Raw genomic sequence first — 115,343 nt, forward strand, 5'->3', positions numbered from 1 at the left:
AAGCGAATTGACGTGTTTGACGTCTCGTAAGACTTCAATTTTTTTGATCAACCACCAACCAAAGTTAGTAAGTCGATCTTCTGAAGTCTCCAGCGAGCGCCCACACAAATTATCTGATTATCTATTTTAAAGAGCGTTGCCACATCAAGTGCGTGGCTGAGGTCGTGTATAATACAGACATTTTATTGGTGCGCAACCACTAATTTCAAAAAGAGAAAATAAAATTGCTAACGCCACTCTCCCTACCCACTTTAACGAAGCACATTCGCTTTTAAAGCTTTACCTAGATCCGAAAAAGCCGACAATACAGATTCCGTATTGTCGGCTTTTTTAGATACTGAATTAAATTATTGGAATTATTTAATTTCTAACGTTTGCGCTTCAATTCTAGCCTTCCATTCAGCAGGCCCCGTTATATGAACTGAAGTACCCGCAGAATCCACTGCTACCGTTACCGGCATATCGACGACGTCAAACTCATAGATTGCCTCCATACCAAGCTCAGGGAACGCAACTACATCTGCTTTCTGAATGGCTTTAGAGACAAGGTATGCCGCTCCACCAACTGCCATCATATACACAGCACCGAATTTTTTGATTGCCTCAATAGCCACAGGACCACGCTCAGCTTTACCAATCATGCCTAACAAGCCAGTACTCTCAAGCATTTTATGAGTAAATTTATCCATGCGAGTAGAAGTTGTTGGTCCCGCAGGGCCAACCGCTTCATCTTTCACAGGGTCTACTGGACCTACGTAATAGATGAAGCGACCTTTAAGATCAACAGGCAGCTCTTCACCATTGGCCATCATTTCGACCATTTTCTTATGAGCTGCATCACGGCCCGTTAGCATTTTACCATTCAGAAGAATGGTTTCTCCCGGTTGCCATTCACGAACATCTTCTGGGGTTACTTCATCAAGATTAACACGACGAACACTCTCACCAACCTCCCAGGTAATTTCTGGCCAATCATCCAATGACGGCGGCACAAGATCCGCAGGTCCCGATCCATCCAATACAAAGTGAGCGTGACGTGTCGCAGCACAGTTTGGAATCATAGCAACAGGAAGAGACGCCGCGTGGGTTGGGTAATCCATGATTTTGACATCTAACACTGTCGTCAAACCACCTAAACCTTGGGCACCAATACCTAAATTATTAACCGCTTCGAAAATCGCTAAACGCAATTCTTCAACTCGGTTTTGTGGACCGCGTTCTTTAAGCTCATGAATATCGATAGGTTCCATTAAGGACTCCTTCGCCATCACCATAGCTTTCTCAGCAGTACCACCAATACCTATACCTAACATACCTGGTGGGCACCAGCCCGCCCCCATTGTAGGTACGGTTTTCTTAACCCATTCAACAATATCATCGGACGGATTAAGCATAGCAAGCTTAGATTTGTTTTCTGAACCACCACCTTTAGCCGCCACATGAACCTCAACCGTGTCACCAGGCACAACTTCCATGTGAATAACCGCAGGGGTATTGTCTTTCGTATTTTTACGAGCCCCAGCAGGGTCTGCAAGAATAGAAGCACGAAGTACGTTATCCGGATGAGTGTAGGCGCGACTGACACCTTCGTTAATCATCTCTTCAACGCTTTTTGAACTTTCCCACTGAACGTTCATGCCAATTTTAATAAATACGGTTACGATCCCCGTGTCTTGGCATATTGGCCGCTTGCCCTCGGCACACATTCTAGAGTTAATTAAGATTTGCGCCATAGAGTCCTTTGCCGCTGGACTCTCTTCTCTTTCATAAGCTTCGTGAACCGCATTCACAAAGTCTAGAGGATGATAATAGGAGATAAACTGTAAGGCGTCCGCCACACTATCGATCAGATCACTTTCTTTAATTATGCTCATGCCTCTCTCCTGCTGAGTACTAGAATTAAATCGAAAGCGAAATGTTAAAAGAAGCGACTGCGCAAAGAAAGCTTTTCAGGTAATTAAAAGCAAAGATACCGCCTATCATGCAAATGAATAGGCGGTATCTTTAGACAAAGCAATTCGAGAATGATCAGTTAGCTTGTTGGTTAAACTCCATTTCAGTAGGCTTAACGGAGAACTGAACGTATTCCTCAAGAATTTTCGCAGTGAACCTCTCACGCTCAGACAAAACAGAAATTTGTTCAGCCTGCCAGTTGATCAGACGAATAAAAACAGAGTATTTACGGATGTGCTGATAACCAATATCGCGAACGTCAATGTTATTCACCGACATCAGGTGGACAACCTGCTCAAGACTTTTTTGCGCTTCAAACTGCCCACCCTCATTTGCAACCGACAGCAAAGCATGTATTTTTTGTAGTGGGCTCTCATGTTTGCGCGTTTGGCGCTGTTTTAAGCTCGCCGATAGAAATTTCTCAAGCATATTTTCCGTATGCTCTTCTCGTTCATGCACATCAGCGATAGACGCAGACTCTTTTTCTAGTAGGCGAATAAACAAACTCTTATTCTTAATATCCGAAAACTCCAGATCTTTTAGGGAAAGACCATTTTCAGACATACTATTAATAACTGCTTGGAAGGAAACCTCAGCGCCGTCTTCACCACTCGCTGCCAAAGCAAGGTGATGACGCAACTCATGCATGATCTTAGCCGCCTGATAATCGGCCTTACGCTGCTCATATTGGTCTAGCGCCGTTTGCTGCTCCTTTAAGGACTGCTGAACACACTCAAAACCTTCTACAGCTTCTTGTTCATCTTTCAATTTATCCATACGGATACGGCTACATTCTTTTTCCCACACTTCATATGCAACAGCACGGGCCTGAAAAGCACGCTCAATCGCTTCTTCAAAACTTAGCTCTATACGAGCACGCTCAGATCGTTCAAGCACTTCTTCTTGCTCTTGCTTTGCTCTTTGCTGACGCTTGATCTGTAAGTTTTCTTTCGCCAAAGCCAGTTGAGCATTTAGGTTATCAATTTGCGCTTGGACTTTACCTTCATCAAAGGCCGCAAGCTTTTCTTCTATTTCTGACCAATAGGCGTCTTCTGAAAAAGGTACATCAGGATTACTGGCCGCATATTGATTCTTTAACGTTTGGGTAAAGTCAAAACCAGCTGGACGGAACGCTTGCGAAGCATCGATGACATTGTCAGCGCCAGCACTAATAGTAAGCTCCTCTTCCTGCGGCGCAGAACCATCAAGATCCGCTATTGACTGTTCTGCTCTTGCAGACACCTCTTCAATAGAGACTGACTCCGCATCGGTTTTTTCAGAGACACTTTCCGTTACAATCTCTTCCGAGATGTCAGCATCTAGGATTGCTTCATTAGTAGAGTGAGACTCAAGGTCGTCTAAAATTGTTTTTGCAGATGCGTAAGCATTAGCACTGTCCACAGAGTTTCTTGATGCAGTTTTTTCACTAAAGCGACGCTGATAAACAGAAGATTCAGCTTTCACTTTTGCCTCAGCCTTGGGAGTTTGCTTGAAAGCATTTTTCCCCCAGCTTACTTTATACAACATAGAACGATCGCATAATTGCAACATCGGCAATTCCCGTTGGGAAATAGCGTACTGACCAATCAATGACTCGGCATGGCGTAATGCAACACCGGATTCACTGGCGTTGGTAGAAGTGGCCAAGTTAAGTAGTTTAACAACTTTTTGAATGGCTTTTTTTCTTCTGCTTATACTCATATTCATGCTTTCCAAGTTAGCGTATTCCACTGCATAAGATACTTTGTAAGAGCTTGAGCGCTTGCCTTAGCTCTGCTTAGTACCAGGCAAAATCAGATCATCACCTAGTAATGAATGTACCTTTTGCAATATATTTGCCAATTCCGCCTCTGTATAATAAATAGCCGGCAAACGCCCCCAAATAGGCCCAGGCCAGCAGGCATCCGTGGTATAACGAACCACATGATGCAAGTGCAATTGCGGCACTTGATTACCGAGAGCGGCAACATTTAGCTTGTCAGCGGAAAAAGCATCATGAAGAGTTTCCGCTAACAGGCAACTCTCTGCCATTAGCTGCTGCCTGTCTTCTTCACACAACTGATAGATCTCGGTAATCTCATCTCGCTGAGGGACTAAAATAAACCAAACAAACTGACAATCATTAATCAATCTCAGCTGACTCAACGGGAAGTTCCCCACTAATATAGAGTCACGTTCTAACACGGCATTCAATTCAAACATATTTATATTCTCACTTTACAAAAATGGCATTCATAAGCACTATAGCACCCCTATAATCTAACTCTACAACGAACTGGAGCCAGCATGACTGATGTGCAATGTATCTTAGACGCACAAGCAAAACTCGCCGAATGTCCACGTTGGGATGAGCGCACGCAAACACTATACTTTGTTGATATTGACTCATTCAAACTTCACGCTTACAACACAGCAACAAAACAACTTGATAGCCGTGAATTTGATGAAGAAATCGGCTGCTTTTCACTCAGACAAAATGGCGGATACATTGCCGCTTTCCGCAGTGGCGTCTACACATTCATTGACTTTCACGGCGAGCTGACTCCTTATTGGTTAGCCGACTACGACCAAGCAAGCACACGCTTTAACGATGGCCGCTGTGATGCCAAAGGTCGCTTTATGGCTGGCACTATGTACGCGCCGAAAGATGCCTTTAAAGGCGCGCTTTACCAGTTCAGCAAAGGACAAACTGTAATTCTGGATCAAGCAGCCTGGACATCAAACGGCCTTGCCTTTTCCCCAGACAACAAAACCATGTATTATTCCGACACACCTAATCATGTGATTTATCAATTTGATTACGACCTAGAAACAGGTGCTGCCACCAACAAACGTGTCTTTGTAGAATTCCCTCGTGGTAATGGTCGCCCAGACGGCGGTGCAGTAGATACTGACGGCAATTATTGGAGTGCTTTATACCAAGGCCAACGTGTTGTTAAGATCAGCCCTGCAGGTGAGATATTGGAAGAACATAGCGTGCCCGCGACTTACCCCACCATGGTGGCATTCGGTGGCCCTGAGATGAAAACTTTATTCGTCAGTACCTGTCGTTCAGCTCAAACAACTGAAGAGTTGGAAGCCTTCCCGCAAGCGGGAGGTATTTTTGCTTTGGAAGTAAATGCACAAGGCCAGACCGAACCTAGATTCGCCGGCTAAACATCACTCATTATTAAAACAGACTTATTTATCATGCGCGCAAGCAACTATTTATACTCAACATTACGTAACTCCCCAACCGATGCTGTGGTCGCCAGCCACCAGCTAATGATACGAGCAGGAATGATTCGCCAAGTATCTAAAGGCCTCTACACGTGGCTGCCGACCGGCCTAAGGGTATTACGTAAAATTGAAAACATCGTCCGTGACGAAATGGAAAAAGCTGGCTCTTTAGAAGTTAGCATGCCAGTGGTTCAGCCAGCAGAATTGTGGTTAGAGTCTGGTCGTTGGCAAAAATACGGCGCAGAATTGCTGCGCATAAAAGATCGTCATGGTCGTGACTTTTGCCTTGGCCCAACTCACGAAGAAGTCATCACTGACATCGCACGTAACGAAATCACCAGCTACAAACAGCTGCCTCTGAATTTCTTTCAAATTCAAACAAAATTTCGTGACGAAGTTCGCCCACGCTTTGGCGTAATGCGCTCTCGTGAGTTCAGCATGAAAGACGCTTATTCATTTCATGTAAATCAAGACTCTTTGCAGCAAACTTATGATGTGATGCATCAAGCTTACTGTAATGTATTTGATCGCATTGGACTTGACTACCGCCCAGTGCTGGCAGACACAGGCAGTATAGGTGGCGCTCACTCTCATGAATTTCATGTGCTAGCGGACTCTGGTGAAGATGACATCGCCTTCAGCGATGCATCAGACTTTGCGGCCAACATTGAATTGGCCGAAGCGGTCTGCTTAAAAGCCGCCGCGGACCCAGCGACCCAAGAAGTAACCGAAGTCTTCACGCCAGACTGTAAAACCATTGCTAAAGTGGCTGAGTTTTTAAAACTTGACGTCACCAACACAGTTAAAACCATGCTAGTGAAAGGTCAATCAGAAGACGACCAAGGGACAATTGTTGCCTTAGTATTACGAGGCGATCATACAATCAATGAGATCAAAGTCGAAAAACTGGCCGGTATCGTTGAGCCTTTCGAATTTGCCAGCGAGCAAGACATCATCGACCAAATCGGTTGCCAACCAGGCTCTATTGGCCCACAAGGCTTAGCGGAAAAAGGCATCCGTATTGTGGTTGACAGAAGTGCTGCGGTCATGTCGGATTTCTGCGCCGGCGCCAACAAAGACGACTACCACCTTACCGGTTTAAACTGGGCGAGAGATTGCGCTGAATTTGAGGTTGCTGACATTCGCAACGTGGTTGAGGGTGATCCTTCTCCGGATGGTAAGGGCACAATTGTCATCAAACGCGGCATTGAAGTGGGTCACATTTTCCAACTAGGCCAACAGTATGCTGAAGCCCTAAAAGCCACTGTGCTTGACGAAAATGGCAAAGCGCAAGTGATGGAAATGGGCTGTTACGGCATAGGGGTATCCCGCGTGGTGGCCGCTGCAATTGAGCAAAACTTCGATGATAAAGGCATTATCTGGCCTGCCAGTATCGCCCCTTTTGATGTTGCCATAATCGCCATGAACTACGATAAGTCTGAAGCCGTTCGCAATGAGTGTGAGCGCCTTTACCAAGAACTCAGCGCACAAGGGCTAGATGTCATTCTTGACGATCGTAAAGAGCGCCCTGGTGTGAAATTTGCAGATTGTGAATTGATTGGTGTTCCTCACCGCTTAGTGGTGGGTGATAAAGGTCTCGATAAAGGCCAACTTGAATACAAATCTCGTACTGCAGGCGAAAACCAAGACGTACCAATGGCAGAAGCCGTTGACTTTATCTTAGCCAACCGCGGCTAGCTTTGACTGCTTAGGGGGTGAGCCACTCTCCCCCTAAGTACCATTCTAGACATACCAAAGAGAGCAAAAGATGACTGTTATTTATCACAACCCTCGCTGTTCCAAATCCCGTCAAACGCTACAACTACTTACCGACCAAAGCATTACTGCCGAAGTACGCTTGTATTTAAAAGAACCTCCAAGCAGCGAAGAAATTCACACCCTGCTAGATCAGCTAGCTATCCAGCCGATTGAGCTAATGCGCACCAAGGAAGCTTTGTACAAAGAACTCGGTTTAAATAAAGACAGCAGTGATGAAGAGCGAATTAACGCCATGGCAAACAACCCTAGCCTAATTGAGCGCCCTATCGTTATACATCAAGGCAAAGCTAAAATCGGACGTCCACCTGAAGCCGTTTTGGAACTTTTCTAATGCAAACTAGCCCGTACATTCTCATACTCTTTTATAGCAAACACGGCTCAATTGCCGAAATGGCCAAACACATTGCCCGTGGCGTTAATAAAGTCAGCGACATCGAAGCCAAAATTCGCCAAGTACCAGACGTTGCGGACACTACCGTAGTGGCCAGCCCAGCTATTCCCGAGGAAGGCGCCCCTTATTGCACACTAGAAGAGTTGGCAGAATGTTCGGGCTTAGCACTTGGCTCCCCTTCTTATTTTGGCAGCATGGCGGCACCGCTAAAGCACTTCATTGACCAAACGTCCACACTTTGGCTAACAGGTCGCCTAATAGACAAACCCGCCTGTGGCTTTACCAGTGCCAGTACCATGCACGGCGGCCAAGAACAATGCCTTCACAGCATGATGACGCCGATACTTCATCACGGCATGGTGTGGGCAGGCCTGCCCTATCGAAATAAAGAATTGATACAAACTACAACAGGTGGCACTCCCTATGGCGCCAGCCATTTAGCTAGCAGCCAAAGTGAAAGCAACTTGAGTGAAGACGAAAAGAGCCTTTGCGAAGCGCAAGGACAACGCATTGCTCAACTGGCCTTAAGCTTACAAAACTAATATCTAAATCGTACTTAGAAGCAAAAAACCACAGCCTAGGCTGTGGTTTTTAATGAAAGGAGCTTGCCGATTTAATGTCGTGGCAGCTCAATTCCTTCAAACAGCAGTTCGACATCTTGTCGATTACCCGCTTCCATTGCCGCCATCACTCTATCTTTGGTTAAGTGGGGGGCAAAAGATTCTAAGAACTTGTACATATAGCCACGAATAAAAGTATTACTGCGGATTCCTATCTTAGTACAACTGTCTTCAAATAAATGAGCAGCATCTAAAGCAATCAAATCACTGTCCTGCGTTTCATCATAAGCCATGGAAGCAACGATCCCGACCCCTAGCCCTAAACGCACATAGGTTTTAATAACGTCCGAGTCGGCAGCAGTAAAGACAACATTAGGCTCCAATTCAGCCTCTTGGAAAGCCAAGTCCAATTGTGATCGACCTGTAAAGCCAAACACATAAGTGACAATCGGGTATTCTGCTAACGCCTCCAATGTTAAAGGAGACATCTTGGCCAGAGGGTGGTCTTTCGGCACTACCACAGAACGATTCCATTTGTAGCATGGCAACATCACCAAATTGCCGAACATTTCCAGCGCTTCGGTAGCAATCGCAAAATCTACCAACCCATCGTTTGCCATTTCAGCAATCTGCATAGGTGTACCTTGATGCATATGCAAAGCCACATCCGGGTAGTCTGCAATGTATTCATTAATAACTTTCGGCAACGCATAGCGCGCCTGCGTATGGGTGGTTGCGATATCCAATGAGCCTTTACGCTCATCACTAAACTCTTTAGCGACTCGTTTAATGTTGTGGGTTTGATTTAATATCTCACCCGCCAACTCAATAATCTTTTCGCCCGCTGGCGTAATATGGGTGAGATGCTTGCCACTGCGTGCAAAAACCTCAACGCCCAGCTCGTCTTCCAGCAAACGTATCTGTTTACTGACCCCAGGTTGAGAGGTATACAAGCTTTGTGCGGTAGCCGATACGTTCAAATCGTGTCGCGCCACTTCCCATATATATCTAAGTTGCTGTAACTTCATCGGCTACCTTATTCGAAAAAGAGTTAAAAACAGAAGAAAATATTACTTTATAGAATAGAGAAAAACATCTAGTGTTGCCAGCTAAAATCATTTAAAGATGGGTTGCAATGGAATTTTTTTGGTATATTTTCGCAGGCGCGGCAGTGGGTTTAGCAGTCGGCATCACGGGGGTTGGTGGTGGCTCACTGATGACACCTCTCCTGCTATTGTTTGGCTTTCCACCTCACATAGCAATTGGTACAGACTTAATGTATGCCGGTATAGCGAAAAGTACTGGGGTTTTCATGCACGCCAAGCGCGGTAATGTTAACTGGAATGTTGTGGCCGCCATGGCCGCTGGCAGCATTCCTGCCTCACTTTTAACTGTCTGGGCGTTATCACGATTTGAAAAGCCTGATCACTACCAAGAAATCCTTACCGCAACACTGGGTCTCATGCTGCTCATTACAGCGGTCGTGATCCTATTTAGAAAACGCCTAACCCGCCATTTCAAAATTAATCTGTCCGAACAAAAGAGCAATCGTGTCATTTTCTTCTGCGGCATCGTTTTAGGTGCTTTGGTCACTATGACTTCGGTTGGTGCTGGCGCCCTGGGCACCGCTATCATGATGATTTTATTTCCTGTAATGCGCGCAAAAAATATTGTCGGGACCGATCTCGCCCACGCTGTACCTTTAACACTGGTGGCAGGGGTTGGACACTTACTGCTTGGCAACGTAGATTATTATCTTTTAGCGGGCTTATTAATTGGTTCAATACCAACTATTTACTTAGGCACTCGCATCGCAAGTTTTGTCCCAAATCATGTTTTACAACCAATTCTCGCCACAGCTTTAATGAGTTTTGGCATAAAATATCTTTTCTTCTAAGAAATCACCTAAAAGCGGTTCATAAGCATCGTAAAACACGATATTGTGTGCCGCATACACTACAAACGAAAAGCAGGACTCCCAGTAATGAGCAACACTAATTTAGAGGATTTAAACATTGCCTCCTTCTCAAGCTTGGTAACACCAACGGAACTTAAGTCAGAGTTACCGGTTACTGATGCGATTAGCCAACACGTGTCTGAATCCCGTGAGACCATCAAAAACATCATGGACGGTAAAGACCACCGTCTGGCCATTGTTATTGGTCCATGTTCAATTCATGACACTAAAGCAGCAATTGATTATGCTAAACGCCTAAAAGTACTTGCTGATAAGCTGGATGATTCTCTATTTATTATTATGCGTGCCTATTTCGAAAAACCACGCACCACGGTGGGTTGGAAAGGCCTAATTAATGACCCGAACCTTGACGGCACCTTTGACATCAATAAAGGCTTACGCATTGGTCGTAAACTCCTGATTGATCTTGCTGAGTTGGGCTTGCCATTAGCCACCGAAGCACTAGACCCTATCTCACCGCAATACATACAAGATCTGATCAGTTGGTCAGCTATTGGCGCTCGCACTACAGAGTCACAGACTCACCGTGAAATGGCTTCTGGTCTCTCAGGTCCTGTCGGTTTCAAAAATGGTACCGATGGCTCAATGGCAGTTGCGGTTAATGCTATGCAATCCGTTTCTCACCCACACTCTTTCCTTGGCATCAATGAAAGTGGCCAGGTAAGTGTTGTCAATACTAAAGGTAATGCCTACGGCCACCTAGTATTGCGCGGCGGTAACGGTTTACCAAACTACGATGCTGCGAATGTTGCCCTAAGTGAAGAAGCACTGACGGCCGCTAAGCTGACCCACAACATTATGATTGATTGTTCTCATGAGAACTCCAATAAAAAACCTGAGCGCCAAATCAGTGTGGCTGAAGATGCAACGCAACAGATTCTAGATGGTAATAACTCTATTATGGGCCTGATGATCGAAAGTAACATTGGCTGGGGCAACCAAAAAGTTCCTGCCAATACAGCGGATCTCGAATACGGCGTTTCTATTACCGACGCATGTATTGACTGGGAATCGACTGAAAAGACTTTAACTGATATGGCCACCGCCTTGCGCACGAGCCTACCTAATCGTCAACGAGGCGCCTAAGCGTTTATAAGACATAAAAAAGGCGACCTAAGGTCGCCTTTTTCGTATTTTAGCACTTGGCCTAATTACATGAATGCATTATCTGTAACACTGTGATCGGTTGAATCTTTAACGGCCTTTAGACCGGTCACTTTTTCGATAAGGGTTTTCTCAACACCTTCTTTAAGCGTCAAATCTACGGCACTACAACCTTGGCAACCACCGCCAAATTTAAGCACGGCCGTGTCGCCATCAACCACTTCGATCAAGCTTACTTCACCACCGTGCGCTGCTAAGCCTGGGTTTATGTCAGAATACAGCACATAGTTAATTTGATCTTCAATCGGACTATCTGCCGTAACTTTTGGCATTTTTGCATTAGGCGCTTTAATGGTCAGCTGACCGCCCATTTTTTCCGTCGCATAATCCACAAACGCTTCGTCTAAAAAGTTTACAGAGTTTTTCTCGATGTAAACTTTCAGTTTTGGCAAGTTTAAAATTTCATCTGTCTCGTTTACTTCATCAGGACGACAATAAGCCAAACAGGTTTCGGCATAAGGTGTGCCAGGCTGCTGAATAAAAATACGTACAGCAATTCCTTCTACGCCCTGCTTTTCAAGCAAAGAAGCAAGATACTCTTGGGCACCATCAGTAATCGTAATGTTCATAACCACCCTATTAAATTCTTCTAAAACAACGAATGAGGCTATCTTACCGCAGTTGTTAGACAAAGCCAAAGACCAAGTAAAAAACTAAGGTATTTTTACTTATTTCATCCTTATCTCGCATTGGAATACAATGGTCAATATGGCTTATTAGTAAAACACCTAAAGATATAGATAAATATTCATTTTTAGAATATAGGATTTTTGCTAAGATATACCTACTTATATAATCTAAACACGGTTTATTCCTCTATGTATCAATACGACGCAATTGACCAACAGCTTGTTGAAGAGCGTGTAGCACAGTTTCGAGATCAAACTCGTCGCTACCTAAACGAAGAACTTAGCGAAGAGCAGTTTCTTCCTTTACGCTTACAAAATGGACTCTATGTACAACGTTATGCGCCAATGCTTCGCATCGCTATCCCTTACGGCATGCTTTCTAGCGATCAATTGCGAGTATTAGCTGACATCAGTAATCGCTACGACAAAGGCTATGGTCACTTTAGTACACGCCAAAACCTACAATTGAACTGGCCTAAGCTTGAAGACGTGCCAGACATTTTGGCAGAGCTTGCAAAAGTACAAATGCACGCCGTACAAACAAGCGGTAATTGTATCCGTAACACGACGACGGACCAATACGCTGGTGTTATCTCTGATGAAGTGGTTGACCCACGCCCATACTGTGAATTGATTCGTCAGTGGTCTACTTTCCACCCAGAATTCGCCTTCTTACCGCGTAAATTTAAAATTGCGGTAAATGCAACTGAGTCTGCTGACCGTGCAGCGACACAGGTACACGACATCGGCCTACACATTAAGAAAAATGATGCTGGCGAAGTTGGCTTCAAAGTTATTGTTGGTGGTGGTCTAGGCCGCACACCTATGGTTGGCGTTACTATTACGGAATTCTTGCCACGTGAAGACATCTTAACTTACCTAGATGCCATCATTCGTGTTTACAACCAACATGGCCGTCGTGACAACAAATATAAAGCTCGAATCAAGATTCTAGTAAAAGCATTAGGCATCGAAGAGTTCCGTTCGCGCGTAGAAGCCGAATGGGCACATTTGCGTGGTAAAGAAAGCACTGTACCAATGAACGAGTTCAATCGCTTACAAGGTTTCTTCACCGAGCCTTCTTACCTTGAGTTAGCCGATAAGCCAAATAGCCTTGCTAGCAAACTGGCTGATAGTGCAGGTTTTGCACGCTGGTATGAGCGCAACACCTTTGAGCACAAAAAAGCAGGTTACCGCATTGTCACTTTGACACTGAAAAAGCCTGGTCAAGCACCGGGTGATGCCACTGCCGAGCAAATGCATAAAGCCGCAGATCTAGCCGATAAGTTTAGCTTTAGTGAGCTACGCGTTAGCCACGAGCAAAACCTAGTATTGGCCGATGTTCGCCAAGATCAATTGGTGGAACTTTGGGAAGCTGCTAAAATTGCTGGCTTTGCTACTCCGACGTTAGGCCTGCTTACAGACATGATCTGTTGCCCAGGTGGTGACTTCTGCGCCCTAGCGAATGCTAAATCCATTCCCATTGCGGCACAAATTCAAGATACGTTTGACAATCTAGATTACCTTTATGACATTGGTGAAATAGACCTTAATATCTCTGGCTGTATGAATGCTTGTGGCCACCACCATGTGGGCAACTTAGGTATTCTTGGGGTAGATAAAAAAGGCCAAGAGTTCTACCAAATCTCTATCGGTGGTGCTTCAGGTCATGATGCAAGCATTGGTAAAATTCTTGGGCCATCTTTCGCACAAGAAGAAATCAGCAGCGTCATCCAGAAGCTAATGAATGTATACGTTGAAACCCGCCACGAAGACGAGCGCTTTATCGACACTTATCGCCGTGTAGGCATCACTCCATTCAAAGAGGCCGCTTATGCCAAAACTAATTAATAATGGCGCCATTGTTGAAAACACTTTCCAGTGGCTTCAAGATGCTGAACTAACAGCCGATGCAAACAGCATTGTTCCTGCACAACATTGGCTGGCAAATCAAGATACTATTGGTCCTGTAGCAGGCATCTGGCTAGAAGCAGGTGACGGCACAGAAATTTTGGCAGACACTGACCTCAGCCAATTTTCAGTGATAGGCATTAATTTCCCAGCATTTATGGATGGCCGTGGCTTTAGTTACGCCCGCCTACTACGTGAAAGATTCAACTATAAAGGTGAAGTGCGCGCCCTAGGCAACTTCATTCCAGACCAGTTAGGCTACCTATTACGTGTTGGCTTTAGCAGCTTCCAATTCAATGAAGATGTAAACCTTGAGAAAGCACTGGAATTACACAAGCCATTTTCCATTGCTTACCAAGGGGATGTTGCAGAGCCCAAACCTATCTTTCTACGCCGTTAGAAACGACTGTTTTTTGTAAAATCCTTATAAAAGGCCCGCTTTCGGGCCTTTTTCTATTGCGTATTACTTCCCCCATGATTATCGTATCTAATAGCTAAAGTGATTGATTAATAAAGGAAGTTAATGTGCCTATTAAACATGTAACCAGCTTGATAGCTGGCGTAATACTCTCTGCAACAGCACACTCCGCTACAGTTTATGTTTCAGACATACAATTTGTCGCTATTCGTGAAGGACAAAGCAACAGCACTCGCGCGGTTGAACGAGGTTTAAAAAGCGGCACACCACTTGAAGTTTTAGAACGCAGCGACAGCCACACTAAAGTACGGACCCCTGACGGCAACGAAGGCTGGGTAGCGGATTATTTCTTAAGTGAAACGGCGGTAACGCGAGATCAAGTCGTTAGCTTACAAGCTCAACTTGCTAATGCCACAGAAAGCAAGATCAACGCCCAAAATGAGCTCAATGACAGCCAAAGCAAGGTACAAGAGCTTATGCAAACCATTAGCACCTTGGAAGATGATAATACTTCTTTGAAAGAGCGCTTAGTTGAAAGCAAAGCCATTACCGAGAAAGCACAAACTATCGTTTCTCAAAACGACAACATTGCCTATCAACTTGAAAGCCTCAAAACGCAAACCCAAGTAGCCCAAGACACCATGCTAGCCCTGCAAAAGTCCACAGATCAAAAGTGGTTTATGTTAGGCGCTGCAACGCTATTTGGCGGTTTTTTAATTGGTATCTTATTACCGCTAACTCGTCGCAAAAAAGTTAACAATAGCTCTTGGGGCTAGGTTAAGGGGAAACAATGGAAGCATCAATCGTACACTCCTTCTTTTTGATTTTTGCAGGAGCAGCGGTTGTTGCCTCCTTGGCACTTTACACCAAACAACCCATGATAATCGCCTACATAGCGCTAGGAGCACTATTAGGCCCTTCCGCTTTATCGTGGATTAACGAACCCAAACTCATGGATGAAATGAGCCACATAGGCATCATCTTCCTACTCTTTCTATTAGGCTTGGACATGCAACCGAGCCACCTCATTAATATGCTTAAAAAAGCCTCATGGATTGCTCTGCTCAGCTCAGCAGCATTTGCCTTGCTAGGCTATGTGGTCGCCAGCCTTTGTGGGTACTCTGCTACTGAGAGCCTTATCGTCGGCATTGCGATGATGTTCTCCAGCACCATAGTCTGCATCAAACTTTTACCCACCACGGTTCTACACCATAAACATACCGGTGAACTTGTGGTTGGCTTACTCCTGTTACAAGATATTATTGCCATTGCTGTACTGCTGGTTTTGTACAGCATGTCTAGCGCGCAAACGAATGGCATCATGCAGTATTTAATGCCATTGATAAGCTTACCCTTGTTGATAGGCGGTGCATTTCTATTCGTCAAATATATTCTGCTAAAGCTTATTACCCGCTTCGACCGCTTTCATGAATACATCTTCTTAGTTTCAATTGGCTGGTGCCTATCTATGGCCGTATTGGCTGAAGTGGCGGGGTTGTCTGCCGAAATGGGGGCTTTTATTGCCGGTGTCGCACTCGCAACAAGCCCCATATCTCAATACATTGCAACCCACCTGAAACCCCTTAGAGATTTTTTCTTAATTCTGTTCTTCTTCTCTATTGGTGCCAGCTTTAATCTTGATCTACTAGGCCTCGTGATTGTGCCAGCACTTATTCTGGCGATCAGCTCCATGCTAGTAAAACCCGTGGTTTTTCGCTTTTTGCTCAAAGGGATTAAAGAAGACGCCAGCACCTCTTGGGAAGTCGGCTTTCGTCTTGGACAAGTGAGTGAGTTCTCATTATTGATTGCTTACCTTGCGGCCAATATCGGACTAATTGGCGAAGAGGCCTCTCATGTCATTCAGGCGACGGCGATCCTCACCTTTGCCCTATCTACTTATATTGTTATCCTCAACTATCCGAACCCAATTGCGATTTCAGATAAATTACGTAGAGACTGATAAAGCATTTCTCAGACAGGCTGTTTTTGTACATTTTTTGCGTCATAAACAGCCTATTTAGGCTTTTCTAAAATGCTTTTGCAGCACCCCTTTCTTTATTCACATAAAATATAATAGAATAGCGCCAAAATACCTGACTAGAGATTAAAAAGTCTTGTATAATAACGCGCAAATTTCGTCCTCACTTATTTAGAGTAATGTAATGGCTGACTTATCAAAATACAGAAACATCGGTATTTTTGCTCACGTTGACGCGGGCAAAACTACTACTACAGAACGTATTCTTAAACTTACCGGTATTATCCATAAAATCGGTGAAGTACATGAAGGTGAGTCTACGACTGACTTCATGGAACAAGAAGCAGAGCGTGGTATTACCATCCAGTCTGCTGCTGTAAGTTGTTTCTGGAAAGATCACCGCTTTAACGTTATCGACACACCTGGACACGTTGACTTCACAGTAGAAGTTTACCGTTCTTTGAAAGTTCTTGACGGTGGTGTTGGTGTATTCTGTGGTTCTGGTGGTGTTGAACCACAATCTGAAACTAACTGGCGCTACGCTAACGAATCTGAAGTTGCTCGTATCATCTTCGTAAACAAACTAGACCGTCTAGGTGCTAGCTTCTACCGTGTTACTAAGCAAGTAGAAGACGTTCTAGGTGCAACACCTCTAATCATGGTACTTCCTATCGGTACTGAAGATGAGTTCGTTGGTGTTGTTGATCTACTAAGCCGTAAAGCTTACGTGTGGGATGATTCTGGTCAGCCAGAAAATTACACTGTTGAAGATGTTCCAGCTGACATGGTTGATCAGGTAGAAGAATACCGTGAGAAACTAATTGAAACTGCTGTTGAACAAGATGACGATCTAATGATGGCTTACATGGAAGGTGAAGAGCCTTCTTTAGAAGACGTTAAAGCATGTATCCGTAAAGGTACTCGTGATCTAGCATTCTTCCCAACTTACTGTGGTTCTGCCTTCAAAAACAAAGGCATGCAGCTTCTTCTTGACGCTGTTGTTGATTACCTACCGAGCCCTACTGATGTTATCCCACAGGATCTTACTGATGAAGAAGGTAATCCAAATGGTGAGAAAGCAATCGTATCTGCTGACGAACCATTCCGCGCACTTGCGTTTAAAATCATGGATGACCGTTTCGGCGCCTTGACTTTCGTACGTGTGTACTCTGGTAAGATCAACAAAGGTGACACCATCCTAAACAGCTTCACAGGTAAAACTGAGCGTGTTGGCCGTATGGTGGAAATGCAAGCTGACGACCGTAAAGAAATCAGTTCTGCACAAGCAGGTGATATCCTAGCAATCGTTGGTATGAAGAATGTACAAACAGGTCACACTCTATGTGATCCTAAAAACCCTTGTACATTAGAAGCAATGGTTTTCCCTGAGCCTGTAATCTCTATCTCTGTTACACCTAAAGATAAAGGCGGTAACGAGAAAATGGGTATCGCGATCGGTAAAATGGTTGCAGAAGATCCAACTTTCCGCGTAGAAACGGACCAAGATTCTGGCGAGACTATCCTTCGTGGTATGGGTGAACTTCACCTAGATATCAAAGTGGATATCTTGAAGCGTACTTACGGTGTAGATCTAGTTGTTGGTCAACCTCAGGTTGCTTACCGCGAAACGATCACTAAAGAAGTTGAAGATACTTACACGCACAAGAAACAATCTGGTGGTTCTGGTCAATTCGGTAAGATCGATTATCGCATCAAACCAGGTGAGCTTGGTTCTGGCTTCACTTTCTCTTCTTCTGTTGTGGGCGGTAACGTACCAAAAGAATTCTTCCCAGCAGTAGAGAAAGGCTTTAAGTCTATGATGGACGAAGGTGTTCTAGCTGGCTTCCCAGTACTAGACGTTGAAGTTGAGCTGTACGACGGTGGTTTCCACGCAGTTGACTCCTCTGCAATTGCCTTCGAAATCGCTGCTAAAGGCGCTTTCCGTCAGTCTATCCCGAAAGCGGGTCCTCAGTTGATCGAGCCTATCATGAAGGTTGACGTGTTCACTCCAGACGATCACGTTGGTGATGTAATCGGTGACCTTAACCGTCGTCGCGGTATGATCAAAGACCAAGAGAAAGGCGTAACTGGCGTTCGCATTAAAGCTGACGTACCTCTTTCTGAAATGTTTGGTTACATCAGTTCTCTACGTACGATGACATCTGGTCGTGGTCAGTTCTCTATGGAGTTCTCTCACTACCTACCATGTCCTTCAAACGTAGCAGAAACTGTTATTGCAGCTCAAAAAGAGAAAAACGAAAAAGCTTAATCGTTAAGAACTTTCGAATACTCTTAAAAACCCGATGCCGTTGGCATCGGGTTTTTTTATGCTTTTCAGTTTTTATTGCAGAATAAAGCGGCGTCCAAAGCAAAAAAAAGAGCGCTATTTGCGCTCTTTATAGGAAGCTTATCACTCATTAAAAAGGTGCTGGATAGTCTTTGAAGACGGCCATAACATCCTCTAGCACAGCATCAGACAGAGCCAGATCAAACGCCCCCATATCCTCTTTTAGCTGCTCAAGGTTGGTTGCACCAATAATAGTTGAAGTAACCCCATCCACTTGATCACACCAAGCCAAAGCAAGCTGAGCAGGTGTTAAACCATGCTTCTTAGCTACTTCCACATACCCACGGACAGCTTCCTCGGCATTCTTTGTATCGCGGAACAGGCCATGACGCTGAGCAAAACCCCAACGACTTCCATCGGGACGCTGACCATCAAGATATTTACCGGTCAATGAACCTGTTGCCAAGGGCGACCAAGGTAAATAAGCGATATCTTCATGCAAGCAATTCTCAATCAGATATGGCCAGTCTTTCGCGTGCAATAAGCTGAACTCATTTTGAATGGAAGCGACTCTCGGCAAGTTATGCTCCTCACTCAACTTAAGATATTCATTAATTCCCCAAGTAGTATCGTCCGATAAACCAAAATGACGAATTTTCCCCGCTTTAATACAGGCATCGATCCCTTGCAGAATATCCAGCATTTGCGCTGAATGCTCAGCCGCATTAATTTCACTAAAACGAACTCTACCCGGTAGATGCTTAGCAAAATGCGGTGTGGTACGGTTTGGCCAATGCAATTGGTATAAATCAATATAATCCGTTTGCAAACGCTTCAAGGAAGCATCAACAGAGTCAATTACAGCTTGTCCTGTTATCGGTCCGCCATCGCGAATATACGACAAACCGGAGCCAGCTATCTTGGTTGCTAAAACAAACTCTGATCGACGCTCAGGATGACGAGACAGCCAATCGCCAATAATGGTTTCTGTCTTACCGTAAGATTCAGCAGTAGGTGGCACAGAGTACATTTCAGCTGTATCCATAAAGTTCACGCCATTCGCTAAGGCGTACTCTATTTGCTCATCAGCGTCAGCTTGAGTATTTTGCGTGCCCCAAGTCATCGTTCCTAAACAAACTCTCGATACATTTAAGCCGGTACGACCTAATGGTACATATTTCATCAAATATTCCTTTAACAAGTTAGTCTCGCGACTCGACTGAGCACGCACAAAAACATTTAAACAATCTAATAAAAAAGGCCTCTAGAGGCCAGTTTTATCAGTGAAAACAATAAGGAAGCACCTAATTTCTAATCAGAAATTAGGCCTTCATAACGCTGGTCAGTTAAGGTCTTAAGAAAAGCTACTAATGCATCTACACGCTGATCCGTTAAGGCTGGTCCTATTTCTAAATTTTCGAAATCAATATTTTCTGCCACTTCAGGGCCCGCCCAAAGCGCACCCGTTTCGGGGTTGATCTTGCGGCTTGGATTATTGTATTTATCGTAAAATAAAATAACCGTACGAAGATCTTGAAACACACCATTGTGCATATAAGGTCCTGTCACCGCGACATTACGCAAAGATGGCACCTTAAATTTACCCATCTGCGATGACGACTCTACTTCTGGATTATCCAATAACCCCCTATCAATAAAGTCTTTGTTTTTAGCCAACAAAGCAGGGTTGCTCGGCACACCAATATTTCGATATTGGTAATTCGTAAAGGTTTCTTGATCGTAAAAAGGCGACGGATTGAGTTGGTGACAAGCGTTACAATTGGTAAATTGTTGAGAAAAAAACAGTGTCTTTCCCAATTCTTCTTCAGGTGTGAAGGTTACTTCACCTCGTAAGGCTCGATCATAACGAGAATCAAAAGGCATAAACAATTCAGTTTTTTCAAAGCTAGCAATGGCATCGGCAACTACTTCATAGCTTTGCTCCGGATCATCAAGTACGTCCTCACCATATAAGGCGTTAAACTGAGTCACATACGCTGGGTTTTGTTTCACTTTAGCAACCACTTGACTACCATTTTCTAACGCCATTTCCACCGGGTTAATAAATGGCCCTTGCGCCTGATCCGCCAAGCTTGAAGAGCGTCCATCTAGAAATTGCCCCCCACGATATTCACCATCAGCCATTTGATGAAATGCTGGAGAAAAAGCCGCATAAGCGGCAGTCGGGGTGTTACGTGTGCCAATGGAATGACCATCACTGCCTAATGACACTGCACTCGCTAAAACATCACCTCGCTTATCGACAAATGCATTAGAAATATCATGACAAGTCGCACAAGATTGATTACCTTCTTTCGACAAGCTCTCATCAAAGAATAGCTGAGAACCTAATATCGCTTTCGGATCACTCGCGCTAAGCGGCAATTCCGCTTTGGTGCGTGGTTTCGTCGTTTGTTCAACCGTTTGATCAGGTTGAGAGCAAGCCACTAATGAAGCCAAACCCACCACCCCTAATAGCACCCGTATCATTCACTTTACTCTATCTAAAAGTTGAGACCGCATCATACCTTTTGAAACTCAAGGTAAAACATGACTAGCAAATCCTTGCTTTCTTCAATACATCACATCAGCCTTTGACGCTCAGCAACCAAATCAATGACAAAACCTTTAAGGCTAGGCACGATCCGGTAAGGTTACATTCAACTCCAGCACTGAGCAGTCTTCAATATTTTCTAGCTGAATCTGCACATCTTCACTGTCAACATTTACATATTTACGTATCACATCAATAATTTCTTGCTGCATCTGTGGCATATAGTCAGGCTGCTGACGTCGTCCACGTTCGTGAGCAACGATAATTTGCAAACGATCCTTGGCAACAGAGGCTGAACTCGGTTCACTTCTATTTTTAAAATAATCAAAAATTCCCACAATTAACCCCCAAGCAATCGTTTAAAAAATCCCTTTTTCTGAACGTCTAAAAAGCGCAATGGCTTTTCTTCGCCCATTAAGCGATCAACAGCGTCCACATAAGCTTGACCCGCTTCCGACTCTACATCCAAGATAACAGGAGAACCTTGGTTAGAGGCTTTTAGCACAGCTTCCGACTCAGGAATAACACCTATTAATGGTACAGCTAGAATATCTTCTACATCCGAGACACTTAGCATTTCCCCTAGGGCTACGCGCTCAGGATGGTAACGGGTTAGCAGTAAATGCTCCTCAATTGGCTCACGACCTTCTTCCGCACGCTTAGACTTGCTCTGTAAAATACCCAAAATGCGATCTGAGTCCCTAACAGAAGATACTTCAGGATTAGTGACAACAATGGCAGCATCAGCAAAATACAAAGCCATTTGAGCGCCCTTCTCAATGCCCGCCGGTGAATCACAAATGATGTAATCAAACTCTTTTGCAAGGTCTTCTAAAACCGTCTGCACGCCTTCAATCGTTAAAGCATCTTTATCTCGGGTTTGAGAGGCAGGTAATATGAACAAATCTTTGGTGCGTTTGTCCTTAATCAAGGCTTGTGTCAGTGTGGCTTCTTTATTGATGACGTTTACAAAGTCATACACCACACGACGTTCACACCCCATGATTAAATCTAGATTACGTAAACCCACATCAAAATCTATGATGACAGTTTTAAAACCTTTTAACGCAATTCCCGTCCCTATAGCGGCACTCGATGTTGTTTTCCCAACACCACCCTTGCCCGAAGTGACCACAATAATTTTTGCCAATTCTATATCCTCCGATACTACTTCTATGAGCGTACCTTAAATGTCCAACTATAAAGCTGTTTAAAGCGACTGAACTTCCAAACTATCTTCAACTAATAACACCTGTGCGCTTTCTTTCCAAATAATATTTTGCAAGCCGTCACTCAGCATAAAATTACCAGCGATAGAAACCAATTCTGCTTCCATACTTTTACAAAATATACGCGCATTTGTATCCCCTTTAACCCCTGCCAACGCTCGACCACGCAACGCCCCATAAACATGAATGTTGCCATCTGCCAACACCTCAGCTCCGGCACTGACTTGTGTAAGGATGATAAGGTCACCTTCTGCATATACCTGCTGACCTGAGCGTATTGGTTTAGCAATGACTTTTGTTGTCTGTGGAACAAGGCGCTCCTCAACAACTGTCTTCACCACAACATCAGCATTATGTTCTTGCGCCACAATAGGTGCAGGAGGGTTAATCGGCCGAGTTTTACTTGCAGGCAATAACGGAATGGATAACTGATTTCGCCATTCTGGAACCCGCTGAGCATCACAACGCCAGCCGATCACACCAAGCCCGAGTTCCCCTACAGCGATAACCAAACCATTAAGTTCTTCATAGGTAACTTCTTGTGTCATCTTAGTAATATCAATGATCACAGGTGCTTGGTTAAAAAAATGCGGAACCTGCTCAATTTTATTCTTAAGCTGAGCAATAATACTGTTTAAAGAGAACGCTTGAATCTCTAACAATACGGTTGTAACAACGCTTCCTTTAAGCCGGAAGCCTGAGTCTGTCATGCAAACTGTCCTTCAGTTAAAACAAAAAAGGTTTAACGAGTATTAAACCACATAGATCCATTGAATAAGCCATTTTAGCAAGCCTAAATAGAGCCTGCACAGTATCAAGCAAAATGCCCCTTGCTAGTGCTTCAGGTCAATATTGTGCTCAAATCTGAACTTCTACTTAAATCACTGATTTTAAAACAATAATAACACTTATTTACACACTTGTTCCTGCTTTTCTGGGGACAACTTTTGCACCATCAGCTTCCAAGTCAAAAAAGTCATTGAGACTTACAAACTGCAAACTCTGCACCTAAGCGGCTAACCCCTAAACCACTTTGCTTGCTCAACCTTAATTGCACAGGGATTCTGTCTTTTAAAGCATTAATGTGACTGATAATGCCGATGGTTTTTCCTGAGGCATGCAGGTTGTCTAGAGCGTCTAGTGCTGACTCTAGAGTATCATTGTCGAGAGTGCCAAAGCCTTCATCTAGGAATAAAGAGTCAATACTGGTTTTGTGCGAGACCAAATCCGATAATGCAAGTGCCAGAGCCAGACTCACTAGAAACGATTCACCACCCGAAAGCGTTTTTGTATCGCGACTGGTATTGGCCTGCCAAGTATCAATCACTTCTAGAGCCAAAGCATCAGCTTTGCGCCCTAATTGATAACGACGATGCAATATATGTAGATGCTGATTCGCAAGATACACGAGATGCTCTAACGTTAGGCTTTGAGCATAGCGACGGAATTTAGCGCCATCGGCAGAACCAATCACATAATTCAGTTGCTCAAGGTGTCGCAACTTGTTACGGCTCTGACTTAACTGTAAGCGCTTATTGGAAACCTCTTCTCGACGCTGTAGCTCTTCACGAACTTGTTGTGAAACTACACCCCACTGACGTAATAAATTGGCTTGATGCGCTTCCAATTGCAGTACCTTTTGCTGCCACTCAGCCAAAGCAAGGTTCGCAATGTTCGTTACAGCTAATAGCGCCAATTCTGTTCCGGGAAGCATTCTCTCCTGATGCACCTGCCAAGCTTCTTGCACCTGAGAAAATCTCACTTCACATTTAGCAAGCTCAGTGCTTATGACCACTGACTCCGCCTCTAATTCAGCTATTCTGCTTTCATCGAGCCGCGCCGCTTGCCATGAAACCTCACTCTCAAAAGACTTTTCTACCAAGCTTTTTTGCCAACTTAACTGCGCCTGCTGACATTCTTGCAACACATTGTCATGAGCCTTTGTCTGGGCCTTAATCGTTGCCTCGATAGAAGCCAAGTCTCGAGTAATCTGCTGACATTGCTGAACCGCTTTTTCATTCAATAACTGGCTATCTTTTAACTGTTGCTGAGCCTTTTGACGAAGTTCCACAACGGTGGAACCTAACAACAAAGGTTCAAGATCTCTCTGAGTTTGTAGGCTCTTTTCACTTAAGGTTTGGTGTTTGGCTTTAATGGACTCTAAGCCAATTCCTGTTTCTTTTAGGGAAGCCTTAGTTGCCGACAATTCCACCAGCAATTTTTCCTGCTCGAGTTGTAAACGCCCTAAGCTTTCTTTACTCTCTTGCCATTGCACTAGCTCATCACTTAATTTTATCAAGGCCTGGTCAAGTGATTCGTGTAGGAATCTGTCACCCACTGCAGCAGCGGACATAGCACTTAAAAGCGCCTGTCTGTCTTTCTTAATACTGGCTTGCATTGTCTGGTATTGGGACTGCAATTGAGTGACTGATTGCTGTGTTAATTGATAACGACTCTGCGCTTGATTGAGCTGCTCAATACCTTGTTGCACCCTCAAGGCATGCTCTTGTAATCCAGCATTATGACCTTGCCATTGACGATGCAAGTCAGTAATTTCTGGGAGTAGCGCCTCTTGTCCTTGCCATAAAGACTGCTGTTTCCCTAGCAATGGCTCTATCTGCCATTCATCCGTCTCAGTATTTTCAAGTGGCAAGCCTAGGTTTTGACACTTGACGATACCTTGCTCTAATGCCGTAAAGACAGACGATATATCCTGCTGACTTTGCTGATATTGGCGTTGCATGAGCTCTTGCTCTTTATTCAGATCCTTTTGTTCTGCAGACATTAACATGCCCTGCTCAGTCAATTCTGCCAACTCTGTGGTTAACTGCTCTAGTTCCGCCAGCCTTTGTGGCTCGGTTATCTGCAAAGCATGCTCAAAATCATGCTCCTCTGCGCCACATAAAGGGCAATGCTCCCCTTGGTTCAGTTGTTCACGCAATTGCATGAGTGTGTGAATCTGACGCTCAGCGAATAACAAGCTTTCTAGATGACTTTGATGCTGTTTTTTATCTCGATAAAGCTTACGCTGCTGTTGTAGCTTAGCTTCAATAGCAGCCCATTGAGCCTCTAGGCCTTGAAGGGACTGCGCTAATTGCTTGGCATTCTGCTTAAGTTGTAAATATTGCCCTTGTAACTGATGGGCCTCTTGCAGGCCATTCACCTGACGCTCAAGTTGATAATAATTCTGCTGCCAAACTTGCAGCTCTTGCTGGTCAGTTAAGCGGTAAAAAGCCTGTAAAGTCGAATCCACAATTTGCTGCTGATTCGCTTGATTCGCTTGCCATTGCATCAATGTTTGCTGCTGGTGTTTAAAGGTGACTTCGGCACTTTCACATTCGGCTTGTAGGCGCTGTTTTTCCTCTACCATCACAGCAATTTTCTGCTCCCCCTCCAGAATAAGTTGCGCTCTATGCCGCCAGCTTGAGAGTTGCGGGTGAATTTTTTCTGCATGGGGCCACTTTTCAAGCAATGTTTTGCTTTCTACACTCTGTTCATCAAGCTTTAGACGCTGTTTTTCTAGCGCTTGATATTTGTCTTCCTGCTGAGCGTATTTTTGTTCTTCTTGATGGAGCTGAGCTTGGACCTCTAGCTGTTGCTGTGCCAGATGTTCCTGCTGAGTCAATAAAGGCTGGATCTGCTTTTCAATTTTATCATTAAGGTCCTCCAATGCTTGCTGATGCAAAGACAAAATGTGTTGACTTGCTGACTGCTCTTGCTGAGCTTTGGCTAACTGTTCTTGTAGCACCTGCTGCTGTCGAGTGGAGTGTTCACGCTCGTGCTCTAAATGAGTGACCTTAGTGACCAAACTTTGCTGATGATCAAATTCTGACTGCAAGCTCTGGGCTTGTTTTGCTAATTCAAGGGCTGTTTGCTTACCTGTAAAGTCAGCCACTTTTTGTTGAGCGCTCCTTAAGGCCGTTTTTTGCAAGTTCAGCTGCTGTTCTAATGCGTCTTTTTGCTCCAACCATTGCTGAAGTTTTTTATGGAGCCTGAGTTGTTCTCCTTGCTGCTGACTCTCTTTTTCATAGTTCGCTTCTTGAGTCTGGTATTCTGCTAACTGCTCATCCGACAGGAGTGTCTGTTGTTCGATATTCTTTTCTAGTAGTGCAAGCTCGCTCTTCTCTTGCTTATGCTTTTCAAACACCCATTGGGAAACTTGACCATAAATCTCAGTACCCGTTAGCTCCTCTAATAAAGAAGCCCTTTCGTTGGGCTTGGCATTCAAAAAGGCAGAAAAGCCACCTTGAGCCAACAGCATGGACTTAGTGAATCGGGAGAAATCCAGCCCAGTTAACTGAGCGACCAAATCAATTTTCTCATTAATTTTGGTGGTCAGAATCGTGCCATCCAGCTTACTTAGCTCACAGACCATTGGCTGCAGCTTGCCATCGACGTTGCCACGAGAGCGCCTTTGGCTCCAAAAGGCTCGATACCCCTCACCCTTTACTTCAAACTCAACCTCAGCCAAACACTCAGCCGTATGACGAGTCATGACTTCATTTTCACTGGGCGAAACTTTTAGTCTCGGCGTTTCATGGTAAAGCGCTAAACAAATGGCATCTAACAAGGTGGACTTGCCTGCCCCTGTGGGACCGACAATGGCAAATACCCCAGCTTCGGAAAAGGGCGGCTTGGAAAAATCAATTAACCACTCACCTTTCAAGGAGTTGAGGTTTTTTAAACGCAACTTACATATCTTCATGACGGCTGCGCCTGCTGGGTTTGCACTTCATCCAAGCACTCATTAAAAAGCTGTGTTAACGACTGAAAGTCGTCCTCAGAAATATCCAACTGAGTTGCAATGGCGCGTTCAAACACATCGGCGACCGTCAACTCGGCTAAGGTTTCGCGCTTCACATGATTACCAGCCTTTGCTTCAACGGCACTTTTACGCATCACCCGCAACAACTCAATCGGTAAAGCTTCAATCACCTCAGACAAACGTTTTTGCACATCACTAATATAATCATCTGCAATCACGGTCACTTCCAACCATAAATTTCCACTTTCTGGAGTAGGTAATTGAGTAATTTTTGACAAGAGTTCATCCAGCCGACCTTTAAGACTTATCATGGCCTGAAATCTTGGGATAGACTTCATCTGAATCCCTTTAAGCGTCTCTTGCAGAGAGTCCTGTTGAGCGAATAAGTCTTGGATAACGGGGGTTGTTTGCTCGGTGCTCAGATGTTCAGTGCTTAGACGCTCAGTATCAATAATAACAACAGATTTTTCTCGGGCTAACTCATCAAAACTTAATGGGATAGGTGAGCCACTGTAACGGAAATTTCCCTGCTTATTAATCGCTTGCGCACGGTGAATATGACCCAGCGCAAGGTAATCAAATTTGGGAAACACATGGGTAGGTAGCGCTTCCAAACTCCCCACATAAAGATCCCTGACCGACTCACTCAATTGACCACCCACTGCGGTTAGATGCCCCGTTCCTATAATGGCAACAGGCTGATCAAGTTCCGCGTTTTTTTGTTCAGCAATAGCATACACTTGCTGATAAAAGTCAGAGATCTGCTGTTGGAGTGCCTGTTTTTTTTGTTGTTCAGATTGCCCTGCAACACTGTCTAACACATCCTTCGGACGCAGATAAGGAACGGCACATAACCAAGCTGCCACCCTGCCATCTTTCGATGTAATTGGCAGCACATGTTCTTCAAGATGATCTCGGTTGGCCTGACTCGTTACCTGGGTATCTAAATAACCCAATAGGCTTTTCGACTCATTCAACATGCTAACGGAATCATGATTGCCCGCTACAACAAACAACTGACAATGACGCGCCTTCATATCCAATACTAACTGGTGGTACATTTCCCGGGCATAACTTGGTGGCGCACCAGTATCAAAAATATCTCCCGCAATAATAAGAGCCTCTATGCCTTCCTCTTCAATAACCGCCAATAGCCAATTAATAAAAGCCGCGTGCTCTTCTTTACGGCTTTTGCCCATAAAGTGCTGTCCAAGGTGCCAATCCGAGCTGTGTAAAATTTTCATAAATAAACCAACTTAAAAACTAATGGCAAAAGTGCTAACGAACAAAATGTAGCTGAGATAGTCGGATTCTATGCTCTCGCAACAGCGGCTCCCAATCTGTAGCGGGTATACCGCTACCATGATAAACAATCTGCAACTTCGCAGCGCCAAACTTTTGGCAAGCTTGTTGTAAAACCTCTGTCAATTTGGCTAAATTCTGTGAGCAACCAAGTTGCTTAGAAGACAAAGCGACAAAGTCTGCCAGTTCTGCTGGAAGCTGCTGCAATACATCTCGCCAATAACGTTCGAAGGCATGGTTTTCATAGCTTGCAATGAGTAATACGGGCATGTCAGATATAGATAAATCCACCAGCATACGCCCTTTTCGTTGGCTACGATCAACACTAATGGATAACAAATTTTTGGGCTTGAGGCGGGTAAAGTACGTCCATTTTTCAAAAGAAAGGAGGTTTTTCTGTAATAGAATTTGGATTTTTTCTCCGGGGCGATTAATGGCCATACACTCTTGCTCAGCCTCCGCATTACCTTCTGGCAGCAATACTGTCAGCCGATCGCCAAAGCTATCATCGCTTGGGCCTAATAATGTCAGTACAAGATTGTGATCATCAAGTTGACTCTTTTCAAGCACATCAAAGTTATCACCTCTCACAGGAAAGCGTCGAGATAATGAGAGACTATTTTTTAGCGTTGTTTGGCAACTTAGCAACGGTGCATTATCCCCAAGACTATAAAGTCGACAAGCACCACAGACACCCGCCCGACAACCGTGAGCAAGGCTTACCGATTGCGCCAATAATGCGCTGAGTAGATTATCACCGTCATTTAGATGGTATGCCAAACCATCTAGCTTAACGATATGGGATTTACATGACATAAGATTGTTCCTGTAGATATGAGTGATATTATGCCATATCTACAGGAACAATTATGATTTTGTGACCTATTGAGGTTGAACAGGGACCGAGGCTAACAAAGCACAAAGTAAGCGCCAAAAGTCTGTCACCGACTCTATTTCCATACGCTCATCAGGTGAGTGGGCACCCCGAATATTTGGACCAAAAGAAACCATTTCCATACCGGAATATTTTGCACCAATGATTCCACACTCAAGCCCAGCATGAATGACTTTCACATTAGCAGGCTGGCCCATTACCTCTTCATGAACTTCGAGAAAATGTTTAAGTAAGCCGGCCTTAGGGTTTGGACGCCAGCCAGGGTAGTCGTTTTCAACACACACCTCGGCATCAATTAACACAAAAGCGCTGCGCACCTGATTCGCATGATGAACCACAGCATCATCTAATAATGACCGCACCAGTAAGCAGGCATCAAATTTTTTAATACCCGATTCACCATCCAGTAAATTCATCACACCAAAGTTACAAGACGTTTCAGTTACTCCTGATAAAGCATTACTCATACGATGAACACCATGGGGAGCACATGTCATCGCATTAATTAGCCTACAAGTATCTTGTTCACTAAGCGCAGTAGCCAGCTGCACCGGGGCGATCTCGATGGTGAGATTTTGCTCTACCGAAGCAAACTCAGCCTGCACGGTTGAGGTAAAGTGATTTAAAAAATCTTTGAATGTATCTAAGTGGCTTTTATTCATACTGATACTTGCTGTTGCTTCACGAGCAATAGCATTTCGTAATGTGCCGCCACTTAATGAGCCTAACGAGTAAGTGAGACTCTGACTCAATAAGCTCAACAAACGCACTAAAATCACATTGGCACTGGCACGACCTTTATTTATATCCAGTCCAGAATGGCCGCCACGCAAGCCTGAGACCCTAACCTCATAGCTCACCTCATTGTCTTTAATGGCTTGAGCTTTGAAAGTATGGGACACATTAACATCCGCACCACCAGCACAGCCGATGTACACATCGCCTCTGTCTTCTGAATCTAGATTAAGCAATAGACGGCCTTTTAGAATGCCTGGCTCTAGTTGTAAAGCCCCCCGTAAACTACTTTCTTCTTCAATGGTGAATAACGCTTCGATTGGGCCATGAACAATATCGTTAGATTCCAACACCGCCAAAGCCGCGGCGACGCCGATGCCATTATCAGCTCCTAGCGTGGTGCCTTGCGCATGAAGCCAGCCATCTTCCACTCTGGTTAAAATCGGGTCTTTGGTAAAATCATGCTGAGTTTGCACATTTTTCTGCGCCACCATATCTAGGTGACCTTGTAACACCACACCTTGCCTATCTTCCATACCAGCAGTTGCGGGCTTTCTAATCAATAGATTCCCCGCTGTGTCCACATAGCTCTCTAAGTTTCTGCCCTCAGCCCATCGAATTAGTAGATCCCTCAATTGGGCTTCGTAATAAGAAGGACGCGGTGTGTTACATAATGTTTGAAAATGACGCCACACAATGGTGGGTTCTAACTGACATAAGTGCTCGTTCATATTTCTCTCTAAAAGCCAATAAGATCACGTTAGACTAGAGAAAATGAACACTTCAAGCAATTGAAATAAAGCATAAGCTTCTGATCGCCATAGAGAATTGGTATAGCAAAGCAGCTTACATCTAGTAAATATAAAGTGTTGGCTTAGTGGCTTTTCAAAGCATTCTTATAAGACATTTCGAAGGGTAAGTTTAATCGTTTTAAATGATCTAAAGCTTGTCTGCCCAGCACCCCTTTGGGCAAACCAGATAATAAGACAAACCAATAGTTGGCAATCATATTTTCCGCAAACACATGGGCAGCATTGTCATCAACCCCTACCTGTTGAAAGCGCACAATTACGCCATCATACACAGCAGCCATCTGCGTGGTATGAAAACCACCATGGGCTAGGCTATCTAATAACACCTGCTGAGTAAATTCACTGTAATCATCATAAAACACAAACAAGACATGGGCCATTTGTTGCAAATAGTCCACGGGAGAAGATACGTGCTGCTGATGTTGAGAAGCCGTCCGCAAAGCAAATTCCATCTCATCAAAGAAGATGTCCTTCACTAGAGCTAACTTATCTGGAAAATGTACGAATAGCGTTCCAACCGCAATGCTGGCTTGCTGACTAAGATAGCGGGTGCTGGTGGCATCAATGCCCTGCTTTAAAAAAGCCTGTTTAGCCACCTGTTTAATCTTGGCTCGTGTTTGCGCTTTTTGCTGCTTTCTAATGGCCATCCGCGAATCTCCAAAAACTAAGTTATGAGTGTACCGCGAGTGTCACATTTTAAGAAGATCTATGATTGTTATTCATTGACGACTAATCGACTTGATAAGTCTTGTAAGAAAGCTTCAACACGAGCAGCATTTTCACCAAAATCCGCACTCGTGCCTACTCGTGAGCATGATCTAATATCAAGGCGCGTTGTATCTCCTTGTCGGATCACACGAATGACGACATCATCACGAAAGCCAAACACCGGGGTACGAGCCGTTGCTTCAACGACCCCAACTTTTGGGTATTCAGAAACCATTTCCCAACCGCGCTCATTAATAAGTGCGACAGCCGCTTCATACACTTGTTTTTTCGGAGTACTGGTAAAGAACGGCTTAATTTTAGGATAATGCTTCTTCTGAATCTCAGCCCATTCTTTGTTATAGACCAAGTCGTTTTCACTCGATTTTCGTAAAAAATTGATATTGAGGTAAGCAGGCGGAATATCGGCATCGGTAGTGATGTCATTGATATTAGGGTAGGCGGATTTTTCAAGATAGAAAGCGATCCAAAAACCACTGTAAACAATAGAGATAGCAAAAATTAGCCAAAAGAAGCGTTTACTCTTTATATTTTTTTCTTTGCGGCAAGCCGCTAAAGAGGCAACCGCTAGAAAAGACAATAACAACGATGCTACAACACTCCATTTAAGAACTGAAAATCCTGTTATCGGTTCAAACATGCCAACCCGAACACCCGCGATGGAGATAAAAGCGGAGCAGCCAACAAGAATTAGCAATACATATAAAACTGGAGAGATATAACGGCTCATACTTTGCCTATGCCTAAAAGATACCCCTCAACCTTAACCTTGTTATCAAGAAACAAACAGAACCTAACCCCTTGTTTAAGATTGATTCCTTTATTTTTGCATAGTTTCAGTAATCTACCCTTATTAAAGCCTCTAGAAAGCGTCAATTCCTCTTAAACTTCCCTTAAAACAACTTAATTTCTTAACAATAAATGCATCCAACCATTGCTATAAAATTGCGCTGCTTGCTTTTTCTTTCGACCTACAAGGATTGGACCGTTATCCATAAACAAAAAAGCTTTCCAGCTGCGCTTAAACACGCCCCATTGCAGTTCAAACACCAGTTCATTGTGACAACAAAAATACACCAGAGTATCTTCACCCCAAGCTGAAAAATGCTCTAAAGATTCTTCCGGTAATTCAAGCAAATCGGAATCCCAACGCTTTTCCCAACTCAGCTTAACTTGTAAGGCCGCTTCAGAGGTTACCCAATCGCGATCTGTCAGATGATCAGGGTGGATCTGCCCATCACTTATATAGTCGCGCCAAATGTTGGCGGCTTTGGCCTCACTAAGCAAACGAATTGCCGCCAGATCATTGGCATCTACTTTTGGATCATCACGTTTAAATATCCAATACTTTGAAAACTCTTCTAAGGGACGGTAAGCCATAATACCTTCAGTATGCAATTGATGAAAAATTCTAACCTAATGTGTGAAAAAGCATCGTTTGTTATTCATAGCCACCCCTTCTAAACTTCAAAAATGTTGTAATAAAACAACATTTTTCAATCTTAACTAAGGAGTTAACTATGGATTCTCAACAACAATACGAAGCATTACTTGAAAAATGGGGCTATTTGGATAACAGCTTAGCCGCTAAACGTCGTCGCGAAGCTCGTGCTCTTAGAATGCAAAAACTAAACACTCTAGCTAAACAAACTTACAGTTTTCTAAGCAAAGCATTCAAGAAAGCGACAGCACGTCCACAAACCTTGAAACAAGCGGCTTAATAAGCGACGAAACCAACAAACAGACCTTTAATTACTATTATATCGTATTAAGTTACTTATAAGGGGAGAAAAACAATAAAACTCCCTCCCTTCCTTTCCTCTTAACAACTTCCTATTATGTAGCCACATTCTTAATTTAATTGGCTTTTATATGGATTATTCTTACCAAGCAATCCTGTTCGATTGCGACGGCGTAATTGTCGACACTGAAACCCTTTCCAACAACATCATGAAAAGCATGTTGGCAGACTTAGGGCTTGAACTTGATTCAGATGTCCTTCATGAAAAATTTAGTGGTTTTACTACAAAAAGCAATCTTGCTACCGCGACAAAAATGCTTGGTCGCCCCTTACCTGATACTTTTCAAGCTGATTATAAAGCCCGCTTTAAGCAACATATCGAAAAGCATCTTGAACCTATCGAAGGTGTCGTCGATCTGCTTCAACGCATCCAATGTCCAATTGCCATGGCAACAAATGCCAACCGTGCAGAAATGAATGAAAAACTCAGTAAAATAGGATTAATCAATACCTTCTCTGTTCGCTTCGCCCTAGACGATGTTGCCAATGGCAAACCAGCACCTGACTTATACTTAAAAGCGGCAGAGGCATTAGGTGTTCAACCGAAAGATTGCTTAGTCATTGAAGACTCGATTGCAGGTATTAAAGCAGGCAAAGCCGCAGGCATGACTGTTTTTGCTTATTGCGGCAGCATGGATGCAAAGAAACAAACCGAAGCAGGTGCGTCGGTTTGCTTTAAAACCATGTATGAATTGATCGAGTTATTAAAACTTAAACCCTAGTCGTTACTGCTTGCTTGCAGTTGTTTTAGTAGACTTCGTGGAAGCTCCTTTATGGTCAGGCTTCCCGAGTCTGCATCAAACACCACAGAATCCCCTAAGAGATCGCTGTCGAAACTTAAGGTCAAGGCTTTGCTACTGCCAGAAAGGCGCGTTAACTTTTTAAGCGCAGCTTTTTCTACAAAAATCTCTTTTTCCATTTTAAAGTTTTCTGATTCTGCAATTTCTAAAAACTTATTCGCCTGTTCAACTGAAAATCGAGATTCCACCTCTGTGGCTAATGATTGCATGGCTAATGGCTCACGCTCTTCCGCTTTACCCTTACAATGCTCAGACACCACTTTTTTGAATTCGTTGGCTTGTTTAGCTGGCATACCTTCCGACTGACAGAAGGCTGAAGTCAAATCAACCAGTTTACGGGTTTCTTTCGACGCTACCTTAGGCTCGTCACAACCAATAAACTGAGTAAAGTAATCACTCTCCACTTTCGGTGCTCGTCCAAAACGAAAGGCTATATAGCGACCTTCATCTTCCGCCTGCCACGCCGTAAGGTTTATTCGTAAAGCCATATGCAGCTTTTCCATTTCGATCTGTTCGACCTGAGAGAGGCTCAAGTCCGCACCAAGGCCTATACCCTGCTTACGTTTAAGCAAAACCACATACAAAAAATGCGTATCATGCAATTCATAGTGATTGAACCATAGGAGCCCCCCCTCCACCTCTTCTACCGGCTCGATGAACTTTACGAACTCTGCCGCGCAGTCTTTAGAAAAGACTGCAAAATCATGAAAACTGTTATCTTTAAAGTGTTTATATAGCAATGCAGGTAATTGGCTACCCTCTTCACTGCCCTGAGGGTTTGAAAAGCGTCCAGTATTCATGCCTGAACGATTAAAAAGGTTGGTCACCTGCTCCGATAAAGCAAGCGCCTGGCCATCTATTGGGTTTTCATTAGGGCGAGCAATTAAAATTGCCTTACGTTCACCTTCATGTTTTTGGATCTCATGCACAATCAAGTTGCTAATAGACACTCGCTACCTCTTCCGTTTACTATATTAAGTTGTGATTAATTTTTGTACCAAACTCTTCAAAGAAGGACTCTACCCTAAACATTATGCTTAAACCTAAAACTACCAAAAAAGACACGCGTAAAGAGCTGGAATCATTGGTAGATGAATTTATCAAGGCAAAAGGCGAAATTCAGCACGTAGATATGGGTGAGTCTGGTCTCGTTGATGGTAAGTATAACACGACTCATATTGGCTTTAGCGAACCCAAACAACAACGCACCCCTCTTCCACACGTAGTAGCGGCCATTCAGGAACGCAAACACCCTCCAGCCTCACAAAAAGGCCCACTCCCTAACAAACCTACAAAGAAAATGCTTTACGATGATTTCGGGGAACCATTGCGATGGGTATGGGAAGAATAAATATTATAAGCCATATTCGCCACCACTCTTAAAAACAACTTAACGAATATGTTTTTTAAATCCGCATTAAGAAATTTGCGTGTTTTTCAATTAAAAAACACCTTCACTTATCATCACATACTGCCTTTTGCAATATAAAGATCCGTTTTTTATGCGTAAAAACTTGCATTACAATGAGCACAGCCATACAATTAATTGATTAGATTAAGTAAAGTCTCTAATTGACATTGGTTTAAGTGAACCTTTGCTTTACTATAATGGCTATTAAATAAACAAACGGGAAGAACTCTTTATGAGCATCTTATTCAAAACAATAAGCACCTTTGGTGTATTGCTTGCTATTAGCTCCAGCATTCATGCTGAAAGCTTATATAGCATCAATATGCAAGCGCGCCTTATTGATTCGGATGGCGATGGCGTGATAGATGTTCGTGATCGCTGCTCTAATACAAAAAAAGACGCTGCTGTAGATAACTATGGTTGCCCTGATGTGTCTGCTAAGCTTTTAACCGTACAATTAAATATCCTTTTTGACTCTGGTCAAGCCGTTGTCAAACCTCGCTTCTACCCAGAACTTAAAAAACTTGCAGATTTCTTAAATGATAACCCAGGCACATCTGTGGTTATCGAAGGACATACTGACAACGTTGGTTCTTTTGAGTTAAACCAAGAGTTATCTCAAAAGCGTGCAAATGCTATTGCAGATGTGTTGGTAGATAGCTTTAGAATACGTCAAAGCCGAGTTAAAGGTATTGGATATGGTGAAGATCGCCCTATTGATAGCAACGACTCTGAACAAGGCCGCGAAAACAATCGCCGTGTGGTAGCAGAAGTTTTTGCCAGAAAAGAAGCAGAACAAAAACGCTGGACGATTTATAGTGTCGACCAGAACAGTAGTACCGCTTATAAAAGCTATTAATTCACGTTAGCCCTCAATTCTTATTAAAGCCTACTTTTAGTAGGCTTTTTTATTAGCCACACTTCGCCTCCTTTATCAGACAAGACTGGCCAACCGAGTCCCACCACTGGCATACTCATCATATTAAGGAGAGAGTTTATGACGACCAAATATTTACATGCGATGATTCGTACAGACAAACCAGAAGAAAGCCATACTTTTTATACTGAAGGTTTAGGCCTAATAAAAACCCGTCAAATGGACAGTGAGAAAGGGCAATTTTCGCTGATCTACTATGCAAGCGCGATAGGTGAACCAGAGGTTGAGCTCACCCATAATTGGGGCGATAGAAAGTACACTAATGGCGATCAATTCGGCCACTTAGCGTTCGCTGTGGAGGATATCTACAAGACGTGCGAAACACTACAATCATTAGGTGTGACTATTTTGCGCCCACCTCGAGACGGCCACATGGCTTTCATCAAAGATCCCAATGGAATCTCCATTGAATTATTACAAGTAGGCGATAACTTACCACCTCAAGAACCATGGCATTCTATGGAGAACACTGGAAGCTGGTAACCTAGGAAGCAATAGCACCTTACAACTGATTGATGTGAGGTGCTATTTGCGATTTATCTTTGTGGTGGTTGAGGTAAAGCTGCCGTCAAGGCTTCTTCACTTATCCCTAATACCTTGGCCACTTGGCCGATGTCTGCATTAGGACCACCAGCATCATTCAATGCTTGGAATAACTCATCAACAGAAACACCTAATGTTTGTGCAGCTTCCTCAAAACCAGGAGGAAACCCTTCCCCTCTCGGTTCGCTTTGATCCCCTTGCATTCTCCTTCTTTGACCATCAGGCTCATCTGGATGTTCAGCCATCGTTTGACTTCCCTTATTCTTGACAGCGCCTACTCCGGTTTCCGCTGTCGTTGAAAAGTTATTTCTTGCAACAACGCCTGATAAGCAAGGCGGTAAATTTGGAAAATCTTCTGTCGCATGGTAGTGGTATACTTTTTCTTGCTTACCTTGAACGTAACCCAAATGACCGTGACAAGTATCTAGGTCCGTTGGTAATCGCCCATTCTCATCATGACTACCATAAATCCCAATACCATCAAACGCGTAGCCGAAAAGAGCAGATGAATCTTGAGCCAGATGACATTCAGCATGAACACCCTCATGCTCGTATACCGACGCCATATCTGTAGCAGTACCGTGATAATGATACCAACCTCCAGGGTCCACATGCCCCGCACAGGTATCTAACACAGGAATGTGACCTGTTTGTTGGACACTTGGTGCATCCGAGAATATAGGCACACCAGACAGTGTCATACCTACTTTGTCGACCACGCCAAGCTTACTTGATGCATCCGCTATCACGGGCTCTGTTGGAATCAACATGGTTATTTCAACTTCTTTATCAACCGCCACATTGATACAGCTATGTTCGTGCGGCGATTTTTTATCTGCAAAATCCGTTATATAAACACGACCTTTTTCATCATAAAAGGTATAACCCTGTTCCGCCAACATCTGAAAGAACGCGCCATCGACACGATATAAACCTGATTTTCTTCCATCCCATTCCCAAATACCACCCTCCCTGTCTAATGAAGATGGACAAAAAGGCCCTATATCCAAGTCCTCAGGCAGATATTTAACAACAAACTTAGCGCAGTATGCAGCATCGCCATTTACTAAAGTACAAGACACAACTTTAGGGTCTTTCACCATGGCAGCTTTATTAAACAGCGAAAAATTTATTTGCGTCGCAGTTCTGGTAGACGCTACCTTAACGTGATCATCCTCTTTATGATGGTCATGTCTAGCTTGCTTATTATGCCTGTGCTCCAAATCGTCGCTCTGGGTTTGCACTGAATTCGAACTACATGCCGTTAACATAGCCGTCAATGCCAACATAGCCCCCTTCCCAACAATACCGCTATAATTATCCTTAATGATGGATAGTTGTGACACACACTTGACCATTACTGCCTCACTGACAACATGTTTTTTACATATATTTAAAAAGTGAAGTTTATCAGTGCGGATTGCAACCAGACATGAAGGAAGCGCTAAAGTTCTGTCAGCGTAGAGTAAAACTGACTCTACTCTCTCAGCCCTTGGTTGGGACAATCTGAAAAGACCCGCACTTGGCAAGATTTACATAATTCGCCATTTAGTTGCTCAATCATTTTCGTAATAGCAGTAGACGTACTATCATACAATCTCCCTTGCACCAGCATTTCCCTAAACTCAGTCCCCTTTAGCTCATCACATACGTTGCCTTTAAGGGAACTAAAGAACACCTTCCCTCCTTGGGCTTCGAGTCTATTCACTTCGTTCATCAACATATGCTGGCCGGTTGAATCAATAAAATTGATACCTTTCGCAATAATAATTAATGCTTTCTGATCATGAATTGACAGAGACTCTATGGCTTTTTGCAAATGCTGGGATGAACCGAAAAAGATAGAACCATCTACCCTCACCATTTTAATAGCCGGACACTCATGTAAATTATAACGTGATATATTACGTATTTGACGCTTACCGTTTTCCCGCACAACAGGGGCCACAATAGTAATTTTTGGACGCGAAGTTCGTCGTAAATAAAAACCTATCGAAATCACAACACCGATGTAAATGGCATACTCTAACTGTACAAATAAGGTACACACAAAAGTCCCTAAAAACGTAATTACTTCAGATTTTTCAGCCTTTAAAGCGACAATAAAGCCCTTTACGTCGAATAGATTCCAAGTGATTAATAAAATGCTGCCGGCCATCACTGGCACTGGAATATATTGTGTTAGATCCGGGAAAAATAACACAAACAGAATCACGATAACCGCTGAAACGACGCTGGCTAAAGGTGTTTTAGCACCAGCATCATAATTGCCACCAGAGCGTGTAAATGAACCTGAGCTTGGATAACATGAAAAAAAACCACCAAATAAATTCGATACACCTTGCCCAATGAACTCTTGATTACCATCAATTTGCTGTTTAGAACGCATAGCGATACTTCGAGCAATTGAGGCCGCCTCAATCAAGCCTAAAAGCGCAACAGCAAACGCACCTGAAAGCAGTATAGAGAAGGTACTACTATCAAGTAACGGTAAGGAAAAAGGAGGTAAGGTCCCAGAAAGCGGATCAAGCAGCTGAATGCCATAATACTCACCGTTCAATACTATACATAAGCCTACACCTATCGACATAGCACCTAGGAGATATGGAACTTTAACCATGTACTTTTTTAAAAAAATTGCGCTTATTAACGTAATGAAGCCAAGACTTAGAGCAGCGAAATTAGTTTGATCACGAGCAGTATAAGCACCACTTACATATGAAATAAGGCTACCGTCAGACTGGATATCTAAACCCAATAAATTTTTAAGCTGACTTGCGGCAATAATAATTGCCGCACCAGCGGTAAATCCCTGCACAACAGAATGAGAAATGAAGTTAACCAATACACCAAAATTTAAGAAACCCAAGACGCACTGAATAACGCCAACCATAAAAGTTAAAGTGAGCATTAAAGAAATATAATCCGTACCACCATCCCCTGAAGCACTACTAACGACCGTTGCTGCGACGATTGAAAGCGCGGCCGTTGGCCCCGAAATCATGTGCATTGAACTACCAAATAGCGCCGCCAGAGTAGCTGATACAATGGCTGTATACAGGCCATATTCTGCGGGTAAGCCTGCGATAAGTGCGTAGGCCACACCTTGTGGTAAAACTAAAATAGCGCCTGTTATACCAGCTGATATATCCGCCCTAATAGTGACTGAGTCAACCTCTTTGGACCAATTTAAAAATGGTAATAAGTTTTGTAATAAATGAAACATACGCTATTCCGTAAATAAAAAAGAGGCGCTATTAATGCGCCTCTTCAAATTCAATACTTAAATTACACTCTTTTACGTTTACGTTGGTAAAGCGCGAGGCCGACCATCAGCAACAAACAAGGCAGGTACACCCAAAACTTTGAAGGTTGCTTATTCGGCACATCAATACCGGTCAAGACCTGAAAGGCTTCAAATCCAGCTTCATAAGCATCACTTCCTATATCGACACTATCAACTTCAATCAGATCGCCCTGCTGATAAAGGTTAAGACCTGCTTCCTGCATAATTTCTGGGGCTAAGCCTTCACTTCGAGCAATCAACATACGTATGGATACATCCTTACCACCCGCGTAATTATCCTCTTCAACATAAATACGCAATGGTGCGCCTTCATTAACCTGAGCATCCGTAGCCATATACTCTGCCAGAGGCATATAGCGATGCGGTTCAACCAAGCGGTCAATCCAAAAGTCGGGTCTAAAAATACTGAACGCAATTAGCAGCAACAAGCCACGCTCCCACAGCTTACAATGATCAAAGAAATACCCTTGAGTGGCGGCAGTGAACATGAGCATTGCCATAGTTGCGACAATAAAGATCAGTACACCATGAATAAAGGAGACATCGATCAATAAGAGATCAGGATTAAAGATAAAAAGGAAAGGTAATACAGCCGTTCTTAATGCGTACTTAAAAGCAATAATACCGGTTGATATTGGGTTACCACCTGACACCGCCGCCGCGGCAAAAGACGCTAACCCAACGGGGGGCGTAACATCCGCCATAAGACCAAAATAAAATACGAATAAGTGGACTGCTATTAAAGGTACAACCAGACCATTAGACGCCCCCACTTCAACAATCACAGTGGCCATTAATGATGACACAACAATGTAGTTGGCCGTAGTAGGAAGCCCCATTCCCAAAATCATACACAATACTGCCACCAGCAATAGCATCAGTGTGATGTTGCCAAACGATAAGGCTTCCACCACATCCGCCAATACCGCACCGACACTGGTTTGAGATACTACGCCAACAATCACTCCAGCCGTTGCGGTAGCAATCGAAATACTCGCCATATTTCGTGCCCCTGTCACCATGCCATCGGCTAGGTTACGAAGGCCCGCCCCCCAAAGCAGCGTCGCTTCTTGTCGGAATAGGCCCTCTAGTACAGGCTTGGTCACAATCATCAACATGGTAAGCATGGCAGCCCAAAATGCACTTAAACCAGGACTTAAACGTTCAATCATCAAACACCAAACGAGCACCACAACAGGTAATAAATAATACATACCTGAGCGAAATATCTCTCCTGGTGGTGGTAAATCTGAAAGGTCTTGATCGACATCCTCGACCAACTTAGGAAACTTGCTACCAAGCTTTAATAATACAACATAAGCTAGAACAACTAACGAAGAGGCGACCCATATGGAGTTGTCATCAAACACATTTTTGATCCACCCTAAACCATAATAAACCGCTGCTGATATCCCACAGATTAGTAAGAAACCAAACAAAACACCGATTAAACGATTCAACACACTGGCCGTATTGGTACGTTTAGTTAACCCCTGCATGTTGGCTTTAACTGCTTCCAAATGCACAATATAAACAAGGCCAATGTAAGAAATAAGCGCAGGTAAAAAGGCGTGTTTAATAACATCTAAATAACTAATGCCAACATATTCAACCATTAAAAAAGCCGCGGCTCCCATAACAGGTGGCATAATTTGTCCATTAACAGATGAGGCCACTTCAACCGCACCAGCTTTCTCGCTAGAAAACCCTACTTTTTTCATCATAGGGATCGTGAATGTACCGGTAGTAACCACATTCGCAATGGAAGAACCGGAGATAAGGCCAGTAAGACCCGACGCAACCACCGCTGCTTTTGCTGGTCCACCACGAAAATGCCCTAGGCATGAGAAAGCTAACTTTATAAAATAATTACCAGCACCCGCTTTGTCCAACAGCGACCCAAAGAGCACAAACAAAAAGACAAAGTCGGTCGATACGCCCAGCGCGATACCAAACACACCTTCGGTTGTAATCCACTGATGATTAACAACTTCTTGAAGGCTAAAACCTTTATGGGCAATCATCTCTGGCATATAGTTGCCAAAAAAGTTGTAGAAAAGAAACACGCCAGCGATAAGTGGCAAAGTAATACCTAAACTTCTTCGCGCCGCCTCAAACAACAATGGAACGCCAATACAAGCAACCACAACATCCTGTAAAATGGGGGCACCAACTCGCGTTGAAATATTGTCATATTCAATCAAATAGTAGAGAGCGCATAGACTTGCCAACGTGGCAATTATCCAATCTGCCACCGGTACTCTTTTAATAGGTGATTTTGCACCGAAAGGAAAACTCAAGAAAACCAAAAATATAGCAAACGCTAAATGTATTGAGCGAGCCTGATTGCTATTCCAGCGCAACAAGCTCGAATCCATCATATAAGGGAATGGTGAAGCAATCCAAACTTGAAAAAGTGCCCATGTAAAGGCCACGAAGAGAATAATTTTTAGCTGTATCCCACTAGCTTGACGGCCACCCATATCATTGGAAGACACAAAGTCATCCACATCGATAGAGCTCGTGTTTTCCTTTAATAGACTCATTTTTAAACCTCAAAAAACGTTAAAAAAAACCGGGCACAACAGCCCGGTTTATTGAACATAGACTTACTTAATCCAGCCACGTTCTTTGTAATACTTGACCGCACCTGGGTGCAATGGTGCAGACAGGCCTGCAGAGATCATTTCTTGAGGGTCTAGTTGAGCGAACGCTGGGTGTAAACGTTTAAAGCGATCGAAGTTCTCAAACGTAGATTTCACCATATTGTAAATAACCTTGTCCGAAGTGTTGGTAGAGGTAACCAAAGTTGCTTTCAGACCGTAAGTCGTTACATCATTAGGTGTTCCTTCATACATGCCACCAGGGATTGAAGCGTAGCTGTAGTAAGGAAAACGATCGACTAACGTATCTACCGCCGGTCCAGTCACATCTACAATGTGTGTAGAACAAGTACTAGTGGCTTCTTTTACATTGGCTACTGGGTGCCCTGCTACCATAACAAATGCATCAACTTTATTGTCACAAAGTGCCTGAGACTGTTCGGAGGACTTTAATTCACCTGCTAATTTGAAATCGGATAATTCTATGCCTGACTCTTTCATTAGCGTCAGCATAGTCGCTCGCTGGCCTGAGCCTGGATTACCAACATTCACACGCTTACCTTTAAGGTCTGCAAAAGAGTTGATATCAGCATCTGTACGTGCAACTAAAGTGAAAATATCGGAGTGCAAAGAAAAAACAGCACGTAACGCTTCATAAGGACCTGCAGCTTCGAAGTTAGAAGTACCATTCAAGGCATGGTATTGCCAATCCGATTGGACAATACCAAAATTTACACCACCAGAACGAATGGAGTTAAGATTAGCAATAGAACCACCACTAGAAGGCGCAGAACAACGCAGATTATGCTCACTTGATTGGCGGTTTACCATTTTACAGATAGATTGCCCTACCACATAATAAACACCTGTTTGCCCTGCTGTACCGATTGAAAAATGTTCGACTTCGGCAGCAAAACTTGGAGCACTGCTTAGGCTACCCAGCATTAATGCCGTAACGGCTGCTGGTTTAAAATTGATTTTTCTCATCTTCTGAACTTCCCCGTTGATTATGATAGTTTTAAATTTTAGTGAATAACATTCACGTTACGTCTCTTACTTTTGCTCTTTAGTAATTTCCTAACTCATTAGCTGCTCAGGCTTATGTCAAAGTTTGAGCTTCACAAAAAGAGTCAAGACAATTCAACACTTCGCATTCGAGCTGCTTCACAGCAATTTAACAATGTCTGTGCAAACACCTCATTTGACATCAAAACCTCTAAGCCCGCTTGAGTAGTACCGTTTGGACTGGTAACCTTATTTCTAAGATCAACAACATCTTGTCCACTTTGCTCAATTAAAGCCGCCGCCCCTATCAAAGTTTCTAAAGCGAGGTCTTTCGCTAAAACATCAGGTAATCCAAGTTGTTTTGCGCACGCAGTAAAGCACTCTGCAAAATAAAAAGCATAAGCAGGACCACTACCGCTCACCGCAGTTACACTATGCATGAGATTTTCATCATCAACCCAGTGGAAGGAGCCTAACGAGGCAAAAAGCCCCTCAATATGGGTTCCTAAATACTCTTGGCCTTCACTTTTAAAACCCACCATCACTCCCTTACCAATCATAGCGGGGGTATTAGGCATAACTCGTACTACTTGCTTTGCATTAGGTAAATAAGATTTCAAACTTGAAACCGTCACGCCAGCAGCCACAGAAACAAGGCAAGTACTTTCATTAATCAAGTCATTAAATAAATGCAGACTCTTGATAATGATCTGAGGTTTTAGTGCTAATAAAAAAGTGGTAAACAGTTGATTATTCGGCACTTCAGATACAGATTGATAAGCTCTAATACCTTTGCGCCTGTAACTCTCTATAACCTCAGGCTTGGTGTCTAACAAGCAAATACTCTGCGGTTCCATACCAGTTTTAAGCCAGCCATTGATAATAGCTGCACCCATTTTCCCGCCACCTAACACAAGAATATTATGCTCACTCACATCGTTAAACATCATCACGTACCCACCTAAATAAAAATTGAAGGCTCTATTTCGTCGCTAACGCTTTATAAAGCTCACTGATGCGTTGGTAAACTGGACCAGGTGTTCCATCACCAACCATACGCCCATCAATTTTTACAACTGGTGTTTGCCCTGCAAAAGTACCTGTCACAAAGGCTTCTTCTGCACCATATACTTCGAATAAAGAAAAGTCCGTTTCATGTACCGTAATGTCATTGGCTTTACATAAATCGATAACTTTTTGGCGAGTAATACCATTCATGCAGTATTTAGACGTAGAGGTCCATACCTCACCTTTGCGCACGATAAAGAAGTTAGTGGAATTACAAGTAGCAACAAAACCATGAGGGTCAAGCATCAACGCCTCATCAGCACCTGCTTTTTGGGCTTGGGTTAATGCTGTGATACAGTTAATTTTACTATGAGAATTTAATTTAGGATCCTGGCTGTTAGACTGCCCTCGCACAACGTGTACAGTGAACAAACTCATGCCATCATTTTTTACTTTCTCACTTGGCTTACTATGCTCAGCAATGATAACGGTCGTCGCACCATACACACTTAACTTTGGATCCTGAAAAGGTTTTCTCTTCTTGCCTCTAGTTACCATTAGTCGCAGATGCGCGTCATGAGTCATGTCATTAGCTGCCAATGTATCGTAGGCCGCCTTTACCATTTCCTCTCGAGTCAACCCAATATCAAAATCCAATACTTTTGCCGAGTCATACAGGCGATCTAAATGGTCGTCAAAAAAAGCAATCTTACCGTTGTAGACGCGTAACCCTTCCCAAATACCATCACCTAACATAAAACCACTGTCATATACCGAAACGACTGCTTTTTCTTTTGGAAGCAATTCACCATTAACATAAATTTTGATCGATTCGTTACGGTTATCTTCTTCAGCTGTGTGAGCACTAAAAGAATGAGATGACATGCTTTACTCCAAATTGACTATGATGATTTCACTTTCTGACCAGTGATTGGTTGAAAACAGAATAGATCGACAAAATAGCACTGTCAACAGTAAGATTGTTAACAATCTTACATTGTGTATTTTTAGTATTTCTATGGTCAGACTTATTTGCTATTCTTTGGAGCAATTCAGATGCTATGGCTCGCCAGTTTAAATAGGAATTTATGACAGTATTGAATTTAAAGCCGATTCATAAAAATCGCACGCTAAGAGCGAATGTGGCAGAACAATTAAAAGAGGCAATCATTAGTGGCGCCCTACCACCAGGCACTAAATTAGTAGAGTCTCAGCTTTCCGCTTTACTAGGTGTTAGTCGTGGCCCACTAAGGGAAGCGATCCGTCAACTGGTCGATCAAGGGTTAGTAGAAAGTATTGCTTATACAGGCACTTATGTTGCAAGCATAACAGTACAAGCTATCCAAGAATTGTATTCATTTAGAACAGAGCTTGAACAGTTTGCGTTCAAGCTGGTTTGGGAAAAACGTGCGGACAGTTTCTATAACGAATTGGACCTACAACAAAAAAAACTGACTAAAGCCATAAAAGACAATGATCACAGCGCTGCTATTTTTGAGGAATTAGAACTTCATAACATTGTGTATAAATATTGCGGTCACGCCCTATTACAAGATACCTGGCAAAGGCTTAGAGGACGGTTACACCTTTACTTCACTTTGCATCAAAATGCACACAATCGTGCTGGACCAAAAATAAACGCTCATGATTTGTATGTTGAGCTAGCAAAAGGTGACGACTTGAACGCCATGCTCAACCATGTTTCTGATCATATGCAACAAGGTTATAAAAAAGTAGAATTATTGGTCTCTGATATTGAATCAGCTAACTAAGTTTCACACATAAAAATGCCAGACTATTACACTCTAGTCTGGCATTTTTATAGAAAGTAAACTCACTACGGCTGTTTCATTTAAATTCAACCAACTTCGCTTAAGCGGCATGCTTGGTCTGCGAAGGAGGGTAACCAAAAAAACGCTTATATTCACGACTAAACTGTGAAAAACTGTTATATCCCACCTGAAAACTAGCCTCACTGGCACTCATTCCCTGCTTCAATAATGCTTGAGATTTTTGCAATTTGCTGGATTTAATGTATTGCATGGGAGGTACATGCATAACGTGCTTAAAAGAATTGAAAAAGCTAGTTTTACTCATATTCGCAATGTCTGCTAAGGTCTGTACCTGAAGACTCTTATGGGTGTTTTCATGAATATAATTTACTACTTTGGAAATGGGTTGAATATCACCATATTGGTTAAGCAATGTTCTTAGTGCGTAACCATGTTGGCTGGTTAGAATTCTGTAATAAATTTCATTCACCACTGGCTCACCAAGGATACTAGCGTCCATAGGATTTTTGTTAAGCCTAAGTAGCTTGATAAAAAGATCAATTAAATCATCGTCTGCATTACCAATCACTAAGCTCGAAGACTTTTGACATAACGGATCTGGAGAGCGCCCTTCGATTCGTTCAATGCGTAAAACCATATCTGCTAAACGCACTAAATCTATGGCTAATGAAGCAGATAAAAGAGGTTCACTTTGCTCAGCCTTCACAACCTCTGTTGAGACTGGCATAGGTAAAAAATTAATAAAGAAATCCCCGGCCTCATAAGTTAATACTGAGTCGCCAACATGGCATCGTTTAGCGCCCTGCCCCATTAAACAGATCAGGGGTTCATAAAAAGAATGCTGCTTAGAATGCTGTCGACTGGCCTGAAAGGCGCCCGCCCCTTTTATTCGCATTTCGGCATAGCCGTCACCTTGGCAAAGCTCGGCGATCAACTTATTCAATGTAGCTAGCTTATTTGACATGACTGATTCCAACTCTATTTCGAATAACACAAATCATCCAATACAATCCAAGTTATGTAGTATTAGGCATGAATAGCGCCATTCAGAAGATCATTTCTCACAAAATAATAAACCTTTAGGCAAGTATATCTAAAATCACACGTCATGTATGCATTACCAAAGGCAACACATGAATTTTGCACCATGTTAGAGCGCCAATTAACTATAAAAAAATCGCCGCACCAAAAGAACCCAAATGTCCCAGTCTAATTTGAATCCTGGCTTTTTGGTTACATTTATACACAGAAACTCACAATACATAACACTGAAATGCGTTTTCAGAGCAGAAGATAATTCAGATTTATCATGTCAGGGTAGTATTTTGCACCATACGTTTCCGCCTTTGATTTTTTAGGCAAGGTTCTTGCACTATGTCAAAGCATTCATAAATCTAACTGCAACGGAGTAGGCTTTGAATATGAATTTGAAAAGTAGCTTGATGTCTTTGTCCAAACAAGAAAAATCCTGGCTTCCATGGTTCGGAAGCAATAGTAAGTTTTCATTATTATGGTCCTGTTACCTAAATAAAAGCACCTACCAAAATGTTGAAAAAACCTTTGAGGGCATAGCCAATACTCGCGTAAAGCTGCTCGAGAACTGGATCAATAACCAGTGGTCGCAATTAGATGTTCTACTCGATAACATTCAAGATACATTTCCCAATATTCCTTCTCAAACTCTAGCGGAACGAAAAAACCTCGTGTTAGATGTGAGCGAATACTTTGTCATTGACCATCAAGGAGTGGTTTTAGATTCCACTTATAAAGCCCGCATAGGAAAGAAAGATTTAGACACTGGAGCTGTGCAAGCAGGATTACAAAATAATTTCTTGCACGGCCCATTCGTTGACTCAAATACGTTATCTATCGGCGCTTCAAGTTCCAAGTTCCATGATGCCGTTACCTTAATGCTGTATTTGCCAATTAAACAAAATGGCCAAAGTGTTGGCGCTATCTGTGCTCGCATACCGAATGATGTTTTGGGGGATTTAATACAACGTGAAGCAGGCCACATTTATAAAGAGTCTGGTGACAACTACCTCTTCATGGTGACGTCTAATTTTAATCGTAGCATCCTGCCTGGCACAGCCTTATCACGTTCACGCTTTGAAGATGATACCTTCAGCCATGGTGAAAACTTAAAAGGGGGCGTTAATACCCAATGGGGCAGCGTTAAAGTCCAACACCATACTGAATTTGAAATTCGTTTTACGGACCCTGCCACTAAAGAGTTGCATCCGGGAGTCCGCGAAACCATTAAAAATGGCAGTAATTTGTTTGTAACTTATCCCGGCTATTCAGACTATCGTCATATTCCCGTCATTGGTAAAGGCGTGACTTTTCAATTAAAAGGTAGCCCTGACCGCTGGGGAATGATGTGTGAAGGCGACTTAGAGGAAGTGTACCGACGCCGATCTATCAGCATTAATTTAATGAAAGGTTTTTTCGCTGCTTCAGCCCTACCTTTCGCATTAAATGTTTGCCTTCACTCATATACTCAGCTTTCTGAAACATTGATCAGTACAGCTACCCTTTTAAGTTTAGGCGCCACCGCAAGCCTTTATAACAAATTGGTGACGAAAAAAATCAGCCGCAACATGACCCAAATGACAGAAGTCATTCAAACCATTGCAGAAGGTGAAGGGAATTTAAGACAACGTTTAGACGATAACCTAAGCAATGACGAAACGGGTGATATGGGTCGTTGGATGAACAGTTTCATTGATAACCTAGATAACACCATTGGCCAAGTTATTTCGGCCAGCAGCAACGTGAAACGCTCTAATGACTTCATGATCAATACCAATGAAGAAGCCCGTCAAGCTTCTACCTATTTAGCCACCTCTGTCGACAGTATGCTTCATGCTTTTAAACAGCAAGTTACTGAAATCCATACAGCTTCAACAACGGCCCAGACACTCAAACAAACCATGGACCAAGTTGTAGAACAAGGACAACTACGCCTTATTGAAGCAAAAAAAGGCACTCAGGAGATTCGAGATGTTGTTCGTACTACATCAGATTCGGTGAAGTCACTAGATCAAAAAACCAATGAAATTGCAGGTATCATAACGACAATAAGTGACATTACAAATCAAACCAACTTATTAGCGCTTAATGCCGCGATAGAGGCCGCTCGTGCCGGAGAGCACGGACGTGGCTTTTCAGTGGTGGCGGATGAAGTCCGTAGCCTAGCGTCAAAAACCGCTTCGGCTGCCGAAGAAATCCAAAGTATGCTGGAAAACATTCAGCAAGAAACCCGTAGTGCGGTTAACTTCATGGAAGAAGGAGCGGAAAATGTTGATAAAAACCTACAAGCGAATGAACAAGCGAATGCTGGAGATGAAGCCTTATATGAACTAGTAGACACCATTTTTAATGCTATGAATTTACTGAATAATAGTAATGAAGAAAATGCCAGCACCGTACAAGAAATGGGGGCTGCTACAGAGCAAATGAAGCGCTCTATACAAGCCCTTCAGCACAGATCATCACGGATGGGACTATCTGCGTTAAAACTAAACTCTCTTATTGGTCAATTCCAAGTGACTAAGTCCGCCTAATCTATTCATTGATAGTTTCCCCTTTGGTCGAGTTTCTTTCGCTAAGGGGGAAGCTTTTTGAGTAAAACCATACTTACTGCACACTTCAAACTCACCTTGAACGATAAAGCATAATAAATAGCGTTTTAGGTATACATTTACCCTCATATTCACCTTATAGTGCATTCACTGAAATTCAACCTAGTGAGGGCAGCACTATGCATAACTTTGATTACTACAATCCTACACACATTGTTTTTGGCCAAGATCGCCTTGGGGAACTGAACAATCTTATCCCTAAAAACGCCAAAGTAATGATCACTTTCGGCGGTGAAAGCGCCAAAAAATACGGCACTATCGATACTGTAAAAGCAGCACTAGCAGAACGAGAAATCATCGAATTTGGAGGCATTGAACCCAATCCTCAATACAACACCTTGGTAAAAGCCGTTGACATCGTCAAAACTCAAAAAGTAGATTTTTTACTGGCGGTAGGCGGCGGTTCCGTCATGGATGGTACAAAGTTTATTGGTCTTGCAGCCAAACATCCGACAAATCAATATGAAGAAATTTTATTCCATGGTTTTTCACCGGTACCAGCCAGTGAAGCGCTTACGCTTGGCTGTGTTGCAACCTTGCCAGCAACAGGTTCGGAAATGAATATGGGTGGCGTTATTACTTATAATGCACAAAAATATCCATTTATGTGCCCTCTTGTCTTTCCAAAATTTTCTATATTAGACCCTGACTTAACCAAAACCTTACCAAAAGAGCAAATTGCAAATGGCGTGGCGGATGCCTTTGTTCATGTCATTGAGCAATACCTTACTCAAGACACCAACGCTAAAGTCCAAGATCGCATCGGTGAAGGTGTATTAAAAACCTTGATTGAAGATGGCCCTGTTACATTGGCTGACAACGATAACATGGACGCTCGTAAAAATTTCATTTGGTCAGCTACCAACGCTTTGAACGGTATAATTGGTGCAGGCGTACCACAAGACTGGTCAACGCATATGATAGGCCATGAAATGACGGCTCAGTTTGGTATCGCTCATGGTCGTACACTCGCTATTATTTTGCCGAATTTGCTGAGAGAACGTAAAGACAAAAAGCGCGCAAAACTGATCCAATTTGCAGAACGTGTTTGGGATATTAAAGATGGATCAGACGATCAAAAAATTGATTTAGCCATCGATAAAACTGAGGCATTCTTTAATGCTTTAGGAATTGTGACAAACCTGACACATTACGGAATTGATGACGCAGGCATTGACAGTGTTGTCACCAGCATGGAAAAAATGGGGCTTACAGCATTATCTGAAACAGGGGATTTAACGCTAGATATCGTGCGTAAGATTTTAGTAGCCACTAAATAAGCAGCGACAAAAGCCAAACGACACATAACAATAGCGCCGGATAAGGGGCTATTGTTATGCATAGCTTAGCGATGCTACCTCTTGAGACGTTAAACAACGCCACTCCCCTTCTTTGACATCTAACATAACACCTCCTATTTGTTGACGATGTAATGCCGTCACACGGTTTCCTACTGCAGCAAACATGCGTTTCACCTGGTGAAACTTCCCCTGTGAAAGGGTCAGCAATGCCTCTTGAGGTCCCAGTAATTTAAATATTGCAGGCTTTGTTAATTCAACCTCGCCTTGCAGCATAAGCCCTTTATGAAAGCGCTCTTTGATCTCTATTGCTCGTTCAGTTGAAATCATTTTTGATAGAGTGACTCGATAGGTTTTTAGACAACCTGATTGAGGAGATGTGATATGGAATGACCAGCTACCATCATCCGTAATCAGTAACATTCCAGTGGTATCCGTATCAAGTCGACCTACAATGTGCAATTCGGCTTTATTATCGATATCCAGACCACTTAGAACGGAGGGGTACACTTCATCAATATTTGAGCACACCGTACCCGCTACCTTGTTCATTAATAAATAACGAAAGGCCCTAGGCGTTAACCGTACTCCTTTAAGCTCAACAGAGTTATTTTTATGAATTTGAGTTTTTTCATGCCGCTGTATTACTCCATTCACTTTCACGTCGCCATCACGAATAACCTCAAGCGCCTGTAACAAAGTTAAATCGCTACTTTTACAAATATATTTATCTAAACGCATACACGGCTCTAATTTTCAATTGATATCACATTATGTGCATTCACAACGCTTAAGCAACGCTCTTAAGAGCCATATAACACAAAGCACCGTAGCATACTTTATTAAGGTATAATTAGCCCATTAACCTACTTCCACCGCCAGAGCATCTATGTCATTTTTAAATCTTGGTTTATCCCATTCTATACTGCAAGCCATTACCGACTTGTCTTACCACACCCCCACGGCAATACAAAAACAAGCCATTCCAATCATTTTATCGGGCAAAGACGTGGTCGCAACAGCCCAAACAGGCACAGGGAAAACCGCGGCATTTGTCTTACCAATTTTAGAAAAACTTCATGTCACGACCAAACCAAGAAGAGCGAAACGGATCGGAGCACTCATTCTCACACCAACACGTGAACTGGCCACACAAATTGCTCACAACATTGAATTATACAGTCAACATACTCACCTAACGTCATTGCCGATATATGGTGGCGTCGATCTCGCTCCACAGAAAAAACGTCTAATCGAAGGCGTTGATATTCTAGTTGCAACCCCAGGTCGCTTGCTTGATTTGGTCAACCAACGAGCAGTACATTTTGATGAAGTTGAAATACTTGTCCTTGATGAAGCCGATAGAATGCTAGACATGGGCTCACAAGATGATTTAGAAAAAATCCTTGCTCGCCTTCCAAAATATCGGCAAAACCTACTATTTTCAGCTACCACCACAGATAGTGTTCGTGCGCTTGCTTATGAATTCAGTCACGAAACACAAAGCCCTGATGCGATAGAGGTCAATACGTCACCGAAACAAAAAACAGCGGACAATATCAAGCAATGGCTAATAACAGTGGACAAAGACACTAAATCAGCCCTACTGAGTCATTTAATACAAGAACATCATTGGCAACGAACGCTTATCTTTATTGAAAAGAAACATGCCGCTGCGAAACTTGTTGAGCAACTCGCGAAGCGAGGCATTATAGCGGACGCTATTCATGGCGATAAAAGCCAAGCCATGCGTGAAAAAATATTACAGCGCTTTAAAGCAGGCGAACTGCAATATTTGATCGCAACCGGTGTAGCCGCACGAGGGTTGGACATAGGAGAACTCGCCCGAGTAGTGAATTATGACCTCCCTTTCAAGCCCGAAGAGTACATTCACAGAATTGGCCGAACTGGCCGAGCAGGCGCAACGGGAGAAGCCATTTCTTTTGTGGCAAAAGGCGACTTTAAAAATTTATGTGCTATCGAGAGTCGTTTAAATAAAATTATTGAACGCAGAAAGATTGATGGTTTCGAGGAAAGAAAAACAGTCCCTCTTTCCATCTTAAATTACATTCCGAAAGCCAAACGTAATACACACGGAAGCGCTTAAATTCCTCAGTAAAACAACGGCTACATCAATTGAGACACTAGAGGCTTTCACACTGAGAGCGTAAAAGTAATATAAAAGACAAACTTAAAGGCATATAATGCCGATATTTTGAATGTTAACTCAACAAGCTGTTACAGATTTATTTCTCGTATACTTAATGGATATTTTACATGGACACCTTTAAAACCAGGTACTTAAAGCTCAACCACTTGATTTTAGTGCTTGCTCTGTCTGCCACTGCCATCACTTTTGTGAACAGTTTTTATTCCATTTACGAAGTTCAAAAAGAACAACTGATTAGTCAGACTATTGATATCAACAGGTCTTATGCCAAGAAATTGGCGGATACTACAGAAGTATTCATTGCCGCGAGCAAGCAGCAGCTTAAGTATGCAGCTGAATCCTTAAGAGGTCACCTTGATGATGAAGCCTTCATCCAACAAGAAGCGGATCGACTGAAATATCAAAACCATAGCTTTAACTCTGTTTCTATTGTCAGCAAAGAAGGTTTTATTCATACTATTTCACCTTCAAAACTGCCATTAAAAGGTGCCAAGCTCTCCTCCAAGAGCAGTTTTGATGCATTAGAAAAGCAAATCCCCTTGATTAGTGAACCCTTTACCTCGAGTATTAATAACCTTCTGGTCGTAATCTCTACGCCTCTTTGGGACAAAAACGGTGACTACTATGGGTATCTAGGAGGGACCATTTATCTAAAAGATGACAGTATTATTCGCGATATTTTAGGAGACCATCATTATAGAAGCGGCTCCTTTATTAGTGTTATCGATCAAAACAAAAACATTTTATACCATCCAAATGAAACATTAATCGGTGTACCCGCAAAAAGAGACGAAAAAGCCAGCAAGTTTCTCGCACTGAAAGAAGGAGGTATGTTGCTAGAGGGGAAAAGCTATCAAGCCTCACTTGCCGGCTTTGCAACCATCCCCAGTACAGGTTGGGTGGTCATCACTCAAAGCCCCCTAGATACTTCCCTCACTCCACTATCAAATATTATGGAAAAAGTGATATTACGAACTCTCCCCATGGCATTGGGTGTGTTTTTGTTTATTTGGTTATTTGCTCGAGCTATTTCCCTCCCGCTACAACAATTAGCAAGCCAAGTAAAACTGTTTGATGGGTACATCGTTAGTTCAGAGATCGACAAAATTAACTCTTGGTACTCAGAAAGTTTAGAGCTTAAAAAAGCCATACTCAGTAAAGTTAAAACTTTTCAGTCTCAAATAGGTAAATTGAAAGTCGATGCTGATACAGACCCTCTTACCGGAGCCAACAACCGTCGAGCCTTTGATTTACGCACCAAGCAACTCGTATCACAAAAAATCGAATTTTCTGTTTTATGTTTAGATGTAGATCACTTCAAAAATGTCAACGACACCTATGGTCACAGCCTAGGTGATGAAGTACTTAAACAGTTAGTGGAAGTGATGAATAGCTTCTCTAGAGCTTATGATATGGTGGCTAGAATGGGAGGTGAGGAATTCATACTACTCCTGCAAGATGGCCACATGGAAGACTCCATGTTAGTAGCGGAAAGATTAAGAGAAACTATTGCTGAAGCGAGCTTTGGTGAAGTCGGTCATATCACTGTTTCCATAGGTGTTGCGTGTAAATCGGATAACAGTATCAGCGTAAAACAACTGCTTAGTGCGGCTGATAAAGCACTCTACCGTGCCAAGAGAGAAGGTCGTAATCGCAGTATTGCTGCCACACAAGGACACGCAATGAGCTAAGTTTTCAGCTACTCATTGCGGCTCATACCCTTTCAAAAAACTAGAATGTACAGTCCCTATAAATAACTACTCACCCTCTTACACTAGACATAATCAATCCTTGACAGCTGAAATTGTTGATAAAGCTGCTCACAGCGTTCCGTATCCGCAATCACCCGTTGTAGAATTTCATTCGGTGATAGTTGTATTTGGTTGAGGCTAAATGATTTTTGCATGGCTTTGAATTTTTTACTTTCTTGCATTTTATTGGTCGCACGATGAATTTTCAGTAGCTCATTAAGGTCAATATCACTCGGAGCAACCCAACCATACCAGCCTCTGAAGTTCATATTATTTACACCGAGTTCGTTAAAGCAGGGGATATCTGGCATCGGTTTATGTCGTTCACTGGAACAAACCCCCAAAACTCTCAAGCGGCCAGATAAAATTGCACCTGCGGCATTTCCTGTTGCAATAAAACCTGCGGCCAACACTCCATCTAATAAATCCTCAACCATTAATGAAGTACCGCCATACGCTTGAGCACGTAATGCAATTTTCTTCTCATAGGCAAGAGTCAGACCGGCAAGATGGGATTCTGAACCATATAAAACAGTACCAAAATCACGATACTGAGGGTTTTCATACACCCAATCAATATAGTCATCAATGGTTTTGACTTTCTTAGAAACCTGCTGCCCCACAACAAACATATAAGTGTATTCCCCTAAAAAGGCAACGGGGATGAAATCCTGTAGAGGTTGATAAGGTAAATTACGATACAAACAACTTAGCAATGACATAATAGTGCCATTCACTTGTAAAAGAGTGTCACCATTTGCAGGAGCATATTTAACTATTTGACTAGCTCTAATAGTGTTGTCACCCGGTTCCAGCACAAATTCGTAATCCAGTTCCGGGGCCACTTCTCGTAAAACCTGCATCGCTTCATAACCCAGACTCGAACCAATGCCAGTAGCACCATAGCCATAATAAATCTTTTTACCAGCACCTTGCCCTTCGGCAAAGCTTGGTAATATGGGTTGCGCCATTAATGCCGTACTCATCTGTAAAAAAGATCGTCTGTTCATATTTACCTCACTTTGCGCTATTCGCTGCGTTAGCGACGCAGTTCTGTCAAAACTAGTTGCCAGACATTGGTCCATATCATGCCAGCCAAACTTATCGCTTCAGCTTTAATCACCAAGTGACCTTGTAACTGTATGGGGCTGGCTAAGGTATGTTGATAGTCGTTAATTAGAAATCGAACACTGTGTAATGCTTGTTCTGGTACAATTTTTCCATTATCTGAATCTTGACTGGCAATTGGCCCGCCATATTCACTGCTGAGAACGTCTGGCGTAATACTCGTCACCGCACTATTGCTGAAATCGACTATCTGCACTTTTTGCATAGGCCAAGAAGCATCATTGGGATAGAAATACGCCTGCCCTGCTGAAGGTTTGATACGCTTTAAGGCTTTCTCTGGTATATACGCTAAACCATCGAATTCATGTTCAGCAACAATACGGCCAAGCTGCTGATCCGGCGACACCCATTGTTGGTCCCCTATTTGCTCAGGCACATCGACTAAACGCCCGGCAAAACTGGCTCGCCAAGTTAAGCGCTCTATTTGCCTTTCTAACCCCTGCATTTGCGTTTGCAGCTCTTGGTATTCTTGCTGCAATACTTGAGTGAACGCCCTTTGATTAGGATCCCCTGCAATGCTGTCTAATTGCTGCTTAGAAAGGGCCAACATAACCTTGGTGGTATCTAAATCCCGAAGCAATTCCGGCGCCGTAAAAGTCACCAACAACTGCCCTGCTTTGACCACACTATTCGGCGTTACATGCCATTGTGCGATTTGACTATTGGTTGGTGCATAAATAACTTCCAATTGTTTGTTACGAGAAATGCCTACCACTTTTAATGATTGATCCATCGGCAAAAAGATCAGACCTAAAAACACCAACAGCAGAAACCAAAGGGTTAATTTTCTCATAGGGGAAACGTCCTTCATTTGTGTTTTCCAGCTGGCTAGTCGCTTGATCATTGGGGTCACAACAAACATGCCCATCATGGTGATCAACCAAACTAGACCAAGAGCAGGAAAGAAGAAGAGATAAAAGAAAACGCTAATCAATGTAATAATCAGAACTTGATAGGCCCAGGTGCCTATACCGAACGCCACCATCCAGCCTACGCGATGGCCTTGCTCTGAACTGTTTATAGGGGTACCCAGCACACATTTATCCAAATAACGGCCAGCCAAGGCCAAAGATTTACTTTGCAGGTTTTCAATACCGAGGTAATCACTTAATAGGTAATATCCATCGTATTTAGCAAAAGGGTTTAGGTTGAGTAACACGCTGGTCAGCCAACAGGTCGTCGCCACAACAAACGCTAGTTCTCTCAATACGCCTTCTGAAGTCACCGCCCAGACAAAGGAGGCCAAACCGGCAATTAACAGTTCCACAAAGATGCCACCGGCCGCAACCATCATTTTTTGCTGTTTATTCTGTAAGCGTGTTACATCATCCATTTCGGTATATAGCATAGGCATCATAAAGAAAGTAGCTATGCCTAAACGGCCTACCTGACAGCCATATTTTCGTGCAAAATAAGCATGCCCAAGCTCATGAAAAAACTTAAGTACCACCAAAGTTAAAGCAAAACTAAAAGCCCCGGAAAGTGAATAAAAGCCGCTTGCAGTATGGATAAAATCGTCCCATTGACGAAGCGAGAAATAGACTCCGAACACCGTAAGAAATAGCCAAATCAGCCAAAATAACTTACGGCTCGCGACATTTAAAATTGGCTCGATCAACGCCAATATTGGCGCAACAAAAAACAAAGGCAGCTTTATATTTCTGATCTTTGCTAACAACAACCCGAACGACATGGTCTCGGATTGTATAAACTTATGATGCAGGCCTTGCAGATCAACTGACGCAGAGAATGCCAGCAATTCATTAACCGTGAAAAACTCCAATAATCCGTTAAGTTGTTGTTCATCATATTTTAAGCTCATATTGTTCAGCGCGCATTTTAAGCGCCCTACAGTGCCGAGCTTCCATAATGTCATCAAGGTGACGTCCGCTTCCCCCAGCACATAAAACTGATGACGAATAGGATCGTATAAGCGCCAGCGTTTTTGCTCTCCGTCCACCGGTGTAAGCGCCTCAAGTTTCAGCTCTTCTCTTAGTGGTGGTAAATGGACAGAGTTCTCTAGCATGCTAGACCCCTAACCACTGTCTAGCACTATTAATGGGGCGGCGTAAGAAATGCCAGATAAGGGGCGCGTCCCCTCCGTATATCCGCGCCGTCCCTCGGGCACCAATCGCAGGTAACCCTCCCTGCAACGGCTTAGCAATCAAGATATAGCTGGCTATGCCTTCAGGACTGACAACCGGTTGATAACCAATACTGACTAATTGCGCTTGATGCCCTCCGAGTGGCGAGCTATCTAGGTAAACCGTCACTTTCGCCTGCTCAGAAAAGCTCATCATTTGCGCCACGGGCAAAAACAACTTGTAGTGTATTTGATCGGCTTGGGCAACCTGCAAAAGACGCTCCCCGACTTGAACGGCCTTACCTTGCCACTTTTCTTTGTCTGCATAAATTGCCACACCATTTTGCGGTGACTCGATACTAGATTGACTAAGTCGTTGTTTAGCATATTGCATTTCAATGATGGCTAAATTTAACTCCGCACGGGCAATGTTGGCATCTTCGCCATAATCCGTTTGCACAAAAGAAACCGCTTGCGCTTTATCATATTTGGCTTTCGCCACCGCCAATTTTCGTTGCGATAACAAATAGTCATTTCTCAGTTCTAGATCTTCAAACTGTAATAGGATTTGTCCTGCGGTTACTACAGAATCTGGGGCGACAGAGATTGTTTTTACCACACCATTAAAAGGCGCTGTGACAATAAATGGTTGGTCAGGCACCACCTCTACGGCAGACATCACACTCATGGGCATCGGCATCGTCAGTGCAACAACTAACAACAGCATTATACTGGTAAGCTTACCAATATGACGCTGCCACCAATGCCCTATGGGTTTGTCTTGCTTCGCTCTCAATGCCCGGAAAGCATGATGGTAAGTGTGTGCTATACGGCCTAATAACGCTTGTTGGTTTTCACTATAAGCATCGTTTGCTAGCAGTAGAAGGTAATATTGAGCTGGGGACGTTTGGTTGCTAATGGGTTGCCAGTAACTGTATTGATAGGGCAATTCAATGCCAGATAAATGTTCCTCGGTTTTAAACCCATGAGCCTGCTGTCTGTTCTCGTAACCTCTTAACCACTGAGTAAGTTGGCGGATGAGCGGGCTGCTTTTCTCCACCGTAGACGCTGAACTAACCGCTCTCACCGTAAAAGTGTTTTTTGCCACTTGCTCAAGGACAAAAGCTTTTTCATAAGCAATAATACTTTTTACATTATTAGCAAGATGAAAAGTCAGTCCCTTGTGAGTGTTACATTGACGAATATCCGCTTCGAACTGCAGTAACTTTAATGCAGGAGCGATTACATTGCCCTGACGTTGCTCTTCTTGGACATTCATATTGCACTACCTGTATAAGTGAAAATAGCCGTCCCACTCATACCTGGTAGCAAATTCTTAAGCTCCTTAGCTTTGCCGTTAAATACCGCTGTGATTGCAATGGTTTTACTTACTGGGTCTACCACGGGAGAAATTCTAATCACTTTCGCCTCGACCTGAGTGGCTAATTCATCAACTTTAAACTGGATAACATGGTCAGTTTCGAGCCATTGCAGCCAGGTCGACGGAATGATGATGGATACCTCAAGCTGCTTTGCATCCACAATGGCTAACAATGGATCGTTCTTTGCTACAACTTCATGCCTATTCACTAAAGTTTCTACCACACGTCCACTAAATGGAGCCTTAATTTCACAAGCATCTAACTCTATTTGCCTTGCTTCAAGCTCCGCTTCCGCTTTGCTCAATTCGGTTTTTGTCAGCAAAACTTCGTAGTCACTAATTGAATCAAATTTTGCCATTTCCTCATTCACCGCGACTTTTTGTTTGTGCATGTAAACATCGGCTTGTGAGGCCTTAATTTCCGCCAATGGCCCACGGCAATCAAATTTAACCAGAACCGCACCTTTTTCGAACCCTTGACCTTGTCGGTAATTAAACTGCTCAACTTTTGCGCCAATGCCTGACGCCAATGTCGCTTGTTGCTTAGCTTGTATTACGCCACGGGCGGCAAACGGCTTTGAAGGTAAACTCGGGGAAACCACATACCCATCTGAGATAACTTCATTATTAGTAGTAAGCAGTAACGCCTCTAAAACCAAGTCTTGCTGAGCATATAAGTTAAATGAAGCAAGCAATATAGTGCTGCCTAATAAATTCATCTTTTTCATTCTAGCCTCCCAATTTCGGCAGTGCCAAACCATGTTGAGTCCATCTATCACGGAGTTTCGTAGTCAGCTCTTCTAAATCTTCTTCATCCCCAATCTCCACATCAAAATTTGCAATCCCCATGGAGGAATACAGCCCTGCGTAGGCATTTTGAAGGTCCGCGTATGCTGTGTCATAGCTAATTTCATCTAAAATTTCGTTCATTTTTTCCATGACCAGCTCTCTCTGACTAATCTGATTAGCTTTATGCCCGGCCTCAGTTAAAGCTAAGATCTTCACCTGTATGTTATGGCTTTTACGAATCGTACTGAGTTCTTGAGATAAACGAACAAATCTAGCTCGAGCGACATAAACTTGAGTGATGATCGCCATGGTAATAGCCTGTCTGCGAGCTAAAATCACTTCAGACTCAGCCTTAAGGGCATCTCTTTGTAAGGGGTACCGAAACAATGACATAAGATTCCAACTCACACTGGTGCTCAAACTGGCCCACTGTCGGTTAGATAAAAAGTCATTAGAATTGTAGTTAGCACCAAACAATAATTTAAAGCCTGGTAAGGACTCATATAAGGCAATATCTTCCTTATATCCCTCAATCTGTTGTTCGTAAAATACTTCTCTCAGCTCAGGGCGATAATACAGAGCGTAACGGATCATTTGTCGCGCAGAACCAGGCAACACAGGGACAATATCTGTTCGACTCGGTATTTCTAGGGAAAATTTGGTATTAGGGGCAAGGTTAATTAAGGTCGCTAGTTGATGCTTCGCCAATACTAGCTCTCTTTGTAGCTGCTGTACGTTTCTTTGTATTTTCAGTAAGTCTCTTTGGTATTCTAATGCAAATTTGATGGGGGTTTTTCGGCCCTCTTCTAAAGCTCGAGTTTGCACTAAAGCTTGTTGAGCAAGGCTCTCTAACGCCAGTAGCTTACTAAAAGTACGTTCGGCACTTACTGCTCTCCAGTAAGCTGTTCGCACGTTTTCTATAATTCGGTTGACAACCTTGCGGCGTCTTTCGCGGGCAATGCTTTCCTCCGTCACCCCTTGTTGGCTTTCAGCATAAGCTACCCCGAAATCCAACAGGTCCCAGCTAGCAGTTAAGTCAGCGGTTGCATAAGTGCGTTCAGATGAAGTGGAGGGTTCTAAAGATTGAGTACCAGTAATAACAGAACGACTACTCGAAGCGGCTAAATTATCTCTAGAGTTAATACCAAAAGTTGCCAATAAACTAGGCCACATACCACTGTTAATAACCAAATTCTGACGACGTCTGAATTCTTCGTCTTTAATTTCAATTTGGGCATCAAGGTTATACTTTAAAGCCCTAGCCATGGCCTCGTACAGTGATATTTCTTCTATGATCGGCTCATTTAAAGCAATGTCATTTAATAAATCTCGATGTGCTTTAACCGACAGCTTCTGCATATCCAAGATGACAGGCTTAGGTGCACAGCCTGCTAAGATAAGGATTCCTAATAGCCCCAGTACTAATATAATTCGCTTGAGCATTTATCACCTCATTGTTATTTTAATTATGACAACATTGTTAAAAGGCCTTTCATTTGTTCCACTTGCTCATGAGTGAGTCTGTCTAACTCATCAGATAAATATGTGTTGTTTGCTATGTCTGTTGAAACAGCTGCTCCCTCAGTAATACCATCTAATTCCAGCGCCTCGTCTAATTCGTCTGCCTCCAGCTCTTGAATCTCAAGAGTCTCAGAAGACGGCTCCGTTTCACCGCCGTTTAATGGTTGATCCAAATTAGGTTCCAGGCTGCTCTCTGCGGGTTCAAAAGCAATATTAGAACTATCAAATCCTGTAAGATTATTTGTGCTACTCGCCAAGGTGGAAATCTGATTAAAGCTTTCAACAACTGAGAAATTGTTAACAACACTTAAGTTGGGTTGATTTTGTGAAACATCGACTTGTGAAGGTAATAAGCTAATACCATTGATTGCGTCGAGTAATACTGGGTCATAATCAATAGCCTGATAGCTGAAGTTTTCACCTCGGTTTAGCGCTTCGTTAATCAAGGTGATGTTACCAATGTCATCCCCCATCTCCACTCTTTCGATAGCATTGACAGTGATAGTAACAGTTGCTGTAACACTCGCACCGCTAGAATCCGTCACTGTGTATTGAATAACAGCTTGCCCGCTATAAGATTCGCTTGGAGTATAAACGACTTTATTATCAGAGACGCTCACCGCACCTTCACCTGACAGCAAAACAGGGTTGCTGACCGTTAATACATCACCATCGGCATCCTCTGCTGCCGCTAAAACATCAAGGGTGACTTGGTTACCCGCGGTGGTCTCCTGACCTGTTGTGTTGTTCACCACAGGCTGATCATTAACAGCTGACACCGTCACCGTAATATTTGCTGAGTCAGTTCCGCTGTATTCATCCGCAACTGTATAGCTAATCTCTGCAACACCATTGAAGTTTTCACCTGGAGTAAAGGTTAATTCACCATTTTCAATACTGACCTGTCCTTCACCAGTAACAACACGCGCTTCTGGAAAACTAAGGTTATCACCTTCATGATCACTCACTAAATCCAATAGGTTGACCTTGACGCTGGTATCTTCTTCTGTATGTATACTCATATCCGTTGCAATGGGGGCAACATTTTCAGAAACAGTAACAGTCACGCTACCACTGTCCCGAGCACCATTTTCATCCACAAGTTGGTAACTGATGCTCGCCTCTCCCAGGTAGTCTTCTGCCGGGGTAAAAACTATGTTGTTATTTTCTATAGAGAGTGAGCCTCGACCTGTTTCTAATACCGGTAACTCTATGGTCATTTCATCACCGTCAGCATCCCTTGCCTGCGCAATAACATCTATCGTTACCGTCTCACTTGGTCGTGTTTCTGCTGTCACATCACCCGCAACCGGCGCATCGTTCTGAGGGTTCACCGTGACGGTCACTTCCCCAGTGTCTGTACCGCCGTTACCATCGGCGACGGTGTAGCTAATCACCGCTTCACCGTTAAAGTCAGTGGCGGGGGTGAAGACGATTTGATTGTTAGATACCGTGACCGTGCCTTGACCAGATTCCACTACAGGGGCAGAGACGGTTAAGCTATCGCCATCCACATCCGAAGCATCGGCCAAGACGTTTAGGGTAATGGTGCTGTCTTCGTTACCAGAACCTGTGGTGCCGTTCGCTACCGGCGCATCGTTCTGAGGGTTCACCGTAACGGTCACTTCCCCAGTGTCTGTACCACCGTTACCATCCGCGACGGTATAGCTAATCACCGCTTCACCGTTAAAGTCAGTGGCGGGGGTGAAGACGATTTGATTGTTAGATACCGTGACCGTGCCTTGACCAGATTCCACTACAGGGGCAGAGACGGTTAAGCTATCGCCATCCACATCCGAGGCATCCGCCAATACGTTTAGGGTAATGGTGCTGTCTTCGTTACCAGAACCTGTGGTGTCGTTCGCTACTGGTGCAGTATTAACATTCATCGTCACGGTAGCCGTCTCTACCGTGCCATTTGACGTTACAGTATATTCAAAGCTATCCTGCCCCTGAAAATTTGTATTAGGCGTATAAATATAATTCCCTGATATATCTTGGCTAATAGTACCGTTAGCAGGAGAAGTAAATGATGTGATACTCGCACCTAGGTTTTCAAATGTATCATTACCCATTAGATCTAACGTAACTGACGCATTAACAGGAACATCATAGGCGTCAGCGACAATATCACTGACAGCAGAGATACTCAGCGGTAAAACGGCTGTTACCGTAATTGGAACAAGTGGAAAACTATCCGTCAAATTAACGGTGATATTAACTAGGCCGTTATAATCTTCATCTGGTGTATAAACTAAACTATTCAATGCCGCATTTACACTGGCAACGCTACCTTGTAACGTTACCGTACTGTCATTAGTGCCTGTCCCTTCTGTTAATGTTACATCAGCGCTTTGAGTTAAAGATAAGGAACCAACTGCGACAGCCAATTGTACTTCTGCCACCGAACCATTTAGATCACCAACACTAATCTGGGCAACACCTGCATCGGCAAATATCAATGGCTGATCTTCAGAGAAGAGTGCAATACTAGGAATACTTATCACAGGTACAAGATCTAAGTTTCCTTGCCAATCCGGGGCTGCGAAACTTTGCTCCTCTATCGCACCGATTTGGAATTCCAAATCCCAGTCACCTGAAATTCCAGTGATGTCTTCAGAAGCTGCAATATCGCTGCCTAGAACCTCTGCCAGCTCAACTAAGGTTTGTTCCCCTGCAGTGGACGCTGCTAAGTCACAACCATAAATTAAAACATCTGCGTTTTCAGCTAAGGCGTTACCTATTTTCAGCCATTCATCTTGATAAATTTGATTGATGTTATTTGCATCAACCATGGTCTGGCCGATTTGAAAAGCGCCATTTTGATTAGCGTGAGTAATAATGTGCAAGGCATCAATATTATTAAATTCAGTCACTTCGCTTGCTAAACGGGTAATATCATAATCTACTGATAGCATAATAATATGTGCATCTGACGGAACTAATTCGACAATACTGGCAACGTCATCTAATCCTTCATCAATCACATAGATACTATTTTTACCATCTTCTACCGCTGAAACTAGGCCTTCGAATTTATCATTCTGTATACTAACTTCTATATTTTTTGGGTTTTCAACTAGGTCACTAGGCTGAGACTCTTCAGCTAGAGTTTCAATCGCAGCTCCATCGAATAAAATCCTTCGCTCTACGACTATGCGTGAATATTGATTTTCTAACTTCGTGATCATAATCGCCCCCATTACATAAAAATATAAAATTACTATTTAAAACATACGATACTAAATGCTGGTTGTAATCAAAATTTTCATTTTGTTTGTAATTTTTTTTAAATAGATACCTATTTTTGTAATCTTTTTTTTAGTATTGCAATGAAAGCCAAGACAAGCGTAAATCTCAAGCTCTTCATCTATTGACCTTTGTGCCGATAAAATTTTTCTCCCATAGCTTAGCTGCTTAACGTGGATACTCAGACAGGCTTGGTAGAACCACCTTAAAGCCCCTCTGTTGTCACGCCATAACGATTTTATAAATTTGTAAAAAACATGTACATTTCCAACATTTTGACTATAAAAACCTAGATTTCTCTCTTTAACTTAGATTTATGCAGAAAAAGAACAACACTTCCCCTCTTGGCTTTCCCAAAGCCCTATTAATACTTCTAAACCATTCAGAAAAAAAACACTAACCCATTGATATTAAGATACTTATCAGAAATGAAAGTCTCGTAAGAATAAAAAGACTAAAAATCATTTAGCAAGCAAGTTAGGTAGCAGCCTTATACTTACATACTTTTACAAAAGTCAGATTTTTTACTATAACGCTACAAAAATCGTATTGGGTAAAGCATGTCTACCACTTAAAATGGATTCATCTTAATAGGTAAATGCATGGGGAAACATCATGACCACCTTACTAAAAACAATTAGCTTGATGAGTATTTTTACTTTTTGCTCATTGGCTTTTGCGGAAAGCTTATACAGTAACAACCCGCAAACACGCCTGGTCGATTCAGACAGGGATGGTGTTATTGATGCCCGTGATCGTTGCCCTAACACTAAAGTTGGCGCGAGAGTCGATAATGTAGGCTGTACTGCAGTCACTGAAAAGCTTTTTACCGTTCAATTGAATGTACTGTTTGACTCTGGCAAAACAATTGTTAAGCCTCGCTTTTACTCTGAGCTAAAAGAGTTAGCTAACTTCCTTAATAAGAACCCATCGGCGTCTGTTGTGATTGAAGGCCACACTGATAACGTAGGCTCAGAAGAAATAAATAAATCTTTATCTCAACAACGCGCAAATGCGATTGCAGATGTTTTGGTTGATAACTTTAGAATACGTCAATATCGCGTGAAAGGTATTGGCTTTGGTGAGACTCGTCCGATCGAAAGTAATGATACGGAAGTGGGACGTGAGAAAAACCGCCGCGTTGTGGCAGAAGTCTTCGCTAAAGAACAACAAGTACAAGAACGCTGGACAATTTATAGTGTTGATAAAAGCTTAACCTCTCATCGAGTGATCAAGTATTAATTACACCTCCCCATTTATCTCGATTGATATAAGCCACGTAACTATCGATTAACGTGGCTTTTTTTTGTCTATATTTTATAGCCCGATTTCTCACCTCTAATCTTTTATACATACCTAAACGTCAATTCAAGCACCATTACTTAACTTAATGAAAACAAGCTTTGGACTTCCCAGACTTTAATCTGACCCACATCACTCAAGTTTGATCTAATCCTCTCGTATCTTAAACTGTTTTCGCCATGCACTCCTCGACTCTTTACCGCTCCTGATTGTGAGTCAGCGCAGTAGAACGCCTCTGCATACGAATATTGGACTGCACAGCTGGAATGCCCAGATCTCCTTTCCTAAGTGCATTGAAACAAATCATACAGACCTATGAATTTGCTTTGAAATGGAATCTCATCATGGCAAGTACGACTATCTCCTTTTACACATCCGCCAACAGATTAAAACTCTAATAAGATCCAGTGAGACAACTAACTGACCTTTAGCGCCAACAAAAAAATGGCCCGTATTTCTACGAGCCACTCATGTTTATCCAAGTAAATGAAATTTAATTTATATTGAAATTATCCATCAATATTAATGCTGTATTCTTCATTGTGATACACCACTTTAATCTCATCTATTTCGTTAATCTCTCCATCTTTATTGGAATCAAATGTTGAAGTTTGCTCAGTAAAAATAGCGACATCTTTATCATCTATTTTAACGCTACCATCTTGCCCTACTTGGACATGCTCTGTAATAAATGCAGTGATTGTATCTATATCTGCATCCGCTTCAGGACTACCCTCAACCCCTACCAGTAAATTGGTAATATCAATGGCATCTTCTGCGGCGTTAAAATCTGTGATCGTATCTAAATGATCCGAGTCAGTTACGGTACTAAGAACAAAAATATCATTACCAGAAGCACCGGTCATGATGTCTTCGGCATCGTCATCGCCACCGAATATCACATTAGAGCCAAGACCACCCACTAAAACATCAAGCCCATCGGTGCCTTCAATAAAGCCATCAATCGCTAGATTTTCTACATTATTATCTGAACTTGTAGGGGTTAGTAGCGTCTCAATACTTAAGTCTGGTAACTCGACAGGACTTTCTAACGTAATATCATTTAGCGTTGTTTGCCCTTCTGCCAACGTAATATTGTACGAACCATCTAAGTTAGCGACCAGCTCTTCTCCTGCTTGTCTAACAATGATGTCACTTGTATTTGTCACTCCTAACAACGTCATCTTCAATTCGCTGGCATTCAAGGTTGAATCAGTCGTGTCTAAGTCTACAGCGAGGTCATAAATATAGTCTGAACTAGATTCTTCCAAACTAATATCTAAACCGTTAATAACGTAGTCTGTAAACGCACCTTCATCAGTTCCTAATACAAAGCCATCGCTTAACTTAATGTTCTCAAAACCCACTACTTTAGTTTGGATATTATCTTTGTTTTGCTGGTAGTCTAATAATGAATAGCCATTTAAAACAAGAGAGTCTTCACCACCTGTACCGGCATTTAGATACACCTCACTGGCTTTAGAACCTTCAATGACGATAAAGTCACTGCCAGAGCCCAAACCAATTCCTGCATTTAAATTACCTCCGATATACAGAGTATTGTCGCCAGTTCCCAAGTTTATATAGTTATTTACATCGCCTTCTATGCGAACTTGATCATTACCAGAGCCAACATTAAAGCTATTATTTAAACTACCACCAATTACAACAATATTGTTGCCATCTCCTAGCGTCAATGACCCATTTGCATTCCCTTGAATTTGCACCTGGTCATGTCCTGTACTTGCGCCAACACTCGAATTCAAATCACCAGAGATAATCACTGTGTTATTACCCTGACCAAGATTAATCGCACTTTTAACGTTTCCATTCACGTAGATTTCATCATTACCCGAGCCAACATTCACACTTGCACTAGAGTTAACATTTTGGCCAACAGATAAATAGTTATCACCGTTGCCTAAATTAATAGAAGCCGATAAATCTTCACCTATTTGAACTTGATCGTCTCCTGAGCCCGCAGCAATACTGTGATTGACACTTCCACCGACAATTAATTGGTTATTACCATCTCCCAAACTGATGTAACCACCAGATTCAATGTCATCACCAATGTCTACTTTGTCATCACCTGCATTAAGGCTGATCGAAGCAGTCACATCATTGTTCACATAGATATTATTGCCATCATTACCGAACGTTTGGTAGCTGGAGTAGTTATCGTACACATAAGCGGCATCACTTTCGGAACTAAAGCCATTCCACAGACCATAGCTATTAGCCTCAGAAACAACCACACTGACCGTTGGCAACAGACTTCCATCAACCACCTGTATAAGCGCCGTCGCAGTATCATAACCGCCGTTACCGTCGCTGATCGTATAGTCGAAGCTACCTGTGCCACTAAAATCCACTGATGGAATAAAATGAATAACACCTGTATCTGTGATATATGCATAACCATTTTGAGCATTATTTATGCCTGTAATGGTCAGTACATCGCCGTCTTCATCACTGTCATTTTCTAATAAACTATCAAAATTAATTTCAATAGCTTGATCCATATTTGTCGAAAGTGGTGGCGCGGCCGCGGCACTTAACATAGTAGAATCAATTACCTCGTAGGTTTCACCACCATCCGAGCTTAGAGTTGGCTGAAACACATAGCGACCTCCTTGATCCCACCACACCATATCTATGGAATGATAGCCTGAGTCCGTAATAGAAAACTGCGAAAAAACATCCGTTGTCGGCGCTTGGTTATAGTCGACTGATGCGACGTCTTCACCATTAACTAAGATTTGATAACCATCATCCGCATACACTTTAAAGTTATAGTCACCCGCTTCGAGGTAAATGTACCCTTGTAAATGCAATCCACCGTCAGTGTAATCAGACGGGTCAGTGTTGATGGTTAAGCTATCGGTTCCTAAGAATTTTTGTAAGTTGTCATCGCTAGCGATACCTCCACTACCTACCGCATAATCGATATTGGCAGCTATAAAGGTTGCATCTGGGTCTTTACTTGAAACGACTTCTCTAAAGTCTGCAATGTTATTGATTTGACTGTTGGTGCCATAGTATTCACCCACAAGCCCCGTCGATAAATTCGTTTCATCATCAACAGCCACTGGAGAAGCATTAAGCGTATAAATGTGAGTCTTTTGTACGGTTGCAGTATTACCGAATTCATCGGTTACAGTTGCAGTAATAGCAAGTTCACCTTCATTGAAACTTGATATATCGGCATCTATAAGTGTCCATTCTCCTACACTGTTTTGAATGGCATTTACTTCTAGTTGATTGACACCGTCATTTAGCAAAACAATAACTGACTCTGCATCTGAATCAATACCTGACAAAGTAAGCCCAAGTAGTCCATCAGTGACACTCTCACTTACAATGATCTCTGCTTCCTCCCCAGTGTCAGCACTGATATCTACGGTATATTCCTGCACGGACTGACTATTAACTGTATTTCCCAATGCATCTGTGGAGGCTACCGACACAGACACTTGTGTATCTTGTGCTAATTCACTCCCTACTACCTCAATTGACCAATTGCCATCGCCATCTACCTGAGTAGGGTAATTCACACCGTTGACAGCTACTAACACGATATCTCCAGCAGTAATATCACCACCTAAGGCCGTACCAGTAACATTTACTGTGCCTGCAATATCATCAGCATTGAGAGTCATGCCTGATGTTATACTGTCTACCGTTACTAAATTCACGCTAGCAGTTACTGTATTGGTTGCTGTCGCGCCATCTTCATCAGCGATTGTATAGTTAATAGTTGCGACGCCGCTAAAACCAGTGGCCGCAACAAACACAAGTTGATTATTAACTACTGTCACTTGACCTTGTTCATCAAGAGTTGAAGCTTGCGTGATAACTAAAGTCCCTTCTGCATCACTGTCATTTTCAAGAACGTCGATCACTATCTCTTCTGTTCCCGATACACTGACGGTATCAGCTACCGCTACAGGTAAATCATTCGTACCAGTTAGAGCAATATTTATGGTTTGGGATACAATGTTTTGACCATCACTAACCTGTACATCAATCGCAAGATTTTGGACTTCACCTGCCATTAAGTGGTCATAAGCGCTTAGTGCTGGGTCAAAACTCCAGCTGCCGTCATTAGCTAAAACAAAGCCCTCAGGTGCCTCACTTGTCATCACATAACTCAGTGTTTCACTGTCTACATCACTTGCCTCTATCTGGCCTGTGATCGTTTCACCACCTTCAATTGCCACATAATCTAGTTCAGCCGTTACAACAGGTACATCATTCACGCCATTTATATTGACGGTAATGGTGTATTCAGTGCCATCGGTTGCTGTCAGTGTGAATACTTCAGTAAATTGCCCTGACTCCAGCTCTTGGCCTTTCACAAAATCATAATGATAGGTCCATGTCCCTTCGCCGACCGTCTCACTGGATGCGACATATGCTACATAACCGTATTCACCCTGTAGGGTTGTTGTTTCAAAGTAAGGTGTTTCACCATCATCAACATCTGTAATAGTTAGATCAAATGGAAAAGCAGGTAGATTAATATCTTCACTGAAGGCCAATACCTGATTATTCTGGGCGATGACAGAGTCATCATCTTGACCTATTACAGTTACCTGTATCTCTTGGCTTGTGCCATCCGAAGCGGATACGGTAAACGTTTCAACCAATGTTTGTCCTACAGCTAAAGATTGTAATTCATTCGCAGCATCAACCACATAAGTCCAAGCGCCATCTTCAGTAATAGTAAGGTCACCCTGAACACCATCAGCTTTTACAACACTACCAATATCAAACGTTGGCAAGTCTTCTTGATCGACATCCGTGATAGTGAGCTCGCCAGAGGTATAAACAAAATTCTCAACCGTCTTGCGGCTATCTTCTTCATAAACAAAACTCTCAGCGTCTCCAGTGATAACCGAAACATCATCTACCCCTGAAACATTCACAATGACTTCAGCGGTATCCGTAAGCTCACCATCACTTACTGTATATTGGATGTTGGCTGTGCCATTGAAATTTTCCGTAGCGGTGAAGATGATTTTATTGCCCACAACAGACACAACACCTTGCTCAGAAGATACCGTTGCCTCTGTTATAACAAGGTCATCTCCATCGACATCATAACTATCCTGAAGTACATCAAGCGTTATAGCAGCGGAATCCTCCTGAATTGTCACTGTTTGATCAGCGGCAACAGGCGCATCGTTGGTGCCTACCAGGTTTAGGGTAATTTCCTGCTGTGTTGTACCGCCATTGCCATCAGCAACGTTTACCGTCACAACCACTTCCGCTTCTTCGCCAACGGCCAAATCTGCGTAAGCGACATCGCTTGGATCAAATGCCCAAGCACCAGTTTCAGTATTCAATGTGAAGCCAGCAACTTCTTCTTCTAAAGAGTAAGTTAGCGTATCGCCATCCACATCGGTTGCGCCAACTGAACCTGTCACGATGGTCGCAATGTCTGTCGCATCGATGTCTTTTGTAGCGTTTGCTACTGGCGCATCGTTAGTGCCCACAAGGTTAAGGGTAATTTCTTGTTGAGTAGTACCGCCATTGCCGTCGGCAACGTTTACGGTTACAACGACTTCGGCTTCTTCGCCCACCGCTAAATCTGCGTAAGCAACATCGCTTGGATCAAATTCCCATGCGCCTGTTGCTTCGTTTAGCGTGAAGCCAGCAACTTCTTCTGCTAAAGAGTAAGTTAGCGTATCGCCATCCACATCGGTTGCGCCAACTGTGCCAGATACCACTTCTGTGATGTCTGTCGCATCGATGTCTTTTGTGGCCTCTGCGACTGGCGCATCGTTGGTGCCCACAAGATTAAGGGTAATTTCTTGCTGTGTGGTGCCGCCATTGCCGTCAGCAACGTTTACGGTCACAACCACTTCGGCTTCTTCACCCACAGCTAAGTCTGCGTAAGCGACATCGCTTGGGTCAAATTCCCATGCGCCTGTTGCTTCGTTAAGCGTGAAGCCAGCAACTTCTTCTGCAAGAGCGTAAGTTAACGTATCGCCATCCACATCGGTTGCGCCAACTGTGCCAGTAACGACGGTCGCAATGTCCGCTGCATCAATATCTTTAACTGCCTCTGCTACTGGCGCATCGTTGGTGCCCACAAGGTTAAGGGTGATTTCTTGTTGAGTAGTACCGCCATTGCCGTCAGCAACGTTTACGGTCACAACGACTTCCGCGTCTTCGCCAACGGCCAAGTCTGCGTAAGCAACATCGCTTGGATCAAATTTCCATGCGCCAGTATCAGTATTCAATGTGAAGCCAGCAATTTCTTCTGCTAAAGAGTAAGTTAGCGTATCGCCATCTACATCGGTTGCGCCAACTGTGCCAGATACCACTTCTGTGATGTCTGTCGCATCAATGTCTTTAACTGCTTCTGCGACTGGGGCATCGTTAGTGCCCACAAGGTTTAGAGTAATTTCTTGCTGTGTTGTACCACCATTGCCGTCAGCAACGTTTATGGTCACAACCACTTCCGCTTCTTCGCCCACCGCTAAGTCTGCGTAAGCGGCATCGCTTGGATCAAACTCCCATGCGCCTGTTGCTTCGTTTAGTGTGAAGCCAGCAATATTCTCTGTTAGAGAGTAAATTAGCGTATCGCCATCTACATCGGTTGCGCCGACCGAGCCTGTAACGATGGTCGCAATGTTCGCTGCATCAATATCTTTAACTGCCTCAGCGACTGGGGCATCGTTAGTGCCCACAAGGTTTAGAGTAATTTCTTGTTGAGTAGTACCGCCATTGCCGTCAGCCACGTTTACGGTCACAACCACTTCCGCTTCTTCGCCCACCGCTAAGTCTGCGTAAGCAACATCGCTTGGATCAAATTCCCAAGCACCTGTTGCTTCGTTAAGCGTAAAGCCAGCAACGTCATCAGCCAATGTGTAGGTTAATGTATCGCCATCCACATCGGTTGCGCCAACTGTGCCAGTAACGATGGTCGCAATGTCCGTTGCATCAATATCTTTAACCGCTTCCGCTACTGGCGCATCGTTTGTGCCCACAAGATTAAGGGTAATTTCTTGTTGAGTAGTACCGCCATTGCCATCAGCAACGTTTACCGTCACAACGACTTCCGCTTCTTCGCCAACGGCCAAGTCTGCGTAAGCAACATCGCTTGGATCAAATTCCCATGCGCCAGTTTCAGTATTCAATGTGAAGCCAGCAACTTCTTCTGCTAAAGAGTAAGTTAGCGTATCGCCATCTACATCGGTTGCGCCAACTGTGCCAGATACCACTTCTGTGATGTCTGTCGCATCGATGTCTTTTGTGGCCTCTGCGACTGGCGCATCGTTGGTGCCAACAAGGTTAAGGGTGATTTCTTGCTGTGTGGTGCCGCCATTGCCGTCAGCCACGTTTACGGTCACAACCACTTCCGCTTCTTCGCCCACCGCTAAGTCTGCGTAAGCGACATCGCTTGGGTCAAATTCCCATGCGCCTGTTGCTTCGTTTAGCGTGAAGCCAGCAACGTCATCAGCCAATGTGTAGGTTAATGTATCGCCATCCACATCGGTTGCGCCAACTATGCCAGATACCACTTCTGTGATGTCCGCTGCATCAATATCTTTTATCGCTTCTGCGACTGGCGCATCGTTAGTGCCAACAAGATTAAGAGTAATTTCTTGCTGTGTGGTGCCGCCATTGCCATCAGCAACGTTTACGGTCACAACGATTTCCGCTTCTTCGCCAACCGCTAAGTCTGCGTAAGCAACATCGCTTGGATCAAATTCCCATGCGCCTGTTGCTTCGTTTAGAGTGAAGCCAGCAACTTCTTCTGCTAAAGAGTAAGTTAGCGTATCGCCATCCACATCGGTTGCGCCAACCGAGCCAGATACCACTTCTGTGATGTCCGCTGCATCGATGTCTTTTGTGGCTTCTGCGACTGGCGCATCGTTAGTGCCCACAAGGTTTAGAGTAATTTCTTGTTGAGTAGTACCGCTATTGCCGTCAGCAACGTTTACGGTCATAACGACTTCCGCTACTTCGCCCACCGCCAAGTCTGCGTAAGCGACATCGCTTGGATCAAATTCCCAAGCACCTGTTGCTTCGTTAAGCGTAAAGCCAGCAACGTCATCAGCCAATGTGTAGGTTAATGTATCGCCATCCACATCGGTTGCGCCAACTGTGCCTGTCACGATGGTCGCAATGTCTGTCGCATCAATATCTTTAACCGCTTCTGCGACTGGAGCATCGTTAGTGCCAACAAGGTTTAGAGTAATTTCTTGCTGTGTGGTGCCGCCATTGCCATCAGCAACGTTTACGGTCACAACGATTTCCGCTTCTTCGCCAACCGCTAAGTCTGCGTAAGCAACATCACTTGGATCAAATTCCCATGCGCCTGTTGCTTCGTTTAGCGTGAAGCCAGCAACTTCTTCTGCTAAAGAGTGAGTTAGCGTATCGCCATCCACATCGGTTGCGCCAACTGTGCCAGATACCACTTCTGTGATGTCCGTTGCATCGATGTCTTTTGTAGCTTCCGCGACTGGAGCATCGTTAGTGCCCACAAGATTAAGGGTAATTTCTTGTTGAGTAGTGCCGCCATTGCCGTCGGCAACGTTTACGGTCACAACGACTTCGGCTTCTTCGCCCACCGCTAAATCTGCGTAAGCGACATCGCTTGGATCAAATTCCCAAGCACCAGTTTCAGTATTCAATGTGAAGCCAGCAACGTCATCAGCCAATGTGTAGGTTAATGTATCGCCATCCACATCGGTTGCGCCAACTGTACCTGATACTGTTTCTGTAATGTCTGTCGCATCGATATCTTTTGTAGCGTTTGCTACTGGCGCATCGTTGGTGCCCACAAGGTTAAGGGTGATTTCTTGCTGTGTGTTGCCGCCATTGCCATCAGCAACGTTTATGGTCACAACCACTTCCGCTTCTTCGCCCACCGCTAAATCTGCGTAAGCAACATCGCCTGGATCAAATTCCCAAGCACCTGTTGCTTCGTTTAGCGTGAAGCCAGCAACTTCTTCTGCTAAAGAGTAAGTTAGCGTATCGCCATCCACATCGGTTGCGCCAACTGTGCCTGATACTGTTTCTGTAATATTTGTCGCATCAATGTCTTTTGTGGCTTCTGCGACTGGCGCATCGTTAGTGCCCACAAGATTAAGGGTAATTTCTTGCTGTGTGGTACCGCCATTGCCGTCAGCCACGTTTACGGTCACAATCACTTCCGCTTCTTCGCCCACCGCTAAGTCTGCGTAAGCGACATCGCTTGGGTCAAATTCCCATGCGCCAGTTTCAGTATTTAATGTGAAGCCAGCAACGTCATCAGCCAATGTGTAGGTTAATGTATCGCCATCCACATCGGTTGCGCCAACTGAACCTGTCACGATGGTCGCAATGTCCGCTGCATCAATATCTTTAACCGCTTCTGCGACTGGGGTATCGTTGGTGCCCACAAGATTAAGGGTAATTTCTTGTTGAGTAGTGCCGCCATTGCCGTCAGCAACGTTTACGGTTACAACGACTTCGGCTTCTTCGCCCACCGCTAAGTCTGCGTAAGCAACATCGCTTGGATCAAATTCCCATGCGCCTGTTGCTTCGTTTAGCGTGAAGCCAGCAACGTCATCAGCCAATGTGTAGGTTAATGTATCGCCATCCACATCGGTTGCGCCAACTGTGCCAGATACCACTTCTGTGATGTCCGCTGCATCAATGTCTTTAACCGCTTCCGCGACTGGCGCATCGTTGGTGCCCACAAGGTTAAGGGTAATTTCTTGTTGAGTAGTACCGCCATTGCCATCGGCAACGTTTATGGTCACAACCACTTCCGCCTCTTCGCCAACGGCCAAGTCTGCGTAAGCGACATCGCTTGGATCAAATTCCCAAGCACCTGTTGCTTCGTTAAGCGTAAAGCCAGCAACGTCATCAGCCAATGTGTAGGTTAATGTATCGCCATCCACATCGGTTGCGCCAACTGAACCTGTCACGATGGTCGCAATGTCCGTTGCATCGATGTCTTTAACCGCTTCTGCGACTGGCGCATCGTTGGTGCCGACCACTTTAATTGTTAAATCTTGCTCTACAGTTCCGCCATGTGTATCTGATACTAGAACTGTAATGGTTACATCCTTGACCTCACCAACGGCCAACTCATCATACAATCCATTTGTTGGATCAAATACCCATTCACCTGTATTTTCATTTATCGAAAAACCTTCTACTGACACTGTAACACTGTAATTTAAGGTGTCACCGTCCACGTCGTTGGCATCAATCATACCGGTTAGCACATCACCGTTTTCAGCGGCAATACCACCAGTAGATAGCCCACGAGCACCGCCAACAGTCGGTACATCATTACTACCTGTTACGTTAAGAGTGATCTCCTGTTGGGTAGTGCCACCATTACCGTCAGCTATTTCGACTGTCACAACTACTTGCGTTTCTTCACCAACAGCTAAACCAGCATAAGCAACATTACTTGGGTCAAACTCCCAAGCGCCAGTAGCAGTATTAAGGGTGAAGCCAGCAACATCTTCCGTTAAAGAGTAGGTTAACGTGTCGCCGTCTATATCTGTCGCCTCGACAACACCAGAAACAACATTTCCACCATCAATCGCTTCAACACTTATCTCTGCAGTGGCCGTTGGTTCATCATTTGTACCAGTTACCGTGATACGGATAGTCTGCTCAACTATCGCTCCCGTACTACTCACGATCTCCACTACGACATCGAGACTCAACTCTTCACCTAGGGCTAAATTCGCATAAGCGGCGTTGCTTGCAGAAAATGTCCAAGTACCCGTCGCTGGATCTAAAATAAATCCCGCTGGGGTAGCGCCTTGAATGGAGTAACTCAATACGACAACGTCTGAATCAACCGAACGATTTTCACTTTTATCAGAAAAATCTATTGTGTCGGCATTTCTAACAAGACCTGATGTAAGGTAACCAAAAACAGGAAGGCCTAAATGACCAAGTGCGCTCCCTTGTGTGTCATAGCCTAAACTCGCCAGCAGACTTATTGGGTTACGATCAATATTCACGACATAGCTTTGCCCTAAACTATAATCAACGCCTTGTTCTCCTGCTGCTGGCGCTTCTTGTGTTTGGCTTGGATCAACACCCTCTAATATTGCACCCTGTAAAGCAGCGACTTCTGCCGCAGAGTCTTGGGCGAGTAAAGCTAAATCTGAGTCGTCGCGAAGATAAACCTCTTCACTGATATCAATCACATCACCTGGACCAAAAATTATGTCTTCGGCCACGCCATTGAAAAAAGAAATCTTTCCACTGGCTGAATTATTAACAATCACGGTATCTTCATAAAACATCATGATGTCATCTGATACGGTATGCGCCTCACCATTACTCGAGAGAATTTCAACCGAACCTTCATTAAGTTCTAGGTAACCAATCGGCTTAACTAAAACCTCTGTAGTTGGTGTTTGATTGTCGCTCATAGGAGGCACCTCGCAATACTGTAAGTAAATGTTTTATATAGTAATTAACCTTACAGCTTTAATATCGACCACACTATTGTACCTTGGTACAGATGTCACAATTCATAACAATTAAATACACACAGAAATATAAAAATGTACGTTTTAACCAGTTCAGGTAATTTGTAAATTCTCACTCTCCATAACTTTCAAAACACATCATTTATTCACATTTTCGCTTAGGCTATCTTCAGCGAAAATTTCACCAGTCTTATTTTTTGAACAAGTAAAGTTCACGATATAATGAAAAAACACCTTAAAATCAGTGAAAATAAGACACTTAGCACCTAATTTCCCCACATTCCATTTTTTTCAACACTATTCCATTCATCACTCTCATTCTTTTCACTGACGATTATTCACGACTACCTTGTAAGAAAAACCTTACAAAACCCGTCAAAGAGGATAATCGTTCTCGATATGTTTTTGATGTTTTGTAAATGAATGTTACTAGAATGTAATTTTGACGCTCAAATAAACTCATTATTATTTACGTAATTTTGACTCGAATGGTGGCGTTTTCTGAAGTAACACCCATTGTTCAACACAAAACTATTTGTTTGCCTTAACGAACTTTAGGTAGATTTGCCCAGTTTGTCGTATAAGCTGGCGATAAATGTTCACGTTTCATCATCCATTGAGGCGAGACACCTTGAGAGGCAAAATACACATAGCCAAGACCACTGAGGTTAATTTTGTCGACTACTTTCATTAGACTTGCTGAATTTCGTTCACCCTTATCTTCACAAAATAAGTCTTGCTGCAAGCTTCTAGACTCATAGAAATCCGTCAACATCACCCCTGCTTTTGCATAGCGAAATCCAGCGTGCCAAAGAGCATTAAAAAGCTTCTCAGTAGCATCTAGCAGCGCTCGTGTATCGCTTGTTGGGAAAGGCAACTCTGTAGATAATGTTTTCGCATACTGAGGTTCATTAGGAATATAAGGACTGGTGCGAATAAAAACACAGACCACACGACAAAAACGATTCTCTTCGCGAAGTTTTTCTGCTGCTCGGCTCGTATATTTGGCAATGGCCTCTCGCAGTTGTTGCGCCTCCGTGACTTTATAGCCAAAAGATCGACTGCAAATAATCTGCTGCTTTACGGGTCGCATGAGCTCAAGATTCAAACAAGACACACCATTGAGTTCGCGCACAGTTCGCTCTAGCACCACAGAAAATTCACTGCGAATGCTTTTAGGGTCAGCATCAGCAAGCTGTAAACCTGTGTGAATACCTCTTTCGTGGAGCTTTTTGGCAGTACGACGCCCAACCCCCCAAATCTGACCGACATCCACCAAAGCCAATAATCGTCGTTGACGCTCGGGATCCATAAGATCCACCACTAACCCTGTTGCTGGGTACTTTTTAGCGCCATGATTAGCCAATTTCGCTAAGGTTTTTGTAGGTGCTATTCCCACGCCCACACTAATCCCCGTCCATTTATCGACTTTAACCTTAACCTTTTGCCCAAAAGCCAACAAGGATTCCAAAGGTGCAATGCCAGTCAAATCCATAAAAGCTTCATCAATCGAGTATATTTCAACCTGTGGCGCCTCGCCTTCCAAAATGCTCATCACTCGGCTCGATAAATCCGCGTACAAGGCATAATTCGAAGAAAAGCACACCACTCCATGCTTTTGAAGATCTCCCTGTACTTGAAACATAGGCGCACCCATTTTCAACCCTAGGGCTTTCGCTTCTTTGGAGCGTGCAATAATGCAGCCGTCATTATTCGATAACACCACAACAGGCACTTTTTTGAGGTCAGGACGGAACAATTTTTCACAACTTGCGTAGAAGTTATTGCAGTCAACCAAGGCAAAGACTTTTTCCATCAAGCACGACCGTACTTGCGCACAACACCGGTAACCACCCCAAAAATTTCCAGCTCAGACTCCTCTGTAATCGTAATCGCCTTGTACGCTTTATTTTTGGGGCGAAGCAAAACATTAGGCTTAAGCTCTAACGTTTTTACCGTCATTTCTCCATGAATACAGGCAATCACAATATCCCCATGGCGAGCATTTAAAGACCGGTCAACCACCAGCACATCGCCTGTGTATATTCCCACATCGACCATAGAGTCCCCTTGCGCCCGAACATAAAAGGTTGCTGCTGGGTGCGTCACACAAAACTCGTTTAGATCTAGTGTCTTTTCTACGAAGTCTTGAGCGGGTGAAGGAAATCCAGCCGACACAGACTCCACATAAAGCGGGATTTTTAAAGGGCTCATTGCCCAGTATGCAGCAGACTCGACAGAGCCCATATATGTGACTTTCATGATAAACCCAACCAGTACTGTATATTTATACAGTATAATTGTATTCCCGCCATCTCTGCAACCAATCTTCAAAAAGCAGTCCCATTGAGAACGCAGCACACCTCATTTAATTGGAGTTAACTTTAAAAAATATATCGACTAAATTCCCCTTAGATTTTATGGCCATAGAATACTTCCTTGATAAAACAACGTGATAATCAGAGCGAAGATATTGATCTCTTAGCCTTTGCGTGTTCTATTCTTTCTATAAAAGTTTGCCTTATAACGTTGTAGCCATATACATATCTAGCACCATGGAAGGAATCTCACATGAAATTATCCAGCATACTCGCCGCAGTTAATCAGGTCGAAAAGTCAAAATTTGTTAATTTCCTAGACAAGGTTTGCTCTGAAGCCATAGAGCATGACAAAGAATTAGCCAAGAAAGTTAAAAGTCTCGATGGACAAATTAAAAATGCTTCTAGCTTAGAAGTTGTCCAATTATTTCAACTTGTATTGCCGCATTATGAAAATAGCGTAAAACAACAGATCGCGATGCTAGGAGCACAAGCAAAATTACTAGTTAACATAATTAGTAGAGACGGCAATAGTATTGCGCGCGCATCGTGGATAGAGAGCCTTTATAGCAAAGAATGGGATTTAATAAACCAACAGGCTCAAGAGTCATTAGGTCTTTTATCGAGTGCTAATTTAGAGTCTCAAAACTTTGATGAGGCTAAACGTCTCCATATTTATCATTCATGCCTGAATGAGGCATACCACAATGATATTAGAGCAAATAGAGAAGCAAAAATTACAGATGATGAACGTGGGATATTAAACATTTTAGCTGAAAAGCTAGATATCACAGCCGAGCAGCAAAGCGCATTAGAGCACCTAGTTAATCAAATACCACAAACAGGAGCACTGGAATGCTTAAATGCACTCAGAGAAATTGGTTTAGTCTTCATAAGAAGAAAAGACCACACTATTTTTGTAGCAGATGAGATAGTTTCTTTACTGAATAGAATTCAGGGTAAAGAGCTCGCTGATAAACATATATTACGTATGCTACGAACTCTATCAGATGCAGAATTGAGCAATATACTGAAAAATCATGACAAACGTATACGCGGGGTCGAAAGGTCAGAAAAGATCAAGACCATATTGCAAATGAAAATATCTGTGTCTTCCATGCTTCAACATGATATTTGCAGCCCTGATGCAAACTTAAACGATCGAAAAGAGCGACTGAAAGATCTAATTACAGACCTAAGTTTGGATCTCAATAAACTAGGAACAACTATCGATGAACGCATAGACTTAATTATTCGCTCATTAAATAATTGTTCGGATATAGAGTTCAATTCATTGAGCGCTACAGGCTTTAAAGAAATGTTTTCATCACTACAAGAGCACCTGCCAAATCTCACTAAAACGCTGCAGATTGAGTTTGAAATTGAGGACAACGAATTACTAACTGTAGACAAATTACGGAGCTTAAACATCACTCCACAAGACATCCTTTATATACTTTCAAATGATCAGGTAAAAGAGATTAGGGATAGTATGGGACTTACAAAGCGAGGGGACCCGAGACAAGTGATCCTCGAGAGCTTTGCAGATGCAACAGACCGTCTTATAGATAACTACGAAGCGCTTGCACGACGAGACCTTGCAGCCCTTAAAGCCGCTAACATAGAAATTGCAGAAGCAGATATTGGAATAAAGTTCGAAGAAGCAACAAAAGCAATCTTTGAACAACTGGGCTTGATAGTCGATGAAGACCTTAGAAAGTCAATTAATACAGCAAAGGACAAAGCAGACATCATCCTTTCTTTGAGTGAAGACGATGTGATTATTGGAGAGGCGAAAACATGCAAAAATGGAGATTTTGCAAAATACTCTACAACAGCTAGGCAGGTAAAAGCCTATGTAAACCGATGTGAAACTTCAGGAAAGCGAGTTGCACAAGTTCTTATCATCGCACCATCATTTTCGGATGACTTTATAGACTCAGTAGATACCGATACAGAGATAAACATATCGTTACTAGAGGCTAAAGGACTCAAACTAATTTACGATGCGTTTAAGAGTAAACGAAACCCGAAATTTTCAGCCAAACTCTTTACAAAAGGTGGTCCACTCAGATCTGACTTAATTGCAAAGAACATTTAAGTATTCGAAAGTATGCCCACTACCTTTAATCTAGTTGGGCATACCTCAACTGAGAGCACTCATAACTCCTCATGTACTCCAAGATAAATCTGGCGTTGGGCAATTTGAAAACGACGACCAATAAGTTAGCAAAAATAAACTACACATATTGCCCAGCGCAATAACCACTGCTCCAAGCGAATTGGAAGTTATAGCCCCCTAGAAAGCCTGTTACATCCAACACCTCACCGATAAAATATAAGCCCGCCTGCTTTTGTGATTCGAAGGTTTTAGAAGAGACCTCTTTGGTATCCACACCACCAAGCGTGACTTCAGCGGTACGGTATCCTTCCGTGCCATTGGGGGCAATATCAAAGTCACTAAGATAGTGATGTAGTGCTTGAAGCTGCTCATTCGAGACCTGAGCAGTTTTTTCTGTCAGCCAAGGCAAGCTAAGTGCCATAAGCTCAACCAAACGCTTCGGCAATAAGCTGTTGAGTACATTTTCAAAGGTTTTCTTCGGTTGCTTCTGACGAATATTCGTAAGCGCTTCTAATGTTAGCGATGGGGCAATGTTAATAGACAAGGGCTCACCCGGTTGCCAAAAGTTAGTAATTTGTAAAATAGCGGGGCCACTTACTCCACGGTGAGTAAACAACATAGGTTCTTGAAAACTCATGCCTGTCGCTGTCGCTCTAATGTCGCACGCAATACCCGACAGTTCAGCTAATTCCGCTTTGCGACTCGGCTGTAATGTGATCGGCACCAAGCTGGCACGAGTATCAAACACATGATGGCCTACCGCCTTGGCAACCTCATAACCAAATCCAGTCGCGCCCATAGTCGGAATGGATAATCCCCCCGTAGCAATCACTAAAGAGTCACACTGCACCTCACCTTTATTGGTCTGGATAAGAATACCGCCAGCATCTTGATAAGCAATGTCGTTTATCTTGGTCTCTAATTGTAGTTCAGCACCAGACCACTCCAATTCAGTTAATAGAATGTCTAACAGATCTTTCGCACTGTGCTCACAAAAAAATTGTCCCGGAGCTTTTTCGACGTACTCTAAGCCATGGCGATCGACCAGCTCAACAAAGTTATAAGGAGAAAAACGACGTAACGCAGAAATACTGAAATGAGGGTTATTCGATATGTAATGCTTAGGCTCAGCATCTAGGTTGGTAAAATTACAGCGTCCGCCTCCAGACATAAGAATTTTTTTACCTGCTTTTTTAGCATGATCGATAACTAAAACACGTCGTCCTCGGTAAGCCGCCGTTGCAGCACACATCAAACCTGAAGCTCCAGCACCCACCACTACCACATCAACTTTTTGCACGAAAAACCTCATAATTTATTAATAGCCGCATTATAAGGCTTACACTTTTTATTGCTACGCCTATGTAAAACATGCAAAAAATTATTGATTTTCATAGGCTTTTTATCGCCACGAATGTTGTCCACAGAAACCGTGAAGAAGGCTGTGGGCATCACATTTAAATCCTTTATCATCAGTAACTTACATAAAATCAAACATTTATTCAGAGCTTTTTAAAATTATTTTAAGGCGAGAATTCTCAACGAAATGCAAGCAAAAATTGAAACTAATTGCTGACACAAGCTTTACATCGGTACTGATCATATATACAGTACTGTATAAATAAACAGTATATTTGATTGTAAGGACGTTTTAACCATGAAAATTAAAAACCCTATTCGCAATATCAATAAACTTTTCCTTTTTGGCTTTCTATCCCTTGCTCTATATGCCCCTGCTAAAGATGTAATAGACTATGCGAACAAGCTTTTTGCCAAGCAAACCATTGAAATTGTCGATGCATCGTTTGGTGGTAAAACGCCTTGGCAAAAAACTACAGGCTACTCTTTTGTCAAAGTAAGCCAGAATGCTCAAGGTAGTCTTTCTCACCCACAGGTTATCTATACCCGACTAAAGCTTACGAACCCGACCAATAAGCCTCAAGCCTACCGAAAAATATGGTTAAGTTTTGACCACAAAAATGGCGCAGAAGAATACACAACGGATTACACCTTGTACGATCCAAAAACTAACCAGCGTTTAATTGGTCAAACTGTTCAACTAGGTGCCAATAGCAGTGTCGATGTTATTGCCGCTTACCGCTTTATTCCAAGCTACCATAACGAAGCACCTGTCAGCATGAGTGTGTCTTGGGAAGGGGAAAACCTAATGCGTGAGCGCGCATGTGACTACAATCTTAAAGCATCCTCACAGAGCTACTTTAATTATCAATGCAAGGGCTAGTTGCCGCTCCTCTTTAACAATCCTGTTTCTGTTTGATTAAGCCTAACCATTTTGCGTTAGGCTTTTTTTATGAAAAGAGTGAAATCGCCACAAAAAACACTATTGATAACCGTTTTCATTTCTAATACTATGCTTACACAAACTAAATTTTGGAGCTGCAAAAAATGAAAAAGTTTCTAACACCTGTTGCTGCTTGCGTAGCAGGCGCATTACTAACCGCTTGTGGAACTCAATCTGTCAATGACGCGTCAACGAGCGTTACCTCAAGTGCTGTAGTTGTGAATTACGCAAATATTGCACAGGCTATTTATGCAGATTCCCTAACCACTGCACAAGATCTAAAGGTGGCGATCGATGTATTCTTAGCTGCGCCTACAGAAGCTAACTTGGCACTGGCCAAAGAAGCTTGGATTGCGGCTCGCGTTCCATATCAGCAAAGTGAAGTGTACCGTTTCGGTAACGCTGCGGTTGATGATTGGGAAGGTAAAGTAAACGCATGGCCACTAGATGAAGGTTTAATCGACTATGTTGCGACCGATAGCTACGGCTCTGAGTCAGATATCAATCCGCTTTACACAGCAAATGTTATTGCGAACAAAACACTTACTATCGGTGGCGAATCGGTAGATGCGACAACAATCACACCAGAATTCATTGCGGAACAGCTTCAAGAAGCTGATGGCGTTGAAGCAAACGTTGCCAGTGGTTACCACGCTATCGAATTCCTACTATGGGGCCAAGATTTACACGGCACTAACCCAGGTGCGGGTGAGCGTCCTGCAAGCGACTACAGCCTAACAGATTGTACAAACGACAACTGTGAGCGTCGTCGTGAATACCTAAGTGCGGTAACTGACTTACTAATCTCTGACCTAGAAGAAATGGCGGCGAGCTGGCAAGAAGGCGGTGAAGCACGCAGTGAGCTAATGGCGAAAGGCACAGAAGGTGGTCTATCGACTATTTTGACGGGTATGGGTAGCCTTGCTTATGGTGAACTTGGTGGTGAACGTACTAAGCTAGGCCTTATGCTTCACGATCCAGAAGAAGAGCATGATTGTTTCTCCGACAACACTCACTGGTCACACTACTACGATGCGAAAGGCATCAAAAACGTTTACCTTGGTGAATACCAACGTGTAGATGGTAGCTGGGTCAAAGGTGCTTCTTTGTCAGCATTGATTGCAAGCGATGCGCCAGAACTTGATGCGAAAATGAAGTTCCAGCTGCAACTTACAGAAGCCGCAGGCCAAGCAATGGTTGATGCTGCCGCTGAAGGACAAACTTTTGACGTGCTAATAGCAATGAACAACACCGCAGGTAACAAACTAGTACAAACTTTCGTTGACTCTTTAGTTGATGAAACTCGTGTTACAGAAGATATTATCCGCCAGCTTGATCTACAAGACATTGCACTTGAAGGTTCAGACAGCTTAGATAATCCAAGCGCTGTATTCGAATAATATCGAGTTCGCTTGTCAGCGCGGTACTTTACTTTCGTAAAGTACCGCGTTTTTGTTTGTTCAAGCCTATATCACGGCTTCTTGTACATGATAATATCGCCCCATGATCCCCACAAAACCTATCCAACTACTTGCTACTGCCAGCTTATGCGTCGGTTTCTTCACAACCAGTCATGCCTATGGTGATATTAGCTATGCAGCACCTCTGCCTGGCATCAGCCCAGAGCAAAAGCTAGATTTTTATTTAGGTGAAGCCATTTTCCAAAAATTTTGGATTCCAGCGCCTTCTTCGACAACAGCAAGTGACGGGCTCGGCCCAATTTTTAACGCTCGCTCCTGTAATAACTGTCATATTAATAATGGCCGAGGTCATGCGCCAGAAGATACCATTGCAGGCAGTCAGATACCCTCTTTTCTAGTAAGGCTAGGTCCAAAGGTCACCACGCAGTTTGCGGATACGGATATTTATCAACACACAGGCGACCCCGTATACGGCCAACAATTTCAAATTGCCCATACTGCGGGCGTACTGTCGGAGGGTGACTACCACCTTGACTACCAATACAAAACCGAAGAGTTAGCGGATGGTACAAAAGTCACCTTGAGAAAACCCATCTTAACTTGGGACACACTGCATTACGGGCCAATGGACAGCAACACTGGCCTATCCATGCGCGTCTCCCCACCATTGGTGGGCATGGGATTATTAGATAATATCCCCCAACAAAACATTCTTAGCAAAGCGGACCCTGATGACATAGATAGAGACGGCATTAGTGGTAAAGCAAGCTGGGTCAAATATAAGGGCCAAACTCAGCTTGGTCGTTTTGGTTTTAAAGCCAGCATGCCCAGTGTGTCAGCCCAGAACCAAAATGCATTTAATACCGATTTGGGCTTATCTACACCAGACTTTTCTGCAGCATTTGGCGACTGCACTGAAGCACAATCTAACTGTCGCAACGCACCAGACGGCAATAGTCCGCACTTAGAAAACTTAGAAGTCGACAGCAGCCAGATTAATCTGGTCAACAGTTTTATTGCACTGTCCGCACCCCCAGCCATGAGAAATCTCAAGCAACCATGGTTTTTAGATGGCAAAGCGATCTTTGATGATCTTAGTTGCGGCGCTTGTCATACACCGAAAATGGTCACCGACGACACCTCTGAATTTAGTGTGTTACGTAACCGTACCTTCTTCCCTTTCACCGACATGTTATTACATGATATGGGTGATGAACTGGCCAGCGAGTTTCCTGAAGCCTCAGCTGAACCCAGAGAGTGGCGAACGGCTCCTTTGTGGGGGCTAGGTTTGTCTGAAAAGATTTCAGGTCGCATCGGTTTTTTACACGATGGTAGAGCACAAAGCCTCGAAGAGGCCATTTTATGGCATGGCGGAGAGGCCCTTCCTAGTAAAGAGAAATACACACAACTTAACGCGCAACAACGCTTACTTTTACAACGTTTTTTGGAGTCTCTATAAATGAATCTCTCAATGAAAAAGCTTGCCTTAACACTCGGCGCTTATTTACCTTTTTTTGTTACCGCTGCCGATTGGCAACAACCGCTTAACAGCATTACAGACAAAGTCATTGTGCAGGGTTATCAGGCCTATGCAAACTCTGCCGACAAACTTCGTCAAGATGTAACGGCTTTGTGTGGGCAAGCGTCTGAAGCCGCACTTGAGCTCGCTCAGCAAGATTTCAAAGCCAACGTATTAGACTGGCAGGAAGTGCAGTGGCTTAACTTTGGTCCAGTGACTTACTTTATGCGCTATTACGCTTTCCAGTATTGGCCAGACAAAAAAGGCGTAACGCAAAGGCAGCTAAGAGTTTTATCGCAAAACCCAGAAACAATGGAAGCACCGAAATTTTGGAACTCCGCCAGTATCGCGGTACGTGGTTTAACCGCTATAGAGTCCTTATTGTTCCACCCTGATTTCTCGCCAATGACATCCACTGACCATTGCCACTTATTGGAAAAAGTTTCACTGCATCATTACGAAAGTGCCAAAGCGGTAAGTACCGAATGGTCAAACACACAACCACAAAGCTGGGTGTATAGTGAAGAAGGCGAAAGCTTCGACGCCAATCAAGTCGCGTTCGAGCAATACCTACAGCAGTGGATCGAACACATGTCTGCCGTAAAAGATTCAAAACTTGAAACGCCTATTGGTTATAACAGTCACGGAAATCTTAAACTCGCTGAATTCTACCGCAGCGATATGTCTCTTAAAACGATACAAAAAAACCTACAGACCTACCGTGAGATATATCACACAGGTTCACCGTCTTTATATGACCTTGCTTTAGAAAGTCAGCCAGAAATTGCCGAACAACTTGAAGAACAACTCAAAAACAACGTCACCATTGCGTTGCAACTACCAGAAAATTTCTTCCATGAAGGACGTTCGAAAGAGCAGCGCATTGAGCTGGCTCGCCCACTGGTTTCGTCTATTTCTCAAAGTCAGAGCGCCCTAATAAGCTTAGTGACACAGCTGGGTTTTCAAATCGGTTTCAATAGCCGAGATGGTGATTAACAACGATGAACAGAAGAACGTTTCTAACGGCCAGCCTTGCTTCGGCAAGCTTCGTCAGAGCGGTCCCTTCTTGGGCCGCTTTGACGGGAGAGTCAACAAGCCTTCTATATGCCTCGGCTTTTACGAAAGACAACCAACATAGTTTTGGCCTATTTAATGAACAAGGCAACATCCTGTGGTCGACAAACCTTCCTGCAAGGGCTCACGGCCCTGTATTGCACCCTGTCGAGGCGATTGTTGGTATCGTGGCGCGTCGCCCAGGCTTTTATATAGATTTTTATGATATCCACCAACAAACCTTAGTAAAACGCATTGAACCAACCCCAGAGCATCACTTTTATGGACATGCTATTTTCACAAGCGATGGTCAAAAACTGATTACTCAAGAGAATCATTATCCAACAGGGCAAGGTAAAGTATTCATTAGAGCTTGGCCCAGCGGTGAAGTCTTACAAAGCTTTCATAGCAACGGCATAGGCCCCCATGAATCCGTTTTGCTCAATGAGCAAACACTGGTGATCGCCAACGGAGGCCTTAAAACCCACCCAGACCATGACCGAGACATTCTTAACCTTGATACTATGGCACCCAATGCCACCTACCTGTCTTTAGAGGATGGTGCTGTCCGACAACAAGCCAATTTCACACAAGATCTGCATCAATTAAGCATTCGCCACCTTGATGTGAACCCTAAGGGTATCGTTGCCTTAGGCTTCCAGTACCAAGGCGAACCGTGGGAGAGCGTACCACTGGTTGGTGTATCCAATATCAATAGCTCAACCATTGAACCACTAGAGCTACCAGAAAACATACGCATGCGTTTTAAACAGTACTGTGGCAGTGTGCGATTTGATAAGAGCGGTGAAGTTTTGGCGATCAGTACACCAAGAGGTGGTTTAGTAGCCTATTGGCATGTGGCCAGTAAAAAGTTTTTGGGGATCGATAACTGCACCGACGTATGCGGTATCGCAGCCACTGAAAACAGCCATGAATTTTTCTTAACAAGCGGTAACGGCAAACAGTTGCTCTGCAACCCTGTGACGAACACCGCCTTGGTTGTGAAAAAACATGCTGGCTATCATTGGGATAACCACCTTAATCTGATTGCAAATCAGCGGACATGACAATTATTATTTTTTAAAACAAAAGTAGTTATTTGTCGTTTTTTTATGTAATGTAGTGTTAACACGCTGAAACATAACAGCTTATTTTACCTTTATGAAAGAACGTTAATCGATGTTTATTGACCTTCTCAAAAAGTTCTTCCTAATTAGACAAGATCATTTGAGTCAACAAAATGAGCAGGCTTTCCAGCAAAGTGCGCTTAGAATTTTTATTGCGCTTTCTTTGGCTATCTTTGTTGGTATCGAGGCTTACCATGCTATGTTTGCGATACAAACAGGTCAGTATGCTTTTTTAGCGGTTAATACTGCATTCATTTTCGTATTGTGCGGATTGCTTTACTTTAGCCAGCAATATACCAAGCTAGTTGCCAAAACTTTTTTAGCTTTCCTCGCCTTTACTGGCATGTTTCTATTGTTAAGCAGTGATGCTTTTTATGCTCAGAAATATGCTCTGATTGCTCTGTATTCAATTCCTCTGGTGACGCGCTTACTGTTTAGTTTTAAAGCCTCAATGTTCGCCATTATCGTCAACATCTTGCCTTTTTACTTAGTGGCGGGCAGTGTTTATTCGACGATACCTGATTCCATGTCGTCTTTTTACTTTCAATTATTAACCTTTTTCACCTTGAACATTGGCTTACCCATTGCCGTTTCAAGAATCATTCTGACCTTGGAAGACAATACGTCGCACATTAATTCACTTTATAAAAAGCTCTATAAAAATCACGCACTTTACCAAGAGTTTTTTGAGCACACAGGTTCCCCGTCTATACTTTGTGACCACCGTGGTAAAGTGCTAAAAGCCAATAAATTAGCGCAAAAACTACTCACTAACGGTAAAAATAAACGTATAGAAAATACTAGAATCCTTGATTGGTTAGTGCCTATTAAGAATAAAAACACATCTGAAAAATACTTCTGGCAAGTGAACACCACTGAATGCACCCTAAAATCAGATAACAGTATTGAGATCGAAGTTCACCGAGCGACACTAACCAATCATGGCTACTATGTCTTGCACTTACAGGTCATTACGCACTTGAAAGCCATGCAGCAAGAATTACAAAGTACTCAGCTGACCAATAATCGCTTAACTTACTTTGACCCACTGACTAAGCTGCCGAATCATCAATACTTCTGTCGACAAACAAATCAGCTTATTCGATCTCGTAATGAACACCTAACAGGTGCCATGTTCATTATTCGTATTAGTCAGTTCAAGCTATTGAACAAGCAATATGGCAAAGACAATTCAAATAAAATTATTTTGAGCTTTGCCAAAATACTCCAGAAAAAACTAAGCCAACAAGCGGTGATTGGACGGTTACGCGGTGTGAAATTCGCCTGTTTCATCCCGCTTAATCAGACGTATTTGATCCAAAAAAACCTTTCAACTTTAATTCAATCTTTGCTTCCAAACCACATCACCATTAACGGCAACACATTGAACATGAACTATCAGGTTGGCATTGCCTATCACCAAGGTGAAGGAGATTCAGCAGAGGAAATGATTGAACAATGTGAAATGGCACTGGAATACTCAACCAGTGCAGACAGATTTTCCTACTTTAACGATAAGCTGGAAAGCCAATTAGTTGAAGAGCACAGACTAGGTTTAAAACTCAGCGCGGCCATTAAAAATAAAGAAATCACTCTTTGGCTACAACCTCAGGTCTCACCTAATGGTGACATCTGCTCTTTCGAGGCCCTAGCTCGATGGCCCCAAAAAGATGGCAGCTTTGTATCACCTTTTGTTTTTATCCGCATTGCAGAAGAACTCGGTTTGCTACCTGTTTTAGCAGAAAACCTTATCAAAGAGTTGGTGGCGGTATTAGAGAGTTGGCACAAAGACCATATAAACACCCCAATTGCCTTTAACTTGGCAGGGCAGGAACTAATGAACGACATGTTCTTTGCACTGCTAATGTCTTTAATCACCGAGCACCCATGGTTACATAAAATGCTGGAACTGGAGATTACTGAAACCAGTGCAGTAATGACCCACCCACTCATACACAAGCGCCTTAGAGCACTATCGCAATACGGTTTCTCCATTGCCATTGATGACTTTGGTACAGGTCAGGCATCTCTTGGCCAGCTGATAGACATTCCTGCGAACATCCTAAAAATTGACCGTCGCTTCGTGTCTCCATTACCTGAAGATCAACGTCATACTGATATTGTTAAATCTACCATTCAGTTAGCAAATTCCTTAAACATGAAGGTTATTGCAGAAGGCATTGAGACCCGAGAACAGGCAGACATGCTTATTTCCCTTGGTTGCCATACTTTGCAAGGCTACTATTTTGGCAAACCCTCCCCTATCGTGGAATGGACAGAGGAAGATAATAAAAAAGCCAAGGCTCATAGAATGGTCTATTAAAAGGCCTAGATAAAGTCATCGTCTTTGCTCTAACTGGCAAAACCAAGCTCAAAGTGACCAAATGCTTTACTATGGACAGAATCCATTTAGCAGACCGTCTGGACCGCAGGAAGCCTATGGCAAACACAATAGAGCAATTGATCGAACAACATCCTCTTCTTAAACAGCTGATAGCGCTTAAAGAAGTTTCTTGGTTTAACCCTCACATCACAACACTTAACGACGCATTGCCCTATGTCGGCCTAGACAAATGCAACATTGAGGATGCCAGTAAAAGGCTTTCAAGGTTTGCACCCTATATTACCAAAGCCTTTCCAGAAACAGCGAAAAACTCAGGCATCATAGAATCCGAACTTGTCTCTATTCCTCACATGAAAGCTCTGCTTGAAAAAGAGTACGGCACACCTATATCAGGGCAGCTGCTACTGAAAAAAGACAGTCACTTACCCATCTCTGGCTCTATCAAAGCACGCGGCGGCATACATGAAGTGCTTGCCCATGCAGAAAAGCTCGCAATAGAGGCTGGCCTACTGAATGAGATGGATGACTATGGCGAATTGTTTAGCCAAAAATACCGAGACTTCTTCAAGCAATTTAGCATCGCCGTTGGCTCAACAGGCAATCTTGGTTTATCCATTGGCATTATCAGTGCCAAGCTTGGCTTCTCTGTGTCAGTTCATATGTCGGCGGATGCAAGAGAATGGAAAAAAGCGAAACTACGCTCGTTTGGTGTCAATGTCGTGGAGTACCAACAGGATTATGGGGTAGCGGTGGCACAGGGCCGAAAAGAAGCCCAAAGTGACCCAAGCTGTTTTTTTATTGACGATGAAAACTCTCAAGCTTTGTTTCTGGGTTACGCCGTCGCCGGAGAGCGCTTGAAAACGCAACTGGATGCACGTGGCATACTCGTCGACGCTCTGCACCCACTGTTTGTGTATTTACCCTGTGGCGTGGGCGGTGGACCTGGTGGCGTAGCATTTGGCCTAAAGATGGCCTTTGGTGACCATGTTCATTGTGTATTCGCAGAGCCTACTCACTCCCCTTGCATGTTACTGGGCGTCCATACGGGATTACACGACGAAATTTGTGTTCAAGATTTGGGCATTGATAACATTACTGCCGCCGATGGTTTAGCCGTTGGTCGAGCTTCTGGCTTTGTGGGACGAGCGATGGAGCGATTACTGGATGGATATTACACCCTTTCGGATGAGCGCATGTATCAGCTATTGGGACAGCTGAGTTTAACCGAGAACATACAACTGGAACCTTCCGCGTTGGCGGGCATGATAGGGCCAATTCTGGTGACTCAAGATACTGACTATCGTCAACGGATGCCGTTTGATGAAGATACAATGATGAACGCAACACACATAGTGTGGGCCACAGGAGGTGGTATGGTGCCAGAAGATGAAATACACGCCTATCTTAAAAAGTCTGGACTCTACTAACCCTATTGATTGGTAACAAAAAAAAGCCCAAGCAATGAATTACTTGGGCTTTACGTTTGTCCGTTCTAACGATTAGAACGTCGTATTCACCGCTAGAGAGAACACATCTGCAGAAGTTTTGTAATCCGCATTTAAATTACCACGAGCCGTATCGTCAGAATTACTTGAACGATTTACTGTTACGTCATCTACAGAGACACGAGTGTAGGCAAAGGTAGCCGAAGTCATGTCGTTAAAGCTGTAAGTACCACCGAAAGACAGCCACTTACGGTCGCCATCTGGGGTACGCGCCGAACGGTATTCATCGGTCACTGGGGAGTTATCCATGGCGATACCGGTACGCAAGGTTAGCTTATCGGAATGCTCATAAGTCAAACCAGCTGAGTAGAACCATTGGTCTTCAAAGTTGAAGGTAAGCACAGAGTCTGATTGATCGCTGTCAAAATCAAGACGTAACTCATCCATTGAACCCCAGCCTGTACGCATGGCGGTTAAGCCTAAGGTCAGCTTTTTGGTTAACTCTTGGTCAAGGCTCAACGTAATGATATCAGGGAAGGTCAATGAATCCGTGACAGTCGTATTTACCAAGTTAGGTTGTCCAAAAGCTGTAAGTGTTGCATTCAAGGTCGAAACATCTTTATAAGTAACATCTCCAGCAAAATCAAACTCGACTTTACTGCGATAGCCCAAACCAATACGAGTACCATCAACAGGCTCAAACAAAACCCCTAAACTATAGCCAGTTCCTGTTGCATCCGCTTCAATTCGGCCTGTACCTTCTCGACCGGTAAAGCCAACAGCTGAGCCTAACACGACATCCGCCTGATGAAGCTGCACACTCGCACCAACCGACACTTTGTCATTCATGCGGTGCGCCAAAGAGAAGCTAAGTGCGATGTCTTCAATAGAGGTTTCTGTGGCATGAAAACGCCCTGCCCAATCGTCCCCATAATCACCTGATAGACCATAAGGCACATTCAAAGAGATACCTGCCACGGTTTTATCGTTAATCGGCTTAGCAAAATACAATGAAGGGACAACACTACTCTCAACCGAATCCTGCGTAACACCCGCCGATGATAAATCTTTCGCGCCACCAGCTGCCGTTGGAGTGGCATCCGTAGCTGAGTTCACAGTTGTTTCCATATCTGGGGATATGTAAGCCGCCGAACCGTAAAAACTGGTCTCGGTGGCATTCGTGAAGAGCGCGGGATTCCAATAACTGAATGAAATGTCCGCGCCAGAGGCAGCAGCACCCGCAAGCGCCGTACCCGAAGCGGTTGCACTGTGATCATTGAGGGAAAAACCAGCTGAGTGTGCCATCGATACCGTTGCAACCGATACAGCGACCAAGCTGGCTTTGAAGAATACTTGGCGTGATTGAGAAGATGTAGTCATGTTTAGCTCCATTGTTATTTTTATTAGCAATATCTTTACTTTAATCAGTCCCATTATGCATATTAATCATAAAAGTCCATGAGGTGATATTACCAATAAGTATTTCCAGTTCAATACAATAATGACAAAAAAGGTAATAAAAGGTTAAAAAGTCCCAATTTAAGACGGTAAACCTAAGCAAAGCACACTAACGTCGAAAAATAAGATGCTATAACATATGACTTAAAAGGTATCCCTGCATTAGTAAGTTTTTTGTAAGTAAATAACTTGTAGCATACATACTGCAACACAAGCGGTTAAAAGCGCTAGAGGCCATGCTGATACAGCACGGCTCCCAAACATTCGATAATTTAGAGAAATAACGCGGTAAGTACAAAGAATAGAATCACCCAGAGGACGGACAGCTTCATTTGCTTCAGTAAGTACAAGCCAACTAAGATCAACGCCATATCCATAGCACTCATCACAGCACTGCTAAACACAGGTTGGTAAAGCGCCGCTATCAGCAGCCCGACTACTGCTGCATTCACCCCTCGCAAAGCCCCAGCCACTTTCGGTTTATTCGCGAGCGACTGCCAGTTTTTCAACACCCCTAGGAGCAACAAAAAACCGGGTAAAAATACCGCCAACGTCGCAACCAAAGCCCCTATCACAGGTGTATCCGAGATCACATAGCCAAAATAGGTGGCAAGCGTAAACATTGGCCCCGGAACCGCCTGAGCCGCGGCATAACCTGCAAGGAAGGCGTCTTGACCTAATTGTTCACCCACTAGGTTTTGTAACAGTGGCAACACCACATGCCCACCACCAAAAACCAAACTGCCAGCTTGAAAAAAATCATTAAATAAGTGTAGTAAAGGCCATTGTAGCGGCAAAATTGGTAACGCAAGCAATAACACAAGAAATAGTACTAGAGGAAAAGTATTTGCTTGGAAACGACTCTCGGTGATTTTTCTTGGTTCAGTAAGCGAAAATGCACCAATAAAGGCCGAGAAGACTAGTACTAGTATTTGGCTGGTCACACTCGGTAAGCATAACAATACCAAAGCGGTTAAAACACACAGCCCAACCGTTAATTTAGATTGGCAAAAGTTACGATACATCCCCAAAGCCGCATCTGCGACCACCACCACAGCCAATAGCTTTAAGCCATGAATGATGGCTTGATAGCTATCTGTTCCTATGAACTGAGCACCTAAGCTGGCAAACACTAATAAGGCTAAGACAGACGGCAAGGTGAAGCCTAAAAATGCCGCACATGCACCCGCTAATCCTCTACGTTTATAACCGATTGAAAAGCCTACTTGGCTAGAGCCTGGCCCCGGCAAAAACTGACTTAGCGCCACATATTGGGCAAATTCTTCCTCACTTAGCCAAGCTTTTTTGGTGACAAAGTGCTCTCTAAAATACCCAATGTGTGCAGCGGGCCCACCAAAGCTGTAGCACCCAAGTAAAAAGAAGGTTTTAAAGATAGAAAACATAGTACGCCGCTCAATTATTAATGGATGACCAACACTCTAAGGCAGCGGCAAAAAGGATTCAAATGAATAGTTTAAGACAAGAAACAAACTCTACTACCTGTTTCACCAGATAGTACCAATGACCCACTCTACCCCTTATAACCCGAGACGATTCTCAACTTTAAACCCTGCTTTTTTCCCCTATTTACTGATCATCTCTATATAACACTTCCCAATTTATATTTTTGTGATATTATAAAAATATAAATTGATATAAGAATATAACCATGAAGAATATGAAAGCTAACTCAGGTCTTGCCGCAAGCTTTTTAAAAGGTCTTGCCAGCCCAAATCGTTTACTGATTTTGTGTGAATTGGCCAGTGGCGAGAAGAGTGTCAGCGAATTAATTGCCGCCACAAGCATTGCGCAATCGTCCATGTCACAACACCTCAACAAACTAAAAGATGAGAGGATTATCGGCTTTAGACGAGAACATAGAACGCTTTACTACCAAATTGAAAATGAAGCCACCTTAAAAATTATGGCGGTTTTGTACAACGAATTTTGCCAAGAGAAAACAAACGATGACTCAGACAATTAATGTAAAAGACGCCAATGACTTGTTAACGACAGGCCAAGCTATTTTGATCGATGTGCGTGAAGCAAATGAGTTTGCAGAGCAGCATATTCCCTATGCCATTTCCCTCCCCCTGAGCTCCCTTGAAAAAGACTTCAAGCAGTTAGCCTTACCTGAGAACACGGTCACACTGGTACAATGTTTAAAAGGCTCCCGTGGTGCAATGGCCTGTGAAACCCTCCTTAAAATGGGCAGAACGGCTGATACCATTATGAATATAGAGGGTGGTATTTCAGCTTGGCAGGCTGCAGATTTACCTTTAGTGGGTGGTGAGACTCAGAAAACGTTACCCATCATTCGTCAAGTACAAATCGTGGTAGGGTTGCTGATTGCACTGTGTGTGATATTGGGTTTTAGTACCTCGACTTTAGGTTTTGCTCTAGCCGGGATATTTGGCGGAGCGCTATTTTTTGCAGGTGTCACCGGCTGGTGTGGTATGGCAAAGCTGCTCATGAAAATGCCATGGAACCGTGGTGCAGCCTAAGCGGTGTTCTCTTAAACCTGATTCATTAATTTAATTGGCTACTTTAATAACGCTAACAAATTAAACACGCCCCAAAACAAGGCGGTAAAGTTACCGTCTTTGTTTCTGCACCAATAAAGCACTCAAACAGCGTCAAACATATAGCTGCTAACTCTATTCACCTCATTACAAATGTTCTGAAAGCCTTATATACAGAGCTTTTTACGCTTCATGCATTTAAGTAAAGTTTTGTAACTTCTGGCACTTTTTTTGCTCAGTAAATAAACAAAGGTTTTTTTTGAGTCTTAAATGCAATGGCGTATTTAAGAGTAATACTCAAATAAATACATCAAAAAATATTATGGCAACGACGTCGTAAACATTCACTTAGATGTGGAATGGATTCTTTTATTCATCAAGTTTAATGAGGTGATTTGTCGTGATGCTGTTTACTCCTGGAATGTTATTACTTTCATCGGTTGCCAAACCCCTTAGAATTTTACTCATTTGTAGCCTCGCTCTCGTCAGTATTTTGCTTGTGGTTTACGACTCAGCCCTAAACTATTTGATCATCACCTTATGCGCTCTATCTTGGTATTTCGCCCTTTGTCTGATCTTTCTGACACAACAGCGATTACATTCTCTTCGCGAACAGCTTGATGACTCAGAAAATATTTCTGCACTCTCCCTGACAGCTAACGATACGGACTTTAATGCCCTAGCAGGGCAACTTAATCACCTGATTCGAGAACTACAACGAAAAGATCACTTACTTATGAGCTGTGCTCAGGAAACCCAGTACACGGCAACAGAGCTGAATAATTCTTCTGTTCAGCTTTCTGACGACGCCGAGAAAGAGCATGAGGCATTAAACTCCATCGCCTCTACTGCGGAAGAAATGACCGCGACCGTAGGCGATATTGGCAGCCGCATGTCTCTCACCCAAGACATGGCGCAAACCACCTCTTCTCTGGTGATGGACGGCAAGCAATCACTTAACACCCTACAGAGCACGCAACAACAGCTGGATATTAGTGTTAAGAACAACCAAGCCAACATCGCTATCTTGACGCAAAACGCGGAGGAAATTAACAGCTTCATTGGCACCATTGCACAAATCACTGAACAGATTAATTTGCTGGCATTAAATGCTGCTATTGAAGCCGCTCGAGCCGGTGAAGCAGGACGAGGCTTTGCCGTTGTCGCAGATGAAGTTCGCTCACTGGCCTCGAATACAGACAGTGCTGCACAAGATATTGCAACGCTAGTGGCGAATATCCAATCTCAGGTAGCGATCTCAAAAGACAACAGTCAAGCCATGGAAGCCATCAGTCAACAAAGTGTGCAATCAATTTTCAGCACAGAAGCTCTGCTAGATGAGATAGAAAAAGCCGCTCAAACCACTTGCCACGAAGTAAGCACCTCTTTGGGGTTAATCAGTGAATTTGGCCACGCCAATGACGAAATGTGTCAGCGACTGCAAGAAATTGCTCAGGTGAGCGAGAAGAATAGTTTATCCAGTAAAGATACCAAGGACATGGTGAAATACCTTTACTGGTTATCATCACGTTTAGAACAACAAAACCCAAAGGAAGTTTAAGTTATGACCCATCAAATTTTACTGCTTGCCGCGGTCTGCTTTGGCCTACTAACTTTAAGCCTCATCCGTTTAATACAAACCAAAAGACAAGCGCGCCAAAAGAGTATGATCGGCCTTGAGCTTATTAATACTTTAATGAGCATCATAAAGCTCACCCAGCAACATAGGGGCATGCATTCTGGCTACCTAAATGGTCAGACAGCCTTAGCAACCAAGCTGAACGCTCTAGAAAGCGATTTAGCCTGTCACTTCAAGACACTTTCGGAGGCCCATAAACATTTCGACCCGCGTACTTTTCAAAGCCTGCAAGCAGAACAAAAACAATGGCAAAAGCTTATTCAACCTAACGATCTCAATGCCAATATCAGCTTTCAATTACACTCTGGTTTGATTAAGCGTTTGCTTGATAGCCTTTGGGACATGGCAGACGACTTTGGGCTCACCACCAGCCGCAGCCTAGACGTGAAAGCGCTTTCCAACAAATTAGTTCGTACCTTACCAGAACTGGCAGAGTCAATCGGTCAAGTAAGGGCCTTAACAATGCAGGTTTCTAATAGCGAGCGCTGTACGCCAGATAAAAAACTTCATTTGCTTTTTACCCTTGCCAAGATTGAAAAAGAAGTCAGCCATATAGAAGGCACTGTCGGAAGACAAACGTGCCAGGCCATTCAAGGCTTCGTCAATGAAGTACGCCTAAGCGTTGACCAACAAACGTTAAGTGAACGCAACCCAGACATATTCTTTCAAGAAGCGACCAAAAACATCGATGCAATTTTTCAAAATATTCATCAAGGGTTAAACAGCATTAAGGCTCAACTTGGTTGATCCGTTGTCTGCTATTCGAACGGGTTGTGATACGGCTTAAAAGAAACATTTAAATGGGTACTAGGATTGGTAATTCAGATAATTGACGGTTTTGTTTCAAATCGTAAAGCGATAGAATTCAGCCCCACTTATCATCATCGGGCTAAACTATGAAATTCTTTATTCGTCTTATTCGCAATACCCTCGGCCTCATCATGGTGGCTCTTGACTTACTCACCCGTGGCCGTAAGTTACAACGCACACCAAGCGAGCAAGAACTCGTCAATGAACAACTTGGTGAACTGTCTTTGTATCAGTTTTTTGCCTGCCCATTTTGCATTAAAACCCGTCGTGCAATACACAAGCTTAACTTACCGATTGAAATGCGCGATGCTTCTCAGGGTTCGCCCTTCCGCGCAGAACTCTTGGAAAATGGTGGTAAAGTAACGGTTCCTTGTCTGCGAATTGAGCAACAGGGCAAAGTTGAATGGATGTACGAATCAAGCGACATTATTCGCTATCTTGAAAAACGCTTCGCTTAAACGAGTTACGAGAAATTGACCTACCAGTGGCGTCATCGTGAGGCACTGGTAGGTCAATAAACAACGATTTATTCGTAGGTTCTGTGTATGTGGCAGGTTCGATCGCCATAATAATCATCACAATAATTGCAATTTATCTGGCTACCTTTCTGCGACTCTTTGGCAAGAACCCCTAAACATTTACTGACCACTGCGATTAAAACTTTCATAACTCTCTCCTGCTTGCTGATGTTTTTATATTATTAAGAACAATCTAAAACAGGAAAGTGATAGTTTATATCGATATCATAAAGATACGCTATTGGCTTAGTCGCAAGATCACAATACCCACTAGCGCAGCGGTTAATCCGATCACTTCTTGTCTACTGAACGCCTCTTTCAGAAACACTCGTGAGTACAATAGGATAAATAAGATATTCATCGCCGCCACCGCCGATACCAAACCCGCCGCGCCAATGGAAAAGGCAGTTAAGATTGCCATCATGCCCGCCACATTGGTTAAACCAACCACTAAACCACAAGCAAAGGTTTTGCTATTAGACCACTGATCACTCTCTGCTTGAGGTTTTGATCGGCGACGGGTTCCCTGCCACCAGCTCAACGCAAATAATACTCCCCCAACACCAAACATTAGCGTCAATGTGGCAAACATATCCGCTTCAAGTCGAGTGGATTGCTTACCAAGCAAATCATTAATGGCGAAGAATAATGCCGCTAACAATCCCCATTGAGCACCTTGCAGGTTACTAAGCGAGATATCATTGGAATAACGTATGGTATACAAACCCACAAAGATAATTACAAATCCAATCAATTGCTGGGTGGTTAGGGTTTCATTCCATATAATGTAGGCTAACAGCACCACAAACAAAGGCGGCAAACCCGCTAAAATGCTGATCAAGGAGGCTTTACCTTGAGAAAAACCTTTGTGCAATGCCGCATTAGAAGAAAAAGAGCCTATTCCCAGAGCAACCCCTACAAGCACATCAGACCAAGCATACCATTGCTGATTAAGTACTATCATAGCGATCGTACTGATCACAAAACCCACAAAAAACACTCCAAACAACATCAGATTTCGGTCTAGGTTTTTTTGTGAGGTCCATTGATACATGATGCCACGGGCACCAAAAAACAACGCGGCCAGCAACGCGTAGATAATCCACATAATTTACTCCATTAAATATTTTTGAAAGTACTAAGAGTTGCAAAAGGTAGAGAGCAGAATGTCTCGGGATGAGGGCTTAAAAGAGGTATTTTTCATAGTGCGATCTTCTTTAGTTATTTTTTGTAATTATTAATATGGTAATACTAAACGACTGTCAGAACAAAAAGAACCCCCAATGTTGATTGTCCAACTATTGAGGGTCACTTCAGATTGGGGGTTCTTTTAGACTTGGCAGCACACTAAAGCAGCGCCTTAACGAGGCTTAACCTAGCCCATTAAGGTGCTGCTATGTGTTAGCACTCATGAGGTTTATTGCTTTCTCACCATGGTAACCGTTGATGAGATTGCTTCTCCATCCTTGGCCCATTCACTGTGATCATTACCGTTGAGGGTAACTTTTATAAGGTTGTCTCCTAGAGTTAGAGCACTGCTGGGTAAATGGAACCAATTACTATAAACACGTGCGTATTTCACCCCATTCACATAAATATGTGCATGACCGGTATTTTGCTCGACAGCTTGGTTGATTTTAGCGGGCGTGAAGGTGAAATTGCGCGTCATGATTTGCACGTTATAACCTCCCATCACATCAGGAAACATCAAATGATTCACCGCAGGCGTGGGCAGATTTTCTGCAACTTCTCGCAACGGATGTTGGTGGAGGGACATAGCATCTAGCTGGCTAGAAGTTTCTAACTTTGCCCCCACACTTTCATTGCCTTCTACAGGCAAAAATGTCATCAGGGTGACCGCTGTAGCCGCCCCGATGATTAAATAAGCAATTCTTTCTACTAACATTTTCAAAACTTACTGAGGTGGTGGCAAAGCATCTCGCAATGCTTGAGCTGTAATGCCTAGAGCTTTAGCAGCTTTGTCAAAATCTGGTGGCATGGTTTGACCAAGTGCCTCCCTTAGTTGCGCTACACTAACATTCAACTGGTCGGCAACGGCTGAAAAATCAGGGCCAGGACCACCTTGACCATGATTACCGTGCTTGATGCTGTCTGACACTTCACCGTGATAACAGTTGATCATATAAGGTGCTTCATCTGCAGTGAGGTGATAATGATAAATGCCTTCAGGGAACTCTGGTGTTGCTTCAAAGTGACCGCTGCATTCGTCTAAATCATCATTAGTGACCGTCACACCATTAATACCCTGATTACCGTAAACTGGGAAACCATCTTCAAGCACCCCAATCATCATCGAATGCTGGCCTTCCACATCGAGGGAGTCCGTCACACAAAGTGGAATACCGTGGTAATGATAATTCGTGCCATTAACTAGGGTATGACCATTACATTCGTCCACAAAAGGCACATGGTCATGAACGACATTATCATCCAGTGCCGTTATCGACCTTTCCATATCTTCATAGTCATTGAAGATCTGTGCACCGGTAATCGCAACACCAATTCGACCTAAAGAAGTGTTTGTTGTATCGGTCACGTAAGTGGGCTGGGTCGTAATGGTAGTATCGATCTGTGTCTCTTTAAAATATTCAGCTGACTTAACAACCGTAAATTCGTCGGCAGCATTATCAGAAAACGGCATGGACATTACGTCATTGGGAATAAGATACTTCTCAGCAAAACCGTGGCTAGGAATACCGTTCGACTGAAAGCGAAAACTGTTGTCGTCCTTATTAATGGAGATTTCTACATTCTCAGCCCAATTTACTTGTTGTACCGCCAGGCTCGTATCAACCTGGCTAGACAGAGATTTAAGCTCTACCGCAGATACGGCCACCACAACGGACAAGGTAGCGACACTAAAAAGTAATTTGTTCTTCATAAATAAGATTTTTCCAGGCGAATAAATTAAAAGTCCATATAAACATTATACTGCGCTCCTATAACCTTACGTATAGCGGTCAGTGTAAATCAGTGTAAAAACGAACGACTGAAGCAATTCACTCATGCCACCTACTTCCATAATTGTTTATACCCAAAATAGACAGGTCTTCGAAAGGCATTGTTTTATCTATGTTTTCCTAAAGGTTTTAGTCTCTTTACTTCCTTGTAATATATGAAAGCTCTAGTATATAAAGGAGTTAATCGTCTCAGTTACTTAGGGAAATGGATCTGTCTTTCCCTGTTACAATCCATTAGTAAGGAACATATATGGCTTTGAAACTCCCTATCACTCACAAGCTTCGCCAAGCGGCAGAATCTTATCGAACAATTCTAGATGCCTTAGAAGAGTGGGTGGTTGTGGTCGATCATAATGCTAGGATTTTCTATTTAAATCGTCCTTATGCGCGTTTTTTAGGCGTGAATGCTGAAGATGTTAAAGGTAAAAAAGTCACTGATGTGATTGAAAATACTCGCATGCATATTACCATCCAAGATGGTGTCGCCGAGCGCCTATCGATACAGCGTATTCGTGGCAGTAATATGATCGCTAATCGTTTCCCAATCATGGAACAAGGAAAAATTATAGGTGCAGTAGGCACTGTTATTTTCCACGACACTTATGAATGGAAGCGCATCAATAGTCATATAAAAGCGTTGCTCGCCGAGCATGAATTCAAAAATCAAGAAGCATCACTGCCAAATAAAACGTCCACTGCCAATTATCGTTTGGCCGATATCGTCGGTGAAAGTAAAGCGATTAAATCTCTTAACCAAACCATCACTCAGGTAGCCTCGGGTGATGTGACTGTACTGCTTCGTGGGGAGTCAGGGACGGGGAAAGAGCTGTATGCCCATGCTATCCACCAACTTTCAGAAAGAGCTGATGCACCTTTTATAAAAGTAAATTGCGCTGCAATACCTGAGAACTTATTAGAGAGTGAACTGTTCGGCTATGAAGATGGGGCCTTCACAGGCGCAAGAAAAGGTGGCAAAGCCGGTAAGTTCCAGCTGGCCAATAAAGGCACGTTGTTTCTTGATGAAATCGGTGATCTGCCATTATCAATGCAAGCTAAGCTGTTACGTGTATTACAAGACCGTGAAGTTGAGGCCGTTGGTAGTACTCACTCCACTCCGATTAATATCCGTTTGATCACCGCGACTCATCGCCCTTTAGAAGCCATGATTAAAGCCGGTAATTTTCGTGAGGATCTTTATTACCGTATAAATGTGGTTAACGTGTCGCTGCCTCCACTGAGGGAGAGAGCTGAAGATATTTCAAAGCTCGCAGAACACTTTTTACATAACTTGTCCCGTCGAACCGGACGCCGTGCGCCTAAGCTAACCGCTCAAGCGATGACGGCAATATTGGAGTATTCTTGGCCCGGTAATATTCGTGAGCTTGAGAATGTAATGGAAGCCGCTTTTTTTACAACGACAGACAGAAAAATAGCACTGTCTCTGTTACCTGATTTTATTAGTCGTGAGATGAGCACGGAAGTTCGACCAAACCTTCCTACTCTTGCACCAACAATCATGACAGGAACACTGAAAGAGCAATTAGAAATAGCAGAAAAAAATGCTTTAAAACAATCACTTATTCTTAGCAATGGTAATAAAACTAAAGCGGCCCAACATCTCGGCATTAGTAAATCGACTTTTTACGAGAAAATAAACAAGCATCATATCAAATAAAACGCAATTTATTCCGGATTACCGGACTATGTCTGATAATTCGGACTATGAATTGTGCTTTATTTCACCATATCACACGAAAACCGTCCGGATAGTCGGAATTAATTTCAAAGAAAGTTTCTAAAACCTACAAAAAAACCACTAAACTATTGATATATATGTCTTTTTATTTTTTGGCATTTTTCTTGTAATAATCTCTATCAGTCACATAACCAAACGTTGGCTATGTCACAAAATACAGTTCATTAAAACAACAATAAATTAGGGCAATATTATGAAGAATACTCTCGTAGCACTTTCTTGCGCTTCAGCATTATGTGTTTCTGCTCCTGTTCTAGCTGATTTCGATAAAATACGCTGGCAAGTCCCCATGGCCTTCTCTTCTACCCTTACGGCGCTTGGCGACACGATGCCTGAAGTCTCGAAAATGCTCAGTGATACGAGTGGTGGTCGTGTGAAACTGCAAGTCTTTGAACCAAATACCGTTATACCTGCTTTGGGTATTTTCGAGAATGTCAGTACAGGAACAATCGACGCAGGCTATTCTTGGATGGGGTATGAGTGGGGGCAAGTACCCGCCGCAGCTTTATTTGGCGCGACGCCTTTTGGCCTTGAGTCCAGTGAGTTTACGGCTTGGATGTATTTCCATGGCGGTGACAAAATGTTGAAGTCATTATTTGAGCCTCACAATGTATACCCTATTTTGTGTGGCACTATCAGTCCCGAAGCCGCCGGTTGGTATAGTAAAGAAGTAAATACGCCTGAAGACATGAAAGGCTTAAAATTCCGCGCCGCAGGTGTTGGTGGTGAAATTATGTCTGAAATGGGTATGTCCGTTACTGTATTGCCAGGTGGAGAGCTGTATCAGGCCTTAGAGACTGGCGTACTAGACGGCACAGAATTTTCTATTCCTACTGTTGATCAACAGTTAGGCTTCTACCAAGTCGCTAAGCATTACTACTTACCTGGCTGGCATCAGCCTAGCACTAACCAATTTCTCTACATCAATTTAGACAGTTGGAACGATCTTAATAATCAAACTCAAGCATTGATTGAAAACACCTGTATGGCGGCCAATACATTGTCTATTGCTAAAGCAGAAGCTTTACAAGGGGCGGTGTTATCCGATTTTGAATCTAAAGGTGTACAACTTCATCAATACTCTCCTGAAATCTTAGCCGCTTTTGAAGAAGCAACTCAAAAAGTCATGGCTCGCCGTTCGGCCAGTGATGATAACTTTGCAGACATTTATGCTTCTATGAAAGCGTTCCAAAAAGAGCATGGTTCATGGAAAAAATACGGTTACTTGCCACGTAACTGGGGCCATAACTAAGCATTTTTCTATTCAGGCCAGTACCTTACTGGCCTGATTTGTTTATTTCTGTTTTTGGATGACGCTATGTCAGAACATGATAATCACCTTGATTTAAAGGCGATAGAAGCAAAATTAGCCGACAATACTTGGACGCACCTACCTGAAACCAAGCTATCAAAATATATTGAGTACCTCATTGAAAAGATTGGCCGAGCGGTTTCTTATATTTGGATTTTGTTGGTTGTATTAGTCGTTGGCAATGCTTTGATGCGCTATTTCTTCAGTGTCAATTTTATTGCTCTAGAAGAACTACAATGGCATTTATATGCTATCGGTTTCATGGTCGGCCTTTCTTACTGCTTAATTCATGATGGCCATGTACGTGTCGATGCGTTGGTAGAGCACCGTAACTTAAGGACACGCGCATGGATTGAGATCATTGGCTTAAGCTTATTGTTGCTCCCCTTTTGTGCCATTGTTATCGAATATGCTATCCCTTTTGTTACTCGAGCTTACCGGTTAAATGAAGTCTCTTCTGCACCAGGTGGTCTGCCAATGCGTTGGCTAATCAAGTCCACCATTCTGTTTGCTTTTGGTTTATTAAGCTTAGCGGCATTGTCTCGTTGGCTGCGTTGTTTTGCCCTCATACGCCAACCCAAGTCTGACCATGAGCAATAGGAGCCTGTATGTTAGAAACTTATGAATTTTTAGTGGTTGCCATGTTAGGCAGCTTCATCGCCCTAATTTTTACGGGCTTTCCTGTCGCATGGATTTTAGCAGGTCTAGCCGTATTATTTAGCTGTATTGGTGTGTTGAGTTATGAGTATCTTGACTGGGATACCTACTACATGACCAGCTGGCGTGTATATGGTACTTTTGTCCAGCGTATCTACGCACAAATGAGTAATTGGGTCATGGTTGCTCTCCCTATGTTTATATTTATGGGGTTAATGCTTGAGCGATCCGGTGTCGCTGAACGCCTAATGGTGAACTTTGTGCGTTTGTTTGGGCGTTTTAGAGGTGGCTTAGGTGTTTCGGTGATTTTAATCGGCATTTTGTTTGCTGCTTCGACAGGTATTGTTGGTGCTTCAGTTGTACTACTGGCGATGCTCTCAATGCCGGTTATGTTGCAACAGAACTATTCTAAATCGTTTGCGAGTGGAATCGTTGCATCTTCTGGAACATTGGGAATTTTAATCCCTCCTAGCATCATGCTTATTATTATGGCGGATCAGTTGTCTCTTTCCGTCGGTAGCTTATTTATGGGGGCACTTGTTCCTGGCTTAATGTTGGGGTTCTTATACATTGCTTATGTCATCACCAACGCTTTTGTTAATCCAAAATCCTGTCAATTACCAACAGATTTACCACCTGTCACCTGGGCGCTGATTACGGAAACTCTCTTAGCAGTAATTCCTCCATTAGGTCTGATCCTCGCGGTACTTGGTTCAATATTCATGGGTATTGTTTCTCCCACTGAAGCCGCTGGGGTGGGTGCTCTTGGTGCAACATTACTGGCCGTCATGAACAAACGTTTTAGCATGGCTATGCTTGCCGATGTGTGTCGACGAACAACGATTACGACAGCGTTTGTCTTTGGTATCTTCCTTGGTGCAACAGCGTTTGCTGTCGTCTTGAGGACGTTAGGTGGCGATGAATTTATTAGTGATGCACTGCAAAGTATACCTTTGTCACCATTAGGTATTGTGGTGGTGATTCTATGCATTACTTTTGTTGCTGGTTTTTTCTTAGACTGGTTAGAAATAAGTTTAATTTTATTGCCTTTGGTAGGTCCAGTGGTGGTAGCTCTAGGGTTTGACCTCGTTTGGTTTGTCGTTTTGTTTGCCCTCGCATTGCAAACCTCTTTTCTAACCCCTCCTGTTGGTTTCTCTTTGTTCTATCTAAAAGGTGTCGCGCCAGCGGGAGTCACCACTTTAGACATATACAAAGGGGTAATTCCATTTATTTTAATTCAGCTATTAGCCGTTACCTTGGTTCTTTTTGTGCCAAGCATTGTGTTGTGGCTCCCTGAAACCATGTATGGCAACTAGTTAGCGAGATAAATATGCAAAACAATACTGTACTCATTACTGGCGCTGCCAGTGGCATCGGGCTAGAAATTGGTCAGGCTTTTTTAAGACAAGGCGCAAATGTTGCAATCATTGACTTTAACCACGCGGCTATAGAATCGGCAGCACTCACCTTGGCTGATTACTCAGATAACGTTGCATTATTGCAATGCGATGTCACCGATGAAGTCGCTTTTGGCCAAGCGATGGATCAAGCTATTGAACGTTTTGGCCGTGTCGATATTCTGATTAATAATGCAGGACTTCAGCACGTTGCCCAGATCGAGGATTTTGCAACAGAGCGTTATCGTCAAATGATAGACATCATGCTTGTTGCGCCTTTTGTTGCAATCAAAAAGCTGCTACCGCTCATGAAGCAACAAGGCCACGGACGTGTCATTAACATGGCATCTATCAATGGCCTAATTGGCTTTTCAGGAAAGGCCGGATACAACTCAGCTAAGCATGGCATTATCGGCCTTACCAAAGTGGCCGCTCTAGAAGCTGCACCATTTGGTGTAACCGTCAATGCGCTTTGCCCGGGCTATGTCGATACTCCTCTCGTACAAAATCAGCTGGAGGATTTAGCAAATACACGAGGCGTAGCCGTTGAGGATGTTCTTGAAGAAGTCATCTGGCCTCTTGTACCACAGAAGCGGTTACTCAGCGTTGAGGAAGTTTCTGATTACTGTTTATATCTCACCAGCCCCTCTGCTAAGGGGATAACCGGACAAGCAATCGTTATTGATGGAGGCTATACTGCCCAATAATTCAATATAGCTAGGTTGTATCTACAAATCGACCTAGCTTTGTCTGGACTTCCCAGAGTTTACTGTTGGCGAAAAAAGTATACTAGTCAGTGGTATTTTAACTTCCCCCCCTAAAAGTCTCATAAACAAGCTATTACCGCTTGTTTCATCACCAAATCTTAATTAGCCATCCTACTCAATCCTTAAGATAACCAACCAAGCTTGACGTATGTCCTACACACATGTTGTAGACTCGGTTTGGTAATCAATACTCATGACAATTTAAGGAGAGTGAGATGAATTGCTGTAATAAGCCACCTAAGGGCGGTACTAAGAGCCTCTCCCTTTTTATAAAAATGGTACTGGTCATGCTGGTCGTTATTTTGACCCTTGCCTATCTGTTTGGATAAGTTTTCCTAACCTATAAAGCTGATTTCAACTTTATTGAGGAGTACAAGATGTTAACCGCAGAAATCGCCAGATTAGTTGGTGTTACCCCAGAAACCGTACGCTTTTACACGCGCAAGAAGCTGCTTCATGCCCGCAAGAATCCCACTAATGGCTATAAAGAATATGATCAAAACGCTGTTGAGCGTTTACGCTTTATCAACCATGCCCGCAGCATTGGCTTTAGCCTTAAACAAATTACCGACATTATTGAGCAGTCGGAACAAGGCACTTCTCCCTGCCCAAAGGTTAGAAGTTTGTTGCTAGAGCAAATCCAGCAGACGAAGCAAAAAATCACCCAATACCAGCAACATTTAGCCCTAATGGAAGCAACTTACCAAAGCTGGCAAGGTCAGCCTGATACCATTCCTGATGGCAAAGCCATCTGTTGTTTGATCGAGGAGTGGTCTGATAAACATCCAGGGGCGATGACAAAGGGAGTGGAGAATGAGCAAGTATAACTATACCTTGGCGCTCACAGGCGTGCGTTGTCAAAACTGTGTTAACAAGCTCAACTCGACCCTAAAGCTCAGTGACGAGAATCTTGAGTTCGACATTAATTCAGAGAAAAACCTGCTTACCCTCACTACCGAATTAGCCATTGACGAAGCTATTACCATTGTTCAGTCCTGTGGCTATCAGGCAAGTCCTGTCGCGCCTTCAGAACAGCCAGCACTACAGGACAATGCTGACCAAGAAACAGGTAGTCGTTCATCACGCCCTAGTAACACCAGCTCAAGCATTAAGCTTGCCTTAATGAATGTTACGTGTGCAGGCTGTGTTAACACTATAGAAAAAGCCCTGACAGCACTTACCGGTGTAGATAAGGTGAGCATCAACTTCGCAGCTCGCACCGCTTCGGTGGACACGCAATTACCAGCCAGCCAACTCATTCAAGCCATTCAGGCGGTGGGTTATGATGGTCACGAAATTGTCGATGAAGAGGCAGAGGCCAGCCAAAAAGACAGCCGCGAAGCCGTCCTGTACCAACAAAAGCTTAAACACAGTGTGATGGGCTTAGGGGTCGGTGTACCGCTGATGCTTTACGGGCTTTTAGGTGGCGCCATGTCTGTTGACTCTAGTTTGCAACAAGGCATTTGGTTCCTGGTCGGGATCCTTACCTTTATAATTCTGTGGCTGTCTGGACAGCATTTTTATCTCGGAGCTTGGAAAGCGTTTATCCACCGTAGTGCCAACATGGATTCCCTAATCGCCCTAGGAACAGGTACTGCCTGGCTGTATTCCATGGTCGTTGTTTTGGCATCTAGCCATTTACCCGCTGAAGCCAGACACCTGTATTTTGAAGCGACCGCGATGATCCTTGGCCTCATCAATTTAGGGCAAGCCTTTGAGTTAAAAGCTAGAGGACGTACCTCTGACGCCATCAAACGTCTGCTAAACCTGAAAGTAAAAACAGCCACAGTGATACGTGAGGGCAAAGAACAGATACTGCCCGTAGAGCAAGTCATGCTTGGTGATCAGATTCGCGTCAAAGCGGGTGAAAAAATTCCAGTGGATGGTGAGATCATGAGTGGCCATACCAGTGTGGATGAAGCCATGTTAAGTGGTGAGCCTATCCCTGTGGAAAAACAAGCGGGCAGTAGGGTTTCTGCAGGCAGCATTAATGGCCAAGGCAGCTTTATCTTTGAAGCGCAGAAGGTTGGCAATGACACCCTGCTCTCACAAATCATTGCCATGGTGTCCAGAGCACAAAACTCAAAGCCACCTATTAGCCACCTTGCCGATCGTGTGTCAGCAATCTTCGTCCCCAGCGTGATGATTTTAGCCATTATCACAGCGCTCGCTTGGTACAACTTAGGGCCGCAACCCGCCTTGGTGTATATGCTGATTGCCGCGACATCTGTGTTGATCATCGCTTGCCCTTGTGCTCTAGGCCTCGCAACCCCTATTTCCACCATGATAGGCGTGGGTAAAGCGGCTGAATTTGGCGGCTTAATACGCAATGGTGAAGCCCTGCAAAAGGCCAGCGAGCTTGATGTCATTTTGCTCGATAAAACGGGCACTATTACCCAAGGCAAACCACAGGTCAGCCAGTTTCAGGCTCTGGGCGATGAAACGCTCATTTTGCCTCTCGTCAAGAGCCTAGAACAAGGCGCTAATCATCCCCTTGCCAATGCCTTGATTGCCTATGTACAAGATACAGCAAGCAACATCTCCCCTGTGGAACTGAGTGGTTTTGAATCTCATACTGGCTTGGGCGTATCCGCCTTTTACCAACAACAAAAAATGCTGTTAGGTAACGAGAAGATGATGCGTCAATTTAATATCGACACCTCATCAGTTGAGAAAAAAGCACAAAGCTGGCAAGCACAAGCCAATACTTTAGTGTATTTCGCCATGGACCAAAAGCTGCAAGCCATATTCGCTATTAATGACCCCATTCGCGATGATTCACTTGAGGCCATCAGTCGCTTTAAACGCCGTGGTATTCGTGTCGTCATGTTGACCGGGGACAACCCACAGACGGCCGCCGCTGTCGCTAAAAGCGCCAATATTGAAGAGTACTACGCTGAATTAATGCCTGCCGAAAAACTCAACTGGCTCAGCCATTTTCAGCAACAACAATTGAAAGTGGCCATGGTAGGAGACGGCATAAACGACGCCCCAGCCTTAGCTCAAGCCGATGTGGGCTTTGCCATTGGCAGCGGGACAGATGTTGCCATTGAAAGTGCCGACATTACCTTGATGAGAAGCTCTTTGCATGGGGTGTCAGACATTATTGATATCAGCCATGCGACGATTAAAAATATCCGCCAAAACCTCTGGGGGGCCTTTGTTTATAATGCCCTCGGTATACCGATTGCGGCGGGGGTGTTATTTCCAATCACAGGTTGGTTGTTAAGCCCCATTATAGCGGGTGTTGCCATGTCTCTCTCGTCCATCACAGTGGTGAGCAATGCCAACCGCTTACGGCTTTATCAACCGGCTAACCCACATGCTAGGGTTAAGGAGTAAATTATGTGGATCAATATTTTTGGTGTGCTGTTAATTGTGGCGATTATCTGGTGGTTTTGGGGAAAATAAATCACTCTGCATAATACTAGACCACTAGATTAAAATGAATCTAGTGGCCTAAATGGTAAGTAAAACCTTAATAGGCTTGATAAAGGCCTATCTTCCCTTGGGAGCTAAACTTAACCACATTAAAACCTCGGTAAGCTTCCCCTTGTGGTGCCATGCCCGGAGAATACCTTGGCATCGCAGGTACGGCTAAACCCGCTATATCATCGGGCTTCTCAGTCAATAAGCGTGCTACCTCTTGGGGTGGCACATGCCCTTCTATCACATAGCCTTTTACCTGTGCCGTATGACAAGACTGCAACTGCATGGGCATACCAGCATCTCGCTTAAGTGATGACCAATCATCGCTATGGTGAATGTTAACCTGAAAGCCCTGCTCTTCCATTAATGCGGCCCATTTTACACAGCAACCACAGCTTGGTGACTTATAAATGTCCATCACAGGTTGTGCTAATAAATTAGCGCTCATGAGCGCGAGCGTTGCGACCGCGGCAATATTTTTTATCTTTTTCATCATTACTCCTAGTCTCTATTCTTTATTTTAAGGTTAGTTGTAACCGACTTTGATCACTTGCCAAAAACAGATAACTGCCCTTAACCTGCCAAGCAAAGGCAAGGGTTTGATAAGGCGCTATGTTAACTTGTCCAGGTTCACTGATGCCTGTTAGCTGCAAGGTTAACGCTTCAAAGCCCTTGTTCGTTATCACTAGCTGATAATGCTCATCGGCAGTGACTTTGACCTGTTGAAATGGCTCGCCTACTCCCAGCGTCCAGTTAATTAATTCATAGCTATTTAGCTCTGCTAAATACTCTGCCAACAGCGCTCTGTCCGCCCCAGAAAGCACACTGGATAAGCCTTTCATGCTAGGCTGCTGTAGCAAAGCGCGATTAATATCGGCTAAGTTTTTTGCACGAATATTTCCACCCACTTGGCCATCGCCCTGAGCATACATTCCATGACAGGCGACACAGCCATACCCACCGGCTTGACGAAACAGCACCTCCCCTTGAGATAAATCATCTGCCATAACTGCGACACTACTAAACAAGCAGAGAAAATAACCCAAGACCCGTAGCTCTTTTAATGCTGCCAAAAATGAAAATCTCCTTCTACCACTTCACCTTTTTCATCTTCAGCCTGCCAACGGACGCTATAGTAACTCGGCTCAAGCATAGGAACTGGAATCATGATATGCATAGAAGCTGTAGCGCTGCTCTCCAAGCTAGGTCTAGTGACCACACCATTTTCCGCTATCAGCTCCAAAGTCTGTAAAATAACCGGCGTATTGAAATGCAATTCTACCCTCTCCACTTGGTTCATTAGCATGGCATCGTCAACTGGATAGGTCATTAATAACCAATCTTTGGCAAATGCACTTGAGGTTTGCAAACCTATAATAAATAACAACAAGCTTACTTTTCGTATTATGGTCATGCGCTTTTCTCCGATGATTTATAATCCACGTGGTTTTAATGATTAGGCGGCCCTAGGAACGAGGTTAAATAGGCGGTTACCAAGAGTATGAAATAAGCCACTACCTTTTCTAGTAGTATTGATTTCTGTATGGCATGGCCATTTTTATTTTTTAACATTGCAGGGACAAGGTATATTTTATGATAAGCCGCAATCGTTAGAATGAGAGCAACGAAACCAACTTTAACCAACAACCAAAATAGATAATTTGACGTTAATATAAACTGCCACCCCGTTAAAACGTAACTGATCCAAAGGCCACACAAGATAAGTACTGCTACGCTGACACTGGCCCATTTACCGAACTCATCTAAAATTGCATAGGAAGTTTGATAATCGGCATTTTTAGCCACTAGCCACAATGGAAATAGCTGCCCTAACCACCATGCCGCAATAAAAATGTGTATTGAGAAAACTAGTTTATAGAAGCCACTTTGTTCGACCGAGTGTCCCGTCAAATTAAAGCTATAAAGTAAACTCGCGCTTCCCAACAAGGCTAACATCAGCCCTAAATAGGTTAGAGAACTGATTTCACCGCCATTTTTAAACCCGATAATCGTCATGGATATTAATATTAAGCCGTAGCCGAACAGGTTGAAAACTAATATATCTCCTGCTGCTGAGTACCAGAATATTGCCAGCATATCTGAGTCAAAAATGCTGGCTGTGCTCTCCATAACACCGCCCACCAAGATTAAAAAATAGGCCAGTGACGC

At 43.4% G+C, this 115,343-nt stretch carries 88 protein-coding genes (1 of these 88 running past the window's edge); 42 read left to right on the forward strand and 46 right to left on the reverse strand.

The window, feature by feature from the left end:
* Positions 1–356: 356 nt before the first annotated feature.
* From ABJF92_RS00050 to ABJF92_RS00060, 3 genes are all read right to left on the reverse strand, one after another.
* Positions 357–1,874 (reverse strand): fumarate hydratase, encoded by a 1,518-nt coding sequence (locus tag ABJF92_RS00050; RefSeq protein ID WP_446813809.1) that lies wholly within the window; start codon positions 1,872–1,874, stop codon positions 357–359.
* Positions 1,875–2,028: 154 nt separating this feature from the next.
* Positions 2,029–3,654: a DUF2786 domain-containing protein gene (locus tag ABJF92_RS00055; RefSeq protein ID WP_446813810.1), complete on the reverse strand. Its 1,626-nt coding sequence runs from the start codon at positions 3,652–3,654 to the stop codon at positions 2,029–2,031.
* A gap of 66 nt (positions 3,655–3,720) precedes the next feature.
* On the reverse strand, positions 3,721–4,155 hold the full coding sequence (locus tag ABJF92_RS00060) for an HIT domain-containing protein (RefSeq protein WP_446813811.1): 435 nt from the start codon (positions 4,153–4,155) through the stop codon (positions 3,721–3,723).
* 84 nt (positions 4,156–4,239) lie between these two features.
* Here ABJF92_RS00060 and ABJF92_RS00065 point away from each other — a divergent pair, with 84 nt between their 5' ends.
* The 4 genes from ABJF92_RS00065 (at position 4,240) to wrbA (ending at position 7,884) form a co-directional block, all read left to right on the forward strand.
* Positions 4,240–5,109, forward strand: coding sequence for an SMP-30/gluconolactonase/LRE family protein (locus ABJF92_RS00065; RefSeq protein ID WP_446813812.1), 870 nt, complete (start codon positions 4,240–4,242; stop codon positions 5,107–5,109).
* Positions 5,110–5,142: 33 nt separating this feature from the next.
* Positions 5,143–6,870 carry a proline--tRNA ligase gene (locus ABJF92_RS00070; RefSeq protein WP_446813813.1) on the forward strand — a complete coding sequence of 576 codons (1,728 nt, stop codon included), beginning with the start codon at positions 5,143–5,145 and terminating at the stop codon, positions 6,868–6,870.
* Between the two features lie 70 nt (positions 6,871–6,940).
* The gene (gene arsC, locus ABJF92_RS00075; RefSeq protein ID WP_446813814.1) at positions 6,941–7,282 is read left to right on the forward strand and encodes an arsenate reductase (glutaredoxin); all 342 of its coding nucleotides are present in this window, start codon (positions 6,941–6,943) and stop codon (positions 7,280–7,282) included.
* Positions 7,282–7,884, forward strand: coding sequence for an NAD(P)H:quinone oxidoreductase (gene wrbA, locus ABJF92_RS00080; protein ID WP_446813815.1), 603 nt, complete (start codon positions 7,282–7,284; stop codon positions 7,882–7,884). Before arsC ends, wrbA begins: the two co-directional genes overlap by 1 nt.
* Positions 7,885–7,955: 71 nt before the next feature.
* Here wrbA and cysB read toward each other — a convergent pair whose 3' ends face one another.
* Positions 7,956–8,930: an HTH-type transcriptional regulator CysB gene (cysB, locus tag ABJF92_RS00085; protein WP_446813816.1), complete on the reverse strand. Its 975-nt coding sequence runs from the start codon at positions 8,928–8,930 to the stop codon at positions 7,956–7,958.
* A gap of 107 nt (positions 8,931–9,037) precedes the next feature.
* Between cysB and ABJF92_RS00090 the strand changes: the two genes are divergently transcribed.
* On the forward strand, positions 9,038–9,799 hold the full coding sequence (locus ABJF92_RS00090) for a sulfite exporter TauE/SafE family protein (protein ID WP_446813817.1): 762 nt from the start codon (positions 9,038–9,040) through the stop codon (positions 9,797–9,799).
* An 87-nt stretch (positions 9,800–9,886) separates the two neighbouring features.
* Entirely contained in the window at positions 9,887–10,966 is a 1,080-nt protein-coding gene (locus ABJF92_RS00095; RefSeq protein WP_446813818.1) for a 3-deoxy-7-phosphoheptulonate synthase, read from the forward strand.
* A gap of 65 nt (positions 10,967–11,031) precedes the next feature.
* Here ABJF92_RS00095 and nfuA read toward each other — a convergent pair whose 3' ends face one another.
* Complete coding sequence (gene nfuA, locus ABJF92_RS00100; RefSeq protein WP_446813819.1) at positions 11,032–11,613, reverse strand: Fe-S biogenesis protein NfuA; 582 nt, start codon at positions 11,611–11,613, stop codon at positions 11,032–11,034.
* A gap of 249 nt (positions 11,614–11,862) precedes the next feature.
* Here nfuA and ABJF92_RS00105 point away from each other — a divergent pair, with 249 nt between their 5' ends.
* The 5 genes from ABJF92_RS00105 to fusA all read left to right on the forward strand — a co-directional run bounded on the left by ABJF92_RS00105 (position 11,863) and on the right by fusA (position 18,249).
* A complete protein-coding gene (locus ABJF92_RS00105) occupies positions 11,863–13,524 on the forward strand; it encodes a nitrite/sulfite reductase (RefSeq protein WP_446813820.1) in 1,662 nt (553 codons plus the stop codon).
* Positions 13,508–13,984, forward strand: a complete 477-nt coding sequence (locus tag ABJF92_RS00110; protein WP_446813821.1) for a DUF934 domain-containing protein — start codon at positions 13,508–13,510, stop codon at positions 13,982–13,984. Before ABJF92_RS00105 ends, ABJF92_RS00110 begins: the two co-directional genes overlap by 17 nt.
* A 125-nt stretch (positions 13,985–14,109) precedes the next feature.
* Positions 14,110–14,778 carry a TIGR04211 family SH3 domain-containing protein gene (locus ABJF92_RS00115; protein ID WP_446813822.1) on the forward strand — a complete coding sequence of 223 codons (669 nt, stop codon included), beginning with the start codon at positions 14,110–14,112 and terminating at the stop codon, positions 14,776–14,778.
* 14 nt (positions 14,779–14,792) lie between these two features.
* Complete coding sequence (locus tag ABJF92_RS00120; protein WP_446813823.1) at positions 14,793–15,962, forward strand: cation:proton antiporter domain-containing protein; 1,170 nt, start codon at positions 14,793–14,795, stop codon at positions 15,960–15,962.
* A gap of 202 nt (positions 15,963–16,164) precedes the next feature.
* Positions 16,165–18,249 (forward strand): elongation factor G, encoded by a 2,085-nt coding sequence (gene fusA / locus ABJF92_RS00125; RefSeq protein WP_446813824.1) that lies wholly within the window; start codon positions 16,165–16,167, stop codon positions 18,247–18,249.
* Between the two features lie 148 nt (positions 18,250–18,397).
* Here fusA and ABJF92_RS00130 read toward each other — a convergent pair whose 3' ends face one another.
* The 12 genes from ABJF92_RS00130 to ABJF92_RS00185 all read right to left on the reverse strand — a co-directional run bounded on the left by ABJF92_RS00130 (position 18,398) and on the right by ABJF92_RS00185 (position 32,665).
* Positions 18,398–19,450 carry an aldo/keto reductase gene (locus ABJF92_RS00130; protein ID WP_446813825.1) on the reverse strand — a complete coding sequence of 351 codons (1,053 nt, stop codon included), beginning with the start codon at positions 19,448–19,450 and terminating at the stop codon, positions 18,398–18,400.
* A gap of 128 nt (positions 19,451–19,578) precedes the next feature.
* Complete coding sequence (locus ABJF92_RS00135; RefSeq protein ID WP_446813826.1) at positions 19,579–20,757, reverse strand: cytochrome-c peroxidase; 1,179 nt, start codon at positions 20,755–20,757, stop codon at positions 19,579–19,581.
* Positions 20,758–20,901: 144 nt separating this feature from the next.
* Entirely contained in the window at positions 20,902–21,159 is a 258-nt protein-coding gene (gene minE, locus ABJF92_RS00140) for a cell division topological specificity factor MinE (protein ID WP_445976279.1), read from the reverse strand.
* Positions 21,160–21,161: 2 nt separating this feature from the next.
* The gene (minD, locus tag ABJF92_RS00145; RefSeq protein ID WP_446813827.1) at positions 21,162–21,971 is read right to left on the reverse strand and encodes a septum site-determining protein MinD; all 810 of its coding nucleotides are present in this window, start codon (positions 21,969–21,971) and stop codon (positions 21,162–21,164) included.
* A gap of 60 nt (positions 21,972–22,031) precedes the next feature.
* Positions 22,032–22,760, reverse strand: a complete 729-nt coding sequence (gene minC, locus ABJF92_RS00150; RefSeq protein WP_446813828.1) for a septum site-determining protein MinC — start codon at positions 22,758–22,760, stop codon at positions 22,032–22,034.
* A 266-nt stretch (positions 22,761–23,026) separates the two neighbouring features.
* The gene (locus ABJF92_RS00155) at positions 23,027–26,755 is read right to left on the reverse strand and encodes an AAA family ATPase (RefSeq protein ID WP_446813829.1); all 3,729 of its coding nucleotides are present in this window, start codon (positions 26,753–26,755) and stop codon (positions 23,027–23,029) included.
* Positions 26,752–28,059, reverse strand: a complete 1,308-nt coding sequence (locus tag ABJF92_RS00160; RefSeq protein WP_446813830.1) for an exonuclease SbcCD subunit D C-terminal domain-containing protein — start codon at positions 28,057–28,059, stop codon at positions 26,752–26,754. The genes ABJF92_RS00155 and ABJF92_RS00160 overlap by 4 nt, the downstream gene beginning before the upstream one ends.
* A gap of 34 nt (positions 28,060–28,093) precedes the next feature.
* Complete coding sequence (locus ABJF92_RS00165) at positions 28,094–28,933, reverse strand: 2Fe-2S iron-sulfur cluster binding domain-containing protein (protein WP_446813831.1); 840 nt, start codon at positions 28,931–28,933, stop codon at positions 28,094–28,096.
* Positions 28,934–28,999: 66 nt separating this feature from the next.
* Complete coding sequence (locus tag ABJF92_RS00170) at positions 29,000–30,478, reverse strand: aminoacyl-histidine dipeptidase (RefSeq protein WP_446813832.1); 1,479 nt, start codon at positions 30,476–30,478, stop codon at positions 29,000–29,002.
* 143 nt (positions 30,479–30,621) lie between these two features.
* Entirely contained in the window at positions 30,622–31,206 is a 585-nt protein-coding gene (locus tag ABJF92_RS00175) for a TetR/AcrR family transcriptional regulator (protein ID WP_446813833.1), read from the reverse strand.
* A gap of 68 nt (positions 31,207–31,274) precedes the next feature.
* Positions 31,275–32,015, reverse strand: coding sequence for a DUF1499 domain-containing protein (locus tag ABJF92_RS00180; RefSeq protein WP_446813834.1), 741 nt, complete (start codon positions 32,013–32,015; stop codon positions 31,275–31,277).
* Between the two features lie 173 nt (positions 32,016–32,188).
* Positions 32,189–32,665, reverse strand: coding sequence for a DUF2947 family protein (locus tag ABJF92_RS00185; RefSeq protein ID WP_446813835.1), 477 nt, complete (start codon positions 32,663–32,665; stop codon positions 32,189–32,191).
* A gap of 140 nt (positions 32,666–32,805) precedes the next feature.
* Between ABJF92_RS00185 and ABJF92_RS00190 the strand changes: the two genes are divergently transcribed.
* Positions 32,806–33,006, forward strand: a complete 201-nt coding sequence (locus tag ABJF92_RS00190) for a hypothetical protein (RefSeq protein WP_446813836.1) — start codon at positions 32,806–32,808, stop codon at positions 33,004–33,006.
* Positions 33,007–33,157: 151 nt separating this feature from the next.
* Complete coding sequence (locus tag ABJF92_RS00195) at positions 33,158–33,808, forward strand: HAD family hydrolase (RefSeq protein WP_446813837.1); 651 nt, start codon at positions 33,158–33,160, stop codon at positions 33,806–33,808.
* Here ABJF92_RS00195 and ABJF92_RS00200 read toward each other — a convergent pair.
* Positions 33,805–34,836: a nucleoid-associated protein gene (locus ABJF92_RS00200; protein WP_446813838.1), complete on the reverse strand. Its 1,032-nt coding sequence runs from the start codon at positions 34,834–34,836 to the stop codon at positions 33,805–33,807. The two genes, ABJF92_RS00195 and ABJF92_RS00200, sit on opposite strands and share 4 nt — an antisense overlap.
* 83 nt (positions 34,837–34,919) lie before the next feature.
* Here ABJF92_RS00200 and ABJF92_RS00205 point away from each other — a divergent pair, with 83 nt between their 5' ends.
* The 3 genes from ABJF92_RS00205 (at position 34,920) to ABJF92_RS00215 (ending at position 36,717) form a co-directional block, all read left to right on the forward strand.
* A complete protein-coding gene (locus tag ABJF92_RS00205; RefSeq protein WP_446813839.1) occupies positions 34,920–35,237 on the forward strand; it encodes a hypothetical protein in 318 nt (105 codons plus the stop codon).
* A 292-nt stretch (positions 35,238–35,529) separates the two neighbouring features.
* Positions 35,530–36,156 (forward strand): OmpA family protein, encoded by a 627-nt coding sequence (locus tag ABJF92_RS00210; protein WP_446813840.1) that lies wholly within the window; start codon positions 35,530–35,532, stop codon positions 36,154–36,156.
* Between the two features lie 138 nt (positions 36,157–36,294).
* A complete protein-coding gene (locus ABJF92_RS00215; RefSeq protein ID WP_446813841.1) occupies positions 36,295–36,717 on the forward strand; it encodes a VOC family protein in 423 nt (140 codons plus the stop codon).
* 53 nt (positions 36,718–36,770) lie between these two features.
* Here ABJF92_RS00215 and ABJF92_RS00220 read toward each other — a convergent pair whose 3' ends face one another.
* The 6 genes from ABJF92_RS00220 to ABJF92_RS00245 all read right to left on the reverse strand — a co-directional run bounded on the left by ABJF92_RS00220 (position 36,771) and on the right by ABJF92_RS00245 (position 45,585).
* Positions 36,771–38,123: a YHYH protein gene (locus ABJF92_RS00220; RefSeq protein ID WP_446813842.1), complete on the reverse strand. Its 1,353-nt coding sequence runs from the start codon at positions 38,121–38,123 to the stop codon at positions 36,771–36,773.
* 131 nt (positions 38,124–38,254) lie between these two features.
* On the reverse strand, positions 38,255–40,003 hold the full coding sequence (locus ABJF92_RS00225) for a SulP family inorganic anion transporter (RefSeq protein WP_446813843.1): 1,749 nt from the start codon (positions 40,001–40,003) through the stop codon (positions 38,255–38,257).
* 62 nt (positions 40,004–40,065) lie between these two features.
* Positions 40,066–42,630 (reverse strand): TRAP transporter permease, encoded by a 2,565-nt coding sequence (locus ABJF92_RS00230; protein WP_446813844.1) that lies wholly within the window; start codon positions 42,628–42,630, stop codon positions 40,066–40,068.
* 63 nt (positions 42,631–42,693) lie between these two features.
* Positions 42,694–43,674 carry a TAXI family TRAP transporter solute-binding subunit gene (locus ABJF92_RS00235; RefSeq protein ID WP_446813845.1) on the reverse strand — a complete coding sequence of 327 codons (981 nt, stop codon included), beginning with the start codon at positions 43,672–43,674 and terminating at the stop codon, positions 42,694–42,696.
* A gap of 143 nt (positions 43,675–43,817) precedes the next feature.
* Positions 43,818–44,642 carry a pyrroline-5-carboxylate reductase gene (gene proC / locus ABJF92_RS00240; protein ID WP_446813846.1) on the reverse strand — a complete coding sequence of 275 codons (825 nt, stop codon included), beginning with the start codon at positions 44,640–44,642 and terminating at the stop codon, positions 43,818–43,820.
* A 31-nt stretch (positions 44,643–44,673) separates the two neighbouring features.
* Positions 44,674–45,585, reverse strand: a complete 912-nt coding sequence (locus ABJF92_RS00245) for an aminotransferase class IV (protein WP_446813847.1) — start codon at positions 45,583–45,585, stop codon at positions 44,674–44,676.
* Positions 45,586–45,788: 203 nt separating this feature from the next.
* Here ABJF92_RS00245 and ABJF92_RS00250 point away from each other — a divergent pair, with 203 nt between their 5' ends.
* Positions 45,789–46,472: a GntR family transcriptional regulator gene (locus ABJF92_RS00250; RefSeq protein ID WP_446813848.1), complete on the forward strand. Its 684-nt coding sequence runs from the start codon at positions 45,789–45,791 to the stop codon at positions 46,470–46,472.
* A 100-nt stretch (positions 46,473–46,572) separates the two neighbouring features.
* On the opposite strand, the gene ABJF92_RS00255 is transcribed toward ABJF92_RS00250, so the two are convergent.
* On the reverse strand, positions 46,573–47,457 hold the full coding sequence (locus ABJF92_RS00255; RefSeq protein ID WP_446813849.1) for an AraC family transcriptional regulator: 885 nt from the start codon (positions 47,455–47,457) through the stop codon (positions 46,573–46,575).
* A gap of 457 nt (positions 47,458–47,914) precedes the next feature.
* Between ABJF92_RS00255 and ABJF92_RS00260 the strand changes: the two genes are divergently transcribed.
* Both ABJF92_RS00260 and ABJF92_RS00265 read left to right on the forward strand, forming a co-directional pair.
* The gene (locus ABJF92_RS00260; RefSeq protein WP_446813850.1) at positions 47,915–50,059 is read left to right on the forward strand and encodes a methyl-accepting chemotaxis protein; all 2,145 of its coding nucleotides are present in this window, start codon (positions 47,915–47,917) and stop codon (positions 50,057–50,059) included.
* Positions 50,060–50,256: 197 nt separating this feature from the next.
* The gene (locus tag ABJF92_RS00265) at positions 50,257–51,417 is read left to right on the forward strand and encodes an iron-containing alcohol dehydrogenase (RefSeq protein WP_446813851.1); all 1,161 of its coding nucleotides are present in this window, start codon (positions 50,257–50,259) and stop codon (positions 51,415–51,417) included.
* Between the two features lie 54 nt (positions 51,418–51,471).
* On the opposite strand, the gene ABJF92_RS00270 is transcribed toward ABJF92_RS00265, so the two are convergent.
* Positions 51,472–52,176, reverse strand: a complete 705-nt coding sequence (locus tag ABJF92_RS00270) for a pseudouridine synthase (RefSeq protein ID WP_446813852.1) — start codon at positions 52,174–52,176, stop codon at positions 51,472–51,474.
* 148 nt (positions 52,177–52,324) lie between these two features.
* Here ABJF92_RS00270 and ABJF92_RS00275 point away from each other — a divergent pair, with 148 nt between their 5' ends.
* On the forward strand, positions 52,325–53,542 hold the full coding sequence (locus ABJF92_RS00275) for a DEAD/DEAH box helicase (RefSeq protein ID WP_446813853.1): 1,218 nt from the start codon (positions 52,325–52,327) through the stop codon (positions 53,540–53,542).
* A 170-nt stretch (positions 53,543–53,712) separates the two neighbouring features.
* A complete protein-coding gene (locus ABJF92_RS00280) occupies positions 53,713–55,296 on the forward strand; it encodes a sensor domain-containing diguanylate cyclase (protein ID WP_446813854.1) in 1,584 nt (527 codons plus the stop codon).
* A gap of 83 nt (positions 55,297–55,379) precedes the next feature.
* Here the strand turns inward: ABJF92_RS00280 and ABJF92_RS00285 are convergent, their stop codons facing one another.
* Genes ABJF92_RS00285 through ABJF92_RS00310 form a run of 6 tightly spaced genes read right to left on the reverse strand, consistent with a single transcriptional unit; the run spans position 55,380 to position 65,449 of the window.
* Positions 55,380–56,366: a Bug family tripartite tricarboxylate transporter substrate binding protein gene (locus tag ABJF92_RS00285; RefSeq protein WP_446813855.1), complete on the reverse strand. Its 987-nt coding sequence runs from the start codon at positions 56,364–56,366 to the stop codon at positions 55,380–55,382.
* Positions 56,367–56,395: 29 nt separating this feature from the next.
* Complete coding sequence (locus tag ABJF92_RS00290; RefSeq protein ID WP_446813856.1) at positions 56,396–58,510, reverse strand: site-2 protease family protein; 2,115 nt, start codon at positions 58,508–58,510, stop codon at positions 56,396–56,398.
* 1 nt (position 58,511) lies between these two features.
* On the reverse strand, positions 58,512–59,846 hold the full coding sequence (locus tag ABJF92_RS00295) for an efflux RND transporter periplasmic adaptor subunit (RefSeq protein ID WP_446813857.1): 1,335 nt from the start codon (positions 59,844–59,846) through the stop codon (positions 58,512–58,514).
* A complete protein-coding gene (locus ABJF92_RS00300; protein ID WP_446813858.1) occupies positions 59,843–60,676 on the reverse strand; it encodes an efflux RND transporter periplasmic adaptor subunit in 834 nt (277 codons plus the stop codon). Before ABJF92_RS00300 ends, ABJF92_RS00295 begins: the two co-directional genes overlap by 4 nt.
* A 1-nt stretch (position 60,677) precedes the next feature.
* The gene (locus ABJF92_RS00305; RefSeq protein WP_446813859.1) at positions 60,678–62,180 is read right to left on the reverse strand and encodes a TolC family protein; all 1,503 of its coding nucleotides are present in this window, start codon (positions 62,178–62,180) and stop codon (positions 60,678–60,680) included.
* Between the two features lie 23 nt (positions 62,181–62,203).
* The gene (locus ABJF92_RS00310; RefSeq protein WP_446813860.1) at positions 62,204–65,449 is read right to left on the reverse strand and encodes a tandem-95 repeat protein; all 3,246 of its coding nucleotides are present in this window, start codon (positions 65,447–65,449) and stop codon (positions 62,204–62,206) included.
* 673 nt (positions 65,450–66,122) lie between these two features.
* Here ABJF92_RS00310 and ABJF92_RS00315 point away from each other — a divergent pair.
* Positions 66,123–66,749, forward strand: coding sequence for an OmpA family protein (locus tag ABJF92_RS00315; protein ID WP_446813861.1), 627 nt, complete (start codon positions 66,123–66,125; stop codon positions 66,747–66,749).
* Positions 66,750–67,318: 569 nt separating this feature from the next.
* Here the strand turns inward: ABJF92_RS00315 and ABJF92_RS00320 are convergent.
* The 3 genes from ABJF92_RS00320 to umuD all read right to left on the reverse strand — a co-directional run bounded on the left by ABJF92_RS00320 (position 67,319) and on the right by umuD (position 80,539).
* Positions 67,319–78,217 carry a VCBS domain-containing protein gene (locus ABJF92_RS00320; protein WP_446813862.1) on the reverse strand — a complete coding sequence of 3,633 codons (10,899 nt, stop codon included), beginning with the start codon at positions 78,215–78,217 and terminating at the stop codon, positions 67,319–67,321.
* Between the two features lie 604 nt (positions 78,218–78,821).
* Positions 78,822–80,093, reverse strand: a complete 1,272-nt coding sequence (gene umuC / locus ABJF92_RS00325; RefSeq protein WP_446813863.1) for a translesion error-prone DNA polymerase V subunit UmuC — start codon at positions 80,091–80,093, stop codon at positions 78,822–78,824.
* Entirely contained in the window at positions 80,093–80,539 is a 447-nt protein-coding gene (gene umuD / locus ABJF92_RS00330; protein ID WP_446813864.1) for a translesion error-prone DNA polymerase V autoproteolytic subunit, read from the reverse strand. Before umuD ends, umuC begins: the two co-directional genes overlap by 1 nt.
* Before the next feature lie 309 nt (positions 80,540–80,848).
* Here umuD and ABJF92_RS00335 point away from each other — a divergent pair, with 309 nt between their 5' ends.
* Entirely contained in the window at positions 80,849–82,696 is a 1,848-nt protein-coding gene (locus ABJF92_RS00335; RefSeq protein WP_446813865.1) for a hypothetical protein, read from the forward strand.
* A gap of 139 nt (positions 82,697–82,835) precedes the next feature.
* On the opposite strand, the gene ABJF92_RS00340 is transcribed toward ABJF92_RS00335, so the two are convergent.
* Entirely contained in the window at positions 82,836–84,029 is a 1,194-nt protein-coding gene (locus ABJF92_RS00340) for an NAD(P)/FAD-dependent oxidoreductase (RefSeq protein ID WP_446813866.1), read from the reverse strand.
* 345 nt (positions 84,030–84,374) lie between these two features.
* Between ABJF92_RS00340 and ABJF92_RS00345 the strand changes: the two genes are divergently transcribed.
* From ABJF92_RS00345 to ABJF92_RS00375, 7 genes are all read left to right on the forward strand, one after another.
* Positions 84,375–84,959 (forward strand): hypothetical protein, encoded by a 585-nt coding sequence (locus ABJF92_RS00345; protein WP_446813867.1) that lies wholly within the window; start codon positions 84,375–84,377, stop codon positions 84,957–84,959.
* 164 nt (positions 84,960–85,123) lie between these two features.
* Positions 85,124–86,419: an imelysin family protein gene (locus tag ABJF92_RS00350; protein WP_446813868.1), complete on the forward strand. Its 1,296-nt coding sequence runs from the start codon at positions 85,124–85,126 to the stop codon at positions 86,417–86,419.
* Positions 86,420–86,522: 103 nt separating this feature from the next.
* A complete protein-coding gene (locus tag ABJF92_RS00355; protein WP_446813869.1) occupies positions 86,523–87,899 on the forward strand; it encodes a di-heme oxidoreductase family protein in 1,377 nt (458 codons plus the stop codon).
* A 12-nt stretch (positions 87,900–87,911) separates the two neighbouring features.
* Positions 87,912–88,955 carry an imelysin family protein gene (locus ABJF92_RS00360; protein ID WP_446813870.1) on the forward strand — a complete coding sequence of 348 codons (1,044 nt, stop codon included), beginning with the start codon at positions 87,912–87,914 and terminating at the stop codon, positions 88,953–88,955.
* Positions 88,956–88,960: 5 nt separating this feature from the next.
* On the forward strand, positions 88,961–90,079 hold the full coding sequence (locus ABJF92_RS00365; RefSeq protein ID WP_446813871.1) for a DUF1513 domain-containing protein: 1,119 nt from the start codon (positions 88,961–88,963) through the stop codon (positions 90,077–90,079).
* Positions 90,080–90,239: 160 nt separating this feature from the next.
* A complete protein-coding gene (locus ABJF92_RS00370) occupies positions 90,240–92,462 on the forward strand; it encodes an EAL domain-containing protein (RefSeq protein WP_446813872.1) in 2,223 nt (740 codons plus the stop codon).
* 116 nt (positions 92,463–92,578) lie between these two features.
* Positions 92,579–93,910, forward strand: coding sequence for a D-serine ammonia-lyase (locus ABJF92_RS00375; RefSeq protein ID WP_446813873.1), 1,332 nt, complete (start codon positions 92,579–92,581; stop codon positions 93,908–93,910).
* A gap of 72 nt (positions 93,911–93,982) precedes the next feature.
* On the opposite strand, the gene ABJF92_RS00380 is transcribed toward ABJF92_RS00375, so the two are convergent.
* Positions 93,983–95,308, reverse strand: a complete 1,326-nt coding sequence (locus ABJF92_RS00380; RefSeq protein WP_446813874.1) for an OmpP1/FadL family transporter — start codon at positions 95,306–95,308, stop codon at positions 93,983–93,985.
* A 350-nt stretch (positions 95,309–95,658) separates the two neighbouring features.
* A complete protein-coding gene (chrA, locus tag ABJF92_RS00385; RefSeq protein WP_446813875.1) occupies positions 95,659–96,789 on the reverse strand; it encodes a chromate efflux transporter in 1,131 nt (376 codons plus the stop codon).
* Positions 96,790–97,055: 266 nt separating this feature from the next.
* Between chrA and ABJF92_RS00390 the strand changes: the two genes are divergently transcribed.
* From ABJF92_RS00390 to ABJF92_RS00410, 5 genes are all read left to right on the forward strand, one after another.
* The gene (locus tag ABJF92_RS00390; RefSeq protein WP_446813876.1) at positions 97,056–97,370 is read left to right on the forward strand and encodes an ArsR/SmtB family transcription factor; all 315 of its coding nucleotides are present in this window, start codon (positions 97,056–97,058) and stop codon (positions 97,368–97,370) included.
* Positions 97,354–97,890: a rhodanese-like domain-containing protein gene (locus tag ABJF92_RS00395; RefSeq protein ID WP_446813877.1), complete on the forward strand. Its 537-nt coding sequence runs from the start codon at positions 97,354–97,356 to the stop codon at positions 97,888–97,890. The genes ABJF92_RS00390 and ABJF92_RS00395 overlap by 17 nt, the downstream gene beginning before the upstream one ends.
* A gap of 421 nt (positions 97,891–98,311) precedes the next feature.
* Positions 98,312–99,469, forward strand: a complete 1,158-nt coding sequence (locus tag ABJF92_RS00400; RefSeq protein WP_446813952.1) for a methyl-accepting chemotaxis protein — start codon at positions 98,312–98,314, stop codon at positions 99,467–99,469.
* A gap of 3 nt (positions 99,470–99,472) precedes the next feature.
* Positions 99,473–100,294, forward strand: a complete 822-nt coding sequence (locus ABJF92_RS00405; RefSeq protein WP_446813878.1) for a hypothetical protein — start codon at positions 99,473–99,475, stop codon at positions 100,292–100,294.
* A gap of 149 nt (positions 100,295–100,443) precedes the next feature.
* The gene (locus ABJF92_RS00410) at positions 100,444–100,815 is read left to right on the forward strand and encodes a glutathione S-transferase N-terminal domain-containing protein (protein ID WP_446813879.1); all 372 of its coding nucleotides are present in this window, start codon (positions 100,444–100,446) and stop codon (positions 100,813–100,815) included.
* Between the two features lie 68 nt (positions 100,816–100,883).
* On the opposite strand, the gene ABJF92_RS00415 is transcribed toward ABJF92_RS00410, so the two are convergent.
* From ABJF92_RS00415 to ABJF92_RS00430, 4 genes are all read right to left on the reverse strand, one after another.
* Positions 100,884–101,024, reverse strand: a complete 141-nt coding sequence (locus ABJF92_RS00415; protein ID WP_446813880.1) for a hypothetical protein — start codon at positions 101,022–101,024, stop codon at positions 100,884–100,886.
* 89 nt (positions 101,025–101,113) lie between these two features.
* On the reverse strand, positions 101,114–101,983 hold the full coding sequence (locus tag ABJF92_RS00420) for a DMT family transporter (RefSeq protein WP_446813881.1): 870 nt from the start codon (positions 101,981–101,983) through the stop codon (positions 101,114–101,116).
* 309 nt (positions 101,984–102,292) lie between these two features.
* Positions 102,293–102,781 (reverse strand): hypothetical protein, encoded by a 489-nt coding sequence (locus ABJF92_RS00425; RefSeq protein ID WP_446813882.1) that lies wholly within the window; start codon positions 102,779–102,781, stop codon positions 102,293–102,295.
* 9 nt (positions 102,782–102,790) lie between these two features.
* On the reverse strand, positions 102,791–103,777 hold the full coding sequence (locus tag ABJF92_RS00430; protein ID WP_446813883.1) for a YHYH protein: 987 nt from the start codon (positions 103,775–103,777) through the stop codon (positions 102,791–102,793).
* A gap of 329 nt (positions 103,778–104,106) precedes the next feature.
* On the opposite strand from ABJF92_RS00430, the gene ABJF92_RS00435 reads away from it, so the two are divergent.
* The 7 genes from ABJF92_RS00435 to ABJF92_RS00465 all read left to right on the forward strand — a co-directional run bounded on the left by ABJF92_RS00435 (position 104,107) and on the right by ABJF92_RS00465 (position 113,087).
* Complete coding sequence (locus ABJF92_RS00435; protein ID WP_446813884.1) at positions 104,107–105,531, forward strand: sigma-54 interaction domain-containing protein; 1,425 nt, start codon at positions 104,107–104,109, stop codon at positions 105,529–105,531.
* A gap of 274 nt (positions 105,532–105,805) precedes the next feature.
* Positions 105,806–106,864: a TRAP transporter substrate-binding protein gene (locus tag ABJF92_RS00440; protein WP_446813885.1), complete on the forward strand. Its 1,059-nt coding sequence runs from the start codon at positions 105,806–105,808 to the stop codon at positions 106,862–106,864.
* A gap of 66 nt (positions 106,865–106,930) precedes the next feature.
* Positions 106,931–107,524 (forward strand): TRAP transporter small permease subunit, encoded by a 594-nt coding sequence (locus tag ABJF92_RS00445; protein WP_446813886.1) that lies wholly within the window; start codon positions 106,931–106,933, stop codon positions 107,522–107,524.
* Between the two features lie 8 nt (positions 107,525–107,532).
* A complete protein-coding gene (locus ABJF92_RS00450) occupies positions 107,533–108,897 on the forward strand; it encodes a TRAP transporter large permease (RefSeq protein ID WP_446813887.1) in 1,365 nt (454 codons plus the stop codon).
* A 14-nt stretch (positions 108,898–108,911) separates the two neighbouring features.
* Positions 108,912–109,685 carry a 3-hydroxybutyrate dehydrogenase gene (locus tag ABJF92_RS00455; protein ID WP_446813888.1) on the forward strand — a complete coding sequence of 258 codons (774 nt, stop codon included), beginning with the start codon at positions 108,912–108,914 and terminating at the stop codon, positions 109,683–109,685.
* Positions 109,686–110,122: 437 nt separating this feature from the next.
* Positions 110,123–110,572, forward strand: coding sequence for a MerR family transcriptional regulator (locus tag ABJF92_RS00460; RefSeq protein ID WP_446813889.1), 450 nt, complete (start codon positions 110,123–110,125; stop codon positions 110,570–110,572).
* Complete coding sequence (locus ABJF92_RS00465) at positions 110,559–113,087, forward strand: heavy metal translocating P-type ATPase (RefSeq protein ID WP_446813890.1); 2,529 nt, start codon at positions 110,559–110,561, stop codon at positions 113,085–113,087. Before ABJF92_RS00460 ends, ABJF92_RS00465 begins: the two co-directional genes overlap by 14 nt.
* 136 nt (positions 113,088–113,223) lie before the next feature.
* On the opposite strand, the gene ABJF92_RS00470 is transcribed toward ABJF92_RS00465, so the two are convergent.
* The 4 genes in view from ABJF92_RS00470 to ABJF92_RS00485 are tightly spaced (at most 35 nt apart) and all read right to left on the reverse strand, a layout consistent with a single transcriptional unit that may run on beyond the window.
* Positions 113,224–113,667 carry a DUF411 domain-containing protein gene (locus tag ABJF92_RS00470; protein WP_446813891.1) on the reverse strand — a complete coding sequence of 148 codons (444 nt, stop codon included), beginning with the start codon at positions 113,665–113,667 and terminating at the stop codon, positions 113,224–113,226.
* A gap of 22 nt (positions 113,668–113,689) precedes the next feature.
* On the reverse strand, positions 113,690–114,247 hold the full coding sequence (locus ABJF92_RS00475) for a c-type cytochrome (RefSeq protein WP_446813892.1): 558 nt from the start codon (positions 114,245–114,247) through the stop codon (positions 113,690–113,692).
* Positions 114,235–114,588: a copper resistance CopC family protein gene (locus ABJF92_RS00480; protein WP_446813893.1), complete on the reverse strand. Its 354-nt coding sequence runs from the start codon at positions 114,586–114,588 to the stop codon at positions 114,235–114,237. Before ABJF92_RS00480 ends, ABJF92_RS00475 begins: the two co-directional genes overlap by 13 nt.
* A gap of 35 nt (positions 114,589–114,623) precedes the next feature.
* A protein-coding gene (locus ABJF92_RS00485) for a CopD family protein (RefSeq protein ID WP_446813894.1) crosses the window boundary here: on the reverse strand, positions 114,624–115,343 show its 3' portion. 165 nt of this gene lie beyond the right edge of the window; only the last 720 of its 885 coding nucleotides appear in the window; the start codon falls outside the window, past its right edge; its stop codon occupies positions 114,624–114,626.

It is taken from the genome of Marinomonas sp. (genome assembly GCF_039940335.1).
Lineage (GTDB): Bacteria > Pseudomonadota > Gammaproteobacteria > Pseudomonadales > Marinomonadaceae > Marinomonas.

Excerpts from the sequence above, each read along its gene's own strand:
- ABJF92_RS00050 (WP_446813809.1), bottom strand. The coding sequence starts at position 1,874 with ATGAGCATAATTAAAGAAAGTGATCTGATCGATAGTGTGGCGGACGCC.
- ABJF92_RS00055 (WP_446813810.1), bottom strand. The coding sequence starts at position 3,654 with ATGAGTATAAGCAGAAGAAAAAAAGCCATTCAAAAAGTTGTTAAACTA.
- ABJF92_RS00060 (WP_446813811.1), bottom strand. The coding sequence starts at position 4,155 with ATGTTTGAATTGAATGCCGTGTTAGAACGTGACTCTATATTAGTGGGG.
- ABJF92_RS00065 (WP_446813812.1), top strand. The coding sequence starts at position 4,240 with ATGACTGATGTGCAATGTATCTTAGACGCACAAGCAAAACTCGCCGAA.
- ABJF92_RS00070 (WP_446813813.1), top strand. The coding sequence starts at position 5,143 with ATGCGCGCAAGCAACTATTTATACTCAACATTACGTAACTCCCCAACC.
- arsC (WP_446813814.1), top strand. The coding sequence starts at position 6,941 with ATGACTGTTATTTATCACAACCCTCGCTGTTCCAAATCCCGTCAAACG.
- wrbA (WP_446813815.1), top strand. The coding sequence starts at position 7,282 with ATGCAAACTAGCCCGTACATTCTCATACTCTTTTATAGCAAACACGGC.
- cysB (WP_446813816.1), bottom strand. The coding sequence starts at position 8,930 with ATGAAGTTACAGCAACTTAGATATATATGGGAAGTGGCGCGACACGAT.
- ABJF92_RS00090 (WP_446813817.1), top strand. The coding sequence starts at position 9,038 with ATGGAATTTTTTTGGTATATTTTCGCAGGCGCGGCAGTGGGTTTAGCA.
- ABJF92_RS00095 (WP_446813818.1), top strand. The coding sequence starts at position 9,887 with ATGAGCAACACTAATTTAGAGGATTTAAACATTGCCTCCTTCTCAAGC.
- nfuA (WP_446813819.1), bottom strand. The coding sequence starts at position 11,613 with ATGAACATTACGATTACTGATGGTGCCCAAGAGTATCTTGCTTCTTTG.
- ABJF92_RS00105 (WP_446813820.1), top strand. The coding sequence starts at position 11,863 with ATGTATCAATACGACGCAATTGACCAACAGCTTGTTGAAGAGCGTGTA.
- ABJF92_RS00110 (WP_446813821.1), top strand. The coding sequence starts at position 13,508 with ATGCCAAAACTAATTAATAATGGCGCCATTGTTGAAAACACTTTCCAG.
- ABJF92_RS00120 (WP_446813823.1), top strand. The coding sequence starts at position 14,793 with ATGGAAGCATCAATCGTACACTCCTTCTTTTTGATTTTTGCAGGAGCA.
- fusA (WP_446813824.1), top strand. The coding sequence starts at position 16,165 with ATGGCTGACTTATCAAAATACAGAAACATCGGTATTTTTGCTCACGTT.
- ABJF92_RS00130 (WP_446813825.1), bottom strand. The coding sequence starts at position 19,450 with ATGAAATATGTACCATTAGGTCGTACCGGCTTAAATGTATCGAGAGTT.
- ABJF92_RS00135 (WP_446813826.1), bottom strand. The coding sequence starts at position 20,757 with ATGATACGGGTGCTATTAGGGGTGGTGGGTTTGGCTTCATTAGTGGCT.
- minC (WP_446813828.1), bottom strand. The coding sequence starts at position 22,760 with ATGACAGACTCAGGCTTCCGGCTTAAAGGAAGCGTTGTTACAACCGTA.
- ABJF92_RS00155 (WP_446813829.1), bottom strand. The coding sequence starts at position 26,755 with ATGAAGATATGTAAGTTGCGTTTAAAAAACCTCAACTCCTTGAAAGGT.
- ABJF92_RS00160 (WP_446813830.1), bottom strand. The coding sequence starts at position 28,059 with ATGAAAATTTTACACAGCTCGGATTGGCACCTTGGACAGCACTTTATG.
- ABJF92_RS00165 (WP_446813831.1), bottom strand. The coding sequence starts at position 28,933 with ATGTCATGTAAATCCCATATCGTTAAGCTAGATGGTTTGGCATACCAT.
- ABJF92_RS00170 (WP_446813832.1), bottom strand. The coding sequence starts at position 30,478 with ATGAACGAGCACTTATGTCAGTTAGAACCCACCATTGTGTGGCGTCAT.
- ABJF92_RS00175 (WP_446813833.1), bottom strand. The coding sequence starts at position 31,206 with ATGGCCATTAGAAAGCAGCAAAAAGCGCAAACACGAGCCAAGATTAAA.
- ABJF92_RS00180 (WP_446813834.1), bottom strand. The coding sequence starts at position 32,015 with ATGAGCCGTTATATCTCTCCAGTTTTATATGTATTGCTAATTCTTGTT.
- ABJF92_RS00185 (WP_446813835.1), bottom strand. The coding sequence starts at position 32,665 with ATGGCTTACCGTCCCTTAGAAGAGTTTTCAAAGTATTGGATATTTAAA.
- ABJF92_RS00190 (WP_446813836.1), top strand. The coding sequence starts at position 32,806 with ATGGATTCTCAACAACAATACGAAGCATTACTTGAAAAATGGGGCTAT.
- ABJF92_RS00195 (WP_446813837.1), top strand. The coding sequence starts at position 33,158 with ATGGATTATTCTTACCAAGCAATCCTGTTCGATTGCGACGGCGTAATT.
- ABJF92_RS00205 (WP_446813839.1), top strand. The coding sequence starts at position 34,920 with ATGCTTAAACCTAAAACTACCAAAAAAGACACGCGTAAAGAGCTGGAA.
- ABJF92_RS00210 (WP_446813840.1), top strand. The coding sequence starts at position 35,530 with ATGAGCATCTTATTCAAAACAATAAGCACCTTTGGTGTATTGCTTGCT.
- ABJF92_RS00215 (WP_446813841.1), top strand. The coding sequence starts at position 36,295 with ATGACGACCAAATATTTACATGCGATGATTCGTACAGACAAACCAGAA.
- ABJF92_RS00225 (WP_446813843.1), bottom strand. The coding sequence starts at position 40,003 with ATGTTTCATTTATTACAAAACTTATTACCATTTTTAAATTGGTCCAAA.
- ABJF92_RS00230 (WP_446813844.1), bottom strand. The coding sequence starts at position 42,630 with ATGAGTCTATTAAAGGAAAACACGAGCTCTATCGATGTGGATGACTTT.
- ABJF92_RS00235 (WP_446813845.1), bottom strand. The coding sequence starts at position 43,674 with ATGAGAAAAATCAATTTTAAACCAGCAGCCGTTACGGCATTAATGCTG.
- proC (WP_446813846.1), bottom strand. The coding sequence starts at position 44,642 with ATGATGTTTAACGATGTGAGTGAGCATAATATTCTTGTGTTAGGTGGC.
- ABJF92_RS00245 (WP_446813847.1), bottom strand. The coding sequence starts at position 45,585 with ATGTCATCTCATTCTTTTAGTGCTCACACAGCTGAAGAAGATAACCGT.
- ABJF92_RS00250 (WP_446813848.1), top strand. The coding sequence starts at position 45,789 with ATGACAGTATTGAATTTAAAGCCGATTCATAAAAATCGCACGCTAAGA.
- ABJF92_RS00255 (WP_446813849.1), bottom strand. The coding sequence starts at position 47,457 with ATGTCAAATAAGCTAGCTACATTGAATAAGTTGATCGCCGAGCTTTGC.
- ABJF92_RS00260 (WP_446813850.1), top strand. The coding sequence starts at position 47,915 with ATGAATTTGAAAAGTAGCTTGATGTCTTTGTCCAAACAAGAAAAATCC.
- ABJF92_RS00265 (WP_446813851.1), top strand. The coding sequence starts at position 50,257 with ATGCATAACTTTGATTACTACAATCCTACACACATTGTTTTTGGCCAA.
- ABJF92_RS00270 (WP_446813852.1), bottom strand. The coding sequence starts at position 52,176 with ATGCGTTTAGATAAATATATTTGTAAAAGTAGCGATTTAACTTTGTTA.
- ABJF92_RS00275 (WP_446813853.1), top strand. The coding sequence starts at position 52,325 with ATGTCATTTTTAAATCTTGGTTTATCCCATTCTATACTGCAAGCCATT.
- ABJF92_RS00280 (WP_446813854.1), top strand. The coding sequence starts at position 53,713 with ATGGACACCTTTAAAACCAGGTACTTAAAGCTCAACCACTTGATTTTA.
- ABJF92_RS00285 (WP_446813855.1), bottom strand. The coding sequence starts at position 56,366 with ATGAACAGACGATCTTTTTTACAGATGAGTACGGCATTAATGGCGCAA.
- ABJF92_RS00290 (WP_446813856.1), bottom strand. The coding sequence starts at position 58,510 with ATGCTAGAGAACTCTGTCCATTTACCACCACTAAGAGAAGAGCTGAAA.
- ABJF92_RS00295 (WP_446813857.1), bottom strand. The coding sequence starts at position 59,846 with ATGAATGTCCAAGAAGAGCAACGTCAGGGCAATGTAATCGCTCCTGCA.
- ABJF92_RS00300 (WP_446813858.1), bottom strand. The coding sequence starts at position 60,676 with ATGAAAAAGATGAATTTATTAGGCAGCACTATATTGCTTGCTTCATTT.
- ABJF92_RS00305 (WP_446813859.1), bottom strand. The coding sequence starts at position 62,180 with ATGCTCAAGCGAATTATATTAGTACTGGGGCTATTAGGAATCCTTATC.
- ABJF92_RS00310 (WP_446813860.1), bottom strand. The coding sequence starts at position 65,449 with ATGATCACGAAGTTAGAAAATCAATATTCACGCATAGTCGTAGAGCGA.
- ABJF92_RS00315 (WP_446813861.1), top strand. The coding sequence starts at position 66,123 with ATGACCACCTTACTAAAAACAATTAGCTTGATGAGTATTTTTACTTTT.
- ABJF92_RS00320 (WP_446813862.1), bottom strand. The coding sequence starts at position 78,217 with ATGAGCGACAATCAAACACCAACTACAGAGGTTTTAGTTAAGCCGATT.
- umuC (WP_446813863.1), bottom strand. The coding sequence starts at position 80,093 with ATGGAAAAAGTCTTTGCCTTGGTTGACTGCAATAACTTCTACGCAAGT.
- umuD (WP_446813864.1), bottom strand. The coding sequence starts at position 80,539 with ATGAAAGTCACATATATGGGCTCTGTCGAGTCTGCTGCATACTGGGCA.
- ABJF92_RS00335 (WP_446813865.1), top strand. The coding sequence starts at position 80,849 with ATGAAATTATCCAGCATACTCGCCGCAGTTAATCAGGTCGAAAAGTCA.
- ABJF92_RS00340 (WP_446813866.1), bottom strand. The coding sequence starts at position 84,029 with ATGAGGTTTTTCGTGCAAAAAGTTGATGTGGTAGTGGTGGGTGCTGGA.
- ABJF92_RS00345 (WP_446813867.1), top strand. The coding sequence starts at position 84,375 with ATGAAAATTAAAAACCCTATTCGCAATATCAATAAACTTTTCCTTTTT.
- ABJF92_RS00350 (WP_446813868.1), top strand. The coding sequence starts at position 85,124 with ATGAAAAAGTTTCTAACACCTGTTGCTGCTTGCGTAGCAGGCGCATTA.
- ABJF92_RS00355 (WP_446813869.1), top strand. The coding sequence starts at position 86,523 with ATGATCCCCACAAAACCTATCCAACTACTTGCTACTGCCAGCTTATGC.
- ABJF92_RS00360 (WP_446813870.1), top strand. The coding sequence starts at position 87,912 with ATGAAAAAGCTTGCCTTAACACTCGGCGCTTATTTACCTTTTTTTGTT.
- ABJF92_RS00365 (WP_446813871.1), top strand. The coding sequence starts at position 88,961 with ATGAACAGAAGAACGTTTCTAACGGCCAGCCTTGCTTCGGCAAGCTTC.
- ABJF92_RS00375 (WP_446813873.1), top strand. The coding sequence starts at position 92,579 with ATGGCAAACACAATAGAGCAATTGATCGAACAACATCCTCTTCTTAAA.
- ABJF92_RS00380 (WP_446813874.1), bottom strand. The coding sequence starts at position 95,308 with ATGACTACATCTTCTCAATCACGCCAAGTATTCTTCAAAGCCAGCTTG.
- chrA (WP_446813875.1), bottom strand. The coding sequence starts at position 96,789 with ATGTTTTCTATCTTTAAAACCTTCTTTTTACTTGGGTGCTACAGCTTT.
- ABJF92_RS00390 (WP_446813876.1), top strand. The coding sequence starts at position 97,056 with ATGAAGAATATGAAAGCTAACTCAGGTCTTGCCGCAAGCTTTTTAAAA.
- ABJF92_RS00395 (WP_446813877.1), top strand. The coding sequence starts at position 97,354 with ATGACTCAGACAATTAATGTAAAAGACGCCAATGACTTGTTAACGACA.
- ABJF92_RS00400 (WP_446813952.1), top strand. The coding sequence starts at position 98,312 with ATGCTGTTTACTCCTGGAATGTTATTACTTTCATCGGTTGCCAAACCC.
- ABJF92_RS00405 (WP_446813878.1), top strand. The coding sequence starts at position 99,473 with ATGACCCATCAAATTTTACTGCTTGCCGCGGTCTGCTTTGGCCTACTA.
- ABJF92_RS00410 (WP_446813879.1), top strand. The coding sequence starts at position 100,444 with ATGAAATTCTTTATTCGTCTTATTCGCAATACCCTCGGCCTCATCATG.
- ABJF92_RS00415 (WP_446813880.1), bottom strand. The coding sequence starts at position 101,024 with ATGAAAGTTTTAATCGCAGTGGTCAGTAAATGTTTAGGGGTTCTTGCC.
- ABJF92_RS00420 (WP_446813881.1), bottom strand. The coding sequence starts at position 101,983 with ATGTGGATTATCTACGCGTTGCTGGCCGCGTTGTTTTTTGGTGCCCGT.
- ABJF92_RS00425 (WP_446813882.1), bottom strand. The coding sequence starts at position 102,781 with ATGTTAGTAGAAAGAATTGCTTATTTAATCATCGGGGCGGCTACAGCG.
- ABJF92_RS00430 (WP_446813883.1), bottom strand. The coding sequence starts at position 103,777 with ATGAAGAACAAATTACTTTTTAGTGTCGCTACCTTGTCCGTTGTGGTG.
- ABJF92_RS00435 (WP_446813884.1), top strand. The coding sequence starts at position 104,107 with ATGGCTTTGAAACTCCCTATCACTCACAAGCTTCGCCAAGCGGCAGAA.
- ABJF92_RS00440 (WP_446813885.1), top strand. The coding sequence starts at position 105,806 with ATGAAGAATACTCTCGTAGCACTTTCTTGCGCTTCAGCATTATGTGTT.
- ABJF92_RS00445 (WP_446813886.1), top strand. The coding sequence starts at position 106,931 with ATGTCAGAACATGATAATCACCTTGATTTAAAGGCGATAGAAGCAAAA.
- ABJF92_RS00450 (WP_446813887.1), top strand. The coding sequence starts at position 107,533 with ATGTTAGAAACTTATGAATTTTTAGTGGTTGCCATGTTAGGCAGCTTC.
- ABJF92_RS00455 (WP_446813888.1), top strand. The coding sequence starts at position 108,912 with ATGCAAAACAATACTGTACTCATTACTGGCGCTGCCAGTGGCATCGGG.
- ABJF92_RS00460 (WP_446813889.1), top strand. The coding sequence starts at position 110,123 with ATGTTAACCGCAGAAATCGCCAGATTAGTTGGTGTTACCCCAGAAACC.
- ABJF92_RS00465 (WP_446813890.1), top strand. The coding sequence starts at position 110,559 with ATGAGCAAGTATAACTATACCTTGGCGCTCACAGGCGTGCGTTGTCAA.
- ABJF92_RS00470 (WP_446813891.1), bottom strand. The coding sequence starts at position 113,667 with ATGAAAAAGATAAAAAATATTGCCGCGGTCGCAACGCTCGCGCTCATG.
- ABJF92_RS00480 (WP_446813893.1), bottom strand. The coding sequence starts at position 114,588 with ATGACCATAATACGAAAAGTAAGCTTGTTGTTATTTATTATAGGTTTG.